This is a genomic window from Streptomyces sp. CWNU-52B (assembly GCF_047444975.1).
Classification (GTDB): Bacteria; Actinomycetota; Actinomycetes; order Streptomycetales; family Streptomycetaceae; genus Streptomyces.
In genome coordinates this window covers 1-114,778 of sequence record NZ_JBLFJV010000050.1, presented here as the reverse complement: position 1 = coordinate 114,778, position 114,778 = coordinate 1, and the positions used below count along the sequence as shown (strand labels likewise).

Annotated in this window: 95 protein-coding genes and 1 riboswitch (1 of these 96 cut by a window edge); of the genes, 58 read left to right on the top strand and 37 right to left on the bottom strand. The window is 72.0% G+C overall.

The features are described 5' to 3' along the window. The 7 genes from pyrF to ACLVWQ_RS33295 form a co-directional block, all read left to right on the top strand. A protein-coding gene (gene pyrF, locus ACLVWQ_RS33325) for an orotidine-5'-phosphate decarboxylase (RefSeq protein WP_414112970.1) crosses the window boundary here: on the top strand, positions 1–454 show its 3' portion. 458 nt of this gene lie to the left of the window's left edge; the window shows 454 of its 912 coding nt (coding positions 459–912); the start codon falls outside the window, past its left edge; its stop codon occupies positions 452–454. A 288-nt stretch (positions 455–742) separates the two neighbouring features. Further along, positions 743–1,066, top strand: a complete 324-nt coding sequence (locus ACLVWQ_RS33320; RefSeq protein WP_005319887.1) for an integration host factor — start codon at positions 743–745, stop codon at positions 1,064–1,066. A gap of 38 nt (positions 1,067–1,104) precedes the next feature. Then, the gene (gene gmk, locus ACLVWQ_RS33315) at positions 1,105–1,698 is read left to right on the top strand and encodes a guanylate kinase (RefSeq protein ID WP_414112969.1); all 594 of its coding nucleotides are present in this window, start codon (positions 1,105–1,107) and stop codon (positions 1,696–1,698) included. A 67-nt stretch (positions 1,699–1,765) separates the two neighbouring features. Then, the gene (rpoZ, locus tag ACLVWQ_RS33310; protein WP_005319902.1) at positions 1,766–2,038 is read left to right on the top strand and encodes a DNA-directed RNA polymerase subunit omega; all 273 of its coding nucleotides are present in this window, start codon (positions 1,766–1,768) and stop codon (positions 2,036–2,038) included. Positions 2,039–2,195: 157 nt separating this feature from the next. Further along, positions 2,196–3,398, top strand: a complete 1,203-nt coding sequence (coaBC, locus tag ACLVWQ_RS33305) for a bifunctional phosphopantothenoylcysteine decarboxylase/phosphopantothenate--cysteine ligase CoaBC (RefSeq protein ID WP_414112968.1) — start codon at positions 2,196–2,198, stop codon at positions 3,396–3,398. 259 nt (positions 3,399–3,657) lie between these two features. Further along, a complete protein-coding gene (metK, locus tag ACLVWQ_RS33300; protein ID WP_414112967.1) occupies positions 3,658–4,866 on the top strand; it encodes a methionine adenosyltransferase in 1,209 nt (402 codons plus the stop codon). Between the two features lie 189 nt (positions 4,867–5,055). Next, the gene (locus ACLVWQ_RS33295) at positions 5,056–7,215 is read left to right on the top strand and encodes a primosomal protein N' (RefSeq protein ID WP_414112966.1); all 2,160 of its coding nucleotides are present in this window, start codon (positions 5,056–5,058) and stop codon (positions 7,213–7,215) included. Between the two features lie 132 nt (positions 7,216–7,347). Here the strand turns inward: ACLVWQ_RS33295 and ACLVWQ_RS33290 are convergent, their stop codons facing one another. Then, entirely contained in the window at positions 7,348–7,899 is a 552-nt protein-coding gene (locus tag ACLVWQ_RS33290; RefSeq protein WP_414112965.1) for a hypothetical protein, read from the bottom strand. A gap of 381 nt (positions 7,900–8,280) precedes the next feature. Here ACLVWQ_RS33290 and fmt point away from each other — a divergent pair, with 381 nt between their 5' ends. After that, on the top strand, positions 8,281–9,213 hold the full coding sequence (fmt, locus tag ACLVWQ_RS33285; protein ID WP_414112964.1) for a methionyl-tRNA formyltransferase: 933 nt from the start codon (positions 8,281–8,283) through the stop codon (positions 9,211–9,213). A gap of 282 nt (positions 9,214–9,495) precedes the next feature. Continuing rightward, positions 9,496–10,920, top strand: coding sequence for an RsmB/NOP family class I SAM-dependent RNA methyltransferase (locus ACLVWQ_RS33280; protein WP_414112963.1), 1,425 nt, complete (start codon positions 9,496–9,498; stop codon positions 10,918–10,920). Between the two features lie 25 nt (positions 10,921–10,945). On the opposite strand, the gene ACLVWQ_RS33275 is transcribed toward ACLVWQ_RS33280, so the two are convergent. Beyond that, a complete protein-coding gene (locus tag ACLVWQ_RS33275; protein WP_414112962.1) occupies positions 10,946–13,279 on the bottom strand; it encodes an MMPL family transporter in 2,334 nt (777 codons plus the stop codon). A gap of 161 nt (positions 13,280–13,440) precedes the next feature. Here ACLVWQ_RS33275 and rpe point away from each other — a divergent pair, with 161 nt between their 5' ends. From rpe to ACLVWQ_RS33230, 9 genes are all read left to right on the top strand, one after another. After that, positions 13,441–14,127, top strand: a complete 687-nt coding sequence (gene rpe / locus ACLVWQ_RS33270; RefSeq protein WP_414112961.1) for a ribulose-phosphate 3-epimerase — start codon at positions 13,441–13,443, stop codon at positions 14,125–14,127. Positions 14,128–14,205: 78 nt separating this feature from the next. Beyond that, entirely contained in the window at positions 14,206–15,249 is a 1,044-nt protein-coding gene (locus tag ACLVWQ_RS33265) for a sugar-binding transcriptional regulator (protein WP_414112960.1), read from the top strand. Between the two features lie 175 nt (positions 15,250–15,424). Further along, entirely contained in the window at positions 15,425–15,868 is a 444-nt protein-coding gene (locus tag ACLVWQ_RS33260; protein ID WP_414112959.1) for a ribonuclease domain-containing protein, read from the top strand. Continuing rightward, positions 15,865–16,218 (top strand): barstar family protein, encoded by a 354-nt coding sequence (locus ACLVWQ_RS33255; protein ID WP_414112958.1) that lies wholly within the window; start codon positions 15,865–15,867, stop codon positions 16,216–16,218. The genes ACLVWQ_RS33260 and ACLVWQ_RS33255 overlap by 4 nt, the downstream gene beginning before the upstream one ends. A gap of 196 nt (positions 16,219–16,414) precedes the next feature. Then, a complete protein-coding gene (locus ACLVWQ_RS33250) occupies positions 16,415–17,881 on the top strand; it encodes a GuaB1 family IMP dehydrogenase-related protein (protein WP_414112957.1) in 1,467 nt (488 codons plus the stop codon). A 226-nt stretch (positions 17,882–18,107) separates the two neighbouring features. Next, entirely contained in the window at positions 18,108–18,566 is a 459-nt protein-coding gene (locus ACLVWQ_RS33245; RefSeq protein ID WP_414112956.1) for an Lrp/AsnC family transcriptional regulator, read from the top strand. A 347-nt stretch (positions 18,567–18,913) separates the two neighbouring features. Continuing rightward, positions 18,914–20,113, top strand: coding sequence for an MFS transporter (locus tag ACLVWQ_RS33240; RefSeq protein ID WP_414112955.1), 1,200 nt, complete (start codon positions 18,914–18,916; stop codon positions 20,111–20,113). 240 nt (positions 20,114–20,353) lie between these two features. Then, on the top strand, positions 20,354–21,145 hold the full coding sequence (locus ACLVWQ_RS33235) for a carbon-nitrogen hydrolase family protein (RefSeq protein ID WP_414112954.1): 792 nt from the start codon (positions 20,354–20,356) through the stop codon (positions 21,143–21,145). Positions 21,146–21,219: 74 nt separating this feature from the next. After that, positions 21,220–22,911 (top strand): flavin monoamine oxidase family protein, encoded by a 1,692-nt coding sequence (locus ACLVWQ_RS33230; protein ID WP_414112953.1) that lies wholly within the window; start codon positions 21,220–21,222, stop codon positions 22,909–22,911. Positions 22,912–23,131: 220 nt separating this feature from the next. Here ACLVWQ_RS33230 and ACLVWQ_RS33225 read toward each other — a convergent pair whose 3' ends face one another. Further along, entirely contained in the window at positions 23,132–23,860 is a 729-nt protein-coding gene (locus ACLVWQ_RS33225; RefSeq protein ID WP_414112952.1) for a DUF5995 family protein, read from the bottom strand. A 174-nt stretch (positions 23,861–24,034) separates the two neighbouring features. Between ACLVWQ_RS33225 and ACLVWQ_RS33220 the strand changes: the two genes are divergently transcribed. Continuing rightward, positions 24,035–25,162 carry a glycoside hydrolase family 6 protein gene (locus ACLVWQ_RS33220; RefSeq protein WP_414113325.1) on the top strand — a complete coding sequence of 376 codons (1,128 nt, stop codon included), beginning with the start codon at positions 24,035–24,037 and terminating at the stop codon, positions 25,160–25,162. On the opposite strand, the gene ACLVWQ_RS33215 is transcribed toward ACLVWQ_RS33220, so the two are convergent. Further along, entirely contained in the window at positions 25,144–26,583 is a 1,440-nt protein-coding gene (locus tag ACLVWQ_RS33215) for a uracil-xanthine permease family protein (RefSeq protein WP_414112951.1), read from the bottom strand. The two genes, ACLVWQ_RS33220 and ACLVWQ_RS33215, sit on opposite strands and share 19 nt — an antisense overlap. A 112-nt stretch (positions 26,584–26,695) precedes the next feature. Further along, positions 26,696–27,964, bottom strand: a complete 1,269-nt coding sequence (locus ACLVWQ_RS33210) for an MFS transporter (protein ID WP_414112950.1) — start codon at positions 27,962–27,964, stop codon at positions 26,696–26,698. Positions 27,965–28,116: 152 nt separating this feature from the next. Between ACLVWQ_RS33210 and ACLVWQ_RS33205 the strand changes: the two genes are divergently transcribed. The 10 genes from ACLVWQ_RS33205 (at position 28,117) to ACLVWQ_RS33160 (ending at position 37,694) form a co-directional block, all read left to right on the top strand. After that, entirely contained in the window at positions 28,117–29,361 is a 1,245-nt protein-coding gene (locus tag ACLVWQ_RS33205; protein WP_414112949.1) for an ROK family transcriptional regulator, read from the top strand. A 325-nt stretch (positions 29,362–29,686) separates the two neighbouring features. Continuing rightward, positions 29,687–29,817: riboswitch (FMN riboswitch) on the top strand. 163 nt (positions 29,818–29,980) lie between these two features. Then, on the top strand, positions 29,981–30,616 hold the full coding sequence (locus ACLVWQ_RS33200; RefSeq protein ID WP_414112948.1) for a riboflavin synthase: 636 nt from the start codon (positions 29,981–29,983) through the stop codon (positions 30,614–30,616). Then, complete coding sequence (locus tag ACLVWQ_RS33195) at positions 30,613–31,257, top strand: nicotinamide mononucleotide transporter family protein (protein WP_414112947.1); 645 nt, start codon at positions 30,613–30,615, stop codon at positions 31,255–31,257. Before ACLVWQ_RS33200 ends, ACLVWQ_RS33195 begins: the two co-directional genes overlap by 4 nt. After that, positions 31,254–32,552, top strand: coding sequence for a bifunctional 3,4-dihydroxy-2-butanone-4-phosphate synthase/GTP cyclohydrolase II (locus ACLVWQ_RS33190; protein WP_414112946.1), 1,299 nt, complete (start codon positions 31,254–31,256; stop codon positions 32,550–32,552). Before ACLVWQ_RS33195 ends, ACLVWQ_RS33190 begins: the two co-directional genes overlap by 4 nt. A 121-nt stretch (positions 32,553–32,673) precedes the next feature. Then, positions 32,674–33,159 carry a 6,7-dimethyl-8-ribityllumazine synthase gene (ribH, locus tag ACLVWQ_RS33185; protein ID WP_414112945.1) on the top strand — a complete coding sequence of 162 codons (486 nt, stop codon included), beginning with the start codon at positions 32,674–32,676 and terminating at the stop codon, positions 33,157–33,159. 34 nt (positions 33,160–33,193) lie between these two features. Then, on the top strand, positions 33,194–33,466 hold the full coding sequence (locus ACLVWQ_RS33180) for a phosphoribosyl-ATP diphosphatase (protein ID WP_149510532.1): 273 nt from the start codon (positions 33,194–33,196) through the stop codon (positions 33,464–33,466). Between the two features lie 72 nt (positions 33,467–33,538). Continuing rightward, entirely contained in the window at positions 33,539–34,402 is an 864-nt protein-coding gene (hisG, locus tag ACLVWQ_RS33175; RefSeq protein WP_414112944.1) for an ATP phosphoribosyltransferase, read from the top strand. Between the two features lie 75 nt (positions 34,403–34,477). Further along, on the top strand, positions 34,478–34,984 hold the full coding sequence (locus tag ACLVWQ_RS33170; protein ID WP_414112943.1) for a PH domain-containing protein: 507 nt from the start codon (positions 34,478–34,480) through the stop codon (positions 34,982–34,984). 200 nt (positions 34,985–35,184) lie between these two features. Then, positions 35,185–36,615, top strand: a complete 1,431-nt coding sequence (locus ACLVWQ_RS33165) for a hemolysin family protein (RefSeq protein WP_414112942.1) — start codon at positions 35,185–35,187, stop codon at positions 36,613–36,615. Beyond that, positions 36,612–37,694: a hemolysin family protein gene (locus ACLVWQ_RS33160; RefSeq protein ID WP_414112941.1), complete on the top strand. Its 1,083-nt coding sequence runs from the start codon at positions 36,612–36,614 to the stop codon at positions 37,692–37,694. Before ACLVWQ_RS33165 ends, ACLVWQ_RS33160 begins: the two co-directional genes overlap by 4 nt. Positions 37,695–38,327: 633 nt before the next feature. Here ACLVWQ_RS33160 and ACLVWQ_RS33155 read toward each other — a convergent pair. Further along, positions 38,328–40,196 carry an AAA family ATPase gene (locus tag ACLVWQ_RS33155; RefSeq protein ID WP_414112940.1) on the bottom strand — a complete coding sequence of 623 codons (1,869 nt, stop codon included), beginning with the start codon at positions 40,194–40,196 and terminating at the stop codon, positions 38,328–38,330. Positions 40,197–40,639: 443 nt separating this feature from the next. After that, complete coding sequence (locus ACLVWQ_RS33150; RefSeq protein ID WP_414112939.1) at positions 40,640–41,296, bottom strand: uridine kinase family protein; 657 nt, start codon at positions 41,294–41,296, stop codon at positions 40,640–40,642. Positions 41,297–41,512: 216 nt separating this feature from the next. Between ACLVWQ_RS33150 and ACLVWQ_RS33145 the strand changes: the two genes are divergently transcribed. The 3 genes from ACLVWQ_RS33145 to ACLVWQ_RS33135 all read left to right on the top strand — a co-directional run bounded on the left by ACLVWQ_RS33145 (position 41,513) and on the right by ACLVWQ_RS33135 (position 43,970). After that, positions 41,513–42,892, top strand: coding sequence for a peptidase C39 family protein (locus ACLVWQ_RS33145; RefSeq protein WP_414112938.1), 1,380 nt, complete (start codon positions 41,513–41,515; stop codon positions 42,890–42,892). 138 nt (positions 42,893–43,030) lie between these two features. Beyond that, on the top strand, positions 43,031–43,177 hold the full coding sequence (locus ACLVWQ_RS33140; protein WP_414112937.1) for an SCO1431 family membrane protein: 147 nt from the start codon (positions 43,031–43,033) through the stop codon (positions 43,175–43,177). A gap of 193 nt (positions 43,178–43,370) precedes the next feature. Then, a complete protein-coding gene (locus ACLVWQ_RS33135) occupies positions 43,371–43,970 on the top strand; it encodes a TetR/AcrR family transcriptional regulator (RefSeq protein ID WP_414113324.1) in 600 nt (199 codons plus the stop codon). Between the two features lie 104 nt (positions 43,971–44,074). Here ACLVWQ_RS33135 and ACLVWQ_RS33130 read toward each other — a convergent pair whose 3' ends face one another. Continuing rightward, positions 44,075–45,361: a glycoside hydrolase family 18 protein gene (locus ACLVWQ_RS33130; protein WP_414112936.1), complete on the bottom strand. Its 1,287-nt coding sequence runs from the start codon at positions 45,359–45,361 to the stop codon at positions 44,075–44,077. 363 nt (positions 45,362–45,724) lie between these two features. Here ACLVWQ_RS33130 and ACLVWQ_RS33125 point away from each other — a divergent pair, with 363 nt between their 5' ends. Next, entirely contained in the window at positions 45,725–46,909 is a 1,185-nt protein-coding gene (locus ACLVWQ_RS33125) for an acyl-CoA dehydrogenase family protein (RefSeq protein WP_414112935.1), read from the top strand. 603 nt (positions 46,910–47,512) lie between these two features. Here the strand turns inward: ACLVWQ_RS33125 and ACLVWQ_RS33120 are convergent. Then, positions 47,513–47,950 (bottom strand): hypothetical protein, encoded by a 438-nt coding sequence (locus ACLVWQ_RS33120; RefSeq protein WP_414112934.1) that lies wholly within the window; start codon positions 47,948–47,950, stop codon positions 47,513–47,515. A gap of 264 nt (positions 47,951–48,214) precedes the next feature. Here ACLVWQ_RS33120 and ACLVWQ_RS33115 point away from each other — a divergent pair, with 264 nt between their 5' ends. The 4 genes from ACLVWQ_RS33115 to fxsA all read left to right on the top strand — a co-directional run bounded on the left by ACLVWQ_RS33115 (position 48,215) and on the right by fxsA (position 52,430). Continuing rightward, positions 48,215–48,655, top strand: coding sequence for an Lrp/AsnC family transcriptional regulator (locus ACLVWQ_RS33115; RefSeq protein ID WP_414112933.1), 441 nt, complete (start codon positions 48,215–48,217; stop codon positions 48,653–48,655). Positions 48,656–48,740: 85 nt separating this feature from the next. Then, entirely contained in the window at positions 48,741–50,462 is a 1,722-nt protein-coding gene (locus ACLVWQ_RS33110) for an amidohydrolase (RefSeq protein WP_414112932.1), read from the top strand. Between the two features lie 505 nt (positions 50,463–50,967). Beyond that, positions 50,968–51,735, top strand: coding sequence for a polyprenol monophosphomannose synthase (locus ACLVWQ_RS33105; RefSeq protein ID WP_414112931.1), 768 nt, complete (start codon positions 50,968–50,970; stop codon positions 51,733–51,735). A gap of 110 nt (positions 51,736–51,845) precedes the next feature. Next, on the top strand, positions 51,846–52,430 hold the full coding sequence (gene fxsA, locus ACLVWQ_RS33100; RefSeq protein ID WP_414112930.1) for an FxsA family membrane protein: 585 nt from the start codon (positions 51,846–51,848) through the stop codon (positions 52,428–52,430). A 200-nt stretch (positions 52,431–52,630) separates the two neighbouring features. Here the strand turns inward: fxsA and ACLVWQ_RS33095 are convergent, their stop codons facing one another. Beyond that, positions 52,631–53,788: a serine hydrolase domain-containing protein gene (locus ACLVWQ_RS33095; RefSeq protein ID WP_414112929.1), complete on the bottom strand. Its 1,158-nt coding sequence runs from the start codon at positions 53,786–53,788 to the stop codon at positions 52,631–52,633. A 55-nt stretch (positions 53,789–53,843) separates the two neighbouring features. On the opposite strand from ACLVWQ_RS33095, the gene ACLVWQ_RS33090 reads away from it, so the two are divergent. Next, positions 53,844–54,212: a MerR family transcriptional regulator gene (locus ACLVWQ_RS33090; RefSeq protein WP_414112928.1), complete on the top strand. Its 369-nt coding sequence runs from the start codon at positions 53,844–53,846 to the stop codon at positions 54,210–54,212. A 134-nt stretch (positions 54,213–54,346) separates the two neighbouring features. Here ACLVWQ_RS33090 and ACLVWQ_RS33085 read toward each other — a convergent pair whose 3' ends face one another. The 4 genes from ACLVWQ_RS33085 to ACLVWQ_RS33070 form a co-directional block, all read right to left on the bottom strand. After that, the gene (locus ACLVWQ_RS33085; protein WP_003977404.1) at positions 54,347–54,721 is read right to left on the bottom strand and encodes an RNA polymerase-binding protein RbpA; all 375 of its coding nucleotides are present in this window, start codon (positions 54,719–54,721) and stop codon (positions 54,347–54,349) included. Positions 54,722–54,976: 255 nt separating this feature from the next. Beyond that, the gene (locus ACLVWQ_RS33080) at positions 54,977–56,383 is read right to left on the bottom strand and encodes an MFS transporter (RefSeq protein WP_414112927.1); all 1,407 of its coding nucleotides are present in this window, start codon (positions 56,381–56,383) and stop codon (positions 54,977–54,979) included. Between the two features lie 68 nt (positions 56,384–56,451). After that, positions 56,452–57,219, bottom strand: coding sequence for a glycerophosphodiester phosphodiesterase (locus tag ACLVWQ_RS33075; RefSeq protein ID WP_414112926.1), 768 nt, complete (start codon positions 57,217–57,219; stop codon positions 56,452–56,454). After that, positions 57,216–58,010 carry a YczE/YyaS/YitT family protein gene (locus ACLVWQ_RS33070; protein ID WP_414112925.1) on the bottom strand — a complete coding sequence of 265 codons (795 nt, stop codon included), beginning with the start codon at positions 58,008–58,010 and terminating at the stop codon, positions 57,216–57,218. The genes ACLVWQ_RS33075 and ACLVWQ_RS33070 overlap by 4 nt, the downstream gene beginning before the upstream one ends. On the opposite strand from ACLVWQ_RS33070, the gene ACLVWQ_RS33065 reads away from it, so the two are divergent. Next, a complete protein-coding gene (locus tag ACLVWQ_RS33065; protein ID WP_414112924.1) occupies positions 58,009–59,508 on the top strand; it encodes a PLP-dependent aminotransferase family protein in 1,500 nt (499 codons plus the stop codon). The two genes, ACLVWQ_RS33070 and ACLVWQ_RS33065, sit on opposite strands and share 2 nt — an antisense overlap. Positions 59,509–59,829: 321 nt before the next feature. Here ACLVWQ_RS33065 and ACLVWQ_RS33060 read toward each other — a convergent pair whose 3' ends face one another. Next, positions 59,830–61,416 carry a hypothetical protein gene (locus tag ACLVWQ_RS33060; protein WP_414112923.1) on the bottom strand — a complete coding sequence of 529 codons (1,587 nt, stop codon included), beginning with the start codon at positions 61,414–61,416 and terminating at the stop codon, positions 59,830–59,832. Between the two features lie 37 nt (positions 61,417–61,453). After that, positions 61,454–61,648 carry a hypothetical protein gene (locus ACLVWQ_RS33055; protein ID WP_235799508.1) on the bottom strand — a complete coding sequence of 65 codons (195 nt, stop codon included), beginning with the start codon at positions 61,646–61,648 and terminating at the stop codon, positions 61,454–61,456. Between the two features lie 292 nt (positions 61,649–61,940). Between ACLVWQ_RS33055 and ACLVWQ_RS33050 the strand changes: the two genes are divergently transcribed. From ACLVWQ_RS33050 to ACLVWQ_RS33030, 5 genes are all read left to right on the top strand, one after another. After that, entirely contained in the window at positions 61,941–62,333 is a 393-nt protein-coding gene (locus ACLVWQ_RS33050) for an ankyrin repeat domain-containing protein (protein WP_414112922.1), read from the top strand. 300 nt (positions 62,334–62,633) lie between these two features. Further along, positions 62,634–64,052 (top strand): HEAT repeat domain-containing protein, encoded by a 1,419-nt coding sequence (locus ACLVWQ_RS33045; RefSeq protein WP_414112921.1) that lies wholly within the window; start codon positions 62,634–62,636, stop codon positions 64,050–64,052. A 398-nt stretch (positions 64,053–64,450) separates the two neighbouring features. Continuing rightward, positions 64,451–65,614, top strand: coding sequence for a glycosyltransferase family 4 protein (locus ACLVWQ_RS33040; protein ID WP_414112920.1), 1,164 nt, complete (start codon positions 64,451–64,453; stop codon positions 65,612–65,614). Beyond that, positions 65,611–66,753, top strand: a complete 1,143-nt coding sequence (locus tag ACLVWQ_RS33035; protein ID WP_414112919.1) for a glycosyltransferase — start codon at positions 65,611–65,613, stop codon at positions 66,751–66,753. The genes ACLVWQ_RS33040 and ACLVWQ_RS33035 overlap by 4 nt, the downstream gene beginning before the upstream one ends. Next, positions 66,750–67,604: an SGNH/GDSL hydrolase family protein gene (locus tag ACLVWQ_RS33030; protein ID WP_414112918.1), complete on the top strand. Its 855-nt coding sequence runs from the start codon at positions 66,750–66,752 to the stop codon at positions 67,602–67,604. The genes ACLVWQ_RS33035 and ACLVWQ_RS33030 overlap by 4 nt, the downstream gene beginning before the upstream one ends. Positions 67,605–67,669: 65 nt before the next feature. On the opposite strand, the gene ACLVWQ_RS33025 is transcribed toward ACLVWQ_RS33030, so the two are convergent. The 5 genes from ACLVWQ_RS33025 to ACLVWQ_RS33005 are packed head-to-tail and all read right to left on the bottom strand — an operon-like array spanning position 67,670 to position 72,091. Beyond that, a complete protein-coding gene (locus ACLVWQ_RS33025; RefSeq protein ID WP_414112917.1) occupies positions 67,670–68,539 on the bottom strand; it encodes a biotin-dependent carboxyltransferase family protein in 870 nt (289 codons plus the stop codon). Beyond that, the gene (locus ACLVWQ_RS33020) at positions 68,539–69,153 is read right to left on the bottom strand and encodes a 5-oxoprolinase subunit B family protein (protein WP_414112916.1); all 615 of its coding nucleotides are present in this window, start codon (positions 69,151–69,153) and stop codon (positions 68,539–68,541) included. Before ACLVWQ_RS33020 ends, ACLVWQ_RS33025 begins: the two co-directional genes overlap by 1 nt. Further along, positions 69,150–69,908, bottom strand: coding sequence for a LamB/YcsF family protein (locus ACLVWQ_RS33015; RefSeq protein ID WP_414112915.1), 759 nt, complete (start codon positions 69,906–69,908; stop codon positions 69,150–69,152). Before ACLVWQ_RS33015 ends, ACLVWQ_RS33020 begins: the two co-directional genes overlap by 4 nt. A gap of 18 nt (positions 69,909–69,926) precedes the next feature. Next, complete coding sequence (locus ACLVWQ_RS33010) at positions 69,927–70,775, bottom strand: putative hydro-lyase (protein ID WP_414112914.1); 849 nt, start codon at positions 70,773–70,775, stop codon at positions 69,927–69,929. Beyond that, complete coding sequence (locus ACLVWQ_RS33005; protein ID WP_414112913.1) at positions 70,772–72,091, bottom strand: MFS transporter; 1,320 nt, start codon at positions 72,089–72,091, stop codon at positions 70,772–70,774. Before ACLVWQ_RS33005 ends, ACLVWQ_RS33010 begins: the two co-directional genes overlap by 4 nt. Before the next feature lie 160 nt (positions 72,092–72,251). On the opposite strand from ACLVWQ_RS33005, the gene ACLVWQ_RS33000 reads away from it, so the two are divergent. From ACLVWQ_RS33000 to ACLVWQ_RS32985, 4 genes are all read left to right on the top strand, one after another. Beyond that, the gene (locus tag ACLVWQ_RS33000; RefSeq protein ID WP_414112912.1) at positions 72,252–72,944 is read left to right on the top strand and encodes a GntR family transcriptional regulator; all 693 of its coding nucleotides are present in this window, start codon (positions 72,252–72,254) and stop codon (positions 72,942–72,944) included. 92 nt (positions 72,945–73,036) lie between these two features. Then, on the top strand, positions 73,037–74,563 hold the full coding sequence (locus tag ACLVWQ_RS32995; protein ID WP_414112911.1) for a hypothetical protein: 1,527 nt from the start codon (positions 73,037–73,039) through the stop codon (positions 74,561–74,563). Positions 74,564–74,701: 138 nt separating this feature from the next. Beyond that, positions 74,702–75,580, top strand: a complete 879-nt coding sequence (locus tag ACLVWQ_RS32990; protein WP_414112910.1) for a hypothetical protein — start codon at positions 74,702–74,704, stop codon at positions 75,578–75,580. A 95-nt stretch (positions 75,581–75,675) separates the two neighbouring features. Further along, complete coding sequence (locus ACLVWQ_RS32985) at positions 75,676–80,379, top strand: hypothetical protein (RefSeq protein ID WP_414112909.1); 4,704 nt, start codon at positions 75,676–75,678, stop codon at positions 80,377–80,379. Between the two features lie 55 nt (positions 80,380–80,434). Here the strand turns inward: ACLVWQ_RS32985 and ACLVWQ_RS32980 are convergent, their stop codons facing one another. The 8 genes from ACLVWQ_RS32980 to ACLVWQ_RS32945 all read right to left on the bottom strand — a co-directional run bounded on the left by ACLVWQ_RS32980 (position 80,435) and on the right by ACLVWQ_RS32945 (position 92,636). Next, positions 80,435–82,009, bottom strand: a complete 1,575-nt coding sequence (locus ACLVWQ_RS32980; protein WP_414112908.1) for a GMC family oxidoreductase — start codon at positions 82,007–82,009, stop codon at positions 80,435–80,437. Next, on the bottom strand, positions 82,006–83,592 hold the full coding sequence (locus tag ACLVWQ_RS32975; protein ID WP_414112907.1) for an APC family permease: 1,587 nt from the start codon (positions 83,590–83,592) through the stop codon (positions 82,006–82,008). The genes ACLVWQ_RS32980 and ACLVWQ_RS32975 overlap by 4 nt, the downstream gene beginning before the upstream one ends. Positions 83,593–83,851: 259 nt before the next feature. Beyond that, on the bottom strand, positions 83,852–85,318 hold the full coding sequence (locus tag ACLVWQ_RS32970) for an aldehyde dehydrogenase family protein (RefSeq protein ID WP_414112906.1): 1,467 nt from the start codon (positions 85,316–85,318) through the stop codon (positions 83,852–83,854). Then, entirely contained in the window at positions 85,260–86,486 is a 1,227-nt protein-coding gene (locus tag ACLVWQ_RS32965; protein WP_414112905.1) for an aromatic ring-hydroxylating oxygenase subunit alpha, read from the bottom strand. The genes ACLVWQ_RS32970 and ACLVWQ_RS32965 overlap by 59 nt, the downstream gene beginning before the upstream one ends. 10 nt (positions 86,487–86,496) lie before the next feature. After that, complete coding sequence (gene solA / locus ACLVWQ_RS32960; protein WP_414112904.1) at positions 86,497–87,651, bottom strand: N-methyl-L-tryptophan oxidase; 1,155 nt, start codon at positions 87,649–87,651, stop codon at positions 86,497–86,499. 129 nt (positions 87,652–87,780) lie between these two features. Next, positions 87,781–90,231: a GcvT family protein gene (locus ACLVWQ_RS32955; RefSeq protein WP_414112903.1), complete on the bottom strand. Its 2,451-nt coding sequence runs from the start codon at positions 90,229–90,231 to the stop codon at positions 87,781–87,783. 29 nt (positions 90,232–90,260) lie between these two features. Then, a complete protein-coding gene (locus ACLVWQ_RS32950; RefSeq protein WP_414112902.1) occupies positions 90,261–91,346 on the bottom strand; it encodes an S-(hydroxymethyl)mycothiol dehydrogenase in 1,086 nt (361 codons plus the stop codon). Positions 91,347–91,817: 471 nt separating this feature from the next. Then, entirely contained in the window at positions 91,818–92,636 is an 819-nt protein-coding gene (locus ACLVWQ_RS32945) for an IclR family transcriptional regulator (protein WP_414112901.1), read from the bottom strand. Positions 92,637–92,850: 214 nt separating this feature from the next. On the opposite strand from ACLVWQ_RS32945, the gene ACLVWQ_RS32940 reads away from it, so the two are divergent. Beyond that, on the top strand, positions 92,851–93,171 hold the full coding sequence (locus ACLVWQ_RS32940; RefSeq protein ID WP_414112900.1) for a bifunctional 3-phenylpropionate/cinnamic acid dioxygenase ferredoxin subunit: 321 nt from the start codon (positions 92,851–92,853) through the stop codon (positions 93,169–93,171). A gap of 181 nt (positions 93,172–93,352) precedes the next feature. Continuing rightward, positions 93,353–94,537 (top strand): NAD(P)/FAD-dependent oxidoreductase, encoded by a 1,185-nt coding sequence (locus ACLVWQ_RS32935; protein ID WP_414112899.1) that lies wholly within the window; start codon positions 93,353–93,355, stop codon positions 94,535–94,537. A 172-nt stretch (positions 94,538–94,709) separates the two neighbouring features. On the opposite strand, the gene ACLVWQ_RS32930 is transcribed toward ACLVWQ_RS32935, so the two are convergent. Continuing rightward, positions 94,710–95,405 (bottom strand): hypothetical protein, encoded by a 696-nt coding sequence (locus tag ACLVWQ_RS32930; protein WP_414112898.1) that lies wholly within the window; start codon positions 95,403–95,405, stop codon positions 94,710–94,712. Between the two features lie 422 nt (positions 95,406–95,827). Between ACLVWQ_RS32930 and ACLVWQ_RS32925 the strand changes: the two genes are divergently transcribed. The 4 genes from ACLVWQ_RS32925 to ACLVWQ_RS32910 all read left to right on the top strand — a co-directional run bounded on the left by ACLVWQ_RS32925 (position 95,828) and on the right by ACLVWQ_RS32910 (position 100,439). Then, positions 95,828–98,821: a nitrate- and nitrite sensing domain-containing protein gene (locus ACLVWQ_RS32925; RefSeq protein WP_414112897.1), complete on the top strand. Its 2,994-nt coding sequence runs from the start codon at positions 95,828–95,830 to the stop codon at positions 98,819–98,821. Beyond that, positions 98,818–99,258 (top strand): roadblock/LC7 domain-containing protein, encoded by a 441-nt coding sequence (locus ACLVWQ_RS32920; protein WP_414112896.1) that lies wholly within the window; start codon positions 98,818–98,820, stop codon positions 99,256–99,258. Before ACLVWQ_RS32925 ends, ACLVWQ_RS32920 begins: the two co-directional genes overlap by 4 nt. 9 nt (positions 99,259–99,267) lie before the next feature. After that, positions 99,268–99,663 carry a DUF742 domain-containing protein gene (locus tag ACLVWQ_RS32915; protein WP_414112895.1) on the top strand — a complete coding sequence of 132 codons (396 nt, stop codon included), beginning with the start codon at positions 99,268–99,270 and terminating at the stop codon, positions 99,661–99,663. Positions 99,664–99,833: 170 nt separating this feature from the next. Further along, the gene (locus ACLVWQ_RS32910; protein ID WP_414113323.1) at positions 99,834–100,439 is read left to right on the top strand and encodes a GTP-binding protein; all 606 of its coding nucleotides are present in this window, start codon (positions 99,834–99,836) and stop codon (positions 100,437–100,439) included. Between the two features lie 54 nt (positions 100,440–100,493). On the opposite strand, the gene glpK is transcribed toward ACLVWQ_RS32910, so the two are convergent. The 4 genes from glpK to ACLVWQ_RS32890 all read right to left on the bottom strand — a co-directional run bounded on the left by glpK (position 100,494) and on the right by ACLVWQ_RS32890 (position 104,779). Then, the gene (gene glpK, locus ACLVWQ_RS32905) at positions 100,494–102,005 is read right to left on the bottom strand and encodes a glycerol kinase GlpK (RefSeq protein ID WP_414112894.1); all 1,512 of its coding nucleotides are present in this window, start codon (positions 102,003–102,005) and stop codon (positions 100,494–100,496) included. A gap of 117 nt (positions 102,006–102,122) precedes the next feature. Beyond that, entirely contained in the window at positions 102,123–102,848 is a 726-nt protein-coding gene (locus ACLVWQ_RS32900; RefSeq protein ID WP_414112893.1) for an MIP/aquaporin family protein, read from the bottom strand. A 318-nt stretch (positions 102,849–103,166) separates the two neighbouring features. Beyond that, on the bottom strand, positions 103,167–104,357 hold the full coding sequence (locus ACLVWQ_RS32895) for a lipid-transfer protein (RefSeq protein WP_414112892.1): 1,191 nt from the start codon (positions 104,355–104,357) through the stop codon (positions 103,167–103,169). Next, complete coding sequence (locus tag ACLVWQ_RS32890) at positions 104,354–104,779, bottom strand: Zn-ribbon domain-containing OB-fold protein (protein ID WP_414113322.1); 426 nt, start codon at positions 104,777–104,779, stop codon at positions 104,354–104,356. Before ACLVWQ_RS32890 ends, ACLVWQ_RS32895 begins: the two co-directional genes overlap by 4 nt. A gap of 307 nt (positions 104,780–105,086) precedes the next feature. On the opposite strand from ACLVWQ_RS32890, the gene ACLVWQ_RS32885 reads away from it, so the two are divergent. Together ACLVWQ_RS32885 and ACLVWQ_RS32880 are read left to right on the top strand one after the other, a co-directional pair. After that, the gene (locus ACLVWQ_RS32885) at positions 105,087–105,914 is read left to right on the top strand and encodes a M15 family metallopeptidase (RefSeq protein WP_414112891.1); all 828 of its coding nucleotides are present in this window, start codon (positions 105,087–105,089) and stop codon (positions 105,912–105,914) included. Positions 105,915–105,961: 47 nt separating this feature from the next. Beyond that, positions 105,962–106,498 carry an NUDIX domain-containing protein gene (locus ACLVWQ_RS32880; protein ID WP_414112890.1) on the top strand — a complete coding sequence of 179 codons (537 nt, stop codon included), beginning with the start codon at positions 105,962–105,964 and terminating at the stop codon, positions 106,496–106,498. A 101-nt stretch (positions 106,499–106,599) separates the two neighbouring features. Here the strand turns inward: ACLVWQ_RS32880 and ACLVWQ_RS32875 are convergent, their stop codons facing one another. Then, a complete protein-coding gene (locus ACLVWQ_RS32875; protein ID WP_414112889.1) occupies positions 106,600–108,987 on the bottom strand; it encodes a TIM-barrel domain-containing protein in 2,388 nt (795 codons plus the stop codon). Between the two features lie 213 nt (positions 108,988–109,200). On the opposite strand from ACLVWQ_RS32875, the gene ACLVWQ_RS32870 reads away from it, so the two are divergent. Next, a complete protein-coding gene (locus ACLVWQ_RS32870; protein WP_414112888.1) occupies positions 109,201–111,168 on the top strand; it encodes an acetoacetate--CoA ligase in 1,968 nt (655 codons plus the stop codon). Positions 111,169–111,257: 89 nt separating this feature from the next. Then, positions 111,258–112,151, top strand: coding sequence for a hypothetical protein (locus tag ACLVWQ_RS32865; RefSeq protein ID WP_414112887.1), 894 nt, complete (start codon positions 111,258–111,260; stop codon positions 112,149–112,151). A gap of 51 nt (positions 112,152–112,202) precedes the next feature. Here the strand turns inward: ACLVWQ_RS32865 and ptsP are convergent, their stop codons facing one another. Beyond that, on the bottom strand, positions 112,203–113,873 hold the full coding sequence (gene ptsP / locus ACLVWQ_RS32860) for a phosphoenolpyruvate--protein phosphotransferase (protein ID WP_414112886.1): 1,671 nt from the start codon (positions 113,871–113,873) through the stop codon (positions 112,203–112,205). Between the two features lie 78 nt (positions 113,874–113,951). Next, positions 113,952–114,401 (bottom strand): PTS glucose transporter subunit IIA, encoded by a 450-nt coding sequence (locus tag ACLVWQ_RS32855; protein WP_414112885.1) that lies wholly within the window; start codon positions 114,399–114,401, stop codon positions 113,952–113,954. Positions 114,402–114,778 lie beyond the last annotated feature (377 nt).

Below are 114,778 nucleotides of genomic sequence, written 5' to 3'. Positions count from 1 at the left end.
GCTGGAGCCGGCCGTCGAGCTGGCCCGCGGGAGCGGCTCGGGACTGTTCGTGCTCGCGCTGACCTCCAACCCGGAGGGCGCCGAGGTGCAGCACGCGGTACGGCCCGGCCGCACCGACGCGGCCTCGCGGAGCGTGGGCGCGACCGTGCTGGCGCATCTCGCGCGGGAGAACGCGGGCCGGACCCCGATGGGCTCCTTCGGGGCGGTCGTCGGCGCGACCCTCGGCGATCTGTCCTCCTACGACCTCGGCATCAACGGGCCGCTCCTCGCTCCCGGTATCGGTGCCCAGGGCGCGACCCCGGCCGACCTTCCCCGGGTCTTCGGCGCGGCGGTCCACCGGGTGGTGCCGAGCGTCAGCCGGGGTGTCCTGCGTCACGGACCCGACGCCGGCGCGCTACGCGCGTCGGCGGACCGCTTCGCGGCGGAGATCGGGGCGGCGCTGGCGTCGGCCTAACGTCCTCGGCGTGAGCCGTCGCGACGTCCCGCGTCTGAATACATGCTCAAATCCGGGGAGTTTTGTCGGAAATGTCGGACTCGATAGAGGCTGACCAGGACTTTTCCGCTGTTCTCGCTGACTCCGGCGCACTTGCCCGCTAGTCTCCGACGAGTGGGGCCACCTCCCACACTTTCAAAGCAGTGGGGGAGAACGGGCAAGAGCGTTGCTCGTTGCTCCTCAGGTGTGGGGCGACTAGGTTCCTCACCGGTCCGTATCCGACAGTTCGACATCCGAGGTGACGTAGGCGTGGCTCTTCCGCCCCTTACCCCTGAACAGCGCGCAGCCGCGCTCGAAAAGGCCGCCGCGGCTCGCCGGGAGCGGGCCGAGGTCAAGAATCGACTCAAGCACTCCGGCGCCTCCCTCCACGAGGTCATCAAGCAGGGTCAGGAGAACGACGTCATCGGAAAGATGAAGGTCTCCGCCCTCCTGGAGTCCCTGCCGGGCGTGGGCAAGGTCCGCGCCAAGCAGATCATGGAACGGCTCGGGATCTCCGAGAGTCGTCGTGTGCGAGGTCTTGGCTCCAATCAGATCGCCTCCTTGGAGCGCGAGTTCGGCGGCGGTGCGGCCTGACGTTCTCAGGCACTCCTGAGAACCTGGATAATCGCCGCATGGCTGCAACACCCCGGGGGACGACCCCCGTACCCCCGGACGTACGTCCGCGGCTGACCGTGCTCTCCGGCCCCTCCGGGGTCGGCAAGAGCACGGTCGTCGCCCATATGCGCAAGAAACACCCCGAGGTCTGGCTCTCGGTATCGGCCACGACCCGCAGGCCGCGTCCCGGTGAGAAGCACGGCGTCCACTACTTCTTCGTCAGTGACGAGGAGATGGACAAGCTCATCGCCAACGGCGAGCTGCTCGAATGGGCGGAGTTCGCGGGCAACCGTTACGGGACCCCTCGCGCCGCCGTGGTCGAACGGCTGGAGTCCGGCAAGTCGGTCCTCCTGGAGATCGATCTCCAGGGCGCCCGGCAGGTCCGCGAGTCCATGTCCGACGCCCTGCTGGTGTTCCTGGCGCCTCCCTCCTGGGAGGAGCTGGTGCGCCGGCTCACCGGGCGGGGCACCGAGGCGCCCGAAGTGATCGAGCGCCGGCTGGAGGCCGCCAAGATCGAACTGGCGGCCGAGCCGGAGTTCGATGTGACCCTGGTCAACACCTCCGTCGAGGACGTGGCGCGTGAGCTGCTAGCCTTGGTGGAAGTTGTTTGATCTTTAAGATCACCTTGAGGGGTATTTTTCCCACCAAGGCCGATTTCCACCGTTCGGAAGGCAGAGCGTGTCCTCTTCCATCACAGCGCCCGAGGGCATCATCAACCCTCCGATCGACGAGCTCCTCGAGGCAACCGACTCGAAGTACAGCCTGGTGATCTACGCGGCCAAGCGTGCCCGCCAGATCAACGCGTACTACTCGCAGCTCGGTGAGGGCCTCCTCGAGTACGTCGGTCCCCTCGTGGACACGCACGTCCACGAGAAGCCGCTGTCGATCGCCCTCCGGGAGATCAACGCGGGCCTGCTGACGTCGGAAGCCATCGAGGGCCCGGCTCAGTAGTATTTTCTGCTTGCAGTGTGTTCCACCACAGGCCCGGCAGCGCGACTGCCGGGCCTGTGGTGTGTGATGGGGACGTACGGTTTCCAGGCGTACGTCTTCCGGTCCTACATTGTCCGGTCGTACGTTGTCCGAGGTCCGGGGCGAGACGGGGAGAGACGTGGACAAGCCGAAGGTCGTGCTGGGGGTCAGCGGTGGCATCGCCGCGTACAAGGCGTGCGAACTGCTGCGCCGACTGACCGAGTCAGGACACGACGTACGGGTGGTGCCGACCGAGTCGGCGCTGCACTTCGTCGGCGCCGCGACCTGGTCCGCCCTCTCCGGACACCCCGTCACGACCGAGGTCTGGTCGGACGTGCACGAGGTGCCGCACGTGCGGATCGGCCAGGAAGCCGACCTGGTGGTCGTCGCGCCCGCCACCGCCGACCTGCTGGCGAAGGCCGCCCACGGCCTGGCCGGCGACCTCCTCACGAACACGCTGCTGACCGCCCGCTGTCCGGTCGTCTTCGCGCCCGCCATGCACACCGAGATGTGGGAACACCCGGCCACCCAGGAGAACGTGGCGACGCTGCGCCGCCGCGGCGCCGTCGTCATCGAGCCCGCCGTGGGACGTCTGACCGGCGTGGACACCGGCAAGGGGCGGCTGCCCGAACCGTCGGAGATCTTCGAGGCCTGCCGCCGGGTGCTCGCGCGGGGGGTGTCCGAGCCGGACCTCGTCGGCCGGCACGTCGTCGTCAGCGCGGGCGGCACCCGCGAGCCGCTCGACCCGGTCCGCTTCCTCGGCAACCGTTCCTCCGGGAAGCAGGGGTACGCCCTCGCGCGCACCGCCGCCGCCCGGGGAGCCAGGGTCACCCTGATCGCCGCGAACACCGGGATGCCGGACCCGGCGGGAGTCGACGTCGTCCAGGTCGGCACCGCGGTGCAGTTGCGGGAGGCCGTGCTCAAGGCCGTACCGGACGCCGACGCCGTGGTGATGGCGGCGGCGGTGGCGGACTTCCGGCCCGCCGCATACGCGTCGGGAAAGATCAAGAAGAAGGACGGACAGGAACCGGAGCCCATCGTTCTTGTGCGGAATCCGGACATCCTCGCGGAGATCTCCGCCGACCGCGCCCGCCCGGGACAGGTCGTCGTCGGTTTCGCCGCCGAGACGGACGACGTCCTGGTCAACGGCCGGTCGAAGCTCCTGCGCAAGGGCTGCGACCTCCTCGTCGTCAACGAGGTCGGGGAGCGCAAGACCTTCGGGTCCGAGGAGAACGAGGCCGTCGTGCTCGGCGCCGACGGAAGCGAGACCCCGGTGCCGTACGGGCCCAAGGAAGCACTGGCCGAAACCGTGTGGGACCTGGTGGCGCGCCGACTGGTGTGATGTCCGGTGTGACGTCTGTGAACGTCTCAATAAGCTTCAGGACACCACTTTCAACCGGCGCATATGGGTGTGGGAGCCTGGCGCGGACGGTTCTTCGTGTCGCAGAATGCCCGTGCCGCAGGTCACAGAGCTTCCGAGAGGCGAGACAGTAGCCCTGCGGCGGAGTGCGACCGATAAACTGTTCTCGGACGATGCCGGGCGCAGCTCCCGGCCGTCCGCCAATGATCAGCCAGCAGCCGCTGCAACCACAGGGAGCGTTGTGTCCCGTCGCCTGTTCACCTCGGAGTCCGTGACCGAGGGTCACCCCGACAAGATCGCTGACCAGATCAGCGACACCATTCTCGACGCGCTTCTGCGCGAGGACCCGACGTCCCGGGTCGCCGTCGAGACTCTGATCACGACCGGCCAGGTCCACGTGGCCGGCGAGGTCACGACCAAGGCCTACGCGCCGATCGCGCAGCTCGTGCGCGACAAGATCCTCGAAATCGGCTACGACTCCTCGAAAAAGGGCTTCGACGGCGCGTCCTGTGGCGTGTCCGTGTCGATCGGCTCGCAGTCCCCGGACATCGCGCAGGGCGTCGACACCGCGTACGAGAAGCGGGTCGAGGGCGACGAGGACGAGCTCGACAAGCAGGGCGCCGGCGACCAGGGCCTGATGTTCGGCTACGCGACGGACGAGACCCCGGAGCTCATGCCGCTCCCGATCCACCTCGCGCACCGCCTCGCGCGACGGCTGTCCGAGGTCCGCAAGAACGGCACGATCCCGTACCTGCGCCCCGACGGCAAGACCCAGGTCACCATCGAGTACGACGGCGACAAGGCGGTGCGCCTGGACACGGTCGTCGTCTCCTCGCAGCACGCGTCGGACATCGACCTGGACTCGCTGCTCGCGCCCGACATCCGCGAGTTCGTGGTGGAGCCCGAGCTGAAGGCGCTCCTGGACGACGGCATCAAGCTGGAGACCGAGAACTACCGCCTGCTGGTCAACCCCACCGGCCGCTTCGAGATCGGCGGCCCGATGGGCGACGCCGGCCTGACCGGCCGAAAGATCATCATCGACACCTACGGCGGCATGGCCCGCCACGGCGGCGGCGCGTTCTCCGGCAAGGACCCCTCCAAGGTGGACCGTTCGGCGGCGTACGCGATGCGCTGGGTCGCCAAGAACGTGGTGGCGGCGGGCCTCGCCACCCGCTGCGAGGTCCAGGTCGCCTACGCGATCGGCAAGGCCGAGCCCGTCGGCCTCTTCGTCGAGACCTTCGGCACCGCGAAGGTCGACGCGGAGAAGATCGAGGCGGCCATCTCCGAGGTCTTCGACCTCCGCCCGGCCGCGATCATCCGCGACCTCGACCTGCTGCGCCCGATCTACTCGAAGACCGCCGCGTACGGCCACTTCGGCCGCGCGCTGCCCGAGTTCACCTGGGAGAAGACGGACCGCGTGGACGCACTGCGCAAGGCCGCGGGGCTCTGACCTCGCCGGCCCCCGGCGCAGCGCCTCCGTCCCCGGCGTAGCACCCCCGCTTCTCGTCCATCTCGGCGAGGCCCGGCATCCCGCGATCCGCGAGGGTGCCGGGCCTCGGTGTTTTCCGTGCTCGCGCTTCGTGGCCGGGGGTGGCTCGGGCGTGGGGTGGTGTCGGTGGGGTCTGGTAGGAATGCAGCTGTGAGCAGCGAGGACGGGCAGGGGGGCGGCGGGGGCGAGGGGGCGCCGCCCGAGCAGTTGGCGTTGATCCGGGATGCCGTGCGCAAGGCGCCGCGGGCCAAGCCGCGGACCTGGCGCGGGGCCGCGGTCGCGGGGCGGCTGCCCGTCGCGCGGGTGCTCGTCGACAAGGGTGTGCTGCATCTGGACCGCTACTTCGACTACGCCGTGCCCGAGGAGCTCGACGCCGACGCGCAGCCCGGCGTGCGGGTGCGGGTGCGGTTCGGGGCCGGGCGGCACCGGGTGCGGGAGGGGCGGCGTGAGGGCGGCGGGCTGATCGACGGGTTCCTCGTCGAGCGGCTGGCCGAGTCCGACTACGCGGGACCCCTCGCCGCGCTCGCCCAGGTCGTGTCGCCGGAGCCCGTGCTGAGCGAGGAGTTGCTCGGGCTCGCGCGAGCCGTCGCCGACCGGTATGCCGGAAGTCTGGCCGATGTGCTGCAACTGGCGATCCCGCCGCGCAACGCGCGCGCCGAGGGGAAGCCGTCGCCCGAGCCGCTGCCCGCTCCCGAGGCGCCCGCGGTGGGGTCCTGGGCCAGGTATCCGCGCGGGGCCGCCTTCGTCGAGTCGCTCGCGGGCGGCGGGGCGCCCCGGGCCGTGTGGAACGCGCTGCCGGGACCGGGCTGGGCCGAGGAGCTGGCTCGGGCCGTGGCGGCGACGCTCGCCTCGGGGCGCGGCGCACTCGTCGTCGTGCCGGACGGGCGGGTCGTCAGCCGGGTCGACGCCGCGCTGACCTCGGTACTGGGGGAGGGCCGGCACGCCGTGCTCACCGCCGAGGCCGGGCCCGAGAAGCGCTACCGGCAGTGGCTGGCCGTACGGCGGGGTTCCGTACGGGCCGTGGTGGGGACCAGGGCCGCCATGTTCGCGCCCGTGCGGGATCTGGGCCTGGTGGCCCTCTGGGACGACGGGGACGGCAGTCACAGCGAGCCGCACGCGCCGCAGCCGCATGCCAGGGAAGTGCTGCTGCTGCGGGCCGCCCACGACAAGTGCGCCTTCCTGCTGGGAAGTTGGAGCTGCACGGTGGAGGCCGCACAGCTCGTCGAGAGCGGCTGGGCGGCGCCGCTCGTCGCCGAGCGGGAGCAGGTGAGGGCGGCGGCTCCACTCGTCCGCACCGTCGGGGACGGGGACCTCGCCCGGGACGAGGCGGCACGGGCCGCGCGACTGCCCACCCTCGCGTGGAACGCCGTACGGGAAGGGCTGAAGCAGGGCCCCGTACTGGTGCAGGTGCCCCGGCGGGGTTACGTACCGCGGATGGCCTGTGCCCAGTGCCGGGCGCCCGCGCGGTGCCGGCGCTGCGCGGGGCCGTTGGAGGGGCAGGACGCCGGGGGGCTGCGATGCGGGTGGTGCGGGCGGGAGGAGAGCGGCTGGAACTGCCCCGAGTGCGGCGGGTTCCGGCTGCGGGCGCAGGTCGTGGGGGCGCGGCGGACCGCCGAGGAGCTGGGGCGGGCGTTCCCCGCCGTGCCCGTGCGGACCTCGGGGCGCGAACAGGTGCTGGACACGGTGCCCGGCTCGCCCGCGCTCGTCGTCAGCACACCGGGCGCCGAACCGGTGGCCGACGGCGGTTACGCGGCGGCGCTGCTGCTCGACGGCTGGGCGATGCTCGGCCGGCCCGATCTGCGCGCCGGAGAAGAGGCGCTGCGCCGGTGGATCGAGGCGGCCGCGCTGGTCCGGGGACAGCCCGACGGCGGGACGGTGGTCGTCGTCGCCGAGCCGACCCTGCGGCCCGTACAGGCGCTGGTGCGCTGGGATCCGGTCGGGCACGCGGTCCGTGAGCTGGCCGAGCGGGCCGAGCTGGGCTTCCCGCCGGTGTCGCGGATGGCTGCCGTGTCCGGGACCGCGGAGGCGCTCGCCGGATTCCTCGCCGCGGTCGAACTGCCCGCCGAGGCCGAGCTGTTGGGGCCGGTGCCGGTGTCCGCGGCGGACCCGGGACGGCCGCGGCGGGCGGGGGCGCCGCCCGTGGGCGAGCTGTGGGAGCGGGCGCTGCTCCGGGTGCCGCCGGGGAAGGGGGCCGCGTTGGCGTCCGCCCTCAAGCACGCGCAGGCGGCCCGGATGGCTCGTGGGGGGAGCGGGGGCAGCGGCGGGAGTGAGGCGGTACGGATCCGGATCGACCCGCCCGACATCGGGTGAGCACGTGCGCACGCATGTGGTCGTGCTGTGGGCGCGGCGCCGGATACGCGTCTGCCCCCGAGGTCTTCGGGGGCAGACTGGGGCGGTTCGGTGGGTGCTTCGTGGGTGCTCCGGGGGTGGTGGATGAGAGCCTCAGCCGTTGCGCGGGCCCGGGAAAGCGCTCGGCCTGACCTCCTCGCGAAGGGTGGGGCTGCCTGCCATCGGTTGGGTCGGCAGGGGCGCGGGCATCGGCATGGAGCGGGCGGCCGGGACCGTGGGGATCCCGGTGTTGACGGCGACCGTGCGGGCTCCTGACGGCTCGGTCGCGCGCTCCGCCTCGGCGGCGGCCTGTGCGGTCGCCCGGCGGGCGCCGTAACGGCGGTGCACCGCCTGCTTCGTGACGCCGAGAGCCGAGCCCACCGCGTCCCACGAGAAGCCGAGTGAGCGGTCGAAGTCCACGGCGGCCGTGACCAGGGTCTCGACACTGTCCCGCAGTTCCTGGGCGAGGCGGACGGTCGGAGCGGGAGCGCGTCCGTAGACGACGAATCCCGTGGAGGGGCCGGAGCGGCGCGGGCGGTAGACGTTGCCCAACTGGGCTGTCAGGGTGCGCAGTGCGTCCACCTGCCGGCGGACCCGCTCGATGTCCCGCACCAGCAAGTGCAGGCTGGCCCGAGCCTGGGCGTCGTGGGTTGCGTGGTCGGCCATGAACAAGCCTCTCGAACCGGCGTTGAAAAGGACCGGGCCACGATTGCGGCCCGTTTTGGTCAACTCTTTCTTGACCAACGCGTTTCACGGTGACTGGTCACGCATCAGGGGCGCGGGGGCGTATGCGTACGCCCCCGGCGGTCCGACGGGCGCTCGCTTCGGCCACCGCTCTGACGAGGGCGTTTACCGTTCACCCCGGTCGGACGCCGGCCTTCTCGGGCGGTCGGAACCGGTCGGTGGCAGTCGGGCGGCGGGTAGGCCGGACGAGGGCGCGAACCGGCTCGGTCGTCGTTGTGGGTTGCCGTTCGGCGCCCCGCGGAGGCGACCCATAGACTGGTGCGCTGCCCGTTGTGAACCCGCCCGAGAGGCCGACTGCCACCCATGAAGCTCGTCTTCGCCGGTACCCCCGAGGTCGCCGTTCCCGCTCTGGACGCCCTGATCGCCTCCGGGCGGCACGAGGTGGCCGCCGTCGTCACGCGGCCCGACGCGCCGGCCGGGCGAGGGCGCAGGCTCGTCGCGAGCCCCGTCGCGCAGCGCGCCGAGGAGGCCGGGATCGAGGTGCTCAAGCCGGCGCGGCCGCGGGACGAGGACTTCCTCGCCCGGCTGAGGGAGATCGCCCCGGACTGCTGCCCCGTGGTCGCCTACGGCGCGCTGCTGCCCCGGGTCGCGCTCGACATCCCCGCCCACGGGTGGGTCAACCTGCACTTCTCGCTGCTGCCGGCCTGGCGCGGCGCGGCGCCCGTACAGCACGCGGTCATGGCCGGGGACGAGATCACCGGCGCGTCCACCTTCCTCATCGAGGAGGGGCTCGACTCCGGGCCCGTCTACGGGACCGTCACCGAGGAGGTGCGGGTCACCGACACCAGCGGGGATCTGCTGACACGGCTGGCGTTCGCCGGGTCCGGGCTGCTCGCGGCGACCATGGACGGGATCGAGGACGGCACGCTGAAGGCCGTTCCGCAGCCGGGCGACGGTGTCACCCTGGCTCCGAAGATCAGCGTCGAGGACGCCCATGTGGACTGGGCGGCGCCGGCGCTGCGGGTCGACCGGGTCGTACGGGGGTGCACGCCCTCGCCCGGGTCGTGGACCGTGTTCCGCGGGGAGCGGTTGAAGCTGATCCAGGTCGTGCCGGTGCCCGAGCGGACGGATCTGGCGCCGGGGGCGTTGGCGGTCGCGAAGAACAACGTGTACGTGGGTACCGGGTCGTACGCCGTGGAGCTGTTGTGGGTGCAGGCGCAGGGGAAGAAGCCGATGCGGGCGGCGGACTGGGCCCGGGGGGTTCGGATCGCCTCCGGCGAGGTGGTCGGAGGGTGAGTGGCATGCCGGGTGCGCCTGGTGCGCTGGGTGTGCCGGGTGTGAGGTGACGTGCGGGTGGGTGGGTGGGTGGGGGCTGGTCGCGCAGTTCCCCGCGCCCCTGAGCGGTTCGGGGATCCGCGTGCCTGAAGGTGTGGACCCCCGTCCGTGCGAAGGATGCGCAGTTCCCCGCGTCCCTGCAAGAGCCTGCCGAAGGGTGCGCAGGCCCGTGGGACCGGGAGGAACGGGGTGGCGGCGTACGCTGGGGTTCTCTCTCTTCCATCAAGCCGGAGCACCTTTTACGTGAACGAGCAGTCTCGTCGGCCCCGTCAGCAGGGCAAGCCCTATCGCCGTCCGAAGAAGGACCCGGTGCGGATGCTCGCCTTCGATGCTCTGCGGGCGGTGGACGAGAGGGACGCGTACGCGAATCTCGTGCTGCCGCCCCTGCTGCGGAAGGCCCGGGAGCAGGGCGACTTCGACGGGCGCGACGCGGCCCTGGCGACGGAGCTGGTGTACGGGACACTGCGCCGGCAGGGGACGTACGACGCCGTCATCGCGGCCTGTGTGGACCGGCCGCTGCGCGAGGTCGACCCGCCGGTCCTCGACGTGCTGAGCCTGGGCGCGCATCAACTGCTGGGGACGCGGATCCCCACGCACGCCGCCGTGTCCGCCACCGTCGACCTCGCGCGGATCGTGCTCGGGGACGGGCGGGCCAAGTTCGTCAACGCCGTGCTGCGGAAGATCTCGCAGCACGATCTGGACAGCTGGATCGAGAAGGTCGCACCGCCCTACGACGAGGACGCCGAGGACCATCTCGCCGTCGTGCACTCGCATCCGCGCTGGATCGTCTCGGCGCTGTGGGACTCGCTGGGCGGCGGCCGCGCAGGCATCGAGGATCTCCTGGAGGCCGACAACGAGCGGCCCGAGGTGACCCTGGTCGCCAGGCCCGGCCGCGCGACCGCCGACGAGATCCTCGGCGCCATCGGTGAGGAGTCCGCGCTGCCGGGGCGCTGGTCCCCGTACTCCGTGCGGCTGTCCGAGGGCGGTGAGCCGGGTGCCATCGACGCCGTACGCGAGGGCCGTGCCGGTGTCCAGGACGAGGGCAGCCAGCTCGTGGCGATCGCCCTCGCGAACGCGCCCCTCGACGGGCCGGACAAGGCGTGGCTCGACGGGTGCGCGGGTCCCGGCGGCAAGGCGGCCATGCTCGCCGGGCTCGCCGCCGGACGCGGGGCCGTGCTGCTCGCCTCCGAGAAGCAGCCGCACCGGGCCGGCCTGGTCGCGAGGTCGCTCGCCGGGAACCCCGGGCCGTACCAGGTCATCGCCGCGGACGGCACACGGCCGCCGTGGCGGTCGGGAACCTTCGACCGGGTCCTGATGGACGTGCCCTGCACCGGGCTCGGCGCCCTGCGGCGGCGGCCCGAGGCCCGCTGGCGGCGGCGGCCCGAGGACCTGGACGGGTTCGCGCCGTTGCAGCGCGGGCTGCTGCGTACCGCGCTCGACTCGGTGCGGGTCGGCGGTGTCGTCGGGTACGCCACGTGCTCGCCGCACCTCGCCGAGACCCGGGCCGTGGTCGACGACGTACTCAAGCAGCACAAGGGCGAACTCCTCGACGCCCGGCCGCTCCTCCCCGGCGTCCCGGCCCTGGGTGACGGCCCGGACATCCAGCTGTGGCCGCATCTGCACGGCACGGACGCGATGTATCTGGCGCTGATCCGGCGCACCGGCTGACCGGCGGCTGACCAGCCGACCGCGCCTACTCCGGCGGGCCGCCCGGCACGCCGCTCGACGGACCACTCGGTCGCGACGCTGATTCCGGGGATTCCGGCGGGTCTGAGGGGGTTGAGGGGGCCGTCGGCGCCGGAGGATCTGGGGGCTCCGGGGTCCGTTGAGGCTCCGCGTCGGTCGCCGAGGGCGTCGGCGGCGGCGTCGGTTCGGCGGTGTGGTCTGGTTCGGCCTCGTCCCCGGCGCTGCCCCCGGCAGGGTCCTCGTGGGCCAGCCGGTGAGGCCACCAGACCTTCGGGCCGACGTCCAGGAACAGGGACGTCACCAGGACCGAGCGCACGACGAACGTGTCGAGCAGTACGCCCAGGGCCACCGCGAACCCGATCTCGGCGAAGGCGACCATCGGGAGCGTCGCCAGCGCGGCGAAGGTGCCCGCGAGGACCAGGCCCGCCGAGGTGATGACCGCGCCCGTGGTGGCGAGGCCCGTGACCACGCCCTTGCGCGTGCCCTGCTGGGCGGTCTCCTCGCGGATACGGGTGGTCAGGAAGATGTTGTAGTCGATGCCCAGTGCCACCAGGAAGACGAAGACGAACAGCGGGAAGTCCGTCGACTCGCCCGCGTAGTCGAACAGGTGGCGGAACGCGAGCGCGCTGACGCCGAGCGCGGCGGCGAAGGACAGCACCACCGTCCCGATCAGGAGGAGCGGTGCGACCAGGGCGCGGAGCAGGGCGCAGAGGATCAGCAGCACCACGGCCAGCACCAGCGGGATGATCAGCACGTTGTCGTGGGTCGTCGCCGCGTCCATGTCGAGCAGTGCCGCCGTGCCGCCGCCCACCTGGGCGTCCGCGTCCGGTACCGCGTGCACGGCGTCCCGTACCCGCTCCACCGTCCGTTTGGCGGCCTCGCTGTCCGCCGGGGCGGTCATGGTGGCCTCGAAGAGGACCCTGCCCTCGAACTCCGGCTTCGTGCCCGGTGGCAGCCCGAGGGATTCCGGTACGACACCGCGGGTGTCCGCGACCGCCCGGCCGACCTCCTCGGCCCGGTCGCGGTCGCCGACGACGACCAGCGGATCGCCGCTGCCCGCGGGGAAGTACCGCGCGGACACCTCCTGGCCGACGATCGAGTCGGGTTCGCCGGTGAAGGCGTCGGCGTTGCCGATGCCCTCCGCGCGCAACTGGAGGAGCCCCAGCGACAGCAGCGCGAGCGCCGCCGCCGTGACGCCCCAGACCAGCCGTGGACGGCGCGAGAAGCGGTGGCCCGTGCGGGCCCAGACACCGCGCTCGGTCGGATCGGCGGAGCCGAAGTGCGGGACCACCGGCCAGAAGATCCAGCGGCCGAAGATCACCAGCAGGGCCGGGAAGAGCGTCAGCATCGCGATCAGTGCCACGGCGACGCCGATCGCGGCGACCGGGCCCAGGCCGCGCGTCGAGTTCATCTCGGCGGCGAGCAGCACCAGCATGCTCAGGACCACGGTGGCGCCGGACGCGACCACGGCCGGGCCCGCCCGGTGCAGGGCCAGCGCCATGGCCTCGTGGCGGTCCTCGTGGCGGCGCAGCTCCTCCCGGTAGCGGGCCACCAGGAGCAGGGCGTAGTCCGTCCCCGCGCCGAAGACGAGCACCGTGAGGATGCCCGCGCTCTGGCCGTTGACGGTCAGCCCCGCGTGCTCCGCGAGCAGATAGATCAACGCCTGCGCGGTGAACAGCGCGGCGACCACGCCGAGCAGCGGGACCAGCAGCAGGGTCGGGCTGCGGTAGGTGAGCAGCAGCATCACGACGACGACGGTCATCGCCGAGAACAGCAGGGTGGAGTCGATGCCCTCGAACGCCTCGGAGAAGTCGGCGGAGGTACCGCCAGGACCCGTGATGTGCACGGCGAGCCCGTCCCCGCCCTCGCCGACGTCGTCCCGGATCGCGTCGACCGCGGGGCCGATGCGCTCCCAGCCCTTCTCGTCCATCGTGATCGGCACGAAGACCTGGGCCGCCCGGGGAGCCGTCTTCCGGTCGAACACCGGGCCGCGGGTCTCCGCGCCCCGCAGACCGTGCGCACGCAGCGCCTTGAGCTCCCGTACGTCCTCGGAGATCCGGGCCCGGTCCTGGGCGGTGAGGCCGTCCGCGCGGGCGTACACGACGATCGTGGGGATCTGTTCCGGCCTGAAGTCCTCAGAAGCCTCCAGGACTTGGGTGGACTCGGCGGAACCCGGCAGCCAGGAGGCCGCGTCGTTGTCCTGGGCGTCGGTGAGCTTCTGGGCGAAGGGCGCCGTCAGGACGAGCAGCACCAGCCACAGTCCCACCACGAGCCACTTGGACCGCCGTCCGCAGACCAGTCGGCCGACACCCCGTCGTCGGGTTCCCCGCGCTTGCGTCATGGCCACCCCCGTAGCCGCCGCCTGTGGAGCCGGTGGGGCGACAAGGATGGCACGGGGCGTTCGGCCGGTGCAGCCCCTCGGTTCGAACGAGTCGGTACATACCGACCGGTCCGCGCCGGGACCGGGAGAGCAACCTGCTCCGGGCATGGCAGGCTTGTGGCATGGCCGCGCAGATCAACCCCAGCATCCTGTCCGCCGACTTCGCACGCCTCGCCGAGGAGGCAAAGGCGGTGGAAGGCGCCGACTGGCTGCATGTCGACGTGATGGACAACCATTTCGTCCCGAACCTCACACTCGGTGTGCCGGTCGTAGAATCCCTGGCGCGTGCGACGGACACGCCGCTGGACTGCCATCTGATGATCGAGGACGCCGATCGATGGGCGCCCCGGTACGTCGAGGCGGGTGCAGGTTCCGTCACCTTCCACGCCGAGGCGGCCGCGGCGCCCGTGCGGCTCGCCCGCGAGATCCGGGCCAAGGGCGCCCGCGCCTCGATGGCGCTCCGGCCGGCGACCCCCGTCGAGCCGTACGCGGATCTGCTTCCCGAGCTCGACATGCTGCTGATCATGACCGTCGAGCCGGGCTTCGGTGGCCAGGCGTTCCTCGACATCATGCTTCCGAAGATCCGCCGTACCCGCGAGTTGATCAGCAAGCACGGTCTCGAACTGTGGCTGCAGGTCGACGGCGGCGTCTCGGCCTCCACCATCGAGCGCTGCGCGGAGGCGGGGGCCGACGTCTTCGTCGCCGGTTCGGCCGTCTACGGGGCCGCCGACCCCGCCCAGGCGGTACGTGCACTGCGCACGCAGGCGGAGGGGGCGACGGCCCAGGCGGCATGGGCATGCGGCCACTGAACCAAGGGAACGTGAACGCCGCCCCTCAGGGCTGATCAAGTACGCCGGATCTGCAAGGATGAACGGCGAATCCAGAGTGTGAACAGCAGTGAGGAGATCGCCGTGTCGGGTATGTCGGCGGGCCGGTCGGCCATGCGGATGGGACCCGCTGAGCTGGTGCAGGCGGCGGCCATGGCCCGCCGCTTCTACCTAGAGGGCAAATCCAAGATCCAGATCGCCGAGGAGTTCGGCGTCAGCCGCTTCAAGGTGGCCCGGGTCCTGGAGACCGCTCTCGAACGGGATCTCGTGAGGATCGAGATCCGCGTCCCCGCCGAGCTGGACGCGGAGCGCTCCGACGCGCTGCGCGGCCGCTACGGCCTGCGGCACGCCGTCGTCGTGGAGTCCCCGGCCGAGGCCGAGGAATCGCCCGACCCGGAGAACCTCGGCGAGGTGGCCGCCGATCTGCTCGGTGAGCTGGTCGCGGAGGGCGATGTGCTCGGCCTCGCCTGGGGCCGTTCCACCATCCACATGGCCGCGGCGCTCGACCGGCTGCCGCCGTGCACGGTGGTGCAGTTGACAGGGGTCTACGACGCAGGGACGGCCGAGCGCGGCTCCGTCGAGGCGGTCCGCCGGGCCGCCCAGGTGTCCGGCGGCGACGCCCACCCCATCTACGCGCCGATGCTGCTGCCGGACGTGGCCACCGCGACGGCGCTGCGCAGCCAGACGGGGATCGCGCGGGCCTTCGAGTACTTCGACAAGGTCACGGTGGCCTGTGTGTCCATCGGGTCCTGGGAGGCCGGCATCTCGACGGTGCACGACATGCTCTCCGAGGAGGAGCGCGCCCACTACGCGTCCCTCGGGGTCGAGGCCGAGATGTCCGCGCACCTCTTCGACGCCGACGGCCGCCGGGTCGGGCGGGACCTGGGGGAGCGGTGCATCACCGTCGAGGCGGACCGGCTGCGGCGCATTCCCGAGGTCGTCGCGATCGCCGGCGGACAGCGGAAGGCCGCGGCGATCGACGCGGTGCTGCGGTCCGGCCTCGTCACCAGCCTGGTGACGGACACGGCCGCGGCGGACGCGCTGATGACGGCGGGGTCGACGCCGCGGCCGGCGCTGGACCGGGCGGACCCCGACGGGCTCTGACGGGCTCCGTCGGACCCTGACCGGTCGGCCCTGACCGGTCGACCCACCTGCGGGCCGGGTGGGGGTCCGGTCGCGCAGTTCCCCGCGCCCCTGAAGGGCGGGGGCTGCGCATCCGCGGACTCGAATGGCGCTCCAGCGGCGGTCGCGCGGGAGCGGCTGTGGCAGCATCGGCGGCATGCCGCCGCGGTCCGTCCCCCGTCTCTTCGCCGGACTGTTGCTCTGCCTGGTGGCCCTGCTGCCGGTCGGCTGCTCGTCGTCGGACACGGCCGGAGGCAAGGAGACCGGCGGGGACACGGGCACCGGGGCGGTCGCCCCGTCCACGACCCCCGGCTGGGCCGCCGGAATGGACACGGTCCCGGCGGCCGAACTGCCCGCCGAGGCCCGCCGCACGCTCACCCTCATCGACGCGGACGGACCCTTCCCGTACGCCAAGGACGGCTCCGTCTTCGGGAACTTCGAGCGTGAACTGCCGCGGCACGAGCGGGGCTACTACCACGAGTACACGGTGCGGACGCCCGGTGAGCGGGACCGCGGAGCACGCCGCATTGTCACCGGGCGGGACGACGAGGTCTACTACACCGATGATCATTACGATTCGTTCAGGGCGGTGCTGAGATGACGCACGACGTGTCGGGCCGCCACCTGGTGACGCTGGACCTCGACGGGGTCGCGGACAAGGCGGGCCTCATGGAGCGCTGTGCCCGCGCCCTGGAGCTGCCGGACTGGTTCGGCCGCAACTGGGACGCGCTCGCCGACAGCCTCACCGACCCGTCCGTCTGGCCTCCGGCAGCCGCGGAGGCAGGACTGCTGGTCGTCGTCACCGGCTGGCGGGGGTACGCGGCCACCCGGCCCGACGAGTGGGCGATCGCCGAGGACGTCTTCGCCCAGGCGGCGGACCGCGCCCCGGAACACCTGCTGACCGTGGCGCTGGCCCTCGGGGCGCCGCAGGAGCCTTTCGACCGGCCGTGACCTGACCTCCGGCCGCCCTCGCGCGAACCCGTCCGCTCGCTGCCGTCTCCGCGCTCAGGTAACGTTTTTTCGTAAGGCAGGTTCCTGCCCGGCACCGGAGCCCTCGTACCTCTTTGGAGGAGTATCTGATCGCGGGGGCGTTCTCCTGTGTCTTCAGTGGAGTGACCTGCGCCGATACACGTGAAAATGTGGGTCCATGCGTTTCATCGAGCCCGGCAGCGGTCGCTACGTCACAGCACCTCCGGTTCCCTACGACCTGACGTACGACGACGTCTTCATGGTCCCGAGCCGGTCCGCCGTCGGTTCGCGGCAGGGCGTCGACCTGGCGTCGCCGGACGGCACCGGCACCACGATCCCCCTGGTGGTCGCCAACATGACGGCGATCGCTGGCCGCCGGATGGCCGAGACCCTGGCCCGTCGCGGCGGGCTCGTCGTCATCCCGCAGGACATCCCGATCGAGGTCGTCACCGAGGTCGTCTCCTGGGTCAAGAGCCGTCATCTGGTGCTGGACACCCCGATCGTCCTCGCCCCCCACCAGACCGTCGCCGACGCGTTGTCGCTGCTGCCCAAGCGCGCGCACAACGCCGGGGTCGTGGTGGACGGCGAGGGCAGGCCCGTCGGTGTGGTCACCGACGCCGACCTGAGCGGTGTCGACCGCTTCACCCAGCTGTCCGAGGTCATGTCCCGGGACCTGCTGCTGCTCGACGCGGACATCGAGCCGGGCGAGGCGTTCAACAGGCTCGACCACGCCAACCGCCGGTACGCCCCTGCCGTGGACGAGGACGGCAGGCTCGCCGGCATCCTGACCCGCAAGGGCGCCCTGCGCGCCACGCTCTACACGCCGGCCACCGACAAGGACGGCAGGCTGCGCATCGCGGCGGCCGTCGGTATCAACGGCGATGTCGCGGGCAAGGCCAAGCAGTTGCTGGCGGCGGGCATCGACACGCTCGTCGTGGACACCGCCCACGGCCACCAGGAGTCGATGATCTCCGCCGTCAGGGCCGTGCGCGGGATCGACCCCCAGGTGCCGATCGTCGCGGGCAACATCGTCACCGCCGAGGGCGTACGCGATCTGATCGAGGCCGGCGCGGACATCATCAAGGTCGGTGTCGGACCGGGCGCCATGTGCACCACCCGCATGATGACCGGAGTGGGCCGCCCGCAGTTCTCGGCCGTCCTGGAGTGTGCGGCGGAGGCGAAGAAGCACGGCAAGCACGTGTGGGCCGACGGCGGTGTGCGGCACCCGCGCGACGTCGCGATGGCGCTGGCCGCGGGCGCGTCGAACGTCATGGTCGGCTCGTGGTTCGCCGGTACGTACGAGTCGCCCGGCGACCTTCAGCAGGACGCCGACGGCCGCCTCTACAAGGAGTCGTTCGGCATGGCGTCCGCGCGCGCGGTGCGCAACCGTACGTCGGAGGAGTCGGCGTACGACCGGGCCCGCAAGGCGCTCTTCGAGGAGGGGATCTCGACCTCCCGGATGTTCCTCGACCCGTCCCGCCCCGGCGTCGAGGACCTGATCGACTCGATCATCGCGGGCGTGCGCTCCTCGTGCACCTACGCGGGAGCCAACTCCCTGGAGGAGTTCGCGGAGCGGGCCCTCGTCGGGGTCCAGAGCGCCGCGGGGTACGCGGAGGGCAAGCCGTTGCACGCCAGCTGGATCTGACGGCCGGGTTCGGGCCCTGGTGGGGGCGGGGCGAGTTGCTCGAACCGCTCGTGCCGCCGGGGCCTCCTGGTCGCGGATCGGTGCCGCGCTCGGCGCCGGCAGGCAGGCCGCCCGGTCCCTGAGCACTCGTGTTCTACTTCAGTCACGGCTGTCGGTGAGGTGCTCGTGCGTCTCGGGACCGGGCCGCGGTTTCCGGCGGTTCCCGAAGAGAAGTGATCCACCCGCAGTGCTGAACGACCTCGACGAACGTATCGTGCTCGCCCTTGCCGAGGACGCCCGACGCTCCTACGCCGACATCGGTCAGGAGGTCGGGCTGTCCGCGCCCGCCGTGAAACGCCGGGTCGACCGGCTGCGGTCCAGCGGGGCCATCACCGGGTTCACCGTTCGGGTGGACCCGGCGGCGCTCGGGTGGCGGACCGAGGGGTTCGTCGAGATCTACTGCCGCCGGAACACTTCGCCCGAGACCATTCAGCGGGGGCTCGAGCGGTATCAGGAGGTCGTGGCCGCGTCCACCGTCACCGGGGAGGCGGATGCTGTCGTGCAGGTCTTCGCCTCCGACATGCGGCACTTCGAGCGGGTGCTGGAGCGGATCGCCGGGGAGCCGTTCGTGGAGCGGACGAAGTCCGTGCTGGTGCTTTCGCCGTTGCTGCGGAGGGTTTCTTCCGGGGCGCCGCGTGCCGTGTAGGGCGCGGTGGGGGTACGTAGGCGGCTGAGTGAGTGGGTGCGGGCCGGTGGGGGCTGGGTGCGCAGTTCCCCGCGCCCCTGGTGGGGTGGGCGTTGTTGGGTGGGTGCGGGTCGGTGGGGGTTTAGCGCGCAGTTCCTCGCGCCCCTGAGGGGGTGATCGCGGGTGGGTGCGTGCGGGTCGGTGGGGGCTGGGTGCGCAGTTCCTCGCGCCCCTCAAGAGTGGTGGGTTAGTGTCTTGCGTATGACCTGGCGACATTGATTCACCAGCCGTGCCTCCTCCCGAGGGCCGCCTCGGATGTCGTATCTCCGGCGTCCGACATCTCCTCGCGGTCCCCTCGGGAAGGCCTCATGACACTCTCACCCGCACGTGTGTCCGGCGTCGCTGTGCGGCGGCTGACGGTCACGTTGTACGGCTACGCGTTCCTCGACGACTTCGTGCTGCTCTACCCGGTGTACGCGCTGCTGTTCGCCGACACCGGGCTCACCGTCTGGCAGATCTCCTCCCTCTTCGCCCTGTGGTCGCTCACCGGTGTGCTGCTGGAGATACCTTCCGGCGTCTGGGCCGACGCCGTCTCACGGCGGATGCTCCTGTGGGCCGGGCCCCTGCTCACCGCCGTCGGATTCACGCTCTGGGTGCTCGTCCCGTCGTACTGGGCGTTCGCCCTCGGCTTCGTGCTCTGGGGCGTCAAAGGGGCGCTCGGCTCCGGCTCCCTGGAGGCGCTGGTCTACGAGGAACTGGACCGGCTCGGCGCGGCCGACCGCTACGCACATGTCATGGGCCGGACCCGTGCGGCGGGGCTCGTGGCCGTGATGGCCTCGATGGCCGTCGCCGGACCCGTCTTCGCGTTCGGCGGCTACCCGGCCGTCGGGCTCGCCAGTGTGCTGGCCTGCCTGCTGACGGCGGCCACCGCGACGGGGTTCCCCGAGCACCGGGAACCGGCCACCGCGGCCGGAACCGGCGACGGATGGGCCAGGCCGCTGCGAGCCGGTCTCGCCGAGGCCCGCGCGGACCGGTCCGTCCGCGCCGCCCTGCTGCTCGTACCGGCCGTCACCGCCGTATGGGGCGCGCTCGACGAGTACACGCCCCTGCTTGTCCGGGACACCGGCGTCGCGGAGGACTCCGTACCGCACTGGCTGTTGCTCGTCTGGGCGGGCGCGACGGTCGGCGGGCTGCTGGCCGGTCCGGGGCAGCGGCTGGGCAGGGGAGGGTTCGCCGGGGTGCTGGCGGGCTCGGCGCTGGCGCTCGCCGTGGGTGCGGCGGCGCGGACCCCGGCCGGGGTAGCCCTGGTGGCCCTCGCCTTCTGCGGGTTCCAGCTGGCCACCGTCCTGGCCGACGTCCGGCTCCAGGAGAGCATCGGCTCGGCCGGCCGGGCCACCCTGACCTCGGTGGCTGGCGTGGGCACCGATCTGGCCACCGTCGCCGCGTTCGGCGCCTACGCGGCGGTCGGGTCGGCGACCACCCACGCCACTGCCTTCGCCCTGTCCGCCGTGCCCTACCTCCTGACGGCGCTGATCGTGGCCGGCGGCAGGAGGCCGGCCGGCGGCTGACCTGCCCCACCCCGGGGCCCCGGGAGGCATGAGTTGCGCGCGCTAGGCCGCGTACACAACGAATCGCCGCCCGAGTGCCGGCGGACGCAACGAATCGTCCGTCGGCACGCAACGGCTCCTCCTTGTCCGCCCGAACCCCCGCCCGTAGCGTCTAACATGCCTGCCGTCCCCCTCCGGGGCTCTTCCGGCCTTCGGGCCCTCAGGCCACCCCCGCCCCCTCCGTCCCGGTGAGGAACACGCATGCGTACCGCCCTGCTCCAGAGTTCCGGACGCCCCGGCTCCGTCGTCGAGAACCTCACGGTCCTCGACGAGGCCGCCGGCCGGGCCGCCGCCGCGGGCGCCGGGCTGCTGATCACCCCGGAGCTGTTCCTCACCGGCTACGCGATCGGCGCCGACGTGCACCGGCTCGCCGAGCCGGCCGACGGGGACTCCGCCGACGAGGTCGCCGAGATCGCCGGCCGGCACGGCGTGGCCGTCGTCTACGGCTACCCGGAGCGCGCCTCGCGGGACCTCGTCTTCAACTCGGTCCAGCTGATCTCCTCCGACGGCCGCCGCCTCGCGAACTACCGCAAGACACACCTCTTCGGCCGCTTCGAGCAGGAGTGGTTCACCCCCGGCGAGGAGCCGGTCGTCCAGGCCGAGCTGGACGGCCTCCGCGTCGGCCTCATGATCTGCTACGACGTGGAGTTCCCGGAGAACGTCCGCGCGCACGCCCTGGCCGGCACTGATCTCCTCGTGGTGCCTACGGCCCAGATGCACCCGTTCCAGTTCGTCGCCGAGTCCGTCGTCCCCGTGCGGGCCTTCGAGAACCAGATGTACGTCGCGTACGTCAACCGGGTCGGTACGGAAGGGGAGTTCGAGTTCGTCGGGCTCTCCACGCTGGCGGGCCCCGACGGCGGCGCACGGGCCCGCGCGGGCCGCGGGGCGGAACTCGTCCTCGGTGACGTGGACCCCGCGTTCCTCGCCGCCTCGCGCGAGGCCAACCCGTACCTCAAGGACCGCCGCCCCGGCCTCTACGGGTCCCTCGTCTGACCCCGCCACCGGCCGCACCAGTTCCCTCTGTCACCCCCGCCCCACCAGAGCTTCGCGCAAGGAGTCCGTACCCCATGACGTCCACGGTGCCCCCCGCCGTCCCGCACACCGACGCGCAGCCGCAGATCACCATGTTCGGCCCGGACTTCCCGTACGCGTACGACGACTTCCTCGCGCATCCCGCGGGCCTGGGCCAGCTGCCGGCGACCGAGCTGGGCACCGAGGTGGCGGTGATCGGCGGCGGTCTCTCCGGCATCGTGGCCGCGTACGAACTGATGAAGATGGGCCTCAAGCCCGTCGTGTACGAGGCCGACCGGATCGGCGGCCGGCTGCGCACCGTCGGCTTCGACGGCTGTGACCCGTCGCTGACCGCCGAGATGGGCGCGATGCGCTTCCCGCCGTCCTCCACGGCGCTCCAGCACTACATCGACCTGGTGGGACTGCGGACCGAGCCGTTCCCCAACCCGCTCGCCGAGAACACGCCCTCGACCGTCGTCGACCTCAAGGGCGAGTCGCACTACGCCGAGACGCTCGCCGACCTGCCGCAGGTCTACCGCGACGTGGCGGCCGCCTGGCACGCCTGTCTGGAGGAGGGCGCGGACTTCTCCGCCATGAACCAGGCGATGCGCGAGCGCGACGTGCCCCGGATCCGCGAGATCTGGGCGAAGCTCGTCGCCGGGCTCGACGACCAGACGTTCTACGGGTTCCTCTGCGACTCCGAGGCGTTCAAGTCCTTCCGGCACCGCGAGATCTTCGGCCAGGTCGGCTTCGGCACGGGCGGCTGGGACACCGACTTCCCCAACTCCATCCTGGAGATCCTGCGCGTCGTCTACAGCGAGGCCGACGACCACCACCGCGGCATCGTCGGCGGCAGCCAGCAGCTCCCGCTGCGCCTGTGGGAGCGCGAGCCCGAGAAGCTCGTGCACTGGGCGTACGGGACCTCGCTGGCCACGCTGCACGGCGGGGAGCCCCGGCCCGCCGTGACCCGCCTGAACCGCACCGCGGGCAACCGGATCACCGTCACCGACGCCTCCGGCGACATCCGCACGTACCGGGCGGCGATCTTCACCGCGCAGTCCTGGATGCTGCTCTCCAAGGTCGCCTGCGACGACGCGCTGTTCCCGATCGACCACTGGACCGCGATCGAGCGCACCCACTACATGGAGAGCTCCAAGCTGTTCGTGCCGGTCGACCGGCCGTTCTGGCTCGACAAGGACGCGGACACCGGGCGGGACGTCATGTCGATGACGCTCACGGACCGTATGACGCGGGGCACCTACCTGCTCGACAACGGCCCGGACCGGCCCGCCGTCATCTGTCTCTCCTACACGTGGTGCGACGACAGTCTGAAGTGGCTGCCGCTGTCGGCGAACGAGCGGATGGAGGTGATGCTGAAGTCGCTCGGCGAGATCTACCCGAGGGTCGACATCAGGAAGCACGTCATCGGCAGTCCGGTCACCGTCTCCTGGGAGAATGAGCCGTACTTCATGGGCGCGTTCAAGGCGAACCTGCCCGGTCACTACCGGTACCAGCGGCGGCTGTTCACGCACTTCATGCAGGACCGGCTGCCCGCGGACAAGCGGGGCATCTTCCTCGCGGGGGACGACATCTCCTGGACGGCGGGGTGGGCGGAGGGCGCGGTGCAGACCGCGCTCAACGCGGTGTGGGGCGTGATGCACCACTTCGGTGGCGGGACCGATCCGGCCAACCCCGGCCCCGGGGACGTCTACGACGAGATCGCCCCGGTGGAACTCCCGGAGGACTGATCCGAGCGGGTCCCTCCGGGGGCGGGGCGGGTGCTGTCGGTCCGGTCTCGGCTGCGGGCCCGGTGGGGGCTTGTGGCGCAGTTCCCCGCGCCCCTGGCTCTTTAGGGGCGCGGGGAACTGCGCGGTCAACCCCCACCGGGCGCGCGGGCAAGCGACTGCCGGGCCCCGTCAGGGGGCGCGAGGAACTGCGCGACCAGCCCCCACCGGGGCCGCAGACGGTTCACCGTCCCGGCCGCGCAGCGTACGGCGAACCCAACGGAGTGAGCAGGCAGCGGCCGACCAGGCCCACCGCCGCGTCCAGGCGGTCCGTGAACTCCTCGGCCAGTTCGGGGAGTTCACGCAGCGCCCACAGCCCCCGCGCAGCGGACCACGCCGCGTCCCGGGCCCGCTCAAGACTCCACGCACCCAGCAGATGCGTCAGCGGATCGGCGATCTGGAGGAGGTCCGGCCCCGGCATCAGATCCTCCCGGATCCGCTCCTCCAGCGTGACGAGGACATCGCCCACCCGGTCGAACTCGTCCTCCAGCTCCGCCGGTTCGCAGCCGAGCGTACGACAGGTGTCCACCACCGCGAGCGCGAGATCGTGCCCGATGTGCGCGTTGATACCGGCAAGGGCGAACTGCAGCGGACGTACCCCGGGATGGCCCCGCAACTGGAACAGCGGCCGCCAGCAGGCGGGTGTCCCACGCTCCTCCGCGACCGCCTCGACGGCCCTGAGATAGCGCTCCGCGAACAGCGCGTCGAGGGTGCTCGCGGCCCGTGCGTCCACGAAGTGCCCCGTGTGCAGGCGTCTGCCGACCTCCTCGGTGACGGCGAGATAGACACGGTTGAACACCGCCACACCGTCACGCTCCGGCCACCCCGCGCCGAGCGCGCGCATCCGGCGCACCACCGCGTCCAGGCCGTGGACCTGAACCGTGTCTTCTCCCGAGCGTTCCCACCGCACCATGAGGGCAGGGTCCCAGCCCTAGGGTGTGTTCAGGGCCGCCGGGCCGAGCGCTTCCCCAGAACGGGGGACACGCGGGACCCGGAGGAGGAGGGGGAGCACCACGTGTCAGGCCGACGTGCCGAACGCCTGGCCGCACGGAGGGCGGAGCGCCGACGCGCCGCCCGGCGCGCCGTCATGGTGGCGGCGGCCTCCGCCGTCGTCGTGGTCGGCACGGTGACGGGGATGATCTCCGCGCTGGACGACGGCCGGGGGAGCGACGAGGCGCGCCCCGACGTGACCGGCTCACCGTTCCTGCAGCCGCTGCCCGCCGTGCCCACGCCCTCGGCCGCACCCCCGACGGCCTCCGGCTCCCCGTCGGCCTCCCCCTCGGCGTCCGCGTCGCAGCGGGGCCCGCAGCCCTCGAAGTCCGCCTCGGCGAAGCCGCGGACCGAGCCGGTGTCCGTACGGCTGTACCGCCATCCCGGCTCCCAGGTCCTGGACTGGGTCCGGGCCAACCGTGACGACCCGCGCCGCCCGGTCATCGAGTCCCGGATAGCCGACCGGCCGGCCGCGGTCTGGTTCGCGGACTACACGCCCTCGGACATCACCGCCCGGGTCAGGGCGGTCACCTCGGCCGGCGCCGCGAGGGGCAGCGTGCCCGTCGTCGTGCCGTACGCGATACCGGACCGCGACTGCGGCGGGGCCTCGCAGGGCGGCGCGCCCGACCTCGGCGCGTACGAGCGGTGGATCGGGAAGTTCGCGGCGGGCCTCGGCTCCGGTGAGGTCGTCGTGGTCCTGGAGCCCGACGCGATCGCCCAGTCCGACTGCCTGTCCGAAGAGCGGCGGACGGCCCGGTTCGAGGCGCTGGCCCGCGCGGGCCGCGTCCTCAAGGCGGCGAACCCGAAGGCGCGGGTGTACTTCGACGCGGGGCACTCGGAGTGGAACTCGCCGCGGAAGCAGGCCGGACTGCTGCGCCGGGCCGGTGCCGCGTCCGCCGCCTCCTCGGACGGGATCTTCAGCAACGTCTCCAACTTCAACCGCACGGGCGCCGAGATCGCGTACGTCCGCCGTACCCTCGACGCGCTCGGCGGCCCCGCGAGCCTGGGCGCCGTGATCGACACCAGCCGCAACGGCAACGGCGCCCCGGCCGACGGCGCGTGGTGCGACCCCGCGGGCCGCAAGCTCGGGCAGCCGCCGACCCTGAGGACCGGGGAGGCGCGGATCGACGCCTATCTGTGGGTGAAGCTGCCGGGCGAGTCCGACGGGTGCAGGGGCGAGCCGGGGACGTTCACACCGGACTACGCCTACGACTTGGCGCGCTGATCGTTCGCGCCCTTCGTATCCTTCGCGCCGGTCGCGGAGTCGGACTCGGAGTCGGGGCCGTACGAGGACGTGCCCTCGTCGAGCAGCGGTTCCTGGGACTTGAGGTGTGCCGGGGCCATCGCCCGCAGCGCGTGGTAGCCGGTGATGACGACGAGCGTGCCGAGCGCGATACCGCTCAGCGAGAAGGTGTCGGTGAACTTCATCGTGACGTTGCCGACGCCGATGATGATGCCCGCCGCGGCCGGCACCAGGTTCAGCGGATTGCGCAGGTCCACCCCGGCGTTGAGCCAGATCTGCGCACCCAGCAGGCCGATCATGCCGTACAGGATGACGGTGATCCCGCCGAGCACACCGCCCGGGACGGCGGCCACCACCGCGCCGAACTTGGGGCAGAGGCCGAAGAGCAGCGCGAAGCCGGCGGCGGCCCAGTAGGCGGCCGTCGAATAGACCCGGGTCGCCGCCATGACGCCGATGTTCTCCGAGTACGTGGTGTTCGGCGGGCCGCCCACGGCGGTGGAGAGCATCGAGCCGACCCCGTCCGCGGAGATCGCCGTACCCAGCTTGTCGTCCAGCGAGTCGCCGGTCATCTCGCCGACGGCCTTCACATGGCCCGCGTTCTCCGCGACCAGCGCGATCACGACGGGCAGGGCCACCAGGATCGCCGACCACTCGAAGGACGGACCGTGGAAGGCGGGCAGCCCGATCCAGTCCGCCGTGCCGACACCGGAGAGGTCCAGCCGCCAGTGGTCGGTGATGTCGCCGCTCGCGTCGGCCGAGTGGATCCGCCCGAACACGAGGTCGAAGACCCAGGAGATCCCGTACCCGAAGACCAGGCCGAGGAAGATCGCGATCCGGGACCAGAAACCGCGCAGGCACACCACGGCCAGACCGGTGAACAGCATCACGAGCAGAGCCGTCCACTGGTCCTGCGGCCAGTAGGTGGCGGCGGTGACCGGTGCCAGGTTGAAGCCGATGAGCATGACGACCGCGCCCGTGACGATCGGCGGCATCGCGGCATGGATGATCCGCGCCCCGAACCGCCGCACCGCCAGACCGACCAGGAACAGCACGACGCCCACGACGAACACGGCGCCGGTCACGGTCGCGCTGGAGCCGCCCTGCGCACGGATCACCGCGGCGACGCCCACGAAGGAGAGCGAGCAGCCCAGATAGCTGGGCACCCGGCCGCGGGTCGCGAGCAGGAAGATCACCGTCGAGACGCCCGACATCATGATCGCGAGGTTCGGGTCCAGGCCCATCAGGACCGGAGCGACGAAGGACGCCCCGAACATGGCGACCACGTGCTGGGCACCGAGCCCGGCCGTACGCGGCCACGAGAGCCGTTCGTCGGGGCGGACGACCGCTCCGGGTGCGGGCGTACGCCCGTCACCGTGCAGCTTCCAGCGCACGCCGAGGTCCATGTGGGGGTTCGCTTTCTCTGTACCTGGGGTTCCGTACCTGAGATTCACGGAGGTGAAGTTCCGTACGTGAAGATCAGCGCCATGGTAGGGCGGAGCCGGGAGCGCGGCAGCGTCAGGGCCGACGATCCGGAATCTTCGCCTCCGACGCGCCGGCCGCGCCGGCCGCGTCGCCCGTACCGCCCGCACCAGCCGTATCGCCCGCGTCGCCCGTACCGGTCGGCGTGCGGCCGCTGGCGCGCAGGACGCCCGCGAGCGCGGCGAGTCCGAAGGTCAGCACGGTCACCAGGACGAAGGACGTCACCAGGCTCGTCGCGTCCGCGACGGTACCGATCGCGGACGGCGCGATCAGACCCGAGGTGTACGTGATGGTGGCGACGCCCGCGATGGCCTGGGCCGGGTTGGGGCCGCTGCGCCCCGCCGCGGCGAAGCAGAGCGGCACGACCACGGCGATGCCGAGGCCGAGGAGCGCGAAGCCGGTCATCGCCAGGGCCGCGTTCTGCGCCAGCACGACGAGCAGCGCTCCGACGGTGGCGAGGAGCCCGCAGGCCCGCACGGTACGCACCGGTCCGAACCGGTCCACCACCGCGTCGCCCGCGAACCGCGCGAGTGCCATGGTGAGCGTGAACCCCGTCGTGCACGCGGCGGCGAGCCCCGCGGAACTGCCGAGGACGTCCCGCAGGTAGACCGCCGACCAGTCCAGGCTCGCCCCCTCCGCGAACACCGCGCAGAAGCCGATCGCGCCGATGAGCAGCGCCGACTTCGGAGGCAGCGCGAACCGCGGGGGCGCCTGCTCGTCCTCGGTGGCGCGCAGGTCCAGTACGCCCTGGCAGGCGACGGCGCCGAGCACGGTGAGCGTCGCCGCGGCGAGCGCGTGGTGCACCCGGGCGTCCGTACCGAGGTGGGCGGCGACCGTGCCCGCGGCCGAGCCGATCAGGGCGCCCGCGCTCCACATGCCGTGCAGCCCGGACATGATCGATTTGTTCAGCCGGTTCTCCACCTCGACGCCCAGGGCGTTCATCGCCACATCGGACATGCCCGCCGTGGCGCCGTAGACGAACAGGGCCAGACACAGGGTGAGGAGGTTCGGGGAGAGGGCGGGCAGGACGAGTGCGAGTGTCCACAGGGACAGGAGCCCGCGCAGGGCCGCGCGGGCTCCGAAGCGATGGCTGACACTGCCCGCGAGCGGCATCGACACGGAGGCGCCGATCGCGGGGAAGGCGAGCGCCAGGCCGAGTTGCCCCGCGCTCACCGACGCGTGGTCCTGGATCCACGGCACGCGCGTCGCGAACGAGCCGGTGACAGCGCCGTGCACGGCGAACACCGCCGCCACCGCGTACCGCGAGCGCTTCACCTCGCGCAGCTCGTAGACCACACCACTCATTTTCCCGGCCCCTGCCCGTCGACTCCCGCTTCGACGGCGTAAACTATCAGGCAGGTTGCCTGATAGATAGATGTTTTCGTCAACGCTGGGCGGCCGTCGCGGCCTTCGGGGTCGTCGCGGTCCCGACGGCCCCGATCTGGAAGGATCCCGGCATGCCCGCATCCCCGAGCACCGCCCGGGCCATCAACGACCGGCTCGCCCTGCGTCTGCTGCAGCAGGAAGGCCCTTTGACGGCAGGACAGTTGAAGCAGTTGACCGGCCTGTCCCGGCCCTCGGTCGCCGACCTCGTCGAACGCCTCGCCGCGGGCGGGCTGATCGGCGTGGTGGGGGAGTCGGGCGAGCAGCGCCGCGGCCCGAACGCCCGGCTGTACGGCATCGTCGCCGACCGGGCCCACCTCGCCGCCCTCGACGTGCGCACCGAGGGCGTGGCCGTGGTCGTCGCCGATCTGCTCGGCGCGGTGCTGGCCGAGGCGTCGGTGCCGATCGCGGACGAGACGGCCACCGTGCCCGCCGTCGAGCAGGCGCTCGCCCTGGTCCAGCGCACGGCCGAGGAGGCGGGTGTCGAGCGGCTGCACACCGTCGGGATCGGGGTACCCGGTCTGATCGACCCTGCCACCGGTGAACTCCGCGACTCCACCGGCCTGCCCGAATGGCACCGCCGCCTCACCGCGGTCCTCCAGGAACGGCTCGGGGCCCGTGTGGTCGTCGAGAACGAGACCAACCTCGCGGCCCTGGCCGAGCAGCGCGAAGGGGTGGCCCGCGACCGCGACACGTTCGTCCTGCTCTGGCTCGGACACGGGATCGGGGCCGCCGTGGTCCTCGACGGGGTCCTGCGCCGGGGTGCCTCCGGCGGCACCGGCGAGATCGGCTTCCTGCCGGTGCCGGGCACGGGCGGCCTGCCGTCCGCGACGGACTGCGAGGGCGGCTTCCACTCCCTCGCGGGCGCCGCGGCGATCGCCGAACTGGCGCACCGGTACGGCCTCGTGGCGCCCGTCGTGTCCCATGAACCGCATGCGGCGGCCCTGGTGAGGGAGGCGGTCTCACGCGCCGGATCGGGCTCCGCCGACGCCGACGCCGACGCCGACGCCGACACCGCCACCTCCGCCTCGGCCTCCGCCGCCTCGGAATTCCTCGACGTGCTCGCCGACCGTGTCGCGCTCGGCGCCGCGTCCGTGATCGCCGTACTGGACCCCGGCTGCGTGGTTCTCGCGGGCGAGGTCGGCCGGGCGGGCGGCGCGGAGCTGTCGGCCCGGGTGCGGGACCGGCTCGGCCGGATGGCGCCGCTGCCCACCGAGGTGCGGGCCGGCGCGCTGGGCGGCGGTGCCGTTCTGCGCGGAGCCCTGCTGATGGCGCGGGACGGCGCCCAGGACGAGGTCTTCGCACCACCGGAGAAGTGACTGCCGGGAAGGAGACCCGGCGGCGGGGCAAGGGCCACCGTCACCGCCGCCGGGTCGATCTGGGGCGGGTCGGCGAACGCGGACCCGGAGAGGCGCCGGTGCACGCAGACCCTAGAGAGGACTAGACCAAAGCGTCAATAGGTGTGGACCACCGCGAGACGCCCTGCTCATGGGAACGGACGGGCACGGCAGGCGCCGTTCCCATGGGAGAGCCGACGCGTCACGAGTGTCCCGTGAAGTCCATCGGTACACCTTGTGAGCCAGCCCACAGAATTCACCCGCATGGGCGTCGATCAGGCGTGGCACACTGAGTCTGTACCAGAAGCAGCGCACTCCGGGGTCGGTGAAAGTCCGAACCGGCGGTTACAGTCCGCGACCCGGTCGCTTCCAGCGGCCGGTTGACCAGGTGAAATTCCTGGACCGACGGTTAAAGTCCGGATGGGAGGCAGTGCGCGGCGGGCGGGCATTCGTGCGCGCCGCCGTCTGTTTCGACGTGATCCATGGACACATGGACACGCCGTCCCACGCGGCGTCGCCCCCGGTGTTCCCGCTCGTTTCACCTCTGTCGTCATCGACAGGCCCCGGAGTCCGTGCCCTATGAGGCAGGAGGACCCGGGAAGTGTTCACCGGAATCGTTGAAGAGCTGGGTGAGGTCACCGCCGTCGAGAAGCTCGGCGACGCCTCGCGTTTCCGGCTCCGTGGCCCCGTGGTCACCGAAGGTGCGCGTCACGGTGACTCCATCGCGGTCAACGGCGTCTGTCTGACGGTCGTCGACCACGAAGCCGGCGAGTTCACCGCCGACGTGATGGCGGAGACCCTGAACCGCTCCAGCCTCGGCGCCCTCGCGGTCGGCTCCCGCGTCAACCTCGAACGGCCCATGGCCGTGGGCGAGCGGCTCGGCGGACACATCGTGCAGGGCCACGTGGACGGCACCGGCGAGGTCGTCGAGCGCACGCCGTCCGAGCACTGGGAGATCGTGAAGATCTCGCTCCCCGCGGACCTCTCGCGCTACGTCGTCGAGAAGGGCTCCATCACCGTCGACGGCATCAGCCTGACCGTCGTCGACGCGGGTCCGGACCACTTCACCGTCAGCCTCATCCCGACCACCCTCGACCTGACCACCCTGGGCCGCAAACAGCCCGGTGACCCGGTCAACCTGGAGGTCGACGTGATCGCCAAGTACGTCGAGCGGCTGCTCGGCGCGCGGGGCGAGCAGCCCGCCGGGCTGCCCGGCACTTTGGGAGCGACCCCGTGAACTGGCTCAACTCCGAGGCGTTCACGCTCTTCGGCCAGCACATCAAGTGGTCCGACATGACCGGCAACGTGATCGGTCTGGTCGGCCTCGCGCTCGGCTGGCGCCGCTCCATCTGGACCTGGCCCGTCCAGTTCCTGTCCGGCGCCATCCTCCTCACGGCCTTCGCGACCGCCCACCTCTCGGGCAGCGCGGGCAAGCAACTGGTGGTCATGGCCGTCGCCCTGTGGGGCTGGTGGCAGTGGAACCGCGGGAAGGGCGGCGCCCAGGACGGCTCGATCGCCGTCCGGTTCGCCACCTGGCACGAACGCGCGTACCTGCTCGGCGGCGCGGCCGTGGGCACCGTCGCGGTGGCGAACCTGTTCACCGCGTACCCGTCGCTCTCCTGGGACCCCTGGCCCGACGCCTACATCTTCGTCGGCACCGTCGTCGCGATGTACGCCCAGGCCCGCGGCATGGTCGAGTTCTGGTTCGCCTGGCTGCTCGTCGACCTGGTGGGCGTGCCGCTCAACTTCGCCAACGGCTTCGCCTTCTCCGGATTCGTCTACATCATCTACGGCGCGCTCGTCCTGTGGGGCATGCGCGACTGGTGGCTGCGCTCCCGCAAGGCCGGGCAGCCCCTCCTGGAAGGAGCCCCGGTATGACAAGCGCGCCGGTCTGGTACAGCACCGGACACGACCAGGACACCTCGGACTTCGCCCTCGACCCGGTGGAGAAGGCCGTCGCGGACATCGCCGCGGGCCGTCCCGTCGTGGTCGTCGACGACGAGGACCGCGAGAACGAGGGCGACCTCGTCATCGCCGCCGAGAAGGCGACGCCCGAGATCATCGCCTTCATGATGAGCGAGTGCCGCGGTCTGATCTGCGCGCCCATGGAGGGCGACGAGCTCGACCGCCTCCAGCTCCCGCAGATGGTCGAGAACAACACCGAGTCGATGCGGACGGCCTTCACGGTCTCCGTCGACGCGGGCCCCGCCTACGGCGTGACCACCGGCATCTCCGCCGCCGACCGCGCCACCACCCTGCGACTGCTCGCGCAGGGAGAGGCCGGGCCGGCCGACTTCGTACGCCCCGGACACATCTTCCCGCTGCGCGCCAAGCCCGGCGGCGTCCTCGTGCGCAACGGCCACACCGAGGCGGCCGTCGACCTCGCCCGGCTCGCGGGCCTGCGCCCGGCCGGCGCCATCGTCGAGATCGCGGGCGAGGACGGGCGGATGCTGCGCCTGCCCGAGCTGATCCCGTTCGCCCGCAAGCACGGACTGACGATCATCTCCATCGAGGACCTGATTGCCTACCGCCGCACCGCCGAGCCCACGGTCCGCCGTGAGGCCAGGACCCGACTGCCCACCGCCTTCGGTGAGTTCACGGCCTACGGCTACCGCTCCACCGTGGACGGCGTCGAGCATGTCGCGCTGGTGCACGGCGAGATCGGCGCCGGCGACGACGTCCTCGTACGGCTGCACTCCGAATGCCTCACCGGCGACGTCTTCCACTCGCTGCGCTGCGACTGCGGCCCCCAGCTCGAAGCCTCACTGGAGCGCATCCAGACCGAGGGCCGCGGCGTCGTGGTCTACCTCCGCGGCCACGAGGGCCGCGGCATCGGGCTCCTGTCCAAGCTGCGCGCGTACGAGCTCCAGGAGCGCGGCCGCGACACCCTCGACGCCAACCTCGAACTCGGCCTGCCCGCCGACGCCAGGGACTACGCGGCCGGCGCGCAGATCCTGGAGGACCTCGGCGTGCGCAGCCTGCGGCTGATGACCAACAACCCCGACAAGACCGCCGCGCTCGTCCGGCACGGCCTCGACGTCACCGACCGCGAGCCGATGCCCGTCACCGCGGGCGAGCACAACCTCCGGTATCTGCGCACCAAGCGGGACCGGATGGGGCACGACCTGCCCTGGCTGGACACGACCACCGTGTCCGCCTGCGGCAACCAGTGACCCGTAACCCGTATCCGTAACCCGTATCCGGTATCGAGCAATCAGCAATCAGCAATCAGCAATCAGCAATCAGTAATCAAGCAGTCAGCAACGGCACAGCACGGCACGAGGAGACACAGACGTGAGCGGCAAGGGCGCACCCGAACTGTCCGTACGCAACTGCGGTGACCTGAGGGTCGCCGTCATCGCGGCGCAGTGGCACGAGAAGGTGATGGACGGACTCGTCGACGGGGCCCTGCGCGCCCTGCGCGAGCTGGGCATCGACGAGCCGACCCTCCTGAGGGTCCCCGGCAGCTTCGAGCTGCCGGTCGTCGCGAAGGTCCTCGCGGGCCGCGGCTACGACGCGATCGTCGCGCTCGGCGTCGTCATCCGCGGCGGCACCCCCCACTTCGAGTACGTGTGCCAGGGCGTCACCCAGGGCCTCACCCAGGTCTCCGTCGACACCGGCGTCCCCGTCGGCTTCGGCGTGCTGACCGTCGACACCGAGGAGCAGGCCCTGGACCGCGCCGGCATCGAGGGCTCGAACGAGGACAAGGGGCACGAGGCGGTGACGGCGGCCGTGGCGACCGCGGCCACCCTGCGCTCGGTATCCGAACCCTGGCGCTGACGCGGGCCCGTGAGCGCGTAGGGTGAGGACCACCATGTCCAAGAAGACTTTCGAGGAGCTCTTCACCGAGCTCCAGCACAAGGCAGCCACCGGCGACCCCGCCACCTCCCGCACCGCTGAGCTGGTCGGCAAGGGGGTCCATGCCATCGGCAAGAAGGTCGTCGAAGAGGCCGCCGAGGTATGGATGGCCGCGGAGCACGAGGGCAAGGAAGCAGCCGCCGAGGAGATCTCGCAGCTGCTCTACCACGTCCAGGTGATGATGGTCGCTCGCGGCATCACCCTGGACGACGTGTACGCCCACCTCTGAGCCGTCGCGCGCCCACGCGCTGCCCGCACCCGCAATCCCCCGCAACCCGCACGAACGAAGGAAGCCGACCTCATGCTGCGCATCGCCGTCCCCAACAAGGGTTCCCTGTCAGGTCCCGCGGGGGAGATGCTGCATGAGGCCGGCTACCAGCAGCGCCGGGAGGCCAAGGAGCTCAGGATCGTCGACCCGGAGAACGAGGTCGAGTTCTTCTACCTCCGCCCCCGCGACATCGCGATCTACGTCTCCTCCGGCAAGCTCGACATCGGCATCACCGGCCGCGACCTGCTCATCGACTCCGCGGCCGAGGCGGAGGAGATCCTGCCGCTCGGCTTCGCCCGCTCCACCTTCCGCTTCGCGACCAAGCCCGGCACGGCCACCGCCGTCGAGGACCTCGCCGGCAAGACCGTCGCCACCTCGTACGAGGGCATCGTCGCCAAGTACCTCGCAGACCAGGGCGTCGACGCGTCCGTCGTGCACCTCGACGGCGCCGTCGAGACGGCCATCGAACTCGGTGTCGCCGAGGTCATCGCGGACGTCGTCGAGACCGGCACCTCGCTGCGCAACGCGGGCCTGGAGGTCTTCGGCGACCCGATCATGAAGTCCGAGGCCACCGTCATCCGCCGCACCGGCGCGGAGAGCGCCGGGGACACCGACACCGAGCGCAAGGTCCAGCAGTTCCTGCGCCGCCTCCAGGGCGTCCTCGTCGCGCGGACCTACGTGATGATGGACTACGACTGCCGCGTCGAGCAGCTGGAGAAGGCCGTCGCGCTCACCCCGGGCCTGGAGTCGCCGACCGTCTCGCCGCTCCACAACGAGGGCTGGGTCGCCGTACGCGCCATGGTCCCGTCGAAGGAAGCCCAGCGGATCATGGACGACCTGTACGACATCGGCGCGCGGGCCATCCTGACCACTGCCATCCACGCCTGCCGCCTCTGAGCGCCCGCGGCACCACCGGGAACCCGGGACCACCGTCAGACGCAGCCCACCGGAAACGCTAGGAACAGCTTCGCCATGCCGGACGCACCGGACGCACCAGAGCCGCCCGCCCTCCCCGTGACCTTCAGGCCCGGCCGTACCCGCGCCGTGCTGCTGACCGCGGGCGCCGCGATCTTTGTGGTCATCACCACGGTCGCGCTGCTGCTGGAGAAGCTGGGCCCGGGGGAGCGGCTGAGCTTCGTCTTCACCGGGGCGCTGCTCTTCGGGGTGCTCGTGCTGCTGGCCCGTCCGAAGGTCGTCGCCGACGAGGCCGGGGTCACCGTCGTCAACATCGTCAGCGGGCGCCGGCTGGCCTGGGAGGAGATCCTGCAGGTCAACCTGCGTCCCGGGGACGCCTGGGTCTTCCTGGACCTCAGCGACGGCACCAGCCTGCCCGCGCTCGGCATCCAGCCGGGCATCGCCAAGGCGCGCGCGATCAGCGACGCCCGTGCCCTGCGCGCCCTCGCTGCGGCCCGCTCCCTCGGCGGCCGGGAGGGGCAGGACGGGCGCGGCGACGGGCCGCACGACGAACATCACGACTGACTCTCGGCCTTCCACCCTTGCCGCATGCACCCATGTCTTGATTAATCTGTTGGCGGAAGCGTTTTCGTTGCGCTTCCGCCGCTGACTTCCCACCCGGAACTCAGCGGCCCCCTGCTATTCGAGGAGTGACTCCCTCCAGCGATGGACGGATCGTCCTGTAGTACCTGCGCCGCCCCCTCCCGACATATCGAGGCGGCGGCATGACCATCCCCCTGCTGCTCCTCGGGGCGGCGTTCCTGTTGATCCTCGCCAACGGCTTCTTCGTGGCGGCCGAGTTCGGCCTCGTCACGGTGGAGCGCCCCGACGCCGAGAAGGCCGCCGCCGAGGGTGACCGACGGGCCCGTACCGTCGTCAACTCCCTCAAGGAGCTGTCCTTCCAACTGTCCGGCACGCAGCTCGGCATCACCATCACCTCGCTGGTCGTCGGCATGCTCGCCGAACCGGCGCTCGCCGAGCTGCTGCACGGCCCGTTCACCGCCCTCGGCATCCCGGAAGGCGCCGTACCCGGTGTCGCCGTGGTCGTCGGCATGCTGCTGGCCTCGGCCGTGCAGATGGTGATCGGCGAGCTCGTGCCCAAGAACTGGGCGGTGTCCAAGCCCATGCAGGTCGCGCGGTTCGTCGCCGGTCCGCAGCACGCCTTCTCGACCCTGTTCCGGCCGGTGATCGCCGCGCTGAACTCCGTCGCCAACCGGCTCGTCCGCGCACTGGGCGTCGAGCCCGCCGTGGAACTGGCCTCGGCCCGTACCCCCGGCGAGCTCGTCTCGCTCGCCCGGCACTCGGCCGAGGCCGGCGCGCTGGAGCAGGACACCGCGGACCTGTTCGTACGGACACTGTCCCTGGCCGGCCTCACCGCCCAGCACGTCATGACCCCCCGGGTGAAGGTCAGCGCACTCCAGTCCTCCGCGACCGCCGAGGACGTCGTCAACCTCACCCGCGCCACCGGTCTCTCCCGCTTCCCCGTCTACCGGGAGCGGATCGACGAGATCGTCGGCATGGTGCACCTCAAGGACGCCCTCGCGGTGTCCGCGCACGACCGGCTGCGCACGTCGGTCACCCGGATCGCCCAGGCGCCGCTGCTCGTCCCGGAGACCCTGCCCGTGCAGCCCCTCCTGGAGCGGCTGCGCAACGAGCAGCCCATCGCCGTGGTCGTCGACGAGTACGGCGGCACCGCCGGGGTCGTCACCCTGGAGGACATCGTCGAGGAACTCGTCGGCGAGGTCCGCGACGAACACGACGGACAGGACGTGCCGGAACTCGCCGCGGCGCCGCCCGAGGACGGCAGGCCCGCCTGGGACGCCGACGGCAGCTGCCGCGTCGACCTCCTCCTGCGCATCGGCCTGGACGTCCCCGAGGGCCCGTACGAGACGGTCGCGGGCCTCGTCGCCGACCTGCTGGGACGTATCCCGGCACCCGGTGACCGGGCCGAACTCCCCGGCTGGCGCCTTTCGGTGCGCCAGGTCGGGCACTACCGGGCCGAACGGGTCCGGCTGGTGAGGACCGCCGGGGCCGGGGCGCCCGAAACGGATCCGCCCGAGACAGGGTCCGGGCCGGGGTCCGGTCCGGGGCCCGGGGCCGCTTCCGTCACCGTTCCGGGCCCGGCTTCCGCCACCGCGGTGGAGGCGGTCCGATGAGCGTGCTCCAACTCCTGTTCGCCGGGCTCCTCGTGCTGGCCAACGGGTTCTTCGTCGGCGCCGAGTTCGCTCTGGTCTCCGTACGGCGCAGCCAGATCGAACCGCTCGGCACGGCACGGGCCCGGCAGGTCATGTACGGCCTGGAGAACCTGCCGCACATGATGGCCGCCGCGCAGTTCGGCATCACGATCTGCTCGCTGACACTGGGCGCGGTCGCCGAACCCACCGTGGCGCATCTCCTGGAGCCGGTCTTCCACGCCGTGCACCTGCCCGAGGGCATGATCCACCCGCTCGGGTACGTCATCGCCCTCGCCGCGATCGTCTTTCTCCACCTGGTGGTGGGCGAGATGCTGCCGAAGAACCTGGCGATGGCCGCCCCCGAGAAGACCGCGCTGTGGCTCAGCCCCGGTCTGGTCGCCTTCGCCCGGCTCTGCAAGCCGGTCACCGTGGGCCTCGGTGCCTGCGCCCGGGTCATCCTGAAGCTCTTCGGTGTCGAGCCCAGGGACGAGGTCGAGGCGGTCTTCACCAGCGAGCAGCTCAACCGGCTCGTGGAGGACGCCGGGCAGGCCGGCTTCCTCGACCCGGGGGAGCAGGAGCGCCTGGAGGACGCCCTGGAGCTGGGCTCCCGCCCGGTCACCGACGTCCTCCTCGACCGGGAGTCCCTGGTCAGCGTGGGGCCCTCGGTCACCCCGGGGCAGGTCGTCGAACTCACCGCCCGCACCGGGTTCTCACGGTTCCCGGTGGTCGCGGAGAACGGCGCCTTCATGGGCTATCTGCACGTGAAGGACGTACTCGACGTGGAGGAGTCCGAGCGGGCCGTGCCGCAGCAGGTCTGGCGCCCCATGACGACCCTCAGCGCCGAGCTGCCGCTGGACGACGCCCTGACCGTGATGCGCCGCGCCGCGACGCACCTCGCGCAGGTCGCCGACGCCTCGGGCCGGGTCCTCGGCCTGGTCGCCATGGAGGACGTACTGGAACTCCTGGTGGGCGAGGTCCGAGACCCGGCCCACCGCACACCCACCACGGTCCGCGTGACCGACCCCCGCAAGGAAACCCCGGACCAGGCCCTGGCCAGCTGACCCAGCCCCCGCGCCCCTGCCGACCCGCACCAGTGGGCTTACAGGGCCGTGGGGGCTGCAGCATGCGCGACGCCGCTGCGACGGGCTTTTTTTGGGGGCGCGGGGAACTGCGCGCCAAGCCACGACGAACCCGCACGGGTGTGGCCATGTGCGGATCTGCCGCGGGCTGTGCCAAGCCGCACCGGCGGGTTTTTAGGGGCGCGGGGAACTGCGCGCCAAGCCACGACGAACCCGCACGGGTGTGGCCATGTGCGGATCCGCTGCGGGCTGTGCCAAGCCGCACCGGTGGGCTTTTGGGGGCGCGGGGAACTGCGCGCCAAGCCACGATGAACCCGCACGGGTGTGGCTTTGCGGGGCTCTGCCGCGTGGCGTGCCAAGGCCGCACCGGCGGGCTTTTGGGGGCGCGGGGAACTCCGCGCCAAGCCACGATGAACCCGCACGGGTGTGGCTCTGTGCGACTCCGCTGCGGGCTGTGCCAAGCCGCACCGGCGGGTTTTTAGGGGCGCGAGGAACTGCGCGCCGAGCCACGACGGACCCGCACCCGTGGCTTTCGGGGTCGCGGGGGCTGGGCCATGTGCGGCTCCGCCGCGGTCCGCCGCGGGCACACCGGGCCGGCCACCGGTCTCGTCGCCGTCAAACCCCCGGAGGGGCCTGCGGACCCCGCCCCGACAGCACCTCCCCGTACGCCTGCATCAGATCAGCCAGCCGAAGCGTGGACAGATCGTCCCGGGTGAGATGCCCCGGATACCCCGACAACCGCAGATCCCGGTACGCACAGCTCTTCTCGTACAGCGTCCGCAGGAACCGCCCGTTCCCGAGCTCGTCGATCCACCCCTGATCGACCACGTGCCCACTGATGGACCGCAGCTCGTCCAGCGCCTCCTCGTCCCACACGTCACCGTTCTCCGCGGCCAGCACCTCACCGATCGAGGTGAGTTCGAGCGGACGGTACGAGGGAAAGTCCACGCGGGTCGTGAAGCGGGACGACAGCCCGGGGTTGGCGGCCAGCAGCCGGTCCATGCCCTCCGGATAGCCCGCCAGGATCACCACCAGGTGGTCCCGGTTGTCCTCGGCCCGCTTCAGCAGGACCTGCAACGCCTCGTCGCCGTACGCGTCACCCTTGCCGTACCCCGAGTTGGAGAGCGAGTACGCCTCGTCCACGAAGAGCACCCCGCCGATCGCGGAGTCGATCAGCTCGTTGGCCTTCACGGCGGTCTGGCCGAGATACTCGCCCACCAGGTCGGCCCGCTGGGCCTCGACGAGATGGTCGCCGCCGAGCAGCCCCAGCGCGTAGAAGACCCGGCCGAGGATGCGGGCCACCGTGGTCTTGCCGGTGCCGGAGGGCCCGGAGAACACGAAATGCCGTTTCGGCGGCTGGACCGGCAGCCCCTGGCCGGCCCGCAGCCGCGCCATGTTCAGCTGCGCCGAGAGCGCCTTGACCTGGCGCTTCACCGGTTCGAGACCGACCATGCCCTCCAGCTCGGACAGCGCCTCCTCAAGGAGCGCGGGATCGGTGGGCCCGGTCGGCAGATGCGGCGGCAGCACCGGCACGATCGCCTTCTCACGGGCCCGGTCCGACTCGGACGGCAGCCCGCCGGGAGGCGGCAGGTCGGGCTCCGACAGCTTCAGGTCCCGGCCCTCGGCGCCGAACAGCGGGTCGACGCCGTCGGGGCCGTCCAGGATGTCCTGCCCGACCCCGGTGAGCGTGATCGCCGCGAGGTCGGCCGTCTCGTCGTACCCGTCGCCCTCGGAGATCGCGGCGAGCCGGGCCGAGGTGTCCATGAACGCCGGGTCGACCCGGTGCACCGCCCGGTACAGCGGGAGAGCCGCCGCGGAGCGGCCCGTGCCCTCGTGCGCCCGCGCCAGCCAGTACCGCAGCTCCTTGCGCTGCGGCTGCTCGCTGCGACAGCGCATCAGCGCGGACGACAGCAACGGCTCGGCCTGCCCGTACATCTCCAGGCGTACGCGGGCCATCCCGCCGAACAGACCCGCCTCGATGCCCAGCATCGCGTCGTCGATCAGCGGGTCCGTGTGCCGGACCAACTGCTCCCAGTCCTTGACGAGATAGGCCCGGCAGGCGTGCAGGAACCGGACCTGCGGGTCCGTGTCCACCGGGGGCAGACCCGCCAACGCCCGGTCCAGCTCCGGCACATGGCGTCCGTCGAGCCAGTGCGAGGAGTGCGCGAGCAGCAGATCGCGAGGCGACTCGAGGACCGGCTGTACCCACCAGCCCAGCCAGTACCAGGAGTTGAGCGTGCGCCGGTGCCGGGTGCGCTGCTCCCCGAAGCGGTCGCGGTGCCGGAACATCCGCAGCAGAGCCGTCGTCGTGTCGACGCGCAGCGCGTGCAGTCCGAGCCAGCCGTCCGCCATGCCCGGATCCATCCGGACCGCGGCGCGGAACTCCTCCTCCGCCTGGGGGTAGGCCCCCATCGTGTATGCATCCACACCTCGCAGCCAGGCGAGGTCGGCCGGGGCCTCGGGGCCCTGCGTGCCGAAGTCCATCACGTCCCCCACAAACCGTGCCCCCGTTGATCACCGGGCGGGCCGGTGCCCGTCGGCAGTCTTCGTCGAACCGCTCGAACCGCTGTGCCGCGGACGGGAGTTGCGTGCGGTGCGGAGAGCAACCGTCCGAAGGTCGCACCAAGAGGCATCGTACCTGCGGGGGAGCGCCGGGCCGTAGGGTGCCGCACGACGTGTTCTTCGAGGTGGGAGCCGAGGGGACGCACTCAGGACGGTCACTGAGGGTGAGCGAACAGCGCCTCGGAGCATCCGCGGAACGGCTGCGGGCAGAACGAAGCCCCCGATCACGGGGGAACAACCGGGGGCTTCGCGTCGACGGGGCGGCCTTGGAGGGCCGCACATTGAGAACGTAAGACCTGTACGGCCCCTCGGTCAAGCCGAGTTGGAGCACTCAGGCAACTTCTCGGACAGCGGTCTTCACAAGTTCAGCACACAGACGTCGGCCCGTCACGGTCTGTCATGAGAAGCCTCCTCGCCGACGTCCCAGCAGGTCCCGGCAGTACCTCATATCCGTCTGAACACTGCCGTACCCGAAGGTCGGCGAACGGTTCGGAGGGGTCCTCGGTGAAATGCCGCCGCTCGGCGGGAACCCACTGTGCCCAGAAGTCGCCCTGTGCCGCGCCGTCCCGCAGGCGCCCGCGCGCCCATGCGTCCTCCGGGGACACCTCCATCCACAGCAGCCCCGCCAGCCGGGGCCGCAGCGCTCGGCGGCCCGCGCCGACCCCCTCGACGAGGACCACGGGCGCGGGCGGCAGGGTCCGGCCCGGCCCGAAGGCGCGCACCTGCCAGTCGTACGGCTGGTAGCGCGCCGGCTCCCCGCGCTCCAGCGGCTCGACGACCTCCCGGAGCAGCCGCCCGGTCCACGCGAAGAGCTCCTCGTGGGTGGCGATGTCGTCCAGGTGCAGCACGGGAGCGCCGTCCAGCGCCTCGGCCAGGTGCCGCGTGAACGTGGTCTTTCCTGAGCCCGCGTGGCCGTCGACGCCGACGAGCCGGACGGGTCCGCAGGACGGCGGCAGCCGTCGCAGCCGGCGGGCGAGCGTCTGGAGGCGGATGGGAGTTCCTTTCCGGAGAAACACGGACACCCTACCGAGACCTCCGCGGCGGCCCCGGCCGAGACCGGGCGGGTACGGGCGGGTGCGGGCGGGCATAGGCGTGTCAGTGGTCTCGACCAATATTGGTCGGCGGCGCGACGCCGGAAGTGCTGGCAGAAGCCGTGATCGCGTTCCATAGTTGGCGCACACCCACACATCGCCCGTACATGTGACCAGCCCGTTTCCGGACACCAGGGGGTCCCGTCCATGACCAGCGCCGAACAGCCGACCCGTAGAACCGTCCTGGCCGCGGCGGTGGCGGCGGCCACCGCCGGAGTGGCGAGCCCGGCAGCCGCCGCGGACGGGAGGAGCCGCCCCGCCGGGGCCCCGCCCGCCGCCCCGTCGAAAGCGCCCTCCGGCCTCGTGGACAACCATGCCTGGACCTCGTACGGCGACTGGCGCGACGGCACCGCGGCGGGGACCCGTGCCGTGGCGGGGGCCCGACCGGGGCTGGAGATCGCGACCCCCGAGGGCCGCAGCGACTACCGGGACCCGCACACCGGCACGACCACCACCTGGGAGTACGCGCGCTGGACCTCACCGGTCCACCGGCTCGGCGTCCCCGCCGCCGAGGCCATCGCCTCCTGGAACGCGCGCACCCCGGCGGGCACCTGGCTCCAGATCGAGCTGACCGGCGCGTACTCCGACGGCACGGACACCCCCTGGTACGTGATGGGCCGCTGGGCGGCCGGCGACCAGGACATCCGGCGGACCTCGGTCGACGACCAGAGCGACGGGAGGAGCAGCGTCTGGACGGACACCTTCGCCATCGACGACGCGGCCTCGGGGCTGCGCCTGGTGTCCTACCGGCTGCGGCTGACCCTCTACCGCAAGCCCGGTACGAAGGTCACACCGACCGTGTGGCGGCTGGGCGCGATGGGCTCCGACGTGCCGGACCGCTTCACCGTCCCGGCGTCGGCGCCGGGTGTCGCGCGGGAGCTGACGGTGCCGCGCTACTCGCAGGAGATCCACGTGGGGCAGTACCCGGAGTACGACAACGGCGGCGAGGCCTGGTGCAGCCCCACCTCCTCACAGATGATCATCGAGTACTGGGGGCGCAGGCCCACGGCCGAGGCGCTGGCCTGGGTCAAGCCCGAGTACGCGGACCCGCAGGTGTGCCACGCGGCCCGGTACACGTTCGACTACCAGTACGAAGGGTGCGGCAACTGGCCCTTCAACGCCGCGTACGCCGCGACGTACAAGGATCTCCAGGGCGTGGTGACCAGGCTCGGCTCGCTCACCGACCTGGAGACGCTGATCGCCGCCGGTGTCCCGGCCATCACCTCCCAGTCGTTCCTGGCGTCCGAGCTGACCGGCGCGGGGTACGGCACCTCGGGGCATCTGATGACGGTCGTCGGCTTCACCGCCGACGGCGACGTGATCGCCAACGACCCGGCCGCGCCCGACAACGACGCGGTACGGCGCGTCTACCGGCGGCGCGAGTGGGAGAACATCTGGCTCCGTACGAAGAGGTACAACGCCGCCGGGACCGTGGTCTCCGGCACCGGCGGGGTCTGCTACCTCTACTTCCCGGCCCGCCCCACGGCCCGCCAGCGCCAGGCCCTGGCGGCCGTGGGCGTTCGCTAGCTCCGGTCCGGGGCGGCTCCTCGCGCGACGAGGGGCCGCCCCGCGTGACCAAGCTCTCCCCCGCAAATGCCCGATTCGGTGGCAAGGTGGACGGATCAGCGGGGGGATCCATCCGAAGTCGATCGTGAGCGAGCCGCCATGACCACGAACTCTGTCACCGCAGGACGCGTCCGTGCCCGTACGGGCGGCCCCAAGGACGACGGGCCGAACATCTTCGAGCACGTCATGGGCTGGACCTTCGTGCTGGTGCTCGCGATGTTCGTGACGCAGCTCGGCCTGGTCTGACGCCAGGGCCCGTCCGGTCCGCCGCCGGGGCGCCCGCAGGCCGGTGCACGGCGAGGGCGGGATCGAACGGGCCGATCGTACGGCTCTGCCATACTGCGCATGTCTTGCTCGCAGTTGGAGACCAGGTCCGGAATTGAGTAACAGCCCACAGCGCGACGTCGACCGCCCAGGAGTGCGCGGCACCGACCGCTCCATGGCGCGCCGAGCCGAACTCATCGCCATCGGACGGAAGTTGTTCGCCGACACGTCCTACGACGCGCTGTCGATGGACGACATCGCCAAACAGGCGCATGTGGCCAAGGGGTTGATCTACTACTACTTCCGGTCCAAGCGGGGCTACTACCTGGCGATCGTCGAGGACTCGGTGGCGGATCTGATCTCCCGGGCGGCCGGCGGTCTCGAACTGCCCCCCGAGGAACGGGTGCACCGCACCATCGACGGGTATCTCCGCTACGCCGAGCACAACCAGGCCGCGTACCGGACCATCATCAGCGGCGGCGTCGGATTCGACGCCGAGGTGCACGCCATACGGGAGGGCGTGCGGGAAGCCATCGTCGAGACCATCGCCGAAGGGGCGTACGGGCGACGGAAGGTGGGCCCGCTGCCCCGGATGGCGCTGCTCGGCTGGCTGTGCAGCGTGGAGGGGACCACCCTCGACTGGATCGACCACTGCGGCCTGTCACGCGACCTCATGCGCGAGTTGCTGGTGAAGATGCTCGGCGGCACGATGCGCGCCGTCGAGGAGCTGGACGTCTCCTATCCGGCCCCGCGGGCCGCCCGCCGGGACACCTGAACACCCCGACACGTGAATGCCCCGACACGTGAACACCCCGGTACGCGAACGGGGGCGGGGGCCCACTGGTGGACCCCCGCCCCGACGTCCTGCCGCCGCTGTGGCTAGTTGATCGCCTTGATCAGCTCGCCGTCCGACGTGTCACCGCTCAGCTCCCAGAAGAACGTGCCGCCCAGGTCCTGCGCGTTCTTGTAGCTCATCTTCTCGGCGATGGTCGCCGGGGTGTCGTAACTCCACCAGTCGCCACCGCACTTGGCGTACGCCGTGCCGCCCACCGTGCCGGTGGCCGGGCACTTCGTCTTGAGCACCTTGTAGTCGTCGATGCCCTGCTCGTACGTTCCGGCCGCCGGGCCGGTCGCCGTGCCGCCGGGTGTGTCCTGGGTGACGCCGGTCCAGCCGCGGCCGTAGAAGCCGATGCCGAGCAGCAGCTTCGAGGCCGGTACGCCCAGGTCCTTGAGCTTGGCGATCGTGGCGGCGGTGTTGAACTCCTCCTTCGGGATGCCCGGGTAGGAGTTCAGCGCGGAGTGCGGAGCCGTGGGCCCTGTCGCGTCCCAGGCGCCGAAGAAGTCGTACGTCATCGGGTTGTACCAGTCGACGTACTGGGCGGCGCCGGCGTAGTCCGTCGCCTCCAGCTTGCCGCCTGCGGTGGCGTCGGCCGGGATCGCCGAGGTGACCAGCGCGGAGCCGCCGAACTTGGCGCGGACCGCCGACATCAGCTTCGTGTACGCGTCCCGTCCGCTGGTGTCACAGGTGAGGCCGCAGGCGTTGGGGTACTCCCAGTCGATGTCGATCCCGTCGAAGACGTCCGCCCACTTCGAGTTCTCGACCAGGTCGTAGCAGGACTGGGCGAAGGCCGCGGGGTCCTTGGCGGCCTCCGTGAAGCCCCCGGACCAGGTCCAGCCGCCGAAGGACCACAGGACCTTGAGGTTCGGGTTCTTGGCCTTCAGCTCGCGCAGCTGGTTGAAGTTGCCGCGCAGGGGCTGGTCCCAGGTGTCGGCGACCCCGTCGACCGACTCGTCGGCGGTGTGGGTCCGCTCGGTGGCCGCGTAGGAGTCGCCCATCGCGCACTTGCCGCCGGTGACGTTGCCGAAGGCGTAGTTGATGTGGGTCAGCTTGGCCGCGGAGCCGGATGTCTGGACGTTCTTGACCAGGTACTTCCGGTCGTACGTGCCCCATTCGGTGAAGTATCCGACGACCTTGGAGCCGGCGGCCGTGGGCGTGTCCGCCGTCGTGGAGCCGGCCGCTGTGGGGGCGGCCTTCTCGGTCGTACCGGCCGTACCGGCGGCGGTCGCCGTGCCCGCGCCGGCGAGCAGGCCGGCGCCGAGGGCGGCGCAACACGCGGCGGACAGGAGCGCCCGGAGCCGGACGCGGGGGCGGAGTGAGGTGAGCATCGGGTCTCCTCGTGGGGGAGAGGGGAACAGGCGCCGATTGGCATGAACGCGGTTAAGCGTTTGCAGCGGAACAGTAGGAGGACTAGACCAGTTGGTCAATGGTTCGGACCATCCCTGTTCCGAGTCGGCCCGGCCGGGCTCCGGGCGGTCCTGTCCGGCCCGGGAATTCTTTACTCTTGAGTAAGCGGTCGTTAACTGGTGACTCGATGCCCCGGATCGGGCATACTCACTGCGCACAGCCGCTGATCAGCCGCTTCCGTGACCCGGGGGCGCGAGCACCGGCCGTGTCCAGTGAGACCAGGCGGGGCAGCCCCACCCAGGTGTGCGATCGCCGAAGTGCCCGACAGGGAGGAGAGCGTCGCCATGCCTGACCGCGCCCCGCAGCCGGTGGACCGTCAGCTGCCCACGGACGAGGCCCGGGATCTGATCTCGCTCGTCCGCGACATCGCGCAGCGTGAGATCGCCCCGAAGGCGGCCGAGGAGGAGGACGACGGAAGCTTCCCGCGGGAGGTCTTCACACTGCTCTCGGAGTCGGGACTGCTCGGCCTTCCCTACGACTCCGAGTACGGCGGCGGGGACCAGCCGTACGAGGTCTACCTCCAGGTCCTCGAAGAGCTCGCGGCGGTCCGCCTCACCGTGGGTCTCGGCGTCAGCGTGCACTCGCTCGCCTGCCACGCCCTCGCCAACTACGGCACCGAGGAGCAGCGGGCCGAGCACCTCCCGAAGATGCTCGGTGGCGGCCTCCTGGGCGCCTACTGCCTCTCGGAGCCGGCCTCCGGTTCGGACGCGGCGTCACTGCGGACGAAGGCCGTGCGGGACGAGACGTCGGCCGGCCGGCCGTGGGTGCTGACCGGCACCAAGGCGTGGATCACGCACGGCGGGGTCGCGGACTTCTGCACGGTGCTCGCGCGGACCGGCGGCGAGGGGCCCCGGGGCATCACGGCGTTCCTGGTGCCCGGTGACGCCGAGGGGCTGAGCGCCGCGGCGCCCGAGAAGAAGATGGGAATGAAGGGCTCGCCGACCGCGCAGGTCCACTTCGACGGGGTGCGGGTCCTCGACGACCGGCGCGTCGGCGAGGAGGGGCAGGGCTTCGCGATCGCCCTGTCCGCGCTGGACTCCGGGCGGCTCGGTATCGCGGCGTGCGCCGTCGGAGTCGCCCAGGCCGCGTTGGACGAGGCGGTCGCCTACGCCACGGGGCGCGAGCAGTTCGGCCGGCCGATCGCGGACTTCCAGGGCCTGCGCTTCATGCTCGCGGACATGGCGACCCGGATCGAGGCGGGCCGCTCGCTGTATCTCGCGGCGGCCCGGCTGCGTGACGCGGGACGGCCCTTCGCCCGGCAGGCGGCCATGGCGAAACTGTTCTGCACCGACACCGCGATGCAGGTCACCGTCGACGCCGTCCAGGTACTCGGCGGGTACGGCTACACCGCGGACTTCCCGGTCGAGCGGTACATGCGCGAGGCCAAGGTGCTGCAGATCGTCGAGGGCACCAATCAGATCCAGCGGATGGTCATCGCCCGTCACCTCGCGGGTCCCGAGTCGCGCTGAACCGCCGGTACGCGTACATGGGCGAGGGGGCCACGAGCCTGGCCCACTCCGGGTCGTGGCAGCCCGGCAGGGTGCGGCCCCGGTCGGCCCAGGCGCGGACCATCGCACGGTAGATGGGCGGGTCCGGGGGCTGGTGGGCCACATGTGGTTCCTGTGACTCCTGCGGCGCCTGGGCCACGCGCGTCCACTGGGGTTCCTGGGGGCGCTGGTTCGCCTGGTCCCTGTGGGGTCCATGGGTCTCCTGAGCCCCTTGCGTCCCCTGGGGAACCGATTCTGCGGGGAGGAGAAGCAGTCGGCGGCGGCTCGGCTCCGTGTAGGTATGGCCCGGTTCTGCGTATGTGGGGGTCATACCGGGCCAACGCCTCCCGGGCCGGGCAGGTCACCGACTCCCGAATTCGTCCGTGAGTTCGCGGCGGCCCCTGGGAGGGGCCTTCCTCTCACGGGATCATGTCCGTACGGGATCCTGCCCGTCACGAGGATTTTGCCCGGCGGATCCGGACGCACCGAACCCGCACCACGGCAGCGCGTCATGGCGCGGGGCAGATGTGTGAAGCGCGACAGGAACTGCGGCTCCGCGGCGGGGGCCGGGCGGCGGAGGGGCGCTCAGGCGGCCTCGTGCCGCATCTCCGGCACCCGCAGGGGCCGCGAACCGGGGCCGCCGACGTGCGAGAAGGGCTGGGTCCGCCAGTCGAGTCCCTGAGGGAGCGTCAACAGCAGGGCGGTGTGCTGCTCCTGGACCTTCGCCGTCTCGTCGGCGGGCCGGGCGTCGCCCGCCGCGCGGCCCGTACCGGCGCAGACCGTGAGGCCGAAGGGGTTCCACGGCGACGCGCAGAGCGCGTGCTCGGGGAGGCTCGCCTCGTCCGCGAGGAGAGCGATGGGCTGTGCGCAGTCCGGGCAGATCACCCGGTACATCTCGAAGGTGTCGTACGCGTCGAGCTCCTCACCGTCCAGTGCGTCCGGTTCGACGCCCTCCGGTACGGACTCGACGACCGGCTGCCGCCGCTTGGGCGCGGTACGACCAGGACGCTTCAGACTCTGCATGGGCTACTCCCCCTCGGGTGGGCCGACAAGGCACTGCGACCTCGGCCACAGCAAGCACTTCCCGTCCCGTCTCCGCGGTAATCACGAGAACATCACGGAAGACACCGCTGTCATGTGGCGTTCGTCACACGACGTCCGCGGGTGCCCGACCCGACTGGTTTGTCCCCGGGCGCTCGGCCCGTCGGTCCCGCCCGCGTCACGAAGCGGGTATGACCTGCGCTGCTGAGTACCCCGAGGGATCAAGGGCACTGTAGGTTCTCCGCCATGGAGGAGCTGGACCGCCACATCGTGCAGCTGCTCGTCGAAGACGGGCGGATGAGCTACACCGACCTGGGCAAGGCCACGGGTCTGTCCACGTCGGCCGTGCACCAGCGGGTGCGCCGGCTGGAGCAGCGCGGCGTCATCCGGGGTTATGCCGCGGTCGTCGACCCGGAGTCCGTGGGACTGCCGTTGACGGCCTTCATCTCGGTGAAACCGTTCGACCCCAGCGCCCCGGACGACATCGCCGAACGCCTGGCCGACGTCCCGGAGATCGAGGCCTGCCACAGCGTCGCCGGCGACGAGAACTACATCCTCAAGGTCCGCGTCGCCACACCGCACGAGCTGGAGGAACTCCTCGCGCGCCTGCGCTCGCTGGCAGGAGTGTCCACCCGGACGACGGTGGTCCTCTCGACGCCGTACGAGGCACGCCCGCCGAAGCTCTGACGGCCGCCCCGCACACCGCGGGCCGCCGCTCGTGCTGCCGGGCCCCGCGCACGAGGGCGCACCGCCGAGGGGCGAGACTGTTCCCATGAGTGACAGCGCCACCGATCCCGAGCCGAACCGCGCCCCGCGCACGACACCAGCCGGCTCCGCCGGCCGGGCGGGACCGGACACGGGCGGCCCCCACCGCCAGGACGACGACCGCTCCCGCGCGGCGCGGACCGTGCTGCTGCGCGGCGGTGAAGTCCACAGCCCCGCCGACCCGTTCGCCACCGCCATGGTCGTGGAGCGCGGACAGGTCGCCTGGGTCGGTTCGGAGGGCGCCGCCGACGCGTTCTCGGACGGCGTCGACGAGGTGGTGGACCTCGAAGGGGCGCTCGTCACCCCGGCGTTCACCGACGCCCACGTGCACACCACGGCCACCGGCCTGGCCCTCACCGGGCTCGACCTCTCCGACGCCCGTACCCTCGGCGACGCGCTCGCCCGCGTACGGGACTTCGCCGCCGCCCGTCCCGCCGACCGGGTGCTCCTCGGCCACGGCTGGGACGCCTCCCGCTGGCCCGAGCGGCGGCCCCCGCGGCGGGCGGAGCTGGACGAGGCCACCGGCGGCCGCCCGCTCTACCTCAGCCGCATCGACGTCCACTCCGCCGTCGCCACCACGGCCCTGCTGGACCTGACGCCGGGCGTCCGCGGGGCGGCCGGGTTCCAGGACGGCGAACCGCTCACCCGCGACGCCCATCACGCCGTACGCGCCGCCGCGTTCACCGCCGTGACCCCGGAGCAGCGTACGGAGGCCCAGCGCGCCGCCCTCCGGCACGCGGCCTCGCTCGGGATCGGCTCCGTGCACGAGTGCGGGGGCCCGGAGATCTCCTCCGAGGACGACTTCACCGGGCTGCTGCGGCTCGCCGCCGAGGAGACGGGACCCCGGGTCGTCGGCTACTGGGCGGAGCAGGACGTCACCAGGGCCCGCGCACTGGGAGCGGCCGGCGCCGCGGGCGACCTCTTCGTGGACGGCGCCCTCGGCTCGCACACGGCCTGTCTGGCGCACCCGTACACCGACGCCGATCACACGGGTACCGCCTACCTGGACGCCGCGGCCGTCGCCGCCCATGTGGTGGCGTGCACCGAGGAAGGGCTCCAGGCGGGCTTCCACGCCATCGGGGACGCCGCCGTGACCTCGGTGGTCGACGGTGTGCGCGCGGCCGCCGAGAAGGTCGGTCCGGCCCGGGTACGGGGTGCCAGGCACCGGATCGAGCACGCCGAGATGCTGACCGCCGACACGATCGCCGCCTTCGCCGACCTCGGCCTCACCGCCTCCGTCCAGCCGGCCTTCGACGCCCTGTGGGGCGGCGAGGAGGGGATGTACGCCGAGCGCCTGGGCGCCGAGCGGGCCCGGACGCTCAATCCCTTCGCCGCCCTGCTGCGCGCCGGAGTGCCGCTCGCCTTCGGTTCGGACAGCCCGGTCACGCCGTTCGACCCGTGGGGCACCGTCCGCGCCGCGGCCTTCCACCGAACGCCCGAGCACCGGGTGTCCGTACGCGCCGCTTTCACGGCGCACACGCGGGGCGGCTGGCGGGCGGCCGGACGGGACGACGCGGGGGCCCTGGTGCCGGGCGCGCCCGCGGACTACGCGGTGTGGCGCACCGACGAACTCGTGGTCCAGGCCCCGGACGACCGGGTGGCCCGCTGGTCGACCGACCCGCGCTCCGGCACGCCGGGGCTGCCCGACCTGTCACCCGGCGTACCGCTGCCCGTCTGTCTGCGCACCGTGGTGGGCGGCCGAACCGTATTCGTACGGCCGGACGAGTGATGTCCCGGGGTGGCGCGGTGCCGATCATGGCCCGGCGCTCTGTCGCGCGACCTGCGCATCCTCCGCGCTGACCAGGCATTTGGCGGAAAAACCGCAGGTGGAGGGGCTGTTGACAGTGAGCGGCAGGTGGCCGGTAGGTTCGGCCGGGTCCACCACCGGACGTCCGACCGGTGAACTTCCGCGCAGTCGCCGCAGCGCAGTTGGGTCAGGGGTGGTGTGCCGCACCGGCGCACCACCACTGGGAGCCAGGCCCAGCGCCCGCGCCACGGGGCGAGGGAACGTTCCGGCCGGATGGTGTGACCCGGGTGGGGCCCGGACGCTCAGTAGACAACGGCTTTCGGTCGACCCGCAGCCAGCGGGTCCCAGGTCGGCCCGAAGGGCGCCGGGCCCCGATCCGCAGTTCCGATACCCCTTGTGGGACTTTCAAGTCGGTGCCTTGGCGGCGGGACGAGCAGCGCTCGCTAAGGTGGAGCACCTCTCGCACGGAAGTCTTTAAGGGGAAGCTGTGAACGACGGCGTTGAGCGACGGTTCGGTCCGCTCGGCACGACCTTGGTGATCATTCCGACCTTCAACGAGGTGGAGAACATCAAGAAGATCGTCGGCCGGGTCCGGGCGGCCGTGCCCGCGGCTCACGTCCTGATCGCCGATGACAACAGCCCCGACGGCACGGGCAAGCTCGCCGACGAGTTGACCGTCGAGGACGACCACGTCCACGTGCTGCACCGCAAGGGCAAGGAAGGCCTGGGCGCCGCCTACCTGGCGGGCTTCGGCTGGGGCCTGGAGAACGGGTACGGCGTCCTCGTCGAGATGGACGCCGACGGCTCGCACCAGCCCGAGGAACTGCCCCGGCTGCTGACCGCGCTCAAGAGCGCCGACCTGGTGCTCGGGTCCCGCTGGGTGCCGGGCGGCCGGGTGGTCAACTGGCCCAAGTCCCGCGAGTTCATCTCCCGCGGCGGGAGCCTCTACTCACGTGTCCTGCTCGACGTGCCGATCCGTGACGTCACCGGCGGCTACCGGGCCTTCCGGGCCGAGACCTTGGAGCGGCTCGGCCTCGGTGAGGTCTCCTCGCAGGGCTACTGCTTCCAGGTCGACCTGGCCCGCCGGGCCGTCAAGGCGGGCTGCCATGTGGTCGAGGTGCCCATCACGTTCGTGGAACGGGAGCTGGGCGACTCCAAGATGAGCCGCGACATCCTGGTGGAGGCGCTGTGGCGGGTCACCACGTGGGGCGTGGGGGAGCGGGCCGGGCGCGTCATGGGGCGCGGGAAGTCCTGAGCGGGCGTTCTGTAGATTTATGCCGTGTTTTGTCGCGTTCCGTCGTCCTCACAGGCAGAGCTGATCATCTGTTTATGCCGTACTGAGCCGGGGCCAGGCACACTGGAGGCATGACGACTGGCGCACCGATCCCGCCCACCTCCTCCGGCCGGCCACGGCGCTCCCGGCTGCTGAGGTTCCTGCCGCTGGGCATCGCCGTGTGGCTCGTGCTGGAGATCTGGCTGCTGACGGTGGTGGCGGGCGCGGCGAGCGGCTTCGCGGTGCTTCTGCTGCTGGTCGTCGGCTTCCTGCTCGGCTCCGTGGTCATCAAGCGGGCCGGCCGCCGGGCCTTCCGCGCGCTCAGCGAGACGCTGCAACAGCAGCAGAGCGGCGCGCTGCCACAGGGCAGGGCCAACTCCGAGGGCAACGGCCTGATGATGCTCGGCGGGCTGCTCCTGATGCTGCCGGGGCTGATCTCCGACGCCCTCGGGCTGCTCCTGCTGGTGCCGCCGGTCCAGAAGGCCCTCAGCCGGTACGCGGAGCGGACGTTCGAGCGCAAGGTGCGCGAGGCGACGGGCGGTCTCGGCGACGCCTTCCAGCAGGCGCGCATCCACCGCCCGGACGGCAAGGTCGTACCGGGCGAGGTGATCCGCGACGAGGACGCTCCACGAGGCCGTCAGGACGACGCGGGCGCACGGCCCCCACTGACCGGCTGACCCGAAGGATTTCGCCCCCGCCGCCTCTACCCATTCCCATCAACACTCGGGGGCTCCGCCCCCGAACCCCCGCTCCTCAAACGCCGGAGGGGCTGAAGACGCGCCGGCGAGGGCTGAAAGGCAGGGGCGAAGCCCCGCTTTTCAGGGGCGCGGGGAACTGCGCGACCAGCCACGACGCGCCCGCGCCTTCATCAGCACCCCTACCCCCTACTCACATCTGCAGCGCCGAGAGCCCGGTAGATGGCCGTGACGTAGGCCGCGGCCCGCCGCGAACCGAGTAGGTCGGCGCCCATGTTGTTCATGACGTAGCTGATCGTCATGCGCCGGTCGAGGTCGACGATCGCCATCGAGCCGCCCCAGCCGCCCCAGAACGCGACCCGGCCGTCAGGGATCCAGGGCAGGGTGCGCCGGTCGGGCAGCGCGTACCCGATGCCCCATCGCAGATGCAGCCCGTTGACGAGGTCCGTGCCGTTGGACTGCTCGTCGAAGATGAGCCCGATGGTGTCGGGCTTGAGCAGCCGACCGTGGGCCGAGGCTCCCGCACGGGCGAGGGGCGCGAGGATCTCGGCGACCGCCAGAGCGTTCCCGTGCCCGTTGGCCGCGCCCAGGTCGGCCGCGCGCCAGCCCGGGGTGTTGGCCGCACCGGCGCTGAACGACGGCCCGGTGAAGGTCCGGTACGCGGCGGTGTCGTGATCGAGCGCGGCGGGATCGAAGTCGAGCGCCGGCGCGATGACGTCGGCGACCCGTTCGGCGTCGGCGTCCCGCAGCCCGATCTGGAAGTCGGCGCCGAGAGGCCGGACGATGTGCTGGTCCACGAAGTCGCGCAGGGACAGACCGGTCAGGCGGTGAACCAGCTCGCCGACCAGATGGCCGTAGCTGAGGACGTGGTAGCCGGACGCCGTGCCGGGCTCCCACCAGGGCCGCTGAGAAGCCATCCGGGCGGCCGCCGCGCGTACGTCGTACAGGTCGTCGAGCCGCGCGGGGTGCTCCAGACCGGACACACCCGAGGTGTGGGACAGCAGATGCCGCACCTCGACGTCCTGCTTGCCGTTCGCGGCGAACTCGGGCCAGTAACGGGCGACCGGCGCGTACACGTCCAGTTCCCCGGCGTCGACGAGGAGCAGGGCAGCCAGGCTGGTCACGGTCTTCGTGATCGACCACACGTTGGTGATCGTGTCGCGCTGCCAGGGCCGCGTGCGTGCCGCATCGCGATGGCCGCCCCACAGGTCCACCGTCCGCCGGCCGTCGATGTCGACGACCAGCGACAGGCCCACCTCGGCGCCGCTGCGCAACTGGTCCGCCACGGCGTCGCGGACGGGTTCGAACGACGTGCTGACAGTTCCGTTCAGTTCGCTCATACCGACAGCTTCAAACCTTGACGCCGGTGTCAAGGTCAAGCGGTAGCCTGCTGATATGCGGATCGGTGAGCTGGCCGCCCAAGCGGGTGCCTCGGCGCGACAGGTGCGGTTCTACGAGGCGAAGGGCTTGATCACCTCGACCCGTGGGCCCAACAACTATCGCGACTACAGCGAGACGACCCTGGGCCGCGTCCGGCAGATCCGCGAACTGCTGAACGCCGGCCTGTCGACACAGGCGATCCGCGGGATCCTGCCCTGTCTGGAATCGCCCCGCGACCCGATCGTCTTCGAAGGCGTCACGTCCGAGACGGTGGCGGCCCTCGAACACGAACGCGACAGGCTGACCGAACGCATCCACGTCCTCGCCCGCAACCGTGACGCGATCGCCGACTACCTCGTCGAACTCCGAGAGCGTGCGCACTGATCCGCCGCGCGCCGCGCCGCACGTACGCACGTCGTACGTACACGCACACGCACAAAACCGCGGGCGCCGTACCCAGAGGTACGGCGCCCGCGGTTGCGTGCTGTGCGTTGTATGCCGCCCGGCCCCCGGAGGGGCTACGCGGACTTGCGGCTGTCCCGAGGGTGGACCGCGATGTTCATGGCTCCGGATCGAAGCACGGCCAGGCGCTCTTCGAGGACCTCTTCGAGCTCCTCTCGCGTACGCCGTTCCATCAGCATGTCCCAATGCGTACGCGCGGGCTTGGCCTTCTTCTCTTCAGGGCCGTCGCCGTCCACCAGGAGTGCCTGGGCCCCGCAGACCTTGCACTCCCACTCCGGCGGGATCTCCGCCTCCACCGAGAAGGGCATCTCGAATCGATGGCCCTTCTCGCATGCGTACTCCACGGCCTGGCGCGGGGCCAGGTCGATGCCGCGGTCCGTCTCGTAGCTAGTCACCACGAGGCGCGTGCCGCGAAGAGCTCGCTCACTCATGAATCGTGCCTCCCGGGCTTGTCGCCCACAGGACAGGTGTCGCTGTCGTCGTCATCCGGTCAACGTCCGGTCGGCGGTAAAGATTCCCGTTCCGGGCCATGCCTCGCCGTCGTAGCCGCCCCTTGTTGTACCCACATGCGCCCGGTTTGTCACATCTGACAGGAGATGTCACCCGGCGTTTCGTCATCTTTGACTCGCAGTAACGGTACGCCTGGCAGGCCAAACGCGTACACTACCGCCCTTTGGCTCCGAGTGCTAAATCCTTGCGGGAACCGGGTTCCCCGCGTCCCGTACGGCCCGACGTACCGGAACCCGCGCGAGCAGGGCGAACCCCAGCACGAAGAAGACCACGAGCGAGATGATCGCGTCGCGATAGCTTCCCGTCAGCTGGTACGTCAGGCCGAAGATGAGCGGGCCCAGCCAGCTCATGCCCCGGTCGCTCATCTCGTATGCCGAGAAGTACTCGGCTTCCTTGCCGGGCGGCACCAGATGCGAGAACAGAGACCTGGACAGCGCCTGGCTGCCGCCGAGGACGAGTCCGATGCCGGCCGCGAGGACGAAGAACCAGGCGGGGGATCCCGCCGGCAGGAAGTAACCGGCGCCCAGCATGACGGTCCAGGCGACCAGAGAACCGAGGATGGTCCGCTTGGCGCCGTACGTCCGGGCCAGCCGGCCCATGCCGAGGGCGCCGGCCACCGCGAGCACCTGGACCATCAGCACGGCGACGATCAGCGTCGACTGGTCGAGGCCCAGCTCCTCGGAGCCGTACACGGAGGCCTGCGAGACGACCGTCTGGATGCCGTCGTTGTAGACGAGGTACGCGAGGAGGAAGGCGAGCGTCAGCGGTTGGCGGCGCATGTCGCGCACGGTCGCCGCCAACTGCCGCCAGCCGCGCGTGGACTTGCCCGTAGTGCCCGTAGCGCCCGTCGTACCCGTGACGCTCGGCGAGTCCGGCGAGATCGAGGAGGGAGGCGTCCTGCGGCGGTCGCGCAGCCGCTTGAGCGGTATGAGGGTGAAGGCGCCCCACCACAGGCCCGCCGAGGCCAGGCAGATGCGGACCGCCATCGACTCCGAGAGGCCGAAGCTGTCGTGGGCGGTGTAGAGCACCAGGTTGCCCACCAGGGCCAGCGCGCCCGCCGCGTAGCCGAAGGCCCACCCCTTCGACGAGACCGCGTCGCGCTCCTCGGGCGGCGCGATCTGCGGCAGATAGGAGTTGTAGAGCATCATCGAGACGGCCAGCGAGGCATTGGCCACGACGAGCAGGAGGCCGCCCAGCAGATAGCGGTCGCCGTCCAGGAAGAACATGCCGGTGGTGGCCGCCGCACCCAGATAGGCGGCGAACGCCAGGAGCGGCTTCTTGCGGCCCGTACGGTCGGCCGCCGCGCCCGCCATGGGCATCACGACGATCGACAGGACCACGGACGCGGACACGCAGTAGGCGAAGAACGAGCCGGCGCGCAGGGGAATCCCCAGCGGGTGCACGAATCCGTCCACGTCCGCCGCCGCCTTGGCGACCGACGTCAGATAGGGGCCGAGGAACACGGTGAGCACGCTGGTCGCGTACACGGAGCAGGCCCAGTCGTAGAAGTACCAGCCGTGCTGTTCGCGCCGCCGCTCGGCGGCACCGTCGGCCACCTGTTCCCGCACGGTGTCGGTGCCCACCCGTGCCCTCGCTTCCCCGTCGTGTCCTCGTCGCGTTCCCGGATCCGGACACCGCGTGGCGCCAGGCCTCAGACCCAGGTGCCCCGGTCCTGAAGGACCCTGCGCAGCGTCTCGATGTGATCGGTTATGATGCCATCGACTCCCAGGTCCAGAAGCCGGTGCATCCGCTCGGGCTCGTTGACCGTCCACACGTGGACGTGCAGCCCGCGCGCGTGGGCGGCGCGCACGAAGCGGCGGTCGACGACCGGGACGCCCGACTGGGTCTCGGGGACCTGGGCGCAGACCGCCGAGCCCCGCAGCGCGGCCGGTACCCCCCACGACCGCAGGCGCAGCCCGAGGACGCCCCGGGTGCCGTACGAGGTGGCCAGGCGCGGGCCTGCCAGGTGCTGGGCGCGGGCGACCCGCGCCTCGGAGAAGGAGCCGACACAGACGCGGTCCCAGGAGCCGGTGCGGTCGATCAGGTCGAGGAGCGGCCGCAGCGCGGGCTCCGCCTTGACGTCCACGTTCCAGCGGACGTGCGGGAAGGTCTGCAGCAACTCCTCGAACAGGGGGACGGGTTCGGCGCCCGCCACGCGCGCGTGCCGTACGTCGTCCCAGGGGAGGTCCGCTATCCGGCCCGCACCGTCGGTCACCCGGTCCAGCGTCGCGTCGTGGAACGCGACGAGTCTCCCGTCCGCCGTGGCGTGCACATCGGTCTCGATGTACCGGTAGCCGGCCCCGACCGCGCGGCGGAACTGGACCACGGTGTTCTCCAGGCCGTCGGCGGCCCCGCCCCGGTGGGCGAAGGCGATGGGGCCGGGATGGTCGAGGTAGGGGTGGCGTATGTGCGAGATCACCCGCGCAGTATCGCCCGTTCCGATGGCCCGGTGGCAACGACCGTGCTGCCGCCCGGTGATGCGGAAGGTACGGCGAACACCCGCAGGAAGAGCTGGGCTAGCGGTCCGATGGCCAGCGCGTACAGGACCGTGCCCACGCCGACCGTGCCGCCGAGGGCGAAGCCCGTCGCGACCACCGCCGCCTCCAGGACCGTGCGCACCAGGCGGATCGAGCGGCCGGTGCGCCGGTGGAACCCCGTCATCAGGCCGTCGCGCGGGCCCGGCCCGAAGCGGGCCGCTATGTAGAGGCCCGTCGCCACGCCGTTGAGCCCGATGCCCGCCACCATGAGCGGTATCCGAACCGCGAGGGCGTGCGCGTCCGGGACGAGGGCGAGCGTGCCGTCCATCGCGAGGCCGACCACGAAGACGTTGGAGAGCGTGCCGAGGCCCGGACGCTGGCGCAGCGGGATCCACAGGAGGAGGACGGCGGCTCCCACGAAGATCGACACGACGCCGATCGTCAGCCCGGTCAGCTCGGCGAGTCCCTGATGCAGTACGCCCCAGGGCTCCAGGCCCAGGCCCGCCCGGACGAGCAGGGCCGAACTCACTCCGTACAGGGCCAGACCCGCGTACAGCTGAAGGAGTCGGCGGGTGAGGTGCCCCGGCGGTGGAGTGGACAAGGTGTGCCCCTTGGTGGTGGTAGGAGGTGGTGGATGGCCATGGATGGTGGTGGTGGACTGACTCGTGGCACTCTGTGGCGTGAGGAGAAACTTCTTCCATGGCCAATTCGAGGAAGGTGGACTGGAAAACATGGCGCAGTGGACTTCCGCGGTAGGGGCCGCGCAGCTCGCCCGGCTGCTCAACTCCCAGCAGGAGCGCCCGGCGGGCCCCGGCACGCGCCGTCCGCCCGCCTACCGTGCCCTCGCCGACGGCATCCGGCTGCTCGTCCTCGAAGGCCGGGTCCCCGTGGCCGCGCGGCTGCCGGCCGAGCGTGAGCTGGCGCTCTCCCTGTCCGTCAGCCGCACCACCGTGGCGGCCGCCTACGAGGCGATGCGGGCCGAGGGCTTCCTGGAGTCCCGCCGAGGGGCGGGCAGCTGGACCGCCGTACCGGCGGGCAACCCGCTGCCCGCGCGCGGCCTCGAACCGCTGCCGCCCGAGGCGCTCGGTTCCATGATCGACCTGGGCTGCGCTGCGCTGCCCGCACCCGAACCCTGGCTCACCCGCGCCGTCCAGGGCGCGCTGGAGGAGCTGCCGCCCTACGCCCACACGCACGGCGACTATCCGGCCGGGCTGCCCGCCCTGCGCCGCACGCTCGCCGAGCGGTACACCGCGCGTGGCATTCCCACCATGCCCGAGCAGATCATGGTGACCACCGGGGCCATGGGCGCCATCGACGCCATCTGCCACCTCTTCGCCGGGCGCGGGGAACGCATCGCGGTCGAGTCGCCCTCGTACGCCAACATCCTTCAGCTGATGCGCGAGGCCGGGGCGCGGCTGGTGCCCGTGGCCATGGCCGAGGGGCTGGCCGGCTGGGACACGGACCGGTGGCGGCAGGTGCTGCGCGACGCCGCGCCGCGCCTCGCCTATGTCGTCGCGGACTTCCACAACCCGACCGGTGCGCTCGCCGACGAGGACCAGCGCCGCCAGCTCGTCGACGCCGCGCGGTCGGCCGGGACGGTGCTGGTCGTGGACGAGACCATGAGCGAGCTGCATCTGGACGAGGGGCTCGAACTGCCGCGTCCCGTCTGCGGTTTCGACCCGGCGGGGTCCACGGTCGTCACCGTCGGGTCGGCCAGCAAGGCCTTCTGGGCGGGCATGCGGATCGGCTGGGTCCGCGCCGCGCCCGAGGTGATCCGCAGCCTGGTCTCGGCCCGCGCCTACGCCGACCTCGGCACCCCCGTCCTGGAGCAGCTCGCCGTGAACTGGCTGCTGAGCACGGGGGGCTGGGAGCGGGCGGTGGAGGTGCGGCGCGACCAGGCCCGCGAGAACCGGGACGCGCTGGTGTCGGCGCTGCGTCGTGAGCTGCCCGAGTGGGAGTTCGACGTGCCGGGCGGCGGGCTCACGCTGTGGGTGCGCACGGGGGGTCTGTCCGGCTCGCGGCTGGCGGAGGTCGGTGAGCGGGTGGGGGTACGCGTGCCGTCCGGGCCCCGTTTCGGTGTGGACGGGGCGTTCGAGGGCTATGTGCGACTGCCGTTCACCGTCAGCGGGGCGGTGGCCGACGAGGCGGCTGCGCGGTTGGCGGCGGCGGCGCGGCTGGTGGAGACGGGGGCGGTCGGGGGGCCGGAGGCGCCCCGCACGTTCGTGGCGTGACACCACCGCGGCGGTGCCCTCCGGTGCGGGTGGGTGGGGGCTGGTCGCGCAGTTCCCCGCGCCCCTATGAGCGGTTGCGGCTTTGGGGTCCCGAAGGTGTGCGGTCGGTCGTGGCGGACGGTGGGGAACGGTCGGTGGTGTGGGTGCGGGTGGGTGGGGGCTGGTCGCGCAGTTCCCCGCGCCCCTGAAAGCGCTGGCGGTTTCCGGGGCCCGAAGGGGCGCGGGGAACTGCGCGCTCAGCCACGATGGACGGTCGGACGAGGGCTGCCCAGGAGCGCCGCTCTTCAGGGGCGTGGCCGGGGCTGCGGCGTCAGGTCGGGGTCAGCTCTCTGCGATCGCGGCCACCGGGGTCGGTGTCGGTGTCGTGATGTGTACGGGGTCGGTCGGGGGCTCCGTCGTGGGGGGTGTGTCCGGTAGGAGGGCGAGGACCGCCTGGCGGTGGGTCTCGCTGGTGGCCTCGTCGTACGGGTCCGGGGTCGCCGGCACCTGGAGGCGATGGACCGGGCCCGTGCCGAGGCGCGCGTACCCGCGGCCGGCCGGTGCGTCGGGCGTGGGCGTCGTGTGCGGCGGAGCCCCGAGCACCGCTTCGAGCCGGCCCGCCGACGCCGGACCGAGGACGACCCGCGCGCGCGTGTGCGCCAGTACCGCCTCGCCGAGCGACTCCAGGGCGTCGAACTGCTCGGCCACCACGACCGTCACCCCGGCCGCGCGGCCGTGCCGCAACGGCACCTGGAGGAGAGCCCCCAGGTCCCTGCCGTCGTCGGCCGCCGCGAGATGGCCGAGCACGGTCGGGCGGTCAAGGAGGAGCCACAGTGGACGCTGTGTGTCCTGCGGCGGCGCGAGCCCCGCCTGCCGGGCGTCGTTCGCGGCGGCGAGGCGGCGCTCCGTCTCGTGCGCCGCCCATTCGAGACTGGCCGACGCGCGCGACGGACCGCATTCGATGCCCAGGACACCGGCGCGCCCCGCCAGGCACGCGAACTCGCCCGTGCCGCCGCCCTCGATGATCACCACGTCGCCGTGCTGGAGGGCCTGGAGCGCGATCGAGCGCAGCAGGGTGGTCGTACCGCTGCCGGGCCCGCCGACCGCGAGCAGATGCGGCTCGGTCGAGCGCGCGCCGGTGCGCCAGATCACCGGCGGCACGTCCCGCCGGTCCTCCCCGGACGAGACGGGGAGCGTGCGCGGGACACCGTCCGGGTCGGTGAAGCCGAGGACGGTCTCGCCCGGCGCCGTCACGAACCGCTGGGCGGCCACATCGGTGGGCAGCGGCGCCAGGACGGCGACCGTGAGCTGGTTGCCCTCCTCGTCCCACGCGAAGCGGTACTCCCGGCCGCGGCCCGACTTGGCGTGCAGCAACTGCTCGATCCGGGCCCGGGAGTCCGCCTCCCCGTCCGTGAAGTAGGCGGGGTAGCGAAGGGACAGGTGGCAGACCCGGCCGGTCTCGTCGAACGCGTACGAGTCGAAGGCGTCCTCCCAGTCGCCGCCGTGGGCGTAGAGGGGTGCCGGGTCCTCAGGGACGGAGAAGTACGGCACGAGCGCCTCGTAGAGGGACGCCAGACGCTTGCTCTGCGCCTCGTCGGCCCCGGTCGGCGCGGGCGGGGTGCGGTCCCGGCCCTGCCACGCGGCCGCCGCCATCAGGGTGATGACGGCCAGCAGCGGCCCGTACGGGACGAGGGCCACGGTCAGGAGGACCGAGGCCACCAGGAACAGCAGAGGACCGCGTCGGTCCTTGGGGGTGTCCGCCCATTTGCGCCGGCCGGCCGCTGCCAGCCGACGCAGTCCACGGCTGATGGTGATCAGTGGGTGGAGGACGTCGGTGGCGCTGTCAGCTGCCGTCCGGGCCAGGTCCCGGCTGCGGGCGATCTGCGCGCTGCCGGTACTCAGAATGCGGGGGAGGGGGCGCCGGGCCACTGCTGTCTCCTGACGGTGCGTGCGAACGGGTCGGTCGTCAGAACTTGATCCCGCCGAGCAGCCCGGCCAGGCTCGCGCCGCCGGCCGTGATGCTCGGCGCGATGGCCGTACCCGCGAGGTAGAACCCGAAGAGGGCGCAGACCATCGCGTGCGAGGCCTTGAGGCCGTCCTTGCGGAAGAAGAGGAAGACGATGATGCCGAGCAGGACCACACCTGAGATGGACAGGATCATGAGAGTTCTCCTGGTCGATGGGGACAGTCACCATGAGTACTTCCAGGCTCACAGCATGTATCCATACGATAAAAGGTGCAACTGGGTGAATTCCTGCTTATTTCACCCCGTTGGCTCCGCCCAGTGAGGCCTCCGGGTCGCCCTCCCGGCATTTTGTCGGTTTCGTGGTGATCTTTGCCTGCGGTGGCCCGGGTCATGTGCCCGCGAAGCCAGTACGCTGGCGAATCACTCGTACGGCCGCACCGCGACGGCCGCACGTCCTCCGTTCCCGCAGTGAGAGGCGGTCCCGTCGATGAGTGAAGCGCCCGACCCCGAGGTCGTGGAGCTGGCGACCAAGATCTTCGATCTGGCCCGGCAGGGGCGGACCGAGGCACTCGTGGCGTACGTCGACGCGGGTGTTCCGGCCAACCTCACCAACGACCGCGGCGACTCGCTCGTGATGCTGGCGGCCTACCACGGCCACGCCGACGCCGTGAGCGCCCTCCTGGCGCGCGGGGCGGAGGCGGACCGCATCAACGACAGAGGCCAGACCCCGCTCGCCGGGGCCGTCTTCAAGGGCGAGGACGCCGTCATCCGGGTCCTTCTGGACGCCGGCGCGGACCCCTCGGCGGGGACGCCCTCCGCCGTCGACACGGCCCGGATGTTCGCCAAGGCCGAACTGCTCGAGCTGTTCGGAGCACACTGAACCATCCGCCTTGACCAGGCGAAACAGCTTTTTTGGGGGAGGCGGAACGGGGCCGCCGGAAATGCGGTCGCGGCAGCGAGAACCGCTGGGTCATCATGACGTCGTGATTTACGGACGCGATGGCTGGGCAGGTGTTGCCGCACCGCGCGGACCGTGATGCGGCCCGCACGGGCCACCGACGAGAGGCAGAGGAAAATGGTCTACAGCAAGCAGGAAACGGCGGGCGCCCCGACGTGTTGTCACGCGGCCAGGTAAAGCAGGACCCCGGTTGCGTCGACGCTTGATGTGAGGCTGTTTCCCATGTTCGATCCGGTCATAGCGCCCAGCGGCACGCTGCTCGGCCTGCTCCAGAGGGGCCGCGGCGACGGCACGCTGCACGCGCTCACCGCACCGCGGGCCGAGGCGCTCGCGGCGCTCAACCACTGCGTGCTGAGCGACCCCCGCCACGACTGGCAGGTGGAGAACCGCTCTCTCTACTACGCGCGCCTCCACCTCGACCTGGGCGGAAGCCTCGACGAGATCGAGGCGCACCTCTTCGACACGGCGGACGTGCTCGACACGGACGAGTCACGCACGGGCCTCGCGCTCGCCGTCCTCGGCCATCTCGCCTCCTACGGCAGGCGGGACGCCCTGGAACTGCTGCGGCGGTACGCCGCCTGTGGCGCGAACTGGGCCTGGGCCCTCGACGAACTCGCGCTGCGCGACGACGACGCCGGTCTGCGCGCCCTGGCGGTCCCCGTTCTCGCCCGGTTCCCCACCGGTCCCGAGGGCGAGGCCGAGCTCGCGGCGGTCGTTCGGGACTCCTTCGAACCGCGGCCCTGGCGGCTGTGGGCCGACGATCCCCGCGAAGCGGTCGCCACGCGCGTGCGCGGCGCGCGGGAAGCCGGTTCCTTCGACCGGTGGCAGCAACAGATGCGACCCACCGGGCCACGCCCCGGGTGGAGTGTGCGGGCCGTCTTCGAGTGGGCTCAGCAGGGCATCGACCGCGGCGCCGCACTCCATGTGCCCGCCGCGCGCTGCCTCACGGCGGTCGCGGGACCCGAGGACCGCGCCGAGATCGTCGAGGCCGCGCGCAGCGGCGACGACGGCGCACGGTGCACGGCCCTGCGGTATCTCGCCGACAGCCACGATCCCGACGCGCTGGACCTGGTCGAGGCCGCCCAGGTCTCCGGCTCCCGGCTCGTCGTGGACGCCGCCGTGGACGCCTTCGAACGGATGCGGAGCGCCTCCGCGGTGGAACGGGCCCGCGGCTGGGTCCACCGGCCCGACGCCCTGGGAGACGCCGCGGGACGCGTCCTCGCCTGCCGGGGCGGCGCCCAGGACCGCGAACTCGTCCTGGAGGCCCTGCGTGAGGCCGTACGGGGCGAGGGGCCCGACGCGCAGACCCTGTGGACCCTCGTCGACGGCGCCGGACGGCTCGGCATCGCGGGCGCCGCCCCCGTCCTGCGGCACGTCTACCGCGAGACCGCCTCGTCCCATCTGCGCGGGCGGGCGGCACGCGCGCTGGCCGCCACCGATCCCTCCTTCGCCGCCGGGTTCGCCGTCGAGTGCCTCTGGGACTGCGAGGAGACCACCCGCGAAGTGGCCGCGCGGCATGCCGAGACCGGTGACGCCCGCGTGGTCGACCAGCTCCGCCGGCTCGCCGCCGATCCGGCCGAGGAGGCCGACGTGCAGACCGCGGTCCGCAGCCGCATCGGACCGGACGCGTCCGCCGTATGAGACCGCGAGGCGACCGACGGGCGTCGTAACCGACGAGCGGTTGCGACCGGCGAATGTCGCGACGGGTGAGCGTTGAGTCGGCGAGTGTCGCGACCGATGGGCGCAGGTGCCGACGGGAGAAGCGGTCGCGGGCGGCAGCGGAGGCGTGAGTGGCAGGGGAGGCGTGAGCGGGGCGAGCGCCGTGCGGGACCGGCGTGCGGAGGCCGGTGCGGGACCGGAGCGCGCGACGGCGTGCGGGCGTCGCGTCGTCGGCCCGTATCCCGCAGGTACGGGCCCGGACGCCGGAGCGTGACCGGTTCGTGATGCGGGGGCGTGCGGAGCACAACGCTCATGGGACGTTCCTCGTCCGGAAAGATCCACGTTGACGCGTCCACGTCCAGCACGACGACAACACCCGTATGCGTGTCGTCATCGTGACCGAATCCTTTCCCCCCGATGTGAACGGCGTGGCCCACTGCGCGCTCCAGACCGCCCGGCACCTCGTCGAGCGTGGTCACACCCCCGTTGTCGTCGCTCCGGCAACCTCCCCCAAGCTCTCGACTCCCGCAGAGCAGTCGGGCGCCTCCTTCGGGAACGGCGCCGACGCAGGCGCACCGTGCCCCGTCGTCCGCATCCCCTCCCTCCCGCTCCCCGGCTACCCCCAGGTCCGCGTTGCCCTCCCCAGCCGCCGCGTCGCCGCCGCGATCACCGCACACCGCGCGGACATCGTCCACCTGGCCAGCCCCTTCGTCCTCGGCGTCCGCGGCATGGCCGCCGCGGGCCGCCTCGGCATCCCCGCCGTGGCCGTATACCAGACCGACCTCGCCGGCTACGCCCGTACGTACATGGGCACGGGCGAGGCCACCGCCTGGCGCCGTATCCGCTCCGTCCACGCCGCCGCCGACCGCACGCTCGCCCCGTCCAGCGCCGCCCGGCACGACCTGGAGGCGCACGGCGTGCCCCGGGTGCGGCTGTGGCCGCGCGGCGTCGACACCGAACGCTTCCGGCCGCAGCTCCGGGACGACACCCTCCGCCGTGAACTCGCCCCGAACGGCGAACTGATCGTCGGCTACGTGGGCCGGCTCGCCCCCGAGAAGCAGATCGAACTCCTCGCCGGAGCCTGCGGTCTGGAGGGCGTACGCGTGGTCGTCGTCGGGGACGGCCCGAGCCGGCCGAGTCTGGGCCAGGCGCTGCCGGGAGCCGTCTTCCTGGGACGCCGCACCGGCGACGAACTCGCCCGGATCTTCGCCTCGCTGGACGTCTTCGTGCACACCGGACCGTTCGAGACCTTCTGCCAGACCGTCCAGGAGGCGATGGCCAGTGGCGTCCCGGTCGTCGCCCCCGCCGCGGGCGGTCCGCTGGACCTGGTGGCGCACGGGCGCACCGGACTGCTCGTCCCGCCGCGCGACGAGGCCGCCGTGCGCGACGCCGTGTGGTCGCTCGCCGGGGACCCCGCGCTGCGGGCCGCGTACGGAGCCGAGGCGCGGCGTACCGTCGAGGGCCGCACCTGGGCCGCCGTCGGGGACCAGCTCATCGGGCACTACACGGACGTCCTCGCCGGCCGCGCGGTGGTGGCGGCATGAGCGAGTCCCTGCGGATCGTCCGCCTCGCCAACTTCGTCGCCCCCACCTCGGGCGGCCTGCGCACCGCGCTGCGTGAACTGGGCGCGGGCTACCGGGCGGCCGGGCACCGGCCCGTACTGGTCGTGCCCGGCGAGCGCACCTCGGACCGCGAGACCGAGCAGGGGCGCGTCATCACTCTGCCGGGCCCGCTGCTGCCCGGCACCGGCGGCTACCGCGTCCTCACCGACAAACGGCGTGTGGCGGCGCTCCTGGAGTCGCTCGCCCCCGACCGGCTGGAGGTCTGCGACCGTACGACGCTGCGCTGGACCGGTGTCTGGGCGCGGCGCGCCCGGGTGCCCGCCGTGATGGTCTCCCACGAGACCGCCGACGGCGTGCTGCGCACCTGGGGCATGTCACCGGGCCTGGCCCGGCGGACCTCCGACGCCCTCAACCTCCGTACCGCGCACCACTACGCGCGGGTCGTGTGCACCACGGAGTTCGCGGAGCGCGAGTTCGTCCGCATCGGCGCCCGCAATGTCGTACGCGCCCCTCTGGGCGTCGACCTGGAGGGCAGGCATCCCGCGCTGCGGGACCCGGAGTTGCGGGCCCGGTACGCGCGCGCGGACGAGACGCTGCTGGTGATGTGCTCCAGGCTGTCCGTCGAGAAGCGGCCCGGGACGGCCCTGGACGCGCTGGAGGCGCTGCTGCGGAGCGGACGGCGCGCGGTGCTCGTCGTGGCCGGCGACGGACCGCTGCGGGCCCGGCTCGAACAGCGGGCGCGCGAACGGAGGCTGCCGGTCACCTTCCTCGGGCACGTCGGTGACCGTGTGCTCCTCGGCGGTCTGCAGGCCAGTGCCGACGTGTGCCTGGCGCCGGGGCCCGCCGAGACGTTCGGGCTCGCCGCCCTTGAGGCCATGGCCTGCGGTACGCCCGTCGTCGCCAGCGCCTCCTCCGCGCTCCCGGAGGTCATCGGCTCGGCCGGGGCCACCGCGGCGGACACCGGGACGGCCTTCGGCGCGGCGATCAGGATGCTCATGGACCAGCCGGAGGCCCAGCGGCGCGAGGCGGCACGCGCGCGTGCCGAGTGTTTCGCGTGGCCGGCCGCGGTCGCGGCGTTCCTCAGCGCGCACGACGCCGCGGTGCGCGTGGGTGCGCCGTGAGAGCCCGCCGGTTCGTGGCGCTGGGCGACTCCCTGACGGAAGGGGTGGGCGACCCCGTCGGCGAGGGGTGGCGCGGCTGGGCCGCGCTGCTCGCCGACGGACTGGCGCCGCCGGACGCGCCGGTGGAGTTCGCCAACTTCGCGGTCAGCGGCGCCCAGACGCGGGACGTCCTGGAACGCCAGACGCCGGCCGCGCTGGCCGGACGGCCGGACCTCGCGTCGGTCGTCATCGGTGTGAACGACACCCTGCGGTGCACGTTCGACATCCACGCCGTGGCCGGGCGGCTCGACGAGGTGTACGCGGCGTTCACCGGGCAGGGTGCCGTCCTGCTCACCGCGTGTCTGCCCGATCCCGGGGCGATGCTGGGGCTGCCGGGGGCGCTGGCCCGGCCGCTCGCGCGGCGTCAGCGGGCCGTGAACGCGGTCGTGCACGCGCTGTCCGAGCGGTACGGGGCGGTGCATCTGCACGCGGCGGAGGGGGACTGGGTCGACGACCGGGCCATGTGGAGTGCGGACCGGTTGCATCCGGGGGAGCGGGGGCATCGGCAGCTCGCGCGGCACTTCCACGCGCTGTTGGCGGGGGCGGGGCTCGCCACGGGGCCCGTGCCGGGGGCCGAGCCGGAGTTTCCCGGGCCCACTCGGTCGGCGAGCCTGTGGTGGCTGGCCACCGCCGGGACCGGGTGGGTGGCCCGGCGGTGTACGGATCTGCTGCCTCAGCTTCTGACGCTGGCCGCGTCCGAGGTGCGGCACCGGGTGCGGGGGACGAGTGCGCGGCTCGATCTTGGGGCGTCCCGGGCGGTGGCTGCGGCGTTGGCCGGGCTGGCGGGTGGCGGGGAGGGGGTGGGTGGTTGAGGTCGACTGTTCGTGCGGGTGCGTCGTGGCTGGTCGCGCAGTTCCCCGCGCCCCTTGAAAGATTCCTAGCGGGGGTGTGTCGGGGTGAATTTCACTGGGGTGCCCGGGGTGGCCTGGGCTGTGGTGGGGAGGTCCGTGGGGTGGACCACCGCGATCACCGGGTAGCCGCCCGTGGTGGGGTGGTCGGCCAGGAAGATCACGGGGCTGCCGTCCGGGGGTACCTGGACCGCGCCCAGGACCATGCCCTCGCTGGGCAGTTCGCCTCCGATCGCCCGCTCCAGGGCGGGCCCCTCCGTGCGCAGGCCGATGCGGTTGCTCGCCGAGGACACGCGGTAGGCGTGCGTGGTGAAGGTGCGCAGGGCCGCAGCCGTGAACCAGTCGTCGCGCGGGCCGAGCATCACCCGCAGGACGAGTTCCGTCGGAGGGGACGGCTGGGGGACCACGTCCACGCGCGCGTGGGGGGTGCCCGGCTTCCCCAGCGGCAGCACCGTCCCGTCGGTGAGGGGCGGCGGGCCCAGGCCCGACAGCAGGTCCGTCGACCGGCTGCCCAGCACCGGCTCGACGGTCACGCCGCCAGACACGGCCACGTAGGCGCGTACGCCGCGCAGCGCCGTGCCCACGGACAGCAGTGCCCCGGCGGGCACGTGCACCGGGGCACCCCAGGCGACCGGGCGGCCGTCCACGCGGACGGGGCTCGGGGCGCCTCCCACGGCCACCGTGACCGCCGAACGCGGCCGCAGGTCGCATCCGTCGAGCGTCGTCTCCAGGAGGGCCGCCTCGGGCGGATTGCCGACGAGCCGGTTCATCAGGGCGGCGGCGGGCGCGTCCAGCGCGCCGGAGCGCGGTACGCCGAGATGCGCGTGGCCGGGACGGCCCCGGTCCTGCACGGTGGTCAGCGCCCCGGCCCGTACGACGGCGAGTGCGCGGTCCGTCATCAGGAGTCCACCGGCACGAAGCGGACCGGTGTGCCCGGTGACAGGAGCGCGGCCGGCACGCGCGTGTGGTCCCACAGGACGGCGTCCGTCGTGCCGATCAGCCGCCAGCCGCCCGGCGAGGCGCGCGGGTACACCCCCGTGTACGGACCCGCCAGACCCACGGAGCCCGCCGGGACGGTCGTACGAGGGGTCGCGTGCCGGGGCACGCTGTAGCGGGCCGGGAGCCCGGTGAGATAGCCGAAGCCGGGCGCGAACCCGCAGAAGGCGACCCGGAACCCGGCCGCCGCGTGGATCCGGGCCACCTCCGCGGGGGACACGCCCCAGCGCTCGGCGACGTCCGCCAGATCGGGGCCGTCGTAGCGCACGGGGATCTCCACGGCCGCCTTCGCGGGCGGCGGGACGGGCGGAAGGCGGGTGCCGGACAGCTGCGCGGCCAGCCGGGCCGGCTCGTCGAGCCCGTCGAGCAGGACCGAGCGGGCGGCGGGGACGATCTCGCGCACAAAGAGGGAGCCCTCCGCACGGCGGCGGAGCAGCTCGGCGTGCAGGGCCTGTGCCTCCTCGTCCGTGGACACTTCGACGAGCAGGGCACGGCCGCCGACGGGCAGCGCCCTCATACGAACGCCTCCACGCGCACGCCGGCCTCCTCAAGACCCGCTCGGACCCGGCGGGCCAGGTCCACCGCACCGGGCGTGTCGCCGTGCAGGCACAGGGACCGGGCCCGTACCTCGATGTCACGCCCCGAGTGGGACCTGACGACACCAGAACGGGCGAGCCCGACCGAGCGTTCCACGACGGCGTCGGAATCGGTGATCACCGCGCCGTCCCGGCCGCGCGGCACGAGCGTGCCCGACTCGGTGTACGCGCGGTCCGCGAACGCCTCCGTGACGACCGGGAGCCCCGCTTGAGCGGCCATGTCGAGGAACCGTGAGCCGGGCAGGCCGAGCACCGGCAGCGTGGAGTCGGCCAGGAGCACCCCCGCCACCACCGCCCGCGCCTGCTCCGCGTCGTGCACGACGCGGTTGTAGAGCGCGCCGTGCGGTTTGACGTAGGCCACGCGCGCGCCCGCCGCGCGCGCGAAGATCTCCAGAGCGCCGATCTGGTACGCCACCTCGGCCGCCAGTTCGTCGGGCGGCACGTCCATCGCGCGTCGCCCGAAGCCCGCCAGGTCCCGGTAGGAGACCTGGGCGCCGATCCGTACACCGCGCTCGGCGGCGAGCGCGCACACCCGCCGCATGGTGGCGGGGTCCCCGGCGTGGAAGCCGCAGGCCACGTTGGCGCTGGTGACGACGGACAGCAGCTGTTCGTCGTCGGTCAGGTGCCAGCGGCCGAAGCCCTCGCCGAGATCGGCGTTGAGATCGATCGAGGTCATGACATGTCCGTTCTCCGGTCAGGCGACACGGTACTGCTCGTCACGGGCGTCGGTGAGGAACATCTGGCCCGGCGCGTGGGTGATCGCGAACGGCGGCCGCGAGGCCATCACCGCGGCCTGCGGCGTCACCCCGCAGGCCCAGAACACCGGGATGTCGTCCGGCTCGAAGTCCACCGGGTCGCCGAAGTCGGGGCGGCCCAGGTCCTCGATGCCGAGGGTGCCCGGGTCGCCGCAGTACACCGGGCTGCCGTGCACCGCGGGCAGCAGGCCGGTCTCCCGGATCGCCACGGACAGGTACTCGGGCGGCACCGGACGCATGGACACCACCATGGGCCCGTGCAGCCGCCCCGCCGGACGGCACTGCCGGCCGGTCACGTACATGGAGACGTTGCGCCCCTGCTCGATGTGGCGCATCGGTACGCCCGCCGCGGTCAGCGCCCACTCGAAGGTGAAACTGCACCCGATGAGGAACGACACCAGGTCGTCGCGCCAGTGCGCCACCACGTCCGTGGGCTCCGCCACCAGTTCGCCGTGCTCCCACACCCGGTAGCGAGGCAGATCGGTGCGCAGATCGGCGCCGTCGGCCAGGACGGTCGTCCAGGAACCGGCGTCGGTGACGTCCAGGACCGGGCAGGACTTCGGGTTGCGCTGGCAGAACAGCAGCATGTCGTAGGCCCAGTCGGCCGGCACCGAGATCAGGTTCGCCTGGGTGTGGCCCGCCGCGCAGCCCGCGGTGGAACCCGACACGCCCGAACGGAACCGGGAGCGTGCCTCTGCCGGGCTCCACGCGTGCGCGTGGTCGTCGAGAAGGTTCAGCGGGCGGTGCTGTGCGCTCGACGGCGCCCCCGGATGCCGGTGCCGGTTCACAGGAGCTCCTTCCCACGCGTCTCGGGCAGACCGATCAGGGCCAGGGCCGCGAGGCCGTAGCCGACGGCGCCGAAGACCAGCGCGCCCCCGACACCCCAGCTGTCGGCCAGGAAACCGACCACCGTCGGGAAGACCGCGCCCACGGCTCGGCCGGTGTTGTACGTGAAGCCCTGCCCCGTACCGCGTACGGCCGTCGGGTACAGCTCGCTGAGGAACGAGCCGAAGCCGCTGAAGATCGCCGACATGCAGAACCCGAGCGGGAAACCGAGCACCAGGACCAGGGTGTTGGCGCCGCTCGGGATGTTCGCGTACGCCAGGATGCAGACCGCCGAGAGGATCGCGAAGAGCAGGATGTTGCGTTTGCGGCCCAGTTTGTCGGTGAGGTAGCCGCCGGTCAGATAGCCGATGAAGGCCCCGGAGATCAGGAACGTGAGATAGCCGCCGGTGCCCACGACGGACAGCCCGCGGTCCGTCTTCAGGTACGTCGGGACCCAGGTGGCCAGCGTGTAGTAGCCGCCCTGGACGCCGGTGGAGAGCAGGACCGCGAAGACCGTCGTCTTCAGCAGTCCGGGCGCGGCGGCCGTGCCGGGCTTGAAGATCGCCGCGAAGGAACCCTTCTGGGGGCTCTCCTTGCGGCGCTCGGCCGCCTCCGGCGCGTCCTTCACCCGACGGCGCACCCAGACGACGAGCAGGGCGGGCAGCGCCCCGGTCCAGAACATCACGCGCCAGGCGAGGTCGTCGTCGAGGAACTGGAAGACCAGCGTGTAGACGAGCACGGCGAGTCCCCAGCCCACGGCCCAGGCGCTCTGGACCGCGCCGAGCGTACGGCCCCGGTGCCGGGGGCTCGCGTACTCGGCGACCAGGATCGCGCCGACCGCCCACTCACCGCCGAAACCGAGCCCCTGGAGCGCCCGGAAGACCAGCAGGGTCTCGTAGTTGGGCGCGAAGCCGCAGGCCACGGTGAAGACCGCGTACATGACGACGGTGATCATCAGCGCCTTGACGCGCCCGATCCGGTCCGCGACGACACCCGCGGCGGCTCCGCCGATCGCGGACACGACGAGCGTGACGGTCGTGAACAGCCCGGTCTGGCCGCTGTCGAGACCGAAGTACGCCGCCAGGGCCACCATGCTCAGCGGCAGCGTGAAGTAGTCGTACGAGTCCAGGCCGTAGCCGCCGAACGCGCCGCCGAAGGCGCGGCGGCCCTGCGGTCCCAGCGCCCGCAGCCAGGCGAACGCGCCCTCGTCGGCGGTGGGTTCGCCCGCTGTCGGGCGCGTCTCGGTGGGCGGGGCCTGCGGTGGAGGGGTCGTGCTCATGGGCACCTCGCAGATGAGGGACGGGAGGGTGCTTCGGGGACTGAGCCGTGCCGGGTCGTGCCGGGCATGTGCGGTTGCCTGATAAGCAAGGTAGAGGATCGTTGAACGATCCTTCAATACCCATGTTGTTTCGTTCTTGTATCTGCGATTGAATTCGACCGTGGCCGAACTGAACGGACTTGCGGACGACCGCGCGCTGCTGGGTCGCACCAGCACGGCCGAGCGGGTCTCGGACATCCTCAGGAGCCGGATCGCGGAGGGGTACTTCCCACCCGGCGCGCGCCTGTCCGAGGACAGCATCGGCAGCGCGCTCGGTGTCTCGCGCAACACCCTGCGCGAGGCCTTCCGGCTGCTCACGCACGAACGGCTGCTGGTCCATCAGCTCAACCGGGGTGTCTTCGTGCGGGTCCTCACAGTCGAGGACGTCGAGGACATCTACCGCACCCGCAGCCTCGTCGAATGCGCCGTCGTCCGCGGGCTCGGCAAGCCGCCGTACGCGGTGGACGGACTCGCCAGGGCGGTCGAGGACGGACGGCGGTCGACCCGCGACAGCGACTGGAAGGGCCTGGGCACGGCCAACATCCACTTCCACCGGGAGCTGGTCACGCTGGCCGGCAGTGCCCGCACCGACGAGCTGATGCGCAGCGTCTTCGCCGAACTCCGGCTCGCGTTCCACCTCGTGGACGACCCGAAGAGCCTGCACGAGCCCTACCTGGCCCGCAACGGCCAGATCCTGCAAGCCCTGCAGAACGGCGACCCCGAGAAGGCCGAGAGCCTCCTGGCGGTCTACCTCGACGACTCCCGCAGAAGGGTCGTGGAGGTGTACAGCCGTCGCGTGGCGGAGCCCCTCTAGGAGCGCGGGGAACGGCGCGCCCAGCCCCGTCCGGCCCGCACCCGGGGGAGCGATTTGGGTGGATGTCAGACCCAGGACCTAGTCTGTGCACCGTGACTTCGCCCGCACCGACAGACCGTGTTCCGCCCCAGCTCGGCGCAGCGTCCCGCCCCGCCCCCGGCCCGGCCGCCGACGAGGGCCTGGCGCGGCGGCTGCGCGCGCTCGCCTGCACCGCGCCCCTGCACGACCTCGACGTGCGCAAGGCGAACCTCGCGGGTGAGTACTCGGTGTACGGGATGGCGGAGGTGGCCCTCGCCTCCATCGACCTCATCACGCTGAACATGGACTTCGACACGGGCGCCGACCACGACCAGATAGTGGCCAGGCTCATCCCGCGCATCGCGGCCCAGGCCCCGCGGCGCCCCGTCACCGAGCACGAACGGGTGGCGCGCTGGGTCCTGGAGAACCTGATCAACGTAGGCAGCGTCGACCGCGGCTTCCGGGCCGTGTACGGAACGTTCGCGCCCGACGGTTCGTACGTGCGCCGCGACTACGACTTCAAGCTGATCGAGGAGGTCCCGGACCACGGAGGCAGTGTCTATCTCCGCACGACGGACGAAGCGGTCAACGTCCTCGTGGGCGCCCTGGACACCGACGTCACCAGCGCCCAGATCGCCGCCGAGGTCAAGCTGGAGGTCCTGATCAGCCGGGGCCGTCTCGCGGACGCCCAGCTCGCCGCCGAACAGGCCCGCTACCGCACCGTGCAGTACTCGGAGACGCTCCGCAGAGCCCTGGACGCCACCCGGCGCAACGTCCGGGCGGTGGACTGGATCCAGGCCGTGCCCGACATGATCGCCGAGGCCCTCGACCACGTGGCCGACCGCTACCGCCACGAGAACGCGATCCTCACCAACATCCGCAAGGCACGGGACGAGTCGGAGGACCCCGAGCAGAAGCGCCGCGCCGCCGAGCTCGTCGACATCGTCAAGGACTGCATCCGGCGCCACACGCAGTTGCAGTCCCGGCTCCTGGAGGCCGGGCCGCTGTTCCGCGCCGAGCAGGACCGCCAGGCCTTCGCGACCCCGATGACGACCTCGGGCATCGACCTCTACGGCCACCTCGTCGCCCCCGTGCTGCCGCTGCCCCTGGAGCAGGCGCTGCGCGTCACCGACGCCTTCTTCGCACGCGGGACGGGCCTGCGCACCCCCGCGTCCGTCCGGGTCGGTGACCTGGTCGATCTGCTGCTGACACCACCGGTCGAGCGGGAGCACTTGGGCGCCGAGATGCCCGAGCCGGATCTGATCGCCACACCGGACGACAGCCGGTTCAGCGAGGAACAGCTCGCCGCGGCCATGGAACTGCTCGACCTGCCGGCCGACGCGCCGCGCCGGCTGTCCGGGCTGCTCGCGGACGCGCGGCGCCAGGACCCCGAGCTGCCGTACCTGGTCGCCCTGCTGGCGGTGCACGCGGCTAGCCCGCCGGTCGGTACCGCCTACCGGCAGGGCGAGGAGAGGCTGTTGTTCGCGGTGGACGACGGGGTCGAGCTGGACGACGAGGAGTTCGGCGGGGCCGACCTGATCGTCGGCATGGCCTTGTTGGACGTCGCCGGGATGACGGCCGGCCGCACGGAGGCGGCGTGAGCAGTCCGGTGCCAGGGGTGGGGTCCCGCGGGTGCGTCGTGACCTGCGGGCCGGCCGTGGCTTGTCGCGCAGTTCCCCGCGCCCCTGAAGGAGCGCTTGTCCTCAGCCCCGCCATCAGTCGAAGGAGTGGCAGCAGTCGTGAGTGAGTACGTCGAGTGGAGTGAGCCTGAGGCGGTCGCGGGGCCGGTGGGCGTCGTCGTCACTCCCGCCGACACCGCCGACGCAGCGCGGCTCGTGGCCTTCGGGCTGCAGCCCAAGGTGCAGCCCGCACGGGACCAGGAGTACGCCGAGCTGCTGCGGCGCTACCGCGACGATCCGCCCTTCGCCCGGCTCGCCGACGCCGTGGCCACCGGGCTCGGCCTCGTCGTCATGGAGGTGTCCCCGCGGGCCGGCATGGCGGTCAGCGCCGCCGAGGACTCGGTGTTCGCCGTGCGCATGGGCGACTACGCGCGACGGGCGTCCGCCGACTCGGGCGACCGCTTCCTGCACGGGCTCGCCCACCTCGCCGTCGCCGCCATGGCCTTCCCGAGGCCCGAGGACCTCGCGGACGACGGGTACATCGGACGCGTGTCGGTCAACGGCGTCGACGCCTTCGTCCGACAGGCCTGCCGGCGGCTGGAGGAGCGGGCCGAGGAGCAGGGGGAGAACACCGACCCGGCGACGGACGCGCCGGGCCTCGAGACCGCCTGGCGGATCTGGGCGCGGCGCAGCTCCGCCGGGGCCACCAAGGACGCGCGAAGACTCGCCGGTTCGACCACCGGCATCGTCGGCAAGGCGGCCGCGTTCCTCACCGACTCCGGTTTCCTCCAGCGCACCGGGGACGACGCGGGAGGGACGTACCGCACGACCGCCCGCTACCAGCTCCAGGTCCGGGACATGGCGGGCAGCGCCGCCCTGGCCGAACTGCTGGAGCTGGGCGTCGTGCCGGTGACCGACGGCACCGCGAGCCTGCTGCCCGCCGAGGGCACCGACGACCTGGAACTGGCCGCGGACGCCGGACTGCCGTTCCACTCATGACCGGCCGCAGATCCCCGGCCGGCCCCCGACGGACCACCTGATCGACCCCGCAACTCCCCGCACCATCCCCCTCACGACTACGAGAGTCCGCCGCCATGTACGAGCTGTCCCGGGTCCGCCTCTACTCCATCGGGCCTGCCGGTGCGCGCTACGCCGACACGGTGCTGGACCTGCGCGGAGTCGGCGCGCCCGTGCCCGACCCCGCGCCCACCCAGGCGGAGTTCTTCGAGGAGGAGCCCGTCGGACCGCCGCGCCGCCCCGCACCCGCCGGTGTGCTCTTCCTGGAGAACGGCGGGGGCAAGTCCGTACTGCTCAAGCTGATCTTCTCGGTGATGCTGCCCGGCCATCGGAACACCCTGGGCGGCGCCAGCTCCGGCGTGCTGCGCAAGTTCCTGCTCGCGGACGACTGCGGACACGTGGCGCTGGAGTGGCAGCACACCCTCACCGGTGAGTGCGTCGTGGTCGGCAAGGTCAGCGAGTGGCGCGGACGGCAGGTCTCCAGCGACCCGCGGAAGTTCGCCGAGGCGTGGTACTCCTTCCGGCCGGGACCCGGGCTGAGCCTGGACAACCTGCCGGTCGCCGAGGCGACCTCCGTGCGGCCCAGCGCCGAGGGCGTGTCCGGCGCGCGGGGCCGGCGACGCACCATGAAGGGCTTCCGGGACGCCTTCACCGAGGCGGGCAAGGCGTACCCGCACCTCGAAGCGCACTGGGAGGAGATCCACGACCGGTGGATCGAACACCTCGGCGACCTTGGCCTCGACCCCGAACTCTTCCGCTACCAGCGCGAGATGAACGCCGACGAGGGCGAGGCCGCCGGTCTCTTCGCCGTCAAGAAGGACTCCGACTTCACCGACCTGCTGCTGCGCGCGGTCACCGACACCCGGGACACCGACGGCCTCGCCGACCTGGTGAGCGGCTTCGGCAACAAACTGGGGCGCCGGGCCGAACTCATCGCCGAGCGGGAGTTCACCGCGGGCTCCGTGGACCTGCTCGGCCGGATCGTCGAGGCGACCGGCGCGCGCTCCCACGCGCGGGAGATCCACACGGCCGCCGAACGGCGTACGCGCACACTCGCCAGGCGGCTCTCCGCACGCGCCGTGCTGGAGCGGGGCCGCACCGGCGACCTCGCCCAGCAGGTCACCGGCGCCGCGCACCGGGTCACCGAGGCCGAGGGCGCCAGGGAGCGCAGCGCGCTGATCGCGGCCGAACTGGCCTACCGGCACGCCTCCCTGGCCCTCGCCGGGGCCGAGAAGGCCGCGGCCGCGCAGAAGAAGGAGCTCGCCGACGCGCGCACCCTGCACTCCGCGTGGCAGGCGGCCGAAGCCGTCCTGCGGCACCGCGCGGCCGCCGACCGCTCCACGCGCGTGGCAGCGGCGATCCGCGAGGCCGAGCGGGACGCCGCACCCGCGCTCGCCGCTCGGGCGCGGGCCGCCGTCGACCTCGTACGCGCCCTGCACGCGGCCGCCGAAGGCGCCGAGTCCGTCGCCAACGAGGAGGAGGAGCGGTCGAGCGCGCTGCAGGAGGTCGGCGAGGCCGCCCACCGCGACGCGACCTCCGCCGCCACCGAGGCCCAGCGCGCCCGCAGCGAGGTCGGCCATCTGCGCCAGCGCCTCGGCGAGGTCGAGCAGGAGACCGCCGAGGCGGTGCGCGCGGGCTGGCTCGACGACAGCGCGCCCGACGCCGACCCGGCCCGCGCCGCGTTGGCCGCCAGTGACGCCGAGAAGAGCGCCGTCGCCGCGTGGGACACCGCGCGCGAGGCGTCCCGGCGCACCGCGGACCACGCGCGCGAGGCCGCGTCCGCCGAGTCCCGCGCCGAACTGACGGCGGCTCGCGCGGCCGACGCCTCGACGGCGGCCGGACACGCGTACGACGCCGAGCGGCGCACCGCCGAGGCACTGGCGACAGAGGAGCGGCTGGCCGAACTGCTCAGCCTGCCGGGCGGCACGGGGACCTCGGGAGGCACCGGACGTCCGTCGTTGCCGCAGCCCCGTCGCGCGACCGCCACGACGGACGCCGCCGACGGCGGGAACACCCCGGGTGCCGGCGACCGAGCCACCGACGACTCCGCGTCCGACGGCTCCCTCACACCCAGGGAGCTGGATCACTACGCCGACGAACTGCGGGAGCTCCTCGACGACACGGTCGCCTCCGCCGAACGACAGCTCTTCGACCTGCGGACCGCCGCGGCCGACGACTCCCGGATCCTCGGCGCGCTCGGCGACGGCGGACTGCTGCCGCCGGGACCCGACGTGCTGGCCACCGTGGAGTACCTGGGAGAGCACGGCATCCCCGCGCTGCCCGGCTGGCGCTACCTCGCCCAGGCCGTCGACCCCGTGGACCACGCGCGCGTGCTCGCCGCCCGGCCCGAACTGGTCGACGGCGTCATCATCACGGACCCGGACACCCACGCGCGGGCCAGGGAAGCCCTCACCGACGCCGCGCTCCTCCCGCGCTCCGCCGTGGCCGTCGGTACGGCCGCCGCGCTGCTGGCCCCGACCCCGGCTCCCGACGCGGCCGAAGCGGACCGGGCCGGCGTGTTCCTCGTCCCGCCGAACCCGGCGATGCACGACGAGCACGCCGCCGACGAGGAGCGCCGGACGCTGCGTACCCGCGCGGCCGAACGGGACGACGAGATCCGCGAGCTGGCCGCCCGGCTCGCCAAGGACCGGGAGCTGGCCGCCCGGCTCGCCTCCTGGCGCACGGGCTGCCCGGCGGGCCGGCTCACCGAACTGGCCACGGCCGCCGCCGACGCGCGGACGTTCGCCGAGGAGGCCGAGGCCGAGCTGGCCGAGGCACGGGCCGTGCGGACCGAGGCCGACGAGGCGGCCGCCGAGGCAGCCCTCGTACGGGACGAACGGCAGGAGGCCGCCCAGCGGGCCAGGCGCGCGGCCGACGCGCTCGCCGGACTCGCCTTCCGGCTCCGCGAGCGCGCCGGCTGGCAGGTCAAGCTGCGGGAACTCGCCGACGAGGCCGCCGAGTCGGAGGCCCGCGCCCAGTCCTGTGTTGAGCGGGCCCGTGCCGCCGACGAGGACCGGCGGGGCACCCAGCGCGCCGCCGACGACGCCCGCCGCACGGCCCGTGCGCTGCGTGCCGAGCGCGCGGAGATCGCGGGCGCCCCCGACGACCTGCCGCAGGAGGAGCCGACCGCCGCGAAGTCGTCGCTGCCCGCCCTGCGCGAGGCGTACCGGGCCGCCTCCCAGCTGTACGAGAAGGTCGGGGTCGGCGCCGACCTGCGCGCCGAGCAGGCGCGGGCCGAGAGCGACGAGAGCACGGCGCTCACGGAGCTGAACCGGCTGACCAACAAGGTGCGCACGCGGGCCGCCCAGCTCCTGGAGTCCACCGACGGCTCCGACGGCCCGTCCCGGCAGTCCGCCGTGGCCCGCGCCGAGGAACTGGTCCAGCTCCTCGAAGGCCGGGTGTCGACCGCGAGTGAACAGCTCGGGCGGCTGCGCGGCGAGGCGGAGCGCCACGCGCCCGAGGACGGCGACGCCCACACCGAGCTGCCCGAGGACCTCGTGCCGCGCGGCGCCGAGCACGCGCAGAGCCTGCTCCGCACCGCCACCGGCGAACTCGCCTCCCGCACCGACGCGTTGGGTCAGGCGCGCGCGGCGCACACCGAACTGCTCGACACCCACCGCGCCGCCGAGGACGCGGCCGGCGGCTTCGACGAGACGGCCGCCCTGCTCCGTGACCTCCTGCGCGAGCACACGGACGACGAGCAGGAGGAGCCGGAGCCCTACCCCGGCACCCTGGAGGAGGCCCGGCAGTCCGCCGTCGAGGCCCGCCGCTCCCTGCGCGGCTGCGCGGCCGACCTCTCCGCCGCCGAGGCCGCCGTGCGCGAGGCGAGCGACATCCTCGTACGGCACGCCAACTCCACCCGCTACGAGCAGGTACGCACCCCCGCGCGGCAGCAGATCCGGGAGCTGCCCGCCGCCGCCCTGCCCGAGCACGCGCAGAAGTGGGCGGACGCCTTCGCACCCCGGCTGCGGGTCCTCACCGACGAGCTGGCGCAGCTGGAGCGCAACCGCGACTCGATCGTGGACCGGCTGCGCGGGCTGGTCGAGTCGGCGCTCGCCACCCTCAGATCGGCCCAGCGGCTGTCCCGGCTGCCCGAAGGGCTGGGGGAGTGGTCGGGCCAGGAGTTCCTCCGTATCCGCTTCGAGGAGCCCGACCAGGCCACACTCGCCGAACGGCTCGGCGAGGTCGTCGACGAGGCGACCAGAGCGGCCGTCAAGAAGAACTCCGACCTGCGCCGCGACGGGATGTCCCTGCTGCTCAGAGCGGTCGCCGCGGCCCTTCAGCCCAAGGGCGTCGCGGTCGAGATCCTCAAGCCCGACGCCGTGCTGCGCGCCGAGCGCGTCCCCGTCGGACAGATGGGCGACGTGTTCTCGGGCGGCCAGCTGCTCACCGCGGCCATCGCGCTCTACTGCACGATGGCGGCCCTGCGTTCGAACGACCGGGGCCGCGACAAGCACCGCCACGCCGGCACGCTGTTCCTGGACAACCCCATCGGGCGCGCCAACGCGACGTACCTGCTGGAGCTGCAGCGGGCCGTGTCCGACGCCCTGGGCGTCCAGCTCCTCTACACCACGGGCCTGTTCGACACGACGGCGCTCGCCGAGTTCCCGCTGGTCATCCGGCTGCGCAACGACGCCGACCTGAGGGCGGGCCTGAAGTACATCAGCGTGGAGGAGCACCTCCGGCCGGGCCTCCCGAGGGAGGTCCCGGCCGGGGAGGCCGCACACACGGAGATCACGGCCACCCGTATGTACAAGAGGCCCACACAGAGCGCTCCTTAGGGGCGCGGGGAGCTGCGCGCCCAGCCACAAGGGACCCGCAGCTTCCCACCACCTCCTACGACCGGTCCTCTTTCAGGAGATCGGCGCACTTTTCGCCGATCATCATCGTCGTGACGCACGGATTGACGCTGACCAGATCCGGCATCACCGACCCGTCCGCGACCCGCAGCCGCTCCACCCCCTTGACCCGCAACCGCGGGTCGAGCGGCGCGGAGGCATCCCCGTGCGCGCCCATCTTCACCGTGCACGACGGGTGATAGACGGTGTTGTGGGTCTTGTGGATGTAGTCGAGCAACTCGTCGTCCGTGCGCACATCGGGCCCGGGGGCCAGCTCCGCCCCCGCCCACCCGCTCAGCGCGGGCCGTGCCGCGATACGCCGGGCCAGCTTCAGCCCGTACGTCATCACGCGCGCGTCGTGCTCGTGCGTGAAGTACCGCGGATCGACCCGGGGCTTGTCCCGGTAGTCGCGGGTCCGCAGCCGCACCGTGCCGCGTGACTTCGCGCGCGTGACGTTCGGCGTGAGACAGAACGCGTTCTCCGAGGTCGGATAGCCCCACCGCGCGGTGTTCATGTCGAACGGCACCGAGCCGTAGTGGAACATCAGGTCGGGCCGGTCGAGGCCCGGCTCGGTGTCGTAGAAGATGCCCGCCTCCCACCACTGGCTGGAGGTGGTCGGCATGGGCTGCTTCGCGTCCCACATGATGACGCCCTCGGGATGGTCCTGGAGGTTCTCGCCCACGCCGGCCGCGTCCACCACCACGTCGACGCCCACCTCGCGCAGATGCCCGGCGGGCCCGATGCCCGACAGCATCAGCAGCTTGGCGCTGTCGATCGAGCCGCAGGACACGATCACCTCGCGCCTGGCCCGTACCGTCCGGAGGTGGATCAGATCCGGGTCCAGGTACTCGGCGCCGGTGCAGCGCCGCCCGTCGAGCACGAGCTTCTTGGCGCGGACGCCGGTACGGACGTCGAGGTTGGGCCGCTTGCCGAGGACCGGGTGCAGATACGCGACCGACGAGGACTGCCGGATGTTGTTCTCGTCGGAGTTGATCTGGAACCAGTTGGCGCCCCGGACGACCGTCCTGCCCGTGTTGAAGGCGGTCGTCGGGATGCCCTCCTGGGCGCAGGCCGCCAGCAGGGCGGTGCCACAGGGGTCGTCGCTCTTCAGCGTACGGAGCTTCACCGGGCCGGTGCGGCCGTGGTGCTCGCCGGGAGCGTCGTTGTTCTCCAGCCGCCGGTAGAGCGGGAAGAGTTCGGCCGCGCTCCACCCCGTACAGCCCGCGGCGGCCCAGTCGTCCAGGTCCTCGGCCGGTGCCCAGAAGGCGATACAGGAGTTGTGCGAGGAACAGCCGCCGAGCACCCTGGCGCGGGCGTGCCGCATGAAGCTGTTGCCGCTGGCCTGCGGTTCGACCGGGTAGTCCCAGTCGTAGCCCGACTCCAGGAGCCCCATCCAGCGCTCCAGTTTCATCACGGCGTCGTCGCCGACGTCACTGGGCCCCGCTTCCAGGACGCACACCGTGACGGACGGGTCCTCGGAGAGCCGGGCGGCGACCACGTTGCCCGCGGTACCCCCGCCCACCACCACATAGTCGAACTCGTCTTCGTTCGTGGGGAGCTCGGCTGCGTTCATGGGGAGGTGACCTCCTGGGAGTCCTGGGACGGGGTGTCGGGGGACGCGTACCGGTGCTCGGCGAGCACCCCCGTGCGGTGCCGCTGCACGAACCAGTAGTAGGCGAAGCCGCCCCCCATCACGATGCCGACGAACAGGACGGCACCCCAGCGCAGATACCAGTGGTACGGAGCGGCCGCGTTGTAGACCGCGGCGCGCGGCCAGATCAGGTTGATCATCATGGCCGAGCCCCACACCACGGCGACGATGTTGACGAGCAGGCCCCAGCGGCCGAGCGAGAACTTGCCCTCGCCCGCGGGGCGCCAGGTGCCGCGCAGCCTGGCCACCAGCATGGGCCCGGTGACCAGCAGATACGCGAGATAGATGAGGATGATGCCGATACTGGTGACCACGGTGAAGATCTGCGGCTGGCGGATGTTGACCACGAGGATCGCCAGGGCGAGGACACCGATGATCACCGCGGGCAGGATCGGGGTCTGGAAGCGCGGATGGACCTTGGCCAGCTTGGCGGAGACGGGCAGGTTGTTGTCGCGGGCCATCGCGAAGGCCAGCCGGATCGCCGCCGTGTGCACGGCCAGCGCGCACACGGTGACCGCGATGAACACGCACCACAGCATGGCCTTGCCCGCGTCCTCACCGAGCACGTTGAGGACGACGTACTGCAGGCCGTCCGTGGACAGTTCCTCGCCCTTCAGGCTGGACACGCTCATCAGCGCGAGCAGCAGGATGAGTCCGCCGAGGAGGAAGGAGGCGACGATGGCCCGGATGATGGCGCGCGGCGCGTTGCGGGACGGGTCGAGGGACTCCTCGCCGAGCGAGGCGGCCGTGTCGAAGCCGTACATCACGTACGCGGACGCCAGCGACGCGACCAGGAACGCGCCGAGGTAGCCGCCGGGCTGGCCCGCTCCCGTGCCGTTGGTCTCCAGGACGACCCCGGGGCCGCGGGTGATGTGCACCGCGAACAGCACGATCAGGACGACGGTGGCGATCAGCTCGATGAAGACGCCCGCGGTGTTGATCCGCGCCATCAGCTTCACCCCGAGCGCGTTCACCAGGGTGGTGAAGACGATGAGCACGGAGGCCAGCAGTACGGCGTTGGTGGCGACGTCGTACTTGCCCGTGCCGTCGCCCACGAACTGGAACACGGAGGAGATCTGAGGAAGGGTCAGCTGGTAGGCGAGGGCCACGGCCGCGATCGACACGACCGAGGCGATCAGCATCGTCCAGCCCGCCAGCCAGCCGATGTGGGGATTGCCCACCTTCTTGGACCAGTTGTAGACGGACCCGGCCACGGGATAGCGGGCGGCGAGCTCGGCGAAGCAGAGCGCGACCATGAACTGGCCGACGAAGACCATGGGCCAGGACCACCAGTAGGCGGGGCCGCCGCTGCCGTAACCGAAGTAGAAGAGCTGGAAGGTGCCGGTGAGGATGGAGATGTAGCTGATGCCGGCGGCGAAGGTGTGGAAGTTGCCGAGCGTGCGCTTCAGCTCGGGCTTGTAACCGAACTCGGCGAGTTCCGAGTCGTCCAGACCGCGTTGGGCGGCCTGATCGTGTGGGTCCGACGGTGGCTTGGCGGTGGTCATGAGCGGCCTCCTGGGAAGGGGGAGTTCTCCCGGGCGGGAGGGGAGCGCGGCTCGTGCGGGAGCGAATCGGCGGACGCTGGACTCGTACGCCGGTCGGTGCGGTCTGGATCTTATGGCGCCGAGCGCCGGATACCACGGTGAAGTGCGGGGGATTCTGCGGTGGTTGCCGGGAGAAGACGCTTGCCGCGGCCGCCGGGGTGGGCGTCGGGGTGGGCGTCGTGGTGCGTGTGGTGCCGGCCGCCGTGCCGGCCGTCGTGGGTCACGAGAACCAGCCCTGCGGACGTGGATTCGTCGTGCGCCAGATGTGCTTGGTCTCGCGGTACTCGGCGAGACCGGCAGGTCCGAGTTCCCGCCCGAACCCGGACTGCTTGTAGCCTCCCCACTCGGCCTGCGGGACGTACGGGTGGTAGTCGTTGATCCAGACCGTTCCGATGCGCAGGGCCGACGCGACGCGCTGCGCCTTCGCCTCGTCGGACGTGAAGACGCCGCCGGCCAGCCCGTAGATCGTCGCGTTCGCCAGCCGCACCGCCTCGGCCTCGTCGGCGAACCGCTCCACGGTCAGCACCGGCCCGAACGACTCCTCCTGGACGACGGACATGTCTTGGGAGCACTCGTCGAGGACGGTCGGCGGGTAGTAGAAGCCGTCCGGGTGCGGAGGATCGGTGGGCCGCTCCCCTCCGCACCGCAGGACCGCACCCTCCTCAAGACCCTCGGCGACGTACGCCTCGACCTTCGCCCGGTGCGCCGCCGAGATCAGCGGCCCGGTCTGCGCCCGCTCGTCGAACGGCCCGCCCAGTCTGATCAGCCGGGCTCTGCGCACGACCTCGTCGACGAAACGGTCGTGCAGGGAGTCCTCCACCAGCAGCCGTGCCCCGGCCGAGCAGACCTGGCCGGAGTGCAGGAAGACGGCGGTCAGCGCCATGTCGACGGCCGTCTCGAAGTCGGCGTCGGCGAAGACGATGTTCGGGTTCTTGCCGCCCAGTTCGAGGGCGACCTTCTTCACCGTCCCGGCCGCCGCGGCCATCAGCCCGCGGCCGGTCCGCAGACCGCCGGTGAAGGAGACGAGGTCCACGTCGGGATGGTCGCCCAGCGGAGCGCCGGCCTCGGGACCCGCGCCGAGGATCAGGTTCGCCACCCCTGCGGGCACCCCGGCCTCCTCCAGGAGGCGCATCAGATGGATCGCGGTGTGCGGGGTCAGCTCGCTGGGCTTGAGGACGAAGGTGTTGCCCGCGGCCAGCGCCGGAGCGACCTTCCACGCCGTCTGGAGCAGCGGATAGTTCCACGGGGTGATGAGCGCGCACACACCGACCGGCTCGTGCACGACCCGGCTGTCGACGCCCTCCGTGCCCGTCTCCACGACCCGGCCCGACTCGCTCGCGACGAGCCGGCCGAAGTAGCGGAAGCAGTTCTCGATGTCGTCGATGTCGTACTCGCTCTCCACCAGGCGCTTGCCGGTGTCGAGGGACTCCGCCCTGGCGAGTACGTCCTTGTCGCGGGCGAGCAGGTCGGCGACCCGCAGCAGCAGGTCGCCGCGCTCGTTCGCGGGGGTCCGCGGCCAGGGGCCCTCGTCGAAGGCGCGGCGCGCGGCCGCGATCGCGTCGGCCGTGTCCTGGCCGCCCGCCTCGTCGACGACGGCCACGAGTGAGCCGTCGGCCGGACATCGGATCTCACGCGTGCGTTTCTCCCGCGCGGTCGTCCAGGTGCCGCCGATGTAGAGCTGAGCCATCCATGCCTCCCAGCATGCCGATGAGCCACTCGTGGAAGATCCCGATGTGGTGCTCGGTGGGCACCAGCACCCCGCCCCTTCGGTAGGCACGGGACGCCATCGCGGGCTGTGTGCGCTCGCAGGCCTCGAAGTCCTGGGTGTTGACCCGGTGGAACAGCTCCACGGACTTCGACACGTCGGCACCCGACTCGACGACCTCGGGCGCGTAGAGCCAGTCGCACTCCACGATCGTCCGGTCCTCGGCGAGAGGGAACATGCGGTGCAGGATGACATGGTCGGGGACGAGGTTGATGAAAACAGTGGGTTTGACTGTTATCGCATAGTAACGACGGTCCTGGTCCTCCGCGACCGCGGGCAGCCGCCCGAATCCCTCACTGCCGTCGACCGTGAAGCCCTTGACCTCCTCGCCGAACTCGGCGCCGTGGCCCACGTAGTACTGGGCGGCGTAGCCGTCCGCGAACTCCGGCAGTACGTCGGTGAGCTCGGGGTGGATCGTCGCGCAGTGGTAGCACTCCATGAAGTTCTCGACGATCAGTTTCCAGTTGGCCCGGACGTCGTAGGTGATGCGCCTTCCGAGGGCGAGGTCCTGTGTGCCGTAGTGCTCGACGGCCGCCACGTCCCCGAGCCGCTCGACGGCCGCGCCCGTCACCGTCTCCTCGAAGGACGGCGGCTCGTCGGCCAGACACACCCAGGCATATCCGAGCCACTCCCGCAGCGCGACCTTGACCAGGCCGTACTCCGTGCGGTCGACGTCGGGCATCCGCACCAGGTTCGGCGCCGCGATCAGCCTGCCGTCCAGGTCGTACGTCCAGGCGTGGTACGGGCACTGGAGGTTGCGCCGGACCTCGCCCGACTCCTCCGTGCAGAGCCGGGCCCCGCGGTGGCGGCAGACGTTGAGGAAGGCGCGCAGCTCACCGGTGCGGGACCGGGTGATCAGGACGCTCTCGCGGCCCACCTGGACGGTACGGAACGCGCCCGCCCGGTCCAGGTCGGCGCCGCGGACCGCGCAGAACCACATCGACTCGAAGAGGTGCTCCTGTTCCTGCCGGAAGATCTCCGGGTCGGTGTAGTAGTGCCCCGGCAGCGTGCTGACCAGGCTCGGTGGCAACGCGGGGACGGGGGCGGGCGCGGGGGACGCAAGGGCGGGGGAGACGGGGGTCGTCGTCACGAGGGGCTCCTCAGGCGGGCGCGGCGGCGAGGCGATGGGGGTCGAACAGGCCGATCGGGTGAGCGGTGGTGCCCGTCAGGGCCAGATCGGCGAGGATCTCGCCGACCACCGGCACGAACTTGAAGCCATGGCCGGAGAAACCGCAGGCCACGGTCACGGACTCGGGATGCGCGGGATGCCGGGCGATGACGAAGTGCTCGTCGGGGGTGTTGGAGTACATGCAGGTGGCGGCCTTGAGGAAGGTGCCGGGCAGACGGGGGACGCAGCGGGACATGTGGCCGGCCATCGCCTGGATCTCGTCCTCGTGGACCGTCCGGTCGATGGTCTCCGGGGTGCAGACCTGGCCCTTGCGGAAGAACGCGACCTTGGCACCGAGGTCCGGCCCGTCGATGGCCGGGAAGCCGTAGACCTGGACGTCGTCCGCGTCCTGCCAGATGTAGATGGGGTGGTTCTCCGGCAGGAAGGGCCGGACCCCGCCCACGGGCTGGAACCAGTACATGACCTGCCGCTCGATGGTGAACGGCACCCCGAGGTCGGTCAGCAGCCGCGGCGCCCAGGCACCCGGGCAGATCACCAGCCGGCCCGCGGTGTACGTGTTCTCGGCCGTGTGGACGCGTACACCGTCCCGGTACGGCTCCCAGCGGGTCATCGGCTCGTCGAAGTGCAGGTCGGCGCCCTGCCGGGTGGCGAGCTGAAGATGGGCCGCGACCATGTTCTCGGGGCGGACCAGGCCGGCCTTCTCCTCGTAGAGCCCCACCTCGTCGTCGCGCGGGGAGAGGGTGGGGAAACGGCGGCGGATCTCGGCCGCGTCGAGCATCTCGTGGGGCAGGTCCCACCGCGTGGCCGAGCGCAGCGAACCGGAGACGGTGAGCGAGTCGGGCCGGCCGATCATCACACCGCCGCACAGCGTCGCGATGTCCCGCCCGGTGGCCCGCTCCACGTCCTCGTACAGCTCGTACGCGCGCAGCAGCAGCGGCACGTACGCCGGGTCCTCGAAGTAGGACTGCCGGGTGATCCGCGAACCGCCGTGACTGGAACCGCGGTTGTGCACGGGGCCGAACTTCTCGAGCCCGAGCACCCGCACACCGCGCGAGGAGAGGTGATGGGCGGCGGCACTGCCCATACCGCCGAGACCGATGACGATGACGTCGTACGTGGGGGACACGGGGGACCTCCGTCTTTGTGGAGCGAGGGGCGCGGGACGCTGGTGCTCTTCACTCTCGTAGGGGCGCGGGGAACCGCACGCTCGGCCCCCACCGGGCCGCGGACTCGACCGCGCCTTCCCGCGGGGCGATCAACACCGGATGCGAGTCATCTTCGGATCGAACAGCGGCTCGTCCGCCACGGTGGCCCCCACCTTCTCGCCGAAGTACTCGACGGAGACCGCCGTGCCGGCAGGCAGTACCGGCAGCCACGCGTACGCCACGCACCGCCCCACCGTGTACCCGTACGCCGCGCTGGTGACGTACCCCGCGGGGGCGCCGTCGACGTACACCGGCTCCTTGCCGAGGACCACCGACGCCGGGTCGTCGAGCAGCAGCGGGGTGAGCCGGCGCCGAGGCTCGCCCCGCCCCGCCAGCGCCCGCATCCCGGTGAACTCCCCCTTGTCCAGCCGGACCGCGAAGCCGACCCCCGCCTCGTACGGGTCGTGCTCGTCGGTCATGTCGACGCCCCACGCGCGGTAGCCCTTCTCCAGGCGCAGGCTGTTGAACGCCGAGCGCCCGGCCGCGATCACACCGTGCTCCTGTCCCGCCGCCCAGAGCGTGTCCCAGAGGCGGAGCCCCAGGTCGGCGCTGGTGTACAGCTCCCAGCCCAGCTCGCCGACGTAACTCAGCCGCAGGGCGGTGACCGGCACATGGCCGAGATACGTCTCCTTGGCGCGGAAGTAGCCGAAACCCTCGTGCGAGAAGTCGTCGCGGGTGAGCGGCTGGACGAGGTCGCGGGCGAGCGGGCCCCAGACGCCGACGCAGCAGGTACCGGACGTGATGTCCCGGATGTGTACGTCGTGCGGGGCATGCCGGGTCAGCCAGTCCAGGTCCGCGGGGGAGTTGGCGCCCACCTGGAAGCGCTCGGGGCCGAGCCGCGCGACGGTGAGGTCGGAGCGGATGCCGCCCGTCTCGTCCAGGAGCAGGGTGTAGGTGACCGCGCCGGGCTTCTTGCGGAGGTTGTTGGTGGTCATGCCGTGCAGGAAGTCGAGGGCGCCGGGGCCGGTGACCTCCAGACGGCGCAGGGGAGTCATGTCGTAGAGCGCGACCTTCTCGCGGGTCGCCCGAGCCTCGGCCGCCGCGACGGGCGACCAGTGACGCGCGGACCAGGCGTCGCGTTCGGGGAGCGGGGCGGGGGAGGCGGCGAGGGGGGCGTTCGCCTCGTACCAGTGCGGACGCTCCCAGCCGCCGCCCTCCAGGAAGTACGCGCCCAGCTCCTGCTGCCGGGCGTGGAACGGGCTGACCCGCAGGGGGCGCGGCCGGTCCATCGGCTGGAGCGGGTGCAGGACGTCGTACACCTCGACGAACTGCTGCGCACCGCGCTCCCTCACGTACGCGGGGGAGCGCTGGGCGTCCTCGAAGCGTGTGAGGTCGCATTCGTGGACGTCGATCTCCGGGCGGCCGTCGACCATCCACTCGGCCACGGCCTTGGCGACACCGGCCGAGTGGGTCACCCACACGGCCTCCGCCAGCCAGAACCCCCGCAGCGCACGCGACTCGCCGAGCACCGGCATGCCGTCGGGGGTGAAGGAGAAGACGCCGTTGAAGCCCTCCTCGATCTCGCTCTCGCGCAGCGCGGGCAGCAGCCGGCGGCAGTCGTCCCAGCTCGGCGCCCAGTCCTCGGCCGTGAAGGGGAACGACGACGGCATCTCCAGGCCGTTCGCGCGCGCCTCGTCGTAGGCGAGGACCGCGAACGGGTCCACGGGGAGCGGCTGGTGGGCGTAACTGCCGATGCCGATGCGGTCGGTGTGCTCACGGAAGTACAGGTCGCGGTCCTGGAAACGGAGGATGGGCCTCGATGCCTCCGTGGTGGCGCCGGCCAGTTCGGGGAGGGGTCCGGTCTTCGCGTACTGGTGGGCGAGCGGTTGCAGGGGTACGTCGACACCGGCCATGCGGCCGATGACGGGCCCCCAGAATCCGGCCGCCGAGACCACGTGGTCGGCGGGGAAGACGCCCTGGTCGGTGACGACGCCGGTGACCCTGCCGTCCTCCTGCTCGATCCCGGTCACGGTGTGCCGGTCCAGGAAGCGGGCGCCGCGGCTCTCGGCCCGCTCCAGCTGGGCCCGGGACGCGAGCAGGGCGCGGGCCAGCCCGTCGCCGGGGGTGTGGAAGCCGCCGAGGACGACCGACTCGTCGATCAGGGGCCAGAGTTCCTTGCAGCGGGCGGCGCTCACGATCTCGCCGCGTACGCCCCAGGAGGCGGCGTAACCGGACCTGCGGTGCAGCTCGGCCAGCCGCTCGGGCGTCGTCGCGAGCTCCAGGCCGCCCACCGGGTCGAAGCACGGAACCCCGTCCACCTGAAGGGAGGCGAACTTCTCGACCGTGTACTGGGCGAACGCGGCGAGCGTCTTGGACGGGCTGGTCCGGAACACCAGACCCGGCGCGTGGGAGGTGGAGCCGCCGGGAGCGGGCAGCGGACCCTGTTCGAGGACGGTGACGTCGGTCCAGCCGCGGGCGGTGAGCTCGTCCGCGAGGGAGCAGCCGACGATGCCGGCGCCCACGACGACCACGCGGGGGTTGGTCCGGGGCGTGCTGGACATGTCTCTCCTCGTCGTCGCGGTGGGGCCGTTCACAGGACCACCACCGAGCGGAGCACCTCACCGCGGTGCATCTGCGTGAACGCCTCCTCGACCTGGTCGAGCGCGATGGTCCGGGAGACGAACGCGTTCAGGTCCAGCAGGCCGTAGAGGTACTGGTCGATGAGGAACGGGAAGTCGCGGCTGGGCAGGCAGTCGCCGTACCAGGACGACTTGATCGCGCCGCCGCGCGAGAACACGTCGATCAGCGGCAGTTCGACCGTCGTCCGCGGCGACGGGACGCCGACCTGCACCAGCAGGCCGGCGTGATCGCGCATGTAGAAGGCCTGTTTGAAGGTCTCGGGGTGGCCCACGGCGTCGATGGCGATGTCGACCCCGAAGCCGTCGGTGAGGGCGCGTACGGCCTCGACCGGGTCGGTGCCACGGGAGTTGACGGTGTGGGTGGCGCCGAACCGCTCCGCCCGGTCGAGCTTCTTGTCGTCGATGTCGATGGCGATGACCTTCATGGCGCCGTTGAGACAGGCCCCCGCGACGGCCGCGTCGCCGACACCGCCGCAGCCGATGACGGCGACCGTGTCACCGCGCCCGACGTTGCCGGTGTTCACGGCCGCGCCGTATCCGGCCATCACCCCGCAGCCGATCAGACCGGCTGCCTCGGGACGGGCCGCCGGATTGACCTTCACCGCCTGGCCCGCCGCGACCAGGGTCTTCTCGGCGAAGGCGCCGATGCCCAGCGCGTTGCTGAGCGGCGTGCCGTCCAGGAGGGTCATCGGCTGGGCGGCGTTGCGCGAGTCGAAGCAGTACCAGGGCCGGCCGCGGCGGCAGGAGCGGCAGGAACCGCAGGGGGCCCGCCAGGCGAGGACCACGTAGTCCCCGGCCTTGAGGTCGGTGACGCCCGCGCCGACCGCCTCGATCGTGCCGGCCGCCTCATGGCCCAGGAGGAACGGGAAGTCGTCGTTGATCGCGCCCTCCCGATAGTGCAGATCCGTGTGGCAGACCCCGCAGGCCTGCACGGCGACGAGCACCTCACCCGGACCGGGATCGGGAACGATGATCGTCTGCACCTCGACGGGTGCGCCCTTTTTCACAGCGACTACGGCACGGACCTCGTGTGGCACGACCAAGCTCCTCTGCTGTTGCGCAATGCACTATGGGTTGCGCGATGAGGAACATAGTGAGAACGCCCCGAGGGGGCCGTCAAGAGGTACGCGTTAACCCTTGGCAAAAGGAGCCGGGCGCCTGAAATCTGCCCGACACACAGGCCTGGCACGCGCGTCCCACGCACTCCGACGCGCTCCGACGCACGAGCGCGGGGCCAGGCGTTCCTGGCCCCGCGCCGGTGTCGGGTGTCGGGTGTCGGGTGTCGGTACGAAGCCCGACACGGTCCGGGTCCGCCGGGCCTCGGGCGGGCGGCGCGGCGCGAGCCGTCGACGACCGGTGCGGGAGTGGTGCGGGAGCGGTACGGGATCCGCGCGGGCCGTTGCCGGGACCGGGAAGCGGCCCGGAAGCCTGCCGGAAGCGATCCGAAAGCGGCCCGGAAGGGGTCCGGAAGTGGTCCGGAAACGGCCCACCGTCCGGTCCCGTCTCCGTCAGAAGCCGTACCCCATCCGGCGCGACAGGTCGGTCGCGGCCGCGGAGGTGCGTTTGGCGAGTTCCGGCAGGCGGTCCGAGTCCAGCCGGTACACCGGCCCGGAGACGCTGATCGCGCCGATCACCTTGCCGTCGTGGGCGCGCACCGGCGAGGCCGTGGCGGCAAGGCCCAGCTCCAGCTCCTCCAGGGCGAACGCGTACCCCTGCTCGACCACGGCCTCCAACTCGGCGCGCAGCGCGGCCGTCCCGGTGATCGTGCGTTCGGTGAACCGCGGCAGCGTCCTGGCCAGCAGGCCTTCGCGGAGCGTCGGCGGCAGATGGGCCAGCAGCACCTTGCCGCTGGAGGTGGCGTGCAGCGGGGTGCGTCTGCCCAGCCAGTTCTGCGCGGTGACGGACGCGGCCCCGCGGGCCTGCATGATGTTGACCGCCGCGTTGTCGTCGAGGACCGCGATGTTGACGGTCTCGCCCAGCTCGTCCGCGAGTTCGCGGCAGACGGGCACCCCCTCCTGCGAGATGTCCAGGCGCACTGCCGCCGCCCCCGCCAGGCGTAGTACGCCGGCGCCCAGGAAGTACTTCCCGCGGTCCTTGGCCTGGGCGACCAGGCCGCGGTTCTCCAGTACTCCGAGGAGCCGGAAGGCCGTGGACTTGTGCACCTCCAGCTCTTCGGCGATCTCGGTGACGCCCGCCTCGCCGAGCCGGGCGAGGATCTCCAGCACGCTCACCGCTCGGTCCACCGACTGGACGGCGCTCCCGGCGCCTCTGCCCTGCTTCTCCGGCGACTCCTCGGTACGGTCAGCCTGCTTCTGAGTGCGGGTCATAGCTCAACTCTCACCACCTGGCGGCCCTGTTTGAGCCGCATCTGCCGGAAGCCCTTGACGCGACGGGCATCCCGCGCGGATTCTGTTGCGCATAGCGCTCCCTCGTGCGCCATACGAAACATCATGTTACCGAAGCGTCCGAGACCGGGAAGGTCTCGGACCCGACCGGACCTGAGAGGTCCAGGACTGTGGGCCTGGACCGAGAGGGGGGCCCGTGATTCCCGTCTGCCGCCTTGATGACCTCCCCGCGGGTGAATCCGCCCGTGTCGACACCATGCCGCCCATCGCCGTGTTCAACGCCGACGGCGAGCTGTACGCCATCGACGACACCTGCTCCCACCAGGACGCGTCGCTCTCCGAGGGCTGGCTGGAGGGCTGTCTGGTGGAATGCCCGTTGCATGCCGCCTCATTCGATCTCCGTACGGGGCAGCCGACCTGCCTCCCCGCGCGCCGCCCCGTCCGCACCCACCGCGTCACCGTCGACGACGGCGTCATCCACGTCCATGTGGCAGCGAAGGAAGGCACGGCGGCATGACGATCCCTTCCACCACGGGCACGAGGGCATGTGCCCTCGGACTCCACCTTCCCATGGGCGCCTCCAGGCACGACGTCGCAAGACCCACGCCGTCCGCCGCCCTCGACCCCGCCCTCGCCCTCGACCCCGCCCGAGTCGCGGCCGCCCGATCGGCACCCGCTCTCCGGAAGGGGCCCCGCGCATGAGGACCGTGACCGTCGTCGGAGCCTCGCTGTCCGGGCTGTACGCGGCCCGCGAACTGCGCGCCCAGGGATTCGACGGGCGGCTGGTGATCGTCGGGGACGAGCCGCACCGCCCCTACGACCGCCCGCCCCTGTCCAAGGACTTCCTCACCGGCCGGTGTGACGAGGACCGGCTCGCCCTCAGCGACGCCGAGGAGAGCGCCGAACTCGACGCCGAGTGGCTGCTGGGCAGCCGAGCCCGTGGCCTCGACCTCCGCGGTCGCACCGTCCTGCTGGACGACGGCCGCACCGTCTCGGCCGACGGCGTCGTCATCGCCACGGGCGCCTGTGCCCGTCGGCTCCCGGGCCCCCGACTCACCGGCGTCCATACTCTGCGGACCCTCGACGACGCCCGTGCCCTGCGCGCCGAACTGACCGCGGGCCCCCGGCGTGTCGTCGTCATCGGCGGAGGCTTCATCGGGGCCGAGACCGCGTCCTCGTGCGCGGGACTCGGTCACGACGTCACCGTCGTCGAGGCGGCACCGCTGCCGCTGGTACCGCAACTGGGCCCGGAGATGGCGGCCCTGTGCGCGGCACTGCACCGTCGCGGAGGCGTCGGCCTGGTCACCGGCACGGGCGTCGCCGCACTGCGCGGCACCCGTGCGGTCACCGGAGTGGAACTCCGCGACGGCCGCCTCCTGCCCGCCGACGTGGTGATCGTCGGCATCGGAGCCACCCCCAACACCGGCTGGCTCGCGGGCTCGGCGCTCGCACTGCACGACGGCGTGCTGTGCGACGACGGCTGTGTGACGGCTCTGCCCCAGGTGGTCGCCGTCGGAGATGTGGCCCGTGTCGGCGGAACCCGCGCCGAACACTGGACCAGCGCCACCGAGCAGCCCCGGATCGCCGTGCGCAACCTCCTCGCCGGCTACACCGCGGAGACCGTACGCCCGCTGCCCTACTTCTGGTCCGACCAGTACGGAGCGCGGATCCAGTTCGCCGGACGGCGGCTCGACTCCGACACCGTCCGCGTCACGGAGGGCACCGTCACCGACGGGGCGCCCGGCGAAGGAGGCTTCCTCGCGGTGTACGAGAGGGCCGGCCGGACGACCGCGGTGCTCTCCGTCGACCGCCCACGCCCGTTCATGCGGGCCCGACGCGAACTCGGCCGCGAGGCGGACGCGATGGAGGCGGCAGCCTCTTAGGAGCAGGAGCAGGAGCAGGAGCAGGAGCAGGAGCAGGAGCAGGAGCAGGAGCACCGGACATCCTCACTCGCCAGAGCAGCCGGGCACTCCTCTGGAAGGAGCCCCTTCGGCGCACCCGCGGAGCGGCCTCGCCACGCCGGCCGGGCCGAGCCGCAGCCCTCCACGCCTCACCTCAGGAGTGCGACAACTGTCCCGCGCCGCCCCCACGGCGGCGTATCCGCTCCTTGGCCCGCTCCGCCGTCCGCTCCTGGCGCCGGGCCTTGCGCCGCTCACGCCGCAGGGCGCGGGCGGTGCTGCTCGGCTCCGACACCACGCCGTAGCGCTGGTTCCACACCTGGCGGGTCACCCAGACGTCCAGCGCGCCCCAGGTGGCCACCACCGTGCTCGCCACACTGCTCAGCACCATGGGGAACGCGAGCCAGGAGCCGGCCAGCGTGCACAGGAAGGCGACCATCGCCTGGATCAGGGTGACCGCGATGATGATCACGGCCCGCACCGCGGCCGTCCGAACGGGATCGGGCAGCCGACGCCTGTCCGCGGGCTCCTCGACCCACAGCGGCCGGTAGCGCACCCGGCCCTCGGTCCCGGCGCCGAACCGCTCTCCGGCATCCTCGAAGTCCTCGGTGTCTCCGGCCGCCGGGAGGGCAGGCCAGAGATCCGCCCCGCTCTCCCGCTCCGCCGCGGGCTCCCCGCCGGCTTCCCCCACAGGTGCTGTCCCGGGCTCCGTCACACGCTCCGTCCTCGCCGCGGTGTCCCTCGCCGGAATATCGGCCGGAATGCCGCGACGAGGGGACCGCGACTCCCGCTCCGCCTCCGCGATCGCCGAAACGCCCGTCCCCGGTGTCCCGTATCGCTCCGCCGTGCCCATCAACTTGTCACTCCCCACCGCCCGACAGCCGCTCGCTCCAAAGTCACGAGACTCCGGTCTCCCCATCGACTGCCCGGCTTGCGATGTTTTACGCCGCCTGGGCGCGGCATACGGCACCTGCAGCCGATTCCGCCTCCAACTTCCATACAGACAGACGCTCGACGTAAGCCGAAGATTCCCGACAACCGGAGAATTTCAGCCAACTGACGAGAGGCGCGGACCACATCACATCCGTTGTCCCGCGTCGGAACCCGGGAGGCAATCTCCCCCAATGAACGGACAACTGCGGATGTCCTGTTCCCGATGGGTGCGGGGTCCGCCCGGACGGGTCTTCGAGATACCCGTGCGTCGGTAGTAGGCTCACGCCGTTTGTTGACGTACATGTGTGCCCCCGTTCCGCGGGGGCCGAGCTGGGGGAGGCCATGCGCTTTCGCGGGAAGTCCATCCGCCGGAAGATCGTGGCGCTGCTTCTCGTGCCGCTGGTTTCCCTGACCGGGATCTGGGGCTTCGCCACCGTGCTGACCGGGCGCGAGGTCAACCGGCTGTTCGACACGACGTTCGTCGTCCAGGAGATCGGCTATCCCACCGAGGACGTCATCAGCGTGCTCCAGGACGAGCGCCGCCAGACCCTCGTCTATCTCGCGGACCCCCGGACCTCCGACGCCCTGACCGATCTGCGCCGTACCCGCACCGCCACCGACGAGGCCGTGTCGAAGATCCGCCGGAACGCCCGGGACGGCGACGTGCGGGACGAGATGGGTTCGGACTCCGCCGAGCGCCTCACCGCGATCCTGGACGCCTTCGACGGTGTCGGGTCGCTGCGCCAGAGCGTCGAGGACAACACGGTCACCCGCGCCCAGGCCCTCGACCTCTACAACCGCCTGGTGGACCCCTGTTACATCCTCCTGGCCAACCTCCAGGTCCTCGACGACGTCGGCGTGGACAAGGAGGGCCGTGCCCTCGTCAACACGTCGCGCGCCCGTGAACTGCTCGCCCGCGAGGACGCCCTGCTCGGCTCCGCGCTCGTCGTCGGCAAGGTCACCCGCATGGAGGCCCTCGACATCTCCGATCTCGTCGCCCAGCGCACGCTCATGTACGAGATCAACCTGCCGCAGCTGCCCTCCGCCGAGCGCGTCCGCTACGAGCGCTACTGGAAGAACGCGTCGACCGCGCCCCTGAGGGTGGCCGAGCAGTCCGTTCTCGCCTCCGCGCCGGGCAACCCCCGCGGAGTCACGGCGAAGAGCTGGGACGGCCTCGCCGACGAGGTCCTCGACGGCCTCGACAAGCTCGACGCCCAGGCGGGCGACCGCTTCCAGGACCGGGTCCGCCCCGTCGCGGTCGGTGTCATCGTCAAGGCCGCCATCGCCGGCGTACTGGGCCTGGCCGCGGTGCTGGTGTCCCTCTTCATGTCGGTACGCATCGGCCGCGGCCTCATCCGCGACCTGCGCCGGCTCCGCCAGGAGGCCCACGAGACCGCCGGGGTCCGGCTGCCCAGCGTGATGCGCCGCCTCTCCGCGGGCGAACACGTCGACGTGGAGACCGAGGTCCCGCGCCTGGAGTACGAGAAGAACGAGATCGGCGAGGTCAGCCAGGCGCTCAACAGCCTCCAGCGGTCGGCGGTCGAGGCCGCGGTCAAGCAGTCCGAACTGCGCAGCGGCGTCGCCGAGGTGTTCGTGAACCTCGCCCGCCGCAGCCAGGTCCTGCTGCACAAGCAGCTCACCCTGCTCGACACGATGGAGCGCAGGACCGAGGACACGGACGAACTCGCCGACCTCTTCCGCCTCGACCACCTCACGACCCGTATGCGCCGGCACGCGGAGGGCCTGGTCATCCTCTCCGGAGCGGCCCCCTCCCGGCAGTGGCGCAAGCCGGTCCAGCTGATGGACGTCGTACGCGCGGCCGTCGCCGAGGTCGAGGACTACGAGCGCATCGAGGTCAGGCGGCTGCCGCGGATGGCCGTCACCGGGTCCGCCGTCGCCGACCTCACCCACCTCGTGGCCGAACTCCTGGAGAACGCCACGGTGTTCTCGCCGCCGCACACGGCCGTACAGGTGCTCGGTGAGCGCGTCGCCAACGGCTTCACCCTGGAGATCCACGACCGCGGCCTCGGGATGGCCGCCGAGGCGCTCCTCGACGCCAACTTGCGCCTCGCCGAGACCCCCGAGTTCGAGCTGTCGGACACCGACCGGCTCGGGCTCTTCGTGGTCAGCCGGCTGGCCCAGCGGCAGAACGTACGCGTCTCCCTCCAGCCTTCCCCGTACGGCGGGACGACCGCGGTGGTCTTCGTGCCCGACGCGCTGCTTTCGGACGACGTGCCCGACACCAACGGCGTCGGGTTCCGGCTCGACCGGGCCCTTCCCGCCAAGGGCGCGAAGAGCTCCAGGAGCGAGGCCGACGAGGGCCGCAGGGCCGCCCTGTCCCAGGTGCCGGTCTCGCTGCCCGGCCTGTCCACGTCGATCCTCGACGGACCGGTCGAGCTGGAGGCGCCCGTCGACCTGGACGCCTTCGAGGGCTTCCCCGGCGCCCTCGACGACGAGGACAACGAACGCGGCGGCATCTTCCGCCCGCGCCGCTCCGTCGCCGGGTCCGCCGGGCCCGCGGGGTCACCGGGATCCGCGGGGGACGAGACACGCGAGCCGTCACGCCCCACCGAAGGCGACGATCGGGCCGAGGCCCGACTGGCGGGCCGCCGGGCTCCCAAGCTCGTCAGCTCCCACGGCCGCCCCGTGCCCCGGACCACGTCGCGGCGCGACGCAGCGACGGACCACGCGGAGTCCGGCGACGTGACGGAGCTGCCCCGGCCGGCCCAGGAGACGCCCGAGGGCTCCGGCGTCCTCGAAGAGCTGCCGAAGCGGTCGAGGGGTGTCAGGCGGGGACCGGCACACCTGGGGACCGAGGACTCGCTCGCCGCCCGCAGGGGCGCGACGGGCGACCGGCCCGCGGACCGCCCCGGCCGGCGCGTCGGTACGCAGGACGGGACGGCCGAGCCCGACGGACCGGTCACGCGCGGACCGTCAGGCGAAGAAGGCGGGGACGTGGACGCCCCGGCCCTGCCCCAGCGCGGTTCGCGTCGAGGGACCGGACCCAGCGGGATCGGGCAGAGCGGGAGCGAGCAGAGCGGGATCGGACAAGGCGGTGCCCGTCCCGGGAACCAGGCCGCCCCGGGCGGCACCCGCGCGCTGCCCCGCCGGGTACGCCAGGCCAATCTGGCCCCGCAGCTCAAGGAAGACCCCGACCGGCGCACCACGCGCGACCCGGCCCGTACGACGGACCCGACGGAGCGTGACGCCGACGAAGTACGCAGCCGTATGGCCTCGCTCCAGCGCGGCTGGCAGCGCGGCCGCGAGGAGAACGCCGTGGGGGACGAGACCCCGGACGGCACAGCACCAGGAACGACTAAGGGAGACGGCCGATGACCGCACCGAACGCCGCCGGCCACACCACGACCACCATGGCGACGGGGGAACTCAACTGGCTCCTCGACGACCTGGTGGCGCGTGTCGCCAGCATCCGCAAAGCACTCGTGCTCTCCGGAGACGGCCTCCCCACGGGGGTCTCCACCGATCTGACGAGGGAGGACAGCGAACACCTGGCCGCTGTCGCCTCCGGATTCCACAGCCTCGCCAAGGGCGTCGGCCGGCACTTCGACGCGGGCAGCGTCCGGCAGACCGTCGTCGAACTGGACGAGGCGTTCCTGTTCGTCACGGCGGCAGGTGACGGCAGCTGCCTCGCCGTCCTCTCGGACGCCGACTCCGACGTCGGGCAGGTCGCGTACGAGATGACCCTTCTGGTGAAGAGGGTCGGCGTGCATCTCGCGGCCGCCCCGCGCACCGAAGTCTCCTCGGGCGGGTAGTGGGATGGCATGAGCGGAGACGGTCAGGGGACACCCCACTGGTTCGACGACGAGGCCGGACCCGTGGTCCGTCCGTATGCCATGACGCGCGGCCGTACGACCAGTCCGGGCCAGCACCGCCTCGACCTGATCGCGGTGGTGGTGACGACGGAGTTCGCCGACGACCCCGAGGCGGACCGCTCCCTGTCCCCGGAGCACGTGGACATCGTCGAGCTCTGCCGTGACGCCCCCCAGTCGGTCGCCGAACTCGCCGCGGAACTCGACCTGCCCATCGGGGTCGTACGCGTCCTCATAGGCGACCTGGCGGAGGACGAACTGGTCCGTGTGACGCGTCCGGTGCCCCCGGCGGAACTGCCGGACGAGAGCATCCTGCGCGATGTGATCAGCGGCCTGCGGGCCCTGTGAACCACGGGTGCCGCCGACGCGGGCAGCCGGGGCCGGCGGGCGGGCCGGGCCCGCGGACGGAGGTCACCAACAGTGGGGCGGCGCGCCCGGGAGCGCCGTAACATGCGTCGTCTCCGAAGCACGCGGTACCACCGAAGCACGTGACACCACTGAAGCAGGAGAAGAGATCGATGATCTTCGGGCGCACTGAACGCGGCAAGGCACCGGTCGAGCCCGTCACTCTCAAGATCCTCGTGGCGGGCGGCTTCGGCGTGGGCAAGACCACCCTGGTCGGCGCCGTCAGCGAGATCAAGCCGCTGCGCACCGAGGAACTGCTGACCGAGGCCGGCCGTCCCGTGGACGACACCAGCGGTGTGGAGGGCAAGCACACCACCACGGTCGCCATGGACTTCGGCCGCATCACGCTCCGCGAGGACCTCGTGCTGTACGTCTTCGGCACACCGGGCCAGGACCGCTTCTGGTTCCTCTGGGACGAGCTCGCCACCGGCGCCCTGGGAGCCGTCGTGCTCGCCGACACCCGTCGCCTGGAGGACTGCTTCGCGGCGGTCGACTACTTCGAGCGGCGCTCCATACCCTTCGTGGTGGGTGTCAACTGCTTCGAGGGCGCCTCCCGTTACCCCGTCGAGGACGTCCGCCAGGCCCTCGACCTCGATCCCGCGGTCCCCGTGGTCCTGTGCGACGCGCGCGGCCGGGAGTCGGTCAAGCAGGTACTCATCGAGGTCGTCCAGCACGCGATGGTGTACGCGTCCGACGGCCGCCGCACCCTCACCACCTGACGCTTCCTGGGGCGGCCCGCACCCCCGCCGACCGGGGTACGGGCCGCGGTCCGCTCAGCTCGCGCCGTCCTCGTGCCAGCCGAAGCTCTTCTCCACCGCCCTGCGCCAGTTGTGGTACTCGGCGTCACGGACCGACGCCTCCATGGAGGGGGTCCACTCGACGTCCTTCTGCCAGTGCGACTTCAGCTCGTCGAGGTCGTTCCACACCCCGGTCGCCAGGCCGGCCGCGTACGCCGCGCCCAGACAGGTCGTCTCGGAGACCTTCGGGCGGATCACCGGCACGTCGAGCACATCGGCCTGGTGCTGCATGAGCAGGTTGTTCTTGGTCATGCCGCCGTCCACCTTCAGGGTCGTGATGTGCACCCCGGAGTCCTGGAACATGGCGTCCACGACCTCACGCGTCTGCCAGCTCGTCGCCTCGAGGACGGCCCGCGCCAGGTGCCCCTTCGTGACGTACCGGGTGAGACCGGTGACGACTCCGCGTGCGTCGGAGCGCCAGTAGGGCGCGAAGAGCCCCGAGAACGCGGGCACGATGTACGCGCCGCCGTTGTCGTCGACGCTGGCCGCCAGGGTCTCGATCTCGTCGGCGGTACGGATGATGCCGAGCTGGTCGCGGAACCACTGCACCAGCGCGCCGGTGATCGCGATGGACCCCTCCAGGCAGTAGACCGGTGCCTCTGTGCCGATCTTGTACCCCATGGTCGTCAACAGGCCGTTCTTCGAGGGCACGGGCCGGTTCCCGGTGTTGAGCAGCAGGAAACTGCCCGTCCCGTACGTGTTCTTGGCGGTGCCCACGTCGTAGCAGGCCTGCCCGAACACCGCGGCCTGCTGGTCGCCCAGCGCGGACGCCACCGGGACCCCGGCGAGCTGGCCCACGGCGGTCCCGTACACCTCGGACGAGGACTTGATCTCGGGGAGGACCGCCTCGGGGACGTTCATCGCGGAGAGGATGGACGGGTCCCACTCCAGGGTCTCCAGGTTCATCAGCATGGTGCGGCCTGCGTTGGTGACGTCGGTGACGTGCCGGCCGCCGTCCGTGCCGCCGGTCAGGTTCCAGATCAGCCAGGAGTCGATCGTGCCGAAGGCGATCTCGCCGCGCTCGGCGCGGGCCCGCAGCCCCGGCACGTTGTCGAGCAGCCAGGCCGCCTTGGGCCCGGAGAAGTAGCTGGCCAGCGGCAGCCCGGTCTGCTCACGGAACCGGTCCTGCCCGTCCGCGCCGCCGAGTTCGTTGCAGAGCGCCGAGGTACGGGTGTCCTGCCAGACGATCGCGTTGTGCACGGGCTTGCCGGTGGCGCGGTCCCACAGGACCGTCGTCTCGCGCTGGTTGGTGATGCCCAGCGCGCTGAGCTGGTCGGCGCGGAGCCCGGCCTTCGCGATCGCGCCCGCGACCACGGCCTGCACCTTCGACCAGATCTCGGTGGCGTCGTGCTCCACCCAGCCGGGCTTGGGAAAGATCTGGCGGTGCTCACGCTGGTCGACGGCGACGATCGCGCCGTCCTGGTTGAAGACGATGCAGCGGCTCGACGTGGTGCCCTGGTCGATCGCGGCGACGAACTTGTCCGGCATGGCGTCCCCTTCGTCGGATTCTGCGGAAGGTCGCGTGGAAAGGTCGCGTGGAAAGGTCACGGGGGGAGAGGCATGGGGGAGAAGCGCGTGGGAGAACCGGGTCGGTCAACGGCCCGGTCAGAAGGCCGCGTTGAAGATCAGCCCGGACAGCGCCCCGCCGATCAACGGCCCCGCCACCGGGATCCACGCGTAGCTCCAGTCCGAGGTGCCCTTGTTGGGGATCGGCAGGACGGCGTGGGCGATGCGCGGACCCAGGTCACGGGCCGGGTTGATGGCGTACCCCGTCGGACCGCCGAGCGACAGGCCGATGCCGACCACCAGGAACGAGACGACCAGGACACCGGTGCCGGACTGGCCGAGCCCCTCCGTGAGCCCGAAGGCGAGGATCGGCAGGACCAGACCGACGGTCGCGATGATCTCGGTGACCAGGTTCGCCACGGGATTGCGGATCTCGGGCGCGGTGGAGAAGATCCCGAGCGTCGGCTGCGCGATCTTGTCGTCGGCGTTGGCCTGGAACTGCGCGTAGTAGACGAGCCAGCAGAGCACCGCGCCGAGGAACGCGCCGACCATCTGCCCCGCGACGTAGATGTGGACCTGGTCCCAGTCCCCGGTGTCGATCGCGATACCGATGGTCACCGCGGGGTTGAGGTGCCCGCCGGACAGCGGCGCGGCGGTGTAGGCGCCGGCCATCACGCCGAAGCCCCAGCCGAAGGCGATGACGACCCAGCCGGCGTCCTTGGCCTTGGAGTAGTTGAGGACGACGGCGGCGACCACGCCGGCGCCGAAGAGGATCAGAATCGCTGTGCCGATGACCTCACCGACGAAGATGTCTCCGTTGCTCATGGCGGCTCCTAGGCCAGGCCCGGGGCGGTTCGCCCCGGCCATCGTGCAGGGTGCGTTCCCATGGGTGCTTCAGCCGAAGGCAGGGAGGTCCCGCGCCCCGCCCGGCGTCCGTGACGAGCGTGCCGTGGTAGTCGAATCGCCCGTGGGGGAGCCCCTGCCGGCGCGGGCGAGGACCCGCGCGACGCAGTGCCTGAACAGGCCGGAACGCGACGATGCCGACTGACACCGGAAGTGTTCACCGGCGCTGTGGGAGCGTCAAGGTCGCGGGCTGGAACGGTTGCCGGGGCCGGGCCGGTGCCCGCCCGTGCGCCCGCCGTCTCATCTGACGGCGATCACGGACGATCCGTGCCCGAACAGTCCCTGGTTCGCGGTGACTCCCACCCGGGCCCCCGCGACCTGCCGGTCACCCGCCGTACCGCGCAACTGCCACGTCAGCTCGCAGACCTGGGCGATGGCCTGTGCGGGCACGGCCTCACCGAACGAGGCCAGCCCACCGCTGACGTTGACCGGTGTGCGGCCGCCCAGCGCAGTCGTGCCGTCCCGCAGCAGCTTGGCCCCCTCGCCCTCGCCGCACAGCCCCAGATCCTCGTACCACTGCAGCTCCAGGGCCGTGGACAGGTCGTAGACCTCGGCGAGCGAGAGGTCCCGCGGACCGATCCCCGCCTCCTCGTACGCGGCCCGCGCGATCGACACGCGGAACGTGTCGGCGGCCGGCTCCGCCGCGACCGCCGAGTCCGTCGCGATGTCGGGCAGGTCGAGCACGGTGTTGGGATAGCGGGGAGTCACCGTGGACACCGCGCGGATCCGCACCGGATCCGGGGCCCCGTGCCGACGGGCGAACTCCATGCTGGACAGCACCAGCGCCGCCGCGCCGTCCGAGGTCGCGCAGATGTCGAGCAGCCGCAGCGGATCGGCGACCACGGCCGACGCGGCTACCTCCTCGGCCGTGACCCGCTTGCGGTAGCGGGCGTACGGATTCAGCGCCCCCATGGCCGCGTTCTTCACCTTGACCTGGCCGAAGTCCTCCACGGTGTCCCCGTGGACCGCCATCCGCCGACGCGCGTACAACCCGAAGTACGTCGGATTCGTCGCCCCCAGGACACGGAACCGCAGCCAGTCCGGATCATCGTGCCGGTCCCCGCCCGCGGGCCGGAAGAACCCCTTCGGCGCGGCGTCCGCTCCCACCACGAGCACCACGTCCGCGAGACCCGCCAGGATCTGCGCCCGCGCCGTGTCGACGGCCTGCGCCCCCGACGCGCACGCCGCGTACACGCTCGCGACCCGGGCGCCCTGCCAGCCCAGCGCCTTGGCGAACGTCGCCCCCGCCACGTACCCGGGGTAGCCGCCGCGGACCGTGTCCGCGCCGACGATCGAGCCGACCTGCCGCCAGTCGAGGCCCGCGTCGGACAGCGCCTCGCGCGCCGCGACCGTCCCGTACTCGACGAATCCCCGCCCCCACTTGCCCCAGGGGTGCATGCCCGCGCCGAGCACCGCCACGTCCCCCGTCATGCCCGCACCCCCGTCGGCCGCCAGTGCCAGGTGGTCCAGGTCGTCTCCGCGTCCTCGTCGAGCACGCCAGGGACCGCTTCCACCTCCATGCCCACCGCCAGATCGGCGGTACGGACCCCGGGAGCCGTCTGCCCGAGCACCACGAGGCGTTCGGACTCCAGCTCCACAGCGACCAACGCGTAGGGCCGCCATGCGAGTTCCGGATCGGACACGTACGGTGACGGCGGCCGGTACCGGCTGTCGGTGTACGACCAGACACGGCCCCGTCTCGACAGCGGCACCTCTTCCAGTTCGCCGCCCGGGCAACCCGGATTGCGGCAGAAGGCGTCCTCCCGGGGGAAGAACACGGACGCGCAGAGCGAGCAGCGCGTGCCGAGGAGGCGGAAGTCGTCCCCCTCACCGGCGAACCAGCCGGCGACCACGGGTGTGCGAGTACGTGACACGTTCCCTCCACGGCACTGGATCTGACGGACCGTCAGAAGTCTGCCACGGGCCACGCCGATTGGGCAGGGGCTCGGAGCGAGCGCGCGGCGGAGAACCGCCGGGGCCCGCAGTGCGTCCGACCATCGGTAGGGACGGCCGGGGCCCACGGGGGTGGCTCCGGCCGTCCCTCGCCCGGAATCACCCAGATCCCCCTCCCTCCCCGGCCCGGTCCGGCCGGCGGCGGGGCGCGCGGACTGTATCCGATCACTTCCCTCGGGGAACCCGCGCCTGATAGACGCATGGGTCATGACCCGATTCACCACAGCGGCACGCTCGCTCGTCACCGTGTTCGCCGCCCTGCTCGCCGTCACGGCCACCTCCGCCACGTCCGCCACCGCGGGAGCGGCCACCGGGCCCAAGGCCCCCGAGGACTTCGTGGCCCTCGCGTCCGTGGACCGCACGATCATCCAGGAGATCCGCTACCTCACCCCGCACAACTTCGTGGGCGAGCCCGTCGACGGCTACCGGCAACCGCTCTGCATCCTCACCCGGCCCGCCGCCGAGGCCCTCCACAAGGCCCAGCGGCAACTGCGGGCCCGGGGCTACTCCCTGAAGGTGTACGACTGCTACCGGCCCCAGCGCGCCGTCGACCACTTCGTCCGCTGGGCCGAGGACCTCGACGACCAGGGCATGAAGGGCGAGTTCTACCCGAACGTCGACAAGACCCGTCTGTTCGAGGACGGTTACATCGCCGAGAAGTCCGGTCACAGCCGGGGCTCGACCATGGACCTCACCCTCGTGAAGCTCCCGGCGACGCCGACCCGGCCGTACGTCCCCGGAGAGCCCCTCACGCCCTGCTTCGGGCCCCGGTCCGAGCGCTTCCCGGACAACTCCGTGGACATGGGTACGGGTTACGACTGCTTCGACACCCTGTCGCACACGCTCGACCCGCGCGTGCGGGGGCAGCAGCGCGTCAACAGGCTGCTCCTGAAGGACACCCTCGAGGGTCTCGGACTCGTGAACCTCGCCGAGGAGTGGTGGCATTTCACTCTTGGAAGTGAGGCGTACCCCGACACCTACTTCGACTTCCCGGTGTCGGCGGACTCCCTTGCCATGTCCGTCACGTCACAGTAGGACGGTCGGTCAAAACCTCCTTGTGATCATCGGATACAGTCCCGGGCGTGTCTCCATCCCAGATCCCTTCCGCCAACTCCGCTCCGGGCAGCCACTGTTCGAGTTGCGGCGCACCCTACGGAGAAGGCGACTCCGGCTGGCCCCGTACGTGCGCCGCCTGCGGCGACGTGGCCCACCGCAACCCGCTGCCGGTCGCGGTGGCCCTGCAGCCCGTGTACGACACCCAGGGCGCGGCCCTGGTCGTCATCACCCGGACCATCGAACCCGCGCGCGGGGGAGTGGCCCTTCCCGGAGGATTCATCGACCACAGGGAGGACTGGCGCCAGGCCGTCGTCCGTGAACTCAAGGAGGAGACGGGCATCGTCGCGGCCGGCCGAGACGTACGGCTGGTCGACGCGCTGAGCTCCCCCGACGGTCACCTGCTGCTCTTCGGCGCGCTCCCGGAGCGTCCCGTGACGGAGCTGCCGCCGTCCGCCGCGACGGACGAGACGGAGGGCTGGCACCTGCTGCGCAGAGCGACCGAACTCGCCTTCCCGCTGCACACCATGGCGGCCAAGGCGTGGTTCGACGGCCGGTACGTCTGACGCCCGGTACGTCTGAGGGGTCCCTCGCGAGGACCCGCGCGAAAGGGCCCGCCCGCTGATCCGTCAGCGGGCGGGCCCTCGTGCGCCGAGCCCCTCGCGGTTCAGCCGTCGGACCCCAGGCCCGGCCCCAGCCCTCGGACGCGTACGGGAGGAAGAGGCGGCTCGCCCGGTCCGCCCTCACCCTCCCGCTCCACGACCACACGCTCCCCCTGCCGGCGCGTCACATAGCGCTGGATCTCCGGCTCCTGCCGGCCGTCCCCGGAGTCGGTGGCCACCAGTCCGCCTCCGGTGCGTCCGTGGGCGGGCGCCCACACCTCAAGCTCCAGAGATCCGTCGTCGCCGCGTACGGGCAGCACGGCGCCCGCGCGGACCAGTACCGGAATCCGTGACAAGGGCGCGTCGATCAGCACCTGTCCGGGCCCCTCGTACGCCTCCTCGGTCACCGCGTCGTACCAGCGGCCCCGCGGCAGCCGGACCGCACGCCGGTCCGTGCCCGGATCCAGCACCGGAGCCACCAGGAGACAGTCACCGAGCAGGAAGGCGTCCTCGCAGTCACGCAGGGCCCTGTCCTCCGGAGCGCCCCACCACAGCGGCCGCACGTACGGCGCGCCCGTACGCCGTGCCAGGGCCGCCAGCGTGATGAAGTACGGCAGCAGCCGGCGCCGCTCGACGAGCGCCACGCGCGCGTGCCCGAGGACCTCGTCACCGAACTCCCAGGGCTCCCTGCGCCCCGCCCGCAGACTCGCGTGCGTACGGAACAGCGGCAGGTACGCGCCCAGCTGGAACCACCGCAGATACAGCTCGGGGGAGGGGCTCCCGTCGAAACCGCCCACGTCGGGCCCCGAGTACGGCACCCCGCACAGACCGAGCCCCATCACCAGCGACAGGGACGCCCGTAAGCCGGGCCACCCCGTGGCCACGTCCCCGGACCAGGTCCCCCCGTAGCGCTGCGTTCCGGCCCAGCCCGACCGCGAGAACAGGAAGGGCCGCTCCTGGGGAGCCAGTTCGCGCAGACCCTCGTGGGCCGCTCGGGCCATGCCGAGCGCGTACACGTTGTGCGCCTCACGATGGTCGCCCCCGCGGCCCTCCAGGTCGTGCCGTGCCGAACGGGGCAGCGTGGTCTCGCCGAAGGCGGTGAAGGACACGGGTTCGTTCATGTCGTGCCAGAAGCCGGCGAACCCCTGCGCGAGCCGCTCCTCGTAGAGGCCGCCCCACCACCGGCGCGTACGCGCGCGCGTGAAGTCCGGATAGACCACCTCGCCCGGCCAGGCCACCCCGCGCACGACCTCTCCGGCGGAGTCCCGCACGAAGGCGTCCTCGGCGCTCCCGCTGTCGTACACGGCGTTCCCCGGCTCGGCCCCGACCGCCGGATCCACGATCGACACCAGCCGGATGCCGTCCCTGCGCAGCTCCTCCGCGAGCACCGGCAGCTTCGGGAAGCGGTCCCGGTCGACGGTGAACACCCGGTGCGCGTCGAAGTGGTCGATGTCGAGGTGCACGGCGTCCAGCGGCAGCCCGCGCTCGTGGTACCCGCCCACGATCCGCCGCACCTCCTGCTCGCTCCCGAAACCCCACCGCGCGTGATGGTGCCCCAGGGCCCAGGCCGGCGGCAGCGCCGCGGCACCGGTCAAGGACGCCCAGGTCTGCAGCACGCGCGCGGGAGAGCCCACCGTCACCCAGCAGCGCAGCGGCCCGCCGTCCATGCGCAGCTCGCTCGCCCCGGCCCGGTCGTGTCCGGACCCGGCGCCCTCCTCACCCTCGCGCAGGGTCACGGCGCCGTCCCAGGAACTGTCGTGGAACACCAGGTGCGTGGCCGCGTCGGCCACCACCATCTGCACCGGCATGGTGAGGTACAGCGGGTCGTCACCGGGGCCGAAGGCGCGCCCGGGATCGGTGTTCCACAGCCGGTACGTCCCGTCGCGCAGCCGCAGCCCCGACGCGCGCCCGCCGAGGCCGAAGAAACGCGCGTCCGCGGCCACTTCGGACCGCTGCATCCACCGGGCCCGGCCGCCGCCGTCGGCCGGCTCCCACCACCGAGGCGGCAGCTCACGCCGCAGACTCACCCCGCCCGGGGTGCGCACCTCCACGGCGCCGTACCGGGAGACGATCACCGTCATCCGCTCCGCGACCAGCCGCCAGGCACCGTCCTTGTCCGGTTCGAGCACGGCCCGCGGGTCCGGTTCGGGAGTGCCGTCCGCGAGCGCGTACGACGGCTCGGGTCCCGCTCCGTCCCAGCCCCAGAAGACGGCTCCGTTGGCCATGACGGTGATCCGCAGCAAGGACCGGGCGAACCGGACGAGCCCGCCGCCGGGAGCGGGCTCCACCGACAGCACGGGCCCGGGAACCCGCGCGCGCTCGGCGCCCCGCGCCGGCAGCCCCGCGGCGTCGGTACGCCTCCTGCGCCACGCGGCCCGCACGGTGAGCAAGCGCTGGGCCGCCCCCGCCGAACCGATCACTTTCATGGAACGCACCAGGTCACGACCGTTCATGCTGCTCAGCCTGCCACCCGAATGGCCCCATGAACGCGTCGTTCAACTTCCGTTCACTCACTGCACGAGCACATGTTCACGAGCCGGACCATCTGGGCCCAACCCTGGTGCGGAAGTCGATCACATGGCATCGTCCGTCTCAGCCGCGTGACGCGCACACCCAAGTCCGTGCGCGGTACACGTACACGACGCGCGCAGTCCGGGAGCCGACCCATGACCTCTTCGAACCCCTCGCCGCTCTGGCAGCCCGACCGAGAACGCATCGACCGGGCACAGATCACCCGGTTCCAGGCCTGGGCCGCCGAGCACCACGGAGCCCCGGCCACGGGCGGCTACGCGGCCCTGCACCGCTGGTCCGTGGACGAACTGGACACGTTCTGGAAAGCCGTCACCGACTGGTTCGACGTACGGTTCTCCACCCCCTACGCGCGCGTGCTGGGCGACCGCTCCATGCCCGGGGCCCAGTGGTTCCCCGGAGCCACCCTCAACTACACCGAGCACGCCCTGCGGGCGGCCGACAGCAGGCCGGACGAACCGGCCCTCCTGTACGTCGACGAGACCCACGAACCCCGCCCCGTCAGCTGGGCCGAACTACGCCGACAGGTCGGCTCCCTGGCCGCCGAACTGCGTACCCTCGGCGTACGCCCGGGAGACCGCGTCAGCGGGTACGTCCCCAACGTCCCGCAGGCCGTGGTCGCACTCCTCGCCACCGCCGCGGTCGGCGGAGTGTGGACGTCCTGCGCCCCGGACTTCGGCGCCCGCAGCGTCCTCGACCGCTTCCAGCAGGTCGAGCCCGTCGTCCTCTTCGCGGTCGACGGCTACCGCTACGGGGGCAAGGAGCACGACCGCCGGGACACCGTCGCCGAACTGCGCCGCGAACTGCCCACCCTGCGCGCCGTCGTCCACATCCCGCTGCTCGGCACCGAGGCCCCCGAAGGCACCCTGGAATGGTCCGCCCTCACCTCGTCGGACGTCGCACCCGTCTACGAGCAGGTGCCTTTCGGCCACCCCCTGTGGGTGCTCTACTCCTCCGGCACGACCGGCCTGCCCAAGGCCATCGTCCAGTCCCAGGGCGGCATCCTCGTCGAGCACCTCAAACAGCTCGGCCTGCACTGCGACCTGGGGCCAGGGGACCGCTTCTTCTGGTACACGTCCACCGGCTGGATGATGTGGAACTTCCTCGTCTCCGGCCTCCTGACGGGCACCACGATCGTCCTCTACGACGGCAGCCCCGGCCATCCGGACATCGGCGCCCAGTGGCGCGTCGCCGAACGCACCGGCGCCACCCTGTACGGCACCTCGGCGGCGTACGTCATGGCCTGCCGCAAGGCGGACGTCCACCCCTCCCGCGACTTCGACCTCTCGCAGGTCCGGTGCGTCGCGACCACGGGCTCACCCCTGCCGCCCGACGGATTCCGCTGGCTGCACGACGAGGTGGGCGACGACCTGTGGATCGCCTCCGTGAGCGGCGGCACCGACGTGTGCTCCTGCTTCGCGGGAGCGGTGCCCACCCTCCCCGTGCACATCGGTGAACTCCAGGCCCCGGGCCTGGGCACCGACCTCCAGTCCTGGGACCCGAGCGGCAAAACCGTCACCGACGAGGTCGGCGAACTCGTCGTCACCAGCCCCATGCCGTCCATGCCGATCCGGTTCTGGAACGACCCCGACGGCAGCCGCTACCACGACAGCTACTTCGACACGTACCCCGGCGTGTGGCGGCACGGCGACTGGATCACCGTCACCTCGCGCGGCTCCGTCGTCATCCACGGCCGCTCGGACTCCACGCTCAACCGCCAGGGCGTACGCATGGGGTCGGCCGACATCTACGAGGCGGTCGAACGCCTTCCGGAGATCCGCGAGTCACTGGTCATCGGCGTCGAACAGCCCGACGGCGGCTACTGGATGCCGCTCTTCGTCCACCTCGCCCCGGGCGCCGTACTCGACGAGGCGCTCCTCGGCCGCATCAAGCAGACCATCCGGGAACAGCTCTCACCACGCCACATCCCCGACGAGGTCATCGAAGTACCCGGCGTGCCCCACACCCTGACCGGCAAGCGCATCGAGGTCCCGGTCAAACGCCTGCTCCAGGGCACCCCCCTCGACAAGGCGGTCAACCCCGGCTCCGTCGACGACCTCGACCTGCTGCACTTCTACGAAAAGCTGGCCCGCGACCGCGCCTGACCGTCCCGCGCCCGGCCTCCGAGAGGCGTTGTCAGTGCCGCCGGTTACGGTGAGTGAGCATTGATCGCTGCCTGCACACAGGGGGAAAGATGACACACGGCCGGCACCAGACCATGCGACGCGACCTGCGCCGCGAAATCGCCGGAACCATCGGCCTGCTGACCGACGAGCAGGACTTCACCGCGATGCGGCGGCGCTACCGCACCTTCGGCTACGACGACCACGCGACCTATCTCCAGCAGGTGGAAGGCCTGCTCCGGACCCTCGCCTCCCAGGGCGGCCACACCACGGTGGCCCTCTTCGACCCAGAGGAGTACGCGGAGTACTGCGCGGAGCACGGGCTGGCCCCCGACACCGCGTCCAGCCGCACGCGCTTCACGGCCGAGCTCGCCACGACAGGCGCGACCGTCCCCTACGAGGGCCAGCCGCTCGACGCCCTCGTCCCCCACCTCGTCGACGAGGCCGTCCGCCGGGCCACCTGGGAGTACGCGAACACGCTCCTGACCCGCATCGGCCGCTGCGCCTCCTGCGGCGAGGACATCGGCCGAGCGGCCTTCGTACGGGCGTACGAGCTGCTCGTCCGCGTCCTGGAGGTGTCGGGTCCGGGCGAGCGGCACCTCGTGTGCAGCGTCTCCACCGAGCCCGAGGCACTCGTGGCCGTCCTGCGCACCGACGACGACCACGGAACACCGCGCCTGGACGAGTCCGAGGCCATGGAATTCACCACGGTCCTCGCCGCCGGTATCGCCACCCGGAGCGCGGGCGGCCTCGTCATGCGCACCAGCACCTCCCACACGACCGACCGCGTCTACGGCTGGCGACTGCGGGGCGAGGCACTGGAACCCCTCACCGCCGGAGAGGTCTTCGACGCCTACTGCACGGACGCCGAGTCCGGCGACCTCGTCTCCCCGGAACCGGGCGTCGACTACTGCGCGCCACCGGACCTGGGCGACGACGGGCACACGACGGCGCACACGCACTGACGACGCGAAGGGCGCCCCACCCTTCGGTGGAGCGCCCCTCGATCACCACGGTCACTCGCCGGACAGCACCGCCTGCACCGCCGTGCGCGCCTCCTCGGCGCTGTCACAGGCGCGCGCGGCCGCCGCGGCCCGCTCGCACTGGGCCAGCGTGTACTTGGCCAACGTCGCGCGGACGTAGGGGATCGACGCCGCACCCATCGAAAGAGAGGTGACACCCAGACCGGTCAGCACACACGCGAGCAGCGGGTCCGAAGCGGCTTCGCCGCAGACGCCACAGCTCTTGTCCTCGGCGCGGGCCGCCTCGGCGGACATCGCGACCAGGTCGAGCAGCGCGGGCTGCCACGGATCCTGGAGCCGGGACACGGCCCCCACCTGGCGGTCGGCGGCGAAGGTGTACTGCGCGAGGTCATTGGTGCCCAGCGACAGGAACTCGACCTCCTTCAGGATCGAGCGCGCCCGCAGGGAGGCCGAGGGAATCTCGACCATGGCGCCGAACTTCGCCCGCAGACCGGCCTCGCGGCAGGCGTCGGCGAACGCCTTGGCGTCCGCACGGTCCGCGACCATCGGCGCCATGACCTCGAGGTGGACGGGCAGTCCCTCGGCAGCCTTCGACAGCGCCGTCAGCTGGGTACGCAGTACGTCGGGGTGGTCGAGCAGCGACCGCAGACCACGCACGCCCAGTGCGGGGTTCGGCTCGTCGGCCGGCGTCAGGAAGTCGAGGGGCTTGTCGGCGCCCGCGTCGAGCACGCGCACCACGACCCGCCCCTCGGGGAAGGCCTCCAGCACCTTGCGGTACGCCTCGACCTGCTTCTCCTCGGACGGCGCGTTCTTGCTGTCGTCGAGGAAGAGGAACTCGGTGCGGAACAGGCCCACGCCCTCGGCACCGGCCTCGACCGCCGCCGGAAGGTCGGCGGGGCCACCGATATTGGCCAGCAGCGGAACCTTGTGCCCGTCGGAGGTGGCACCGGGCCCGCTCGACGCGGCGAGCGCCGCCTTGCGCGCGGCGGCCGCGGCCTCCAGCTCGGCCTTCTTCTCCGCGCTCGGGTTCACGAAGATCTCACCGGTACCGCCGTTCACGGCGACCATCGTGCCCTCGGCCAGCTCACCGGCTCCGGGCAGCGCCACCACGGCGGGTACACCGAGAGCCCGTGCCAGGATCGCGCTGTGGCTCGTCGGTCCGCCCTCCTCGGTGACGAAACCGAGGACGAGCGCCGGGTCGAGCAGGGCCGTGTCGGCCGGCGCGAGGTCACGGGCGACCAGGACGTACGGCTCGTCGCTGTCGGGCACACCGGGCATCGGAACACCGAGCAGCCGCGCGACGATACGGTTCCGCACGTCGTCGAGGTCGGCCACCCGCCCCGCGAGGTAGTCACCGGCGTTCGCCAGGAGCGCCCGGTACGCGGCGAAGGCGTCGTACACCCCGCGCTCCGCGGTGCTCCCGACGGCGATACGTCGCTCGACGTCGGCCATGAGCTCCGGGTCCTGAGCCATCAGGGCCTGGGCCTCGAGAACGGCCTGGGCCTCGCCGCCGGCCAGGTTGCCGCGTGCCATGAGGTCGGCCGCCACGGCTTCCACGGCCTTGTGGGCGCGCCCCTGTTCGCGCTCCGCGTCCTGCACCGGTATCTGCTTGGCCGGCGGTTCCAGCACCGCCGTTCCCATGTGCCGAACCTCGCCGATCGCCACACCGTGGCTCACGCCGACGCCTCGCAGCGTTGTCTCCATGTCACCCGTCTCCGATAGAGCGGCGGGCCGTGCCGCCGTGATGTCGTGCCGTGCCTGCCGTCACCGACGGCGGTGAGGTCAGTGCCAGTTGAAGAGAGCGTCGCCCGCCTTGACCTCGCCGTCGACGCTGACCTCGGAGAGGGCCTCGGCGGTGGCCTCGAGAGCCACGACGGGGCAGATGGGGGACTTGCCGGCCGCTTCGACGGCGGCCGGGTCCCAGCGCACCACGGACTGCCCGCGGCGCACGGTGTCCCCCTTGTTGACGAGCAGCTCGAAACCCTCGCCGTTGAGTTGAACGGTGTCGATGCCCAGGTGCGTCAGCACTCCATGGCCCTCGCTGTCGACGACGACGAAGGCGTGGGGATGGAGGGAGACGACGACACCGTCGATGGGCGCGACGGCTTCCGAGGCCTCCCTGACGGGGTCGATCGCGGTACCGGGGCCCACCATGGCCCCGGAGAAGACCGGATCGGGTACTGCGGTGAGTCCGATGGCGCGTCCTGCAAGAGGGGACGTCACGGTGGTCATGGGAAGCCTCCCGGGGGCGGGGATTCATATGGGCCGTCACTGCCTGTACCGGACGGCGCACTGTTGAGCAGCGTAAGTCATGAGAAGTGACGGTTCCGCGTGAGAGGACCCGGTTGGCGGCCGTAGCCGCACAGCACAAACGATTTGCGCCCGCTCCCGGGCGCCGTGTACTGTCGTACTCCTGCTTGAGGCCGAGTGACGCATCTGTGCGTCCTGGCCTGGCAGCACCCAACTTGTCAGATCCTATCTCGGGGTCTGGTTCTGCATGTCCGCAGAACCGTGGTCAGAGAGACGGAAAATGACTGATAGAGTTTGGGAACACGAAGGGAAGCGCCCGGAGGAAAGCCCGAGAGGGTGAGTACAAAGGAAGCGTCCGT

Coding starts and splice junctions, on each gene's coding strand:
- hisG (WP_414112944.1), top strand. CDS start 33,539: ATGCTGCGCATCGCCGTCCCCAACAAGGGTTCCCTGTCAGGTCCCGCG.
- ACLVWQ_RS33260 (WP_414112959.1), top strand. CDS start 15,425: ATGCCGCCGCGGTCCGTCCCCCGTCTCTTCGCCGGACTGTTGCTCTGC.
- ACLVWQ_RS33050 (WP_414112922.1), top strand. CDS start 61,941: ATGAGTGAAGCGCCCGACCCCGAGGTCGTGGAGCTGGCGACCAAGATC.
- ACLVWQ_RS32855 (WP_414112885.1), bottom strand. CDS start 114,401: ATGACCACCGTGACGTCCCCTCTTGCAGGACGCGCCATCGGACTCACC.
- ACLVWQ_RS32925 (WP_414112897.1), top strand. CDS start 95,828: ATGCGCTTTCGCGGGAAGTCCATCCGCCGGAAGATCGTGGCGCTGCTT.
- ACLVWQ_RS33255 (WP_414112958.1), top strand. CDS start 15,865: ATGACGCACGACGTGTCGGGCCGCCACCTGGTGACGCTGGACCTCGAC.
- ACLVWQ_RS32975 (WP_414112907.1), bottom strand. CDS start 83,592: ATGACCACCGCCAAGCCACCGTCGGACCCACACGATCAGGCCGCCCAA.
- ACLVWQ_RS33020 (WP_414112916.1), bottom strand. CDS start 69,153: ATGAGGGCGCTGCCCGTCGGCGGCCGTGCCCTGCTCGTCGAAGTGTCC.
- ACLVWQ_RS33065 (WP_414112924.1), top strand. CDS start 58,009: ATGGCGCAGTGGACTTCCGCGGTAGGGGCCGCGCAGCTCGCCCGGCTG.
- ACLVWQ_RS33055 (WP_235799508.1), bottom strand. CDS start 61,648: ATGATCCTGTCCATCTCAGGTGTGGTCCTGCTCGGCATCATCGTCTTC.
- fmt (WP_414112964.1), top strand. CDS start 8,281: ATGAAGCTCGTCTTCGCCGGTACCCCCGAGGTCGCCGTTCCCGCTCTG.
- ACLVWQ_RS33250 (WP_414112957.1), top strand. CDS start 16,415: ATGCGTTTCATCGAGCCCGGCAGCGGTCGCTACGTCACAGCACCTCCG.
- ACLVWQ_RS32955 (WP_414112903.1), bottom strand. CDS start 90,231: ATGTCCAGCACGCCCCGGACCAACCCCCGCGTGGTCGTCGTGGGCGCC.
- ACLVWQ_RS33095 (WP_414112929.1), bottom strand. CDS start 53,788: ATGAGCGAACTGAACGGAACTGTCAGCACGTCGTTCGAACCCGTCCGC.
- ACLVWQ_RS33145 (WP_414112938.1), top strand. CDS start 41,513: ATGACCAGCGCCGAACAGCCGACCCGTAGAACCGTCCTGGCCGCGGCG.
- ACLVWQ_RS33120 (WP_414112934.1), bottom strand. CDS start 47,950: ATGCAGAGTCTGAAGCGTCCTGGTCGTACCGCGCCCAAGCGGCGGCAG.
- ACLVWQ_RS33135 (WP_414113324.1), top strand. CDS start 43,371: ATGGCGCGCCGAGCCGAACTCATCGCCATCGGACGGAAGTTGTTCGCC.
- ACLVWQ_RS32945 (WP_414112901.1), bottom strand. CDS start 92,636: ATGACCCGCACTCAGAAGCAGGCTGACCGTACCGAGGAGTCGCCGGAG.
- ACLVWQ_RS32875 (WP_414112889.1), bottom strand. CDS start 108,987: ATGAACGGTCGTGACCTGGTGCGTTCCATGAAAGTGATCGGTTCGGCG.
- ACLVWQ_RS33275 (WP_414112962.1), bottom strand. CDS start 13,279: ATGACGCAAGCGCGGGGAACCCGACGACGGGGTGTCGGCCGACTGGTC.
- ACLVWQ_RS33015 (WP_414112915.1), bottom strand. CDS start 69,908: ATGACCTCGATCGATCTCAACGCCGATCTCGGCGAGGGCTTCGGCCGC.
- glpK (WP_414112894.1), bottom strand. CDS start 102,005: ATGCCGGACAAGTTCGTCGCCGCGATCGACCAGGGCACCACGTCGAGC.
- ACLVWQ_RS32920 (WP_414112896.1), top strand. CDS start 98,818: ATGACCGCACCGAACGCCGCCGGCCACACCACGACCACCATGGCGACG.
- ACLVWQ_RS32900 (WP_414112893.1), bottom strand. CDS start 102,848: ATGAGCAACGGAGACATCTTCGTCGGTGAGGTCATCGGCACAGCGATT.
- ACLVWQ_RS33115 (WP_414112933.1), top strand. CDS start 48,215: ATGGAGGAGCTGGACCGCCACATCGTGCAGCTGCTCGTCGAAGACGGG.
- ACLVWQ_RS33240 (WP_414112955.1), top strand. CDS start 18,914: ATGACACTCTCACCCGCACGTGTGTCCGGCGTCGCTGTGCGGCGGCTG.
- ACLVWQ_RS32980 (WP_414112908.1), bottom strand. CDS start 82,009: ATGAACGCAGCCGAGCTCCCCACGAACGAAGACGAGTTCGACTATGTG.
- ACLVWQ_RS32930 (WP_414112898.1), bottom strand. CDS start 95,405: ATGGGCACGGCGGAGCGATACGGGACACCGGGGACGGGCGTTTCGGCG.
- ACLVWQ_RS33005 (WP_414112913.1), bottom strand. CDS start 72,091: ATGAGCACGACCCCTCCACCGCAGGCCCCGCCCACCGAGACGCGCCCG.
- ACLVWQ_RS33110 (WP_414112932.1), top strand. CDS start 48,741: ATGAGTGACAGCGCCACCGATCCCGAGCCGAACCGCGCCCCGCGCACG.
- rpe (WP_414112961.1), top strand. CDS start 13,441: ATGGCCGCGCAGATCAACCCCAGCATCCTGTCCGCCGACTTCGCACGC.
- gmk (WP_414112969.1), top strand. CDS start 1,105: ATGGCTGCAACACCCCGGGGGACGACCCCCGTACCCCCGGACGTACGT.
- ACLVWQ_RS33215 (WP_414112951.1), bottom strand. CDS start 26,583: ATGGACCTCGGCGTGCGCTGGAAGCTGCACGGTGACGGGCGTACGCCC.
- ACLVWQ_RS32915 (WP_414112895.1), top strand. CDS start 99,268: ATGAGCGGAGACGGTCAGGGGACACCCCACTGGTTCGACGACGAGGCC.
- ACLVWQ_RS32985 (WP_414112909.1), top strand. CDS start 75,676: ATGTACGAGCTGTCCCGGGTCCGCCTCTACTCCATCGGGCCTGCCGGT.
- ACLVWQ_RS33190 (WP_414112946.1), top strand. CDS start 31,254: ATGACAAGCGCGCCGGTCTGGTACAGCACCGGACACGACCAGGACACC.
- ACLVWQ_RS33205 (WP_414112949.1), top strand. CDS start 28,117: ATGCCCGCATCCCCGAGCACCGCCCGGGCCATCAACGACCGGCTCGCC.
- ACLVWQ_RS33125 (WP_414112935.1), top strand. CDS start 45,725: ATGCCTGACCGCGCCCCGCAGCCGGTGGACCGTCAGCTGCCCACGGAC.
- ACLVWQ_RS32870 (WP_414112888.1), top strand. CDS start 109,201: ATGACCTCTTCGAACCCCTCGCCGCTCTGGCAGCCCGACCGAGAACGC.
- ACLVWQ_RS33130 (WP_414112936.1), bottom strand. CDS start 45,361: ATGCTCACCTCACTCCGCCCCCGCGTCCGGCTCCGGGCGCTCCTGTCC.
- ACLVWQ_RS32865 (WP_414112887.1), top strand. CDS start 111,258: ATGACACACGGCCGGCACCAGACCATGCGACGCGACCTGCGCCGCGAA.
- ACLVWQ_RS33025 (WP_414112917.1), bottom strand. CDS start 68,539: ATGACGGACCGCGCACTCGCCGTCGTACGGGCCGGGGCGCTGACCACC.
- ACLVWQ_RS33170 (WP_414112943.1), top strand. CDS start 34,478: ATGCCGGACGCACCGGACGCACCAGAGCCGCCCGCCCTCCCCGTGACC.
- ACLVWQ_RS33140 (WP_414112937.1), top strand. CDS start 43,031: ATGACCACGAACTCTGTCACCGCAGGACGCGTCCGTGCCCGTACGGGC.
- ACLVWQ_RS33090 (WP_414112928.1), top strand. CDS start 53,844: ATGCGGATCGGTGAGCTGGCCGCCCAAGCGGGTGCCTCGGCGCGACAG.
- ACLVWQ_RS32895 (WP_414112892.1), bottom strand. CDS start 104,357: ATGACGGGGGACGTGGCGGTGCTCGGCGCGGGCATGCACCCCTGGGGC.
- ACLVWQ_RS33155 (WP_414112940.1), bottom strand. CDS start 40,196: ATGGACTTCGGCACGCAGGGCCCCGAGGCCCCGGCCGACCTCGCCTGG.
- ACLVWQ_RS32970 (WP_414112906.1), bottom strand. CDS start 85,318: ATGGCTCAGCTCTACATCGGCGGCACCTGGACGACCGCGCGGGAGAAA.
- ACLVWQ_RS33210 (WP_414112950.1), bottom strand. CDS start 27,964: ATGAGTGGTGTGGTCTACGAGCTGCGCGAGGTGAAGCGCTCGCGGTAC.
- ACLVWQ_RS33180 (WP_149510532.1), top strand. CDS start 33,194: ATGTCCAAGAAGACTTTCGAGGAGCTCTTCACCGAGCTCCAGCACAAG.
- ACLVWQ_RS33290 (WP_414112965.1), bottom strand. CDS start 7,899: ATGGCCGACCACGCAACCCACGACGCCCAGGCTCGGGCCAGCCTGCAC.
- ACLVWQ_RS33035 (WP_414112919.1), top strand. CDS start 65,611: ATGAGCGAGTCCCTGCGGATCGTCCGCCTCGCCAACTTCGTCGCCCCC.
- ptsP (WP_414112886.1), bottom strand. CDS start 113,873: ATGGAGACAACGCTGCGAGGCGTCGGCGTGAGCCACGGTGTGGCGATC.
- ACLVWQ_RS33230 (WP_414112953.1), top strand. CDS start 21,220: ATGACGTCCACGGTGCCCCCCGCCGTCCCGCACACCGACGCGCAGCCG.
- ACLVWQ_RS32935 (WP_414112899.1), top strand. CDS start 93,353: ATGAGGACCGTGACCGTCGTCGGAGCCTCGCTGTCCGGGCTGTACGCG.
- ACLVWQ_RS32885 (WP_414112891.1), top strand. CDS start 105,087: ATGACCCGATTCACCACAGCGGCACGCTCGCTCGTCACCGTGTTCGCC.
- ACLVWQ_RS33045 (WP_414112921.1), top strand. CDS start 62,634: ATGTTCGATCCGGTCATAGCGCCCAGCGGCACGCTGCTCGGCCTGCTC.
- fxsA (WP_414112930.1), top strand. CDS start 51,846: ATGACGACTGGCGCACCGATCCCGCCCACCTCCTCCGGCCGGCCACGG.
- ACLVWQ_RS33160 (WP_414112941.1), top strand. CDS start 36,612: ATGAGCGTGCTCCAACTCCTGTTCGCCGGGCTCCTCGTGCTGGCCAAC.
- ACLVWQ_RS33040 (WP_414112920.1), top strand. CDS start 64,451: ATGCGTGTCGTCATCGTGACCGAATCCTTTCCCCCCGATGTGAACGGC.
- ACLVWQ_RS33235 (WP_414112954.1), top strand. CDS start 20,354: ATGCGTACCGCCCTGCTCCAGAGTTCCGGACGCCCCGGCTCCGTCGTC.
- ACLVWQ_RS32910 (WP_414113323.1), top strand. CDS start 99,834: ATGATCTTCGGGCGCACTGAACGCGGCAAGGCACCGGTCGAGCCCGTC.
- ACLVWQ_RS33070 (WP_414112925.1), bottom strand. CDS start 58,010: ATGTTTTCCAGTCCACCTTCCTCGAATTGGCCATGGAAGAAGTTTCTC.
- ACLVWQ_RS33085 (WP_003977404.1), bottom strand. CDS start 54,721: ATGAGTGAGCGAGCTCTTCGCGGCACGCGCCTCGTGGTGACTAGCTAC.
- ACLVWQ_RS33220 (WP_414113325.1), top strand. CDS start 24,035: ATGGTGGCGGCGGCCTCCGCCGTCGTCGTGGTCGGCACGGTGACGGGG.
- ACLVWQ_RS33165 (WP_414112942.1), top strand. CDS start 35,185: ATGACCATCCCCCTGCTGCTCCTCGGGGCGGCGTTCCTGTTGATCCTC.
- ACLVWQ_RS33225 (WP_414112952.1), bottom strand. CDS start 23,860: ATGGTGCGGTGGGAACGCTCGGGAGAAGACACGGTTCAGGTCCACGGC.